The organism is Sorangium sp. So ce128 (assembly GCF_051525245.1).
Classification (GTDB): Bacteria; Myxococcota_A; Polyangia; order Polyangiales; family Polyangiaceae; genus Sorangium; species Sorangium cellulosum_B.
Window position 1 is genome coordinate 6,374,388 of the sequence record NZ_CP150313.1, and the last position, 115,343, is coordinate 6,489,730.

95 protein-coding genes and 1 pseudogene (2 of these 96 cut by a window edge) are annotated in these 115,343 nt (G+C 70.5%); 45 read left to right on the plus strand and 51 right to left on the minus strand.

The window, feature by feature from the left end; genetic code table 11:
- Together WME82_RS24085 and WME82_RS24090 are read left to right on the plus strand one after the other, a co-directional pair.
- Nucleotides 1-1,870, plus strand: partial view of an ATP-binding protein gene (locus WME82_RS24085; protein WP_438044706.1) — the 3' portion only. It extends 347 nt beyond the left edge of the window; the window shows 1,870 of its 2,217 coding nt (coding positions 348-2,217); the start codon falls outside the window, past its left edge; it ends in the stop codon at nt 1,868-1,870.
- Nucleotides 1,867-2,496: a response regulator transcription factor gene (locus WME82_RS24090; RefSeq protein WP_438044707.1), complete on the plus strand. Its 630-nt coding sequence runs from the start codon at nt 1,867-1,869 to the stop codon at nt 2,494-2,496. The genes WME82_RS24085 and WME82_RS24090 overlap by 4 nt, the downstream gene beginning before the upstream one ends.
- 384 nt (nt 2,497-2,880) lie before the next feature.
- Here the strand turns inward: WME82_RS24090 and WME82_RS24095 are convergent, their stop codons facing one another.
- Together WME82_RS24095 and WME82_RS24100 are read right to left on the minus strand one after the other, a co-directional pair.
- The gene (locus WME82_RS24095) at nt 2,881-4,623 is read right to left on the minus strand and encodes a hypothetical protein (RefSeq protein ID WP_438044708.1); all 1,743 of its coding nucleotides are present in this window, start codon (nt 4,621-4,623) and stop codon (nt 2,881-2,883) included.
- Complete coding sequence (locus WME82_RS24100; RefSeq protein WP_438044709.1) at nt 4,620-6,614, minus strand: CHAT domain-containing protein; 1,995 nt, start codon at nt 6,612-6,614, stop codon at nt 4,620-4,622. The genes WME82_RS24095 and WME82_RS24100 overlap by 4 nt, the downstream gene beginning before the upstream one ends.
- A 230-nt stretch (nt 6,615-6,844) precedes the next feature.
- Between WME82_RS24100 and WME82_RS24105 the strand changes: the two genes are divergently transcribed.
- A complete protein-coding gene (locus WME82_RS24105) occupies nt 6,845-8,062 on the plus strand; it encodes a hypothetical protein (protein ID WP_438044710.1) in 1,218 nt (405 codons plus the stop codon).
- A gap of 26 nt (nt 8,063-8,088) precedes the next feature.
- Here the strand turns inward: WME82_RS24105 and WME82_RS24110 are convergent, their stop codons facing one another.
- From WME82_RS24110 to WME82_RS24220, 23 genes are all read right to left on the minus strand, one after another.
- Nucleotides 8,089-8,658, minus strand: coding sequence for a hypothetical protein (locus WME82_RS24110; RefSeq protein WP_438044711.1), 570 nt, complete (start codon nt 8,656-8,658; stop codon nt 8,089-8,091).
- An 8-nt stretch (nt 8,659-8,666) separates the two neighbouring features.
- Nucleotides 8,667-10,358: a hypothetical protein gene (locus tag WME82_RS24115; protein ID WP_438044712.1), complete on the minus strand. Its 1,692-nt coding sequence runs from the start codon at nt 10,356-10,358 to the stop codon at nt 8,667-8,669.
- A gap of 11 nt (nt 10,359-10,369) precedes the next feature.
- Entirely contained in the window at nt 10,370-11,713 is a 1,344-nt protein-coding gene (locus WME82_RS24120) for a metallophosphoesterase (protein WP_438044713.1), read from the minus strand.
- Between the two features lie 39 nt (nt 11,714-11,752).
- A complete protein-coding gene (locus WME82_RS24125; protein ID WP_438044714.1) occupies nt 11,753-12,973 on the minus strand; it encodes a hypothetical protein in 1,221 nt (406 codons plus the stop codon).
- Nucleotides 12,970-14,685, minus strand: a complete 1,716-nt coding sequence (locus WME82_RS24130; RefSeq protein ID WP_438044715.1) for a peptidoglycan-binding domain-containing protein — start codon at nt 14,683-14,685, stop codon at nt 12,970-12,972. Before WME82_RS24130 ends, WME82_RS24125 begins: the two co-directional genes overlap by 4 nt.
- 266 nt (nt 14,686-14,951) lie before the next feature.
- A complete protein-coding gene (locus WME82_RS24135) occupies nt 14,952-16,628 on the minus strand; it encodes an eCIS core domain-containing protein (RefSeq protein ID WP_438044716.1) in 1,677 nt (558 codons plus the stop codon).
- Nucleotides 16,629-16,706: 78 nt separating this feature from the next.
- Nucleotides 16,707-18,218, minus strand: a complete 1,512-nt coding sequence (locus WME82_RS24140; RefSeq protein WP_438044717.1) for a contractile injection system tape measure protein — start codon at nt 18,216-18,218, stop codon at nt 16,707-16,709.
- The gene (locus tag WME82_RS24145) at nt 18,215-19,807 is read right to left on the minus strand and encodes a hypothetical protein (RefSeq protein ID WP_438044718.1); all 1,593 of its coding nucleotides are present in this window, start codon (nt 19,805-19,807) and stop codon (nt 18,215-18,217) included. The genes WME82_RS24140 and WME82_RS24145 overlap by 4 nt, the downstream gene beginning before the upstream one ends.
- Nucleotides 19,808-19,811: 4 nt before the next feature.
- Nucleotides 19,812-21,803, minus strand: a complete 1,992-nt coding sequence (locus WME82_RS24150; RefSeq protein ID WP_438044719.1) for a hypothetical protein — start codon at nt 21,801-21,803, stop codon at nt 19,812-19,814.
- Between the two features lie 22 nt (nt 21,804-21,825).
- Nucleotides 21,826-23,124, minus strand: coding sequence for a tail fiber domain-containing protein (locus WME82_RS24155; protein WP_438044720.1), 1,299 nt, complete (start codon nt 23,122-23,124; stop codon nt 21,826-21,828).
- Nucleotides 23,125-23,194: 70 nt separating this feature from the next.
- Nucleotides 23,195-27,409, minus strand: a complete 4,215-nt coding sequence (locus tag WME82_RS24160; RefSeq protein ID WP_438044721.1) for a baseplate J/gp47 family protein — start codon at nt 27,407-27,409, stop codon at nt 23,195-23,197.
- Between the two features lie 15 nt (nt 27,410-27,424).
- Nucleotides 27,425-27,889 (minus strand): hypothetical protein, encoded by a 465-nt coding sequence (locus WME82_RS24165; RefSeq protein ID WP_438044722.1) that lies wholly within the window; start codon nt 27,887-27,889, stop codon nt 27,425-27,427.
- 7 nt (nt 27,890-27,896) lie between these two features.
- Entirely contained in the window at nt 27,897-28,313 is a 417-nt protein-coding gene (locus WME82_RS24170; protein WP_438044723.1) for a GPW/gp25 family protein, read from the minus strand.
- A complete protein-coding gene (locus tag WME82_RS24175; protein WP_438044724.1) occupies nt 28,303-28,491 on the minus strand; it encodes a hypothetical protein in 189 nt (62 codons plus the stop codon). Before WME82_RS24175 ends, WME82_RS24170 begins: the two co-directional genes overlap by 11 nt.
- Nucleotides 28,488-30,113 carry a type VI secretion system tip protein VgrG gene (gene vgrG / locus WME82_RS24180; protein ID WP_438044725.1) on the minus strand — a complete coding sequence of 542 codons (1,626 nt, stop codon included), beginning with the start codon at nt 30,111-30,113 and terminating at the stop codon, nt 28,488-28,490. Before vgrG ends, WME82_RS24175 begins: the two co-directional genes overlap by 4 nt.
- A gap of 8 nt (nt 30,114-30,121) precedes the next feature.
- The gene (locus WME82_RS24185) at nt 30,122-30,838 is read right to left on the minus strand and encodes a CIS tube protein (RefSeq protein WP_438044726.1); all 717 of its coding nucleotides are present in this window, start codon (nt 30,836-30,838) and stop codon (nt 30,122-30,124) included.
- 2 nt (nt 30,839-30,840) lie between these two features.
- On the minus strand, nt 30,841-31,011 hold the full coding sequence (locus tag WME82_RS24190; protein ID WP_207217499.1) for a DUF5908 family protein: 171 nt from the start codon (nt 31,009-31,011) through the stop codon (nt 30,841-30,843).
- Nucleotides 31,008-31,484: a phage tail protein gene (locus WME82_RS24195; protein WP_438044727.1), complete on the minus strand. Its 477-nt coding sequence runs from the start codon at nt 31,482-31,484 to the stop codon at nt 31,008-31,010. The genes WME82_RS24190 and WME82_RS24195 overlap by 4 nt, the downstream gene beginning before the upstream one ends.
- Nucleotides 31,485-31,586: 102 nt before the next feature.
- Nucleotides 31,587-32,036 carry a phage tail protein gene (locus WME82_RS24200; RefSeq protein ID WP_438044728.1) on the minus strand — a complete coding sequence of 150 codons (450 nt, stop codon included), beginning with the start codon at nt 32,034-32,036 and terminating at the stop codon, nt 31,587-31,589.
- 9 nt (nt 32,037-32,045) lie between these two features.
- Entirely contained in the window at nt 32,046-32,519 is a 474-nt protein-coding gene (locus WME82_RS24205; RefSeq protein WP_437604671.1) for a phage tail protein, read from the minus strand.
- Nucleotides 32,520-32,522: 3 nt separating this feature from the next.
- Nucleotides 32,523-33,860: a phage tail sheath family protein gene (locus WME82_RS24210; protein ID WP_438044729.1), complete on the minus strand. Its 1,338-nt coding sequence runs from the start codon at nt 33,858-33,860 to the stop codon at nt 32,523-32,525.
- A 12-nt stretch (nt 33,861-33,872) separates the two neighbouring features.
- On the minus strand, nt 33,873-34,685 hold the full coding sequence (locus tag WME82_RS24215) for a hypothetical protein (RefSeq protein WP_438044730.1): 813 nt from the start codon (nt 34,683-34,685) through the stop codon (nt 33,873-33,875).
- A complete protein-coding gene (locus tag WME82_RS24220) occupies nt 34,682-35,260 on the minus strand; it encodes a DUF4255 domain-containing protein (RefSeq protein WP_438044731.1) in 579 nt (192 codons plus the stop codon). The genes WME82_RS24215 and WME82_RS24220 overlap by 4 nt, the downstream gene beginning before the upstream one ends.
- A 349-nt stretch (nt 35,261-35,609) precedes the next feature.
- On the opposite strand from WME82_RS24220, the gene WME82_RS24225 reads away from it, so the two are divergent.
- From WME82_RS24225 to WME82_RS24255, 7 genes are all read left to right on the plus strand, one after another.
- A complete protein-coding gene (locus WME82_RS24225; protein ID WP_438044732.1) occupies nt 35,610-36,941 on the plus strand; it encodes an ATP-binding protein in 1,332 nt (443 codons plus the stop codon).
- 215 nt (nt 36,942-37,156) lie between these two features.
- Complete coding sequence (locus tag WME82_RS24230) at nt 37,157-37,879, plus strand: tectonin domain-containing protein (RefSeq protein WP_438044733.1); 723 nt, start codon at nt 37,157-37,159, stop codon at nt 37,877-37,879.
- A 175-nt stretch (nt 37,880-38,054) separates the two neighbouring features.
- A complete protein-coding gene (locus tag WME82_RS24235) occupies nt 38,055-38,483 on the plus strand; it encodes a hypothetical protein (RefSeq protein ID WP_438044734.1) in 429 nt (142 codons plus the stop codon).
- Between the two features lie 33 nt (nt 38,484-38,516).
- Entirely contained in the window at nt 38,517-39,536 is a 1,020-nt protein-coding gene (locus tag WME82_RS24240) for a hypothetical protein (RefSeq protein WP_438044735.1), read from the plus strand.
- A 56-nt stretch (nt 39,537-39,592) separates the two neighbouring features.
- Complete coding sequence (locus WME82_RS24245; protein ID WP_438044736.1) at nt 39,593-43,150, plus strand: nSTAND1 domain-containing NTPase; 3,558 nt, start codon at nt 39,593-39,595, stop codon at nt 43,148-43,150.
- Nucleotides 43,147-43,896, plus strand: coding sequence for a hypothetical protein (locus WME82_RS24250; protein WP_438044737.1), 750 nt, complete (start codon nt 43,147-43,149; stop codon nt 43,894-43,896). Before WME82_RS24245 ends, WME82_RS24250 begins: the two co-directional genes overlap by 4 nt.
- Nucleotides 43,897-43,907: 11 nt before the next feature.
- A complete protein-coding gene (locus WME82_RS24255; RefSeq protein ID WP_438044738.1) occupies nt 43,908-45,326 on the plus strand; it encodes a PEGA domain-containing protein in 1,419 nt (472 codons plus the stop codon).
- Here WME82_RS24255 and WME82_RS24260 read toward each other — a convergent pair.
- Together WME82_RS24260 and WME82_RS24265 are read right to left on the minus strand one after the other, a co-directional pair.
- Entirely contained in the window at nt 45,320-45,499 is a 180-nt protein-coding gene (locus WME82_RS24260; protein ID WP_438044739.1) for a hypothetical protein, read from the minus strand. The genes WME82_RS24255 and WME82_RS24260 overlap by 7 nt on opposite strands.
- A gap of 240 nt (nt 45,500-45,739) precedes the next feature.
- Nucleotides 45,740-46,054, minus strand: a complete 315-nt coding sequence (locus tag WME82_RS24265) for a hypothetical protein (protein WP_129576976.1) — start codon at nt 46,052-46,054, stop codon at nt 45,740-45,742.
- A gap of 162 nt (nt 46,055-46,216) precedes the next feature.
- Here WME82_RS24265 and WME82_RS24270 point away from each other — a divergent pair, with 162 nt between their 5' ends.
- Nucleotides 46,217-46,534 carry a hypothetical protein gene (locus WME82_RS24270; RefSeq protein WP_438045047.1) on the plus strand — a complete coding sequence of 106 codons (318 nt, stop codon included), beginning with the start codon at nt 46,217-46,219 and terminating at the stop codon, nt 46,532-46,534.
- Here WME82_RS24270 and WME82_RS24275 read toward each other — a convergent pair.
- From WME82_RS24275 to WME82_RS24290, 4 genes and pseudogenes are all read right to left on the minus strand, one after another.
- Nucleotides 46,444-46,824 carry a Kelch repeat-containing protein gene (locus tag WME82_RS24275; RefSeq protein WP_438044926.1) on the minus strand — a complete coding sequence of 127 codons (381 nt, stop codon included), beginning with the start codon at nt 46,822-46,824 and terminating at the stop codon, nt 46,444-46,446. The genes WME82_RS24270 and WME82_RS24275 overlap by 91 nt on opposite strands.
- 526 nt (nt 46,825-47,350) lie before the next feature.
- Nucleotides 47,351-47,722: pseudogene (locus tag WME82_RS24280) on the minus strand (hypothetical protein); the annotation flags it as partial.
- Nucleotides 47,723-47,744: 22 nt separating this feature from the next.
- On the minus strand, nt 47,745-50,156 hold the full coding sequence (locus tag WME82_RS24285) for a GH116 family glycosyl hydrolase (RefSeq protein ID WP_438044740.1): 2,412 nt from the start codon (nt 50,154-50,156) through the stop codon (nt 47,745-47,747).
- Between the two features lie 261 nt (nt 50,157-50,417).
- The gene (locus WME82_RS24290) at nt 50,418-51,401 is read right to left on the minus strand and encodes a hypothetical protein (RefSeq protein ID WP_438044741.1); all 984 of its coding nucleotides are present in this window, start codon (nt 51,399-51,401) and stop codon (nt 50,418-50,420) included.
- Between the two features lie 484 nt (nt 51,402-51,885).
- Here WME82_RS24290 and WME82_RS24295 point away from each other — a divergent pair, with 484 nt between their 5' ends.
- From WME82_RS24295 to WME82_RS24315, 5 genes are all read left to right on the plus strand, one after another.
- Entirely contained in the window at nt 51,886-52,986 is a 1,101-nt protein-coding gene (locus WME82_RS24295) for an ABC transporter permease (protein ID WP_438044742.1), read from the plus strand.
- A complete protein-coding gene (locus WME82_RS24300; RefSeq protein ID WP_438044743.1) occupies nt 52,986-53,915 on the plus strand; it encodes an ABC transporter permease in 930 nt (309 codons plus the stop codon). Before WME82_RS24295 ends, WME82_RS24300 begins: the two co-directional genes overlap by 1 nt.
- A gap of 145 nt (nt 53,916-54,060) precedes the next feature.
- Entirely contained in the window at nt 54,061-54,756 is a 696-nt protein-coding gene (gene biuH, locus WME82_RS24305) for a biuret amidohydrolase (RefSeq protein ID WP_437301443.1), read from the plus strand.
- Nucleotides 54,757-54,758: 2 nt separating this feature from the next.
- Nucleotides 54,759-56,348, plus strand: a complete 1,590-nt coding sequence (locus WME82_RS24310) for an ABC transporter ATP-binding protein (protein WP_438044927.1) — start codon at nt 54,759-54,761, stop codon at nt 56,346-56,348.
- The gene (locus tag WME82_RS24315) at nt 56,345-57,019 is read left to right on the plus strand and encodes a cysteine hydrolase family protein (protein ID WP_437719281.1); all 675 of its coding nucleotides are present in this window, start codon (nt 56,345-56,347) and stop codon (nt 57,017-57,019) included. The genes WME82_RS24310 and WME82_RS24315 overlap by 4 nt, the downstream gene beginning before the upstream one ends.
- A 49-nt stretch (nt 57,020-57,068) precedes the next feature.
- On the opposite strand, the gene WME82_RS24320 is transcribed toward WME82_RS24315, so the two are convergent.
- On the minus strand, nt 57,069-58,256 hold the full coding sequence (locus WME82_RS24320; RefSeq protein ID WP_438044744.1) for a BMP family ABC transporter substrate-binding protein: 1,188 nt from the start codon (nt 58,254-58,256) through the stop codon (nt 57,069-57,071).
- Between the two features lie 181 nt (nt 58,257-58,437).
- Between WME82_RS24320 and WME82_RS24325 the strand changes: the two genes are divergently transcribed.
- The 8 genes from WME82_RS24325 to WME82_RS24360 all read left to right on the plus strand — a co-directional run bounded on the left by WME82_RS24325 (nt 58,438) and on the right by WME82_RS24360 (nt 67,536).
- On the plus strand, nt 58,438-58,749 hold the full coding sequence (locus tag WME82_RS24325; RefSeq protein WP_437747839.1) for a cupin domain-containing protein: 312 nt from the start codon (nt 58,438-58,440) through the stop codon (nt 58,747-58,749).
- 270 nt (nt 58,750-59,019) lie between these two features.
- Nucleotides 59,020-59,910, plus strand: a complete 891-nt coding sequence (locus WME82_RS24330; protein ID WP_438044745.1) for a hypothetical protein — start codon at nt 59,020-59,022, stop codon at nt 59,908-59,910.
- Between the two features lie 277 nt (nt 59,911-60,187).
- Complete coding sequence (locus WME82_RS24335) at nt 60,188-61,252, plus strand: ABC transporter ATP-binding protein (RefSeq protein ID WP_438044746.1); 1,065 nt, start codon at nt 60,188-60,190, stop codon at nt 61,250-61,252.
- Nucleotides 61,249-61,974, plus strand: coding sequence for an ABC transporter permease (locus WME82_RS24340; protein WP_437747842.1), 726 nt, complete (start codon nt 61,249-61,251; stop codon nt 61,972-61,974). The genes WME82_RS24335 and WME82_RS24340 overlap by 4 nt, the downstream gene beginning before the upstream one ends.
- Nucleotides 61,971-63,956, plus strand: coding sequence for a Gldg family protein (locus tag WME82_RS24345; RefSeq protein WP_438044747.1), 1,986 nt, complete (start codon nt 61,971-61,973; stop codon nt 63,954-63,956). The genes WME82_RS24340 and WME82_RS24345 overlap by 4 nt, the downstream gene beginning before the upstream one ends.
- The gene (locus tag WME82_RS24350) at nt 63,953-64,999 is read left to right on the plus strand and encodes a DUF4340 domain-containing protein (RefSeq protein ID WP_437873707.1); all 1,047 of its coding nucleotides are present in this window, start codon (nt 63,953-63,955) and stop codon (nt 64,997-64,999) included. The genes WME82_RS24345 and WME82_RS24350 overlap by 4 nt, the downstream gene beginning before the upstream one ends.
- 160 nt (nt 65,000-65,159) lie before the next feature.
- Nucleotides 65,160-65,789 carry a hypothetical protein gene (locus tag WME82_RS24355; protein WP_438044748.1) on the plus strand — a complete coding sequence of 210 codons (630 nt, stop codon included), beginning with the start codon at nt 65,160-65,162 and terminating at the stop codon, nt 65,787-65,789.
- Nucleotides 65,790-65,793: 4 nt separating this feature from the next.
- On the plus strand, nt 65,794-67,536 hold the full coding sequence (locus WME82_RS24360) for a serine/threonine protein kinase (protein WP_438044749.1): 1,743 nt from the start codon (nt 65,794-65,796) through the stop codon (nt 67,534-67,536).
- A gap of 15 nt (nt 67,537-67,551) precedes the next feature.
- Here WME82_RS24360 and xerD read toward each other — a convergent pair whose 3' ends face one another.
- Entirely contained in the window at nt 67,552-68,442 is an 891-nt protein-coding gene (gene xerD, locus WME82_RS24365) for a site-specific tyrosine recombinase XerD (RefSeq protein WP_437873709.1), read from the minus strand.
- Between the two features lie 158 nt (nt 68,443-68,600).
- Here xerD and WME82_RS24370 point away from each other — a divergent pair, with 158 nt between their 5' ends.
- From WME82_RS24370 to rpmB, 3 genes are all read left to right on the plus strand, one after another.
- Nucleotides 68,601-69,464 carry an N-formylglutamate amidohydrolase gene (locus WME82_RS24370; protein ID WP_437747848.1) on the plus strand — a complete coding sequence of 288 codons (864 nt, stop codon included), beginning with the start codon at nt 68,601-68,603 and terminating at the stop codon, nt 69,462-69,464.
- Nucleotides 69,465-69,477: 13 nt separating this feature from the next.
- Nucleotides 69,478-70,560 (plus strand): hypothetical protein, encoded by a 1,083-nt coding sequence (locus tag WME82_RS24375; protein WP_438044750.1) that lies wholly within the window; start codon nt 69,478-69,480, stop codon nt 70,558-70,560.
- A gap of 320 nt (nt 70,561-70,880) precedes the next feature.
- Entirely contained in the window at nt 70,881-71,105 is a 225-nt protein-coding gene (gene rpmB / locus WME82_RS24380; RefSeq protein ID WP_012237062.1) for a 50S ribosomal protein L28, read from the plus strand.
- 319 nt (nt 71,106-71,424) lie between these two features.
- Here rpmB and WME82_RS24385 read toward each other — a convergent pair whose 3' ends face one another.
- The 10 genes from WME82_RS24385 to WME82_RS24430 form a co-directional block, all read right to left on the minus strand.
- Nucleotides 71,425-72,474 (minus strand): hypothetical protein, encoded by a 1,050-nt coding sequence (locus tag WME82_RS24385; RefSeq protein WP_438044751.1) that lies wholly within the window; start codon nt 72,472-72,474, stop codon nt 71,425-71,427.
- Nucleotides 72,471-73,196 carry a DUF72 domain-containing protein gene (locus WME82_RS24390; RefSeq protein ID WP_437301456.1) on the minus strand — a complete coding sequence of 242 codons (726 nt, stop codon included), beginning with the start codon at nt 73,194-73,196 and terminating at the stop codon, nt 72,471-72,473. The genes WME82_RS24385 and WME82_RS24390 overlap by 4 nt, the downstream gene beginning before the upstream one ends.
- A gap of 89 nt (nt 73,197-73,285) precedes the next feature.
- Nucleotides 73,286-74,233, minus strand: a complete 948-nt coding sequence (locus WME82_RS24395) for a lysophospholipid acyltransferase family protein (protein WP_438044752.1) — start codon at nt 74,231-74,233, stop codon at nt 73,286-73,288.
- Nucleotides 74,234-74,305: 72 nt separating this feature from the next.
- Nucleotides 74,306-75,487, minus strand: a complete 1,182-nt coding sequence (gene queG, locus WME82_RS24400) for a tRNA epoxyqueuosine(34) reductase QueG (protein WP_438044753.1) — start codon at nt 75,485-75,487, stop codon at nt 74,306-74,308.
- Between the two features lie 71 nt (nt 75,488-75,558).
- Complete coding sequence (locus WME82_RS24405) at nt 75,559-76,134, minus strand: RNA methyltransferase (protein WP_438044754.1); 576 nt, start codon at nt 76,132-76,134, stop codon at nt 75,559-75,561.
- Nucleotides 76,131-76,925: a tRNA (guanosine(37)-N1)-methyltransferase TrmD gene (gene trmD / locus WME82_RS24410; protein ID WP_438044755.1), complete on the minus strand. Its 795-nt coding sequence runs from the start codon at nt 76,923-76,925 to the stop codon at nt 76,131-76,133. Before trmD ends, WME82_RS24405 begins: the two co-directional genes overlap by 4 nt.
- Nucleotides 76,926-76,965: 40 nt before the next feature.
- The gene (gene rimM / locus WME82_RS24415; protein WP_437873715.1) at nt 76,966-77,478 is read right to left on the minus strand and encodes a ribosome maturation factor RimM; all 513 of its coding nucleotides are present in this window, start codon (nt 77,476-77,478) and stop codon (nt 76,966-76,968) included.
- A gap of 12 nt (nt 77,479-77,490) precedes the next feature.
- Nucleotides 77,491-77,742 carry a KH domain-containing protein gene (locus WME82_RS24420; RefSeq protein ID WP_012237070.1) on the minus strand — a complete coding sequence of 84 codons (252 nt, stop codon included), beginning with the start codon at nt 77,740-77,742 and terminating at the stop codon, nt 77,491-77,493.
- A 1-nt stretch (nt 77,743) separates the two neighbouring features.
- Nucleotides 77,744-78,010, minus strand: a complete 267-nt coding sequence (gene rpsP, locus WME82_RS24425) for a 30S ribosomal protein S16 (RefSeq protein WP_012237071.1) — start codon at nt 78,008-78,010, stop codon at nt 77,744-77,746.
- 403 nt (nt 78,011-78,413) lie between these two features.
- A complete protein-coding gene (locus WME82_RS24430) occupies nt 78,414-78,596 on the minus strand; it encodes a hypothetical protein (RefSeq protein WP_157906850.1) in 183 nt (60 codons plus the stop codon).
- Between the two features lie 300 nt (nt 78,597-78,896).
- On the opposite strand from WME82_RS24430, the gene WME82_RS24435 reads away from it, so the two are divergent.
- From WME82_RS24435 to WME82_RS24475, 9 genes are all read left to right on the plus strand, one after another.
- Nucleotides 78,897-80,333, plus strand: coding sequence for a DUF4350 domain-containing protein (locus WME82_RS24435; protein WP_438044756.1), 1,437 nt, complete (start codon nt 78,897-78,899; stop codon nt 80,331-80,333).
- Nucleotides 80,330-81,307 carry an AAA family ATPase gene (locus WME82_RS24440; RefSeq protein WP_437747857.1) on the plus strand — a complete coding sequence of 326 codons (978 nt, stop codon included), beginning with the start codon at nt 80,330-80,332 and terminating at the stop codon, nt 81,305-81,307. Before WME82_RS24435 ends, WME82_RS24440 begins: the two co-directional genes overlap by 4 nt.
- Before the next feature lie 6 nt (nt 81,308-81,313).
- Nucleotides 81,314-82,984 carry a DUF58 domain-containing protein gene (locus WME82_RS24445; protein WP_438044757.1) on the plus strand — a complete coding sequence of 557 codons (1,671 nt, stop codon included), beginning with the start codon at nt 81,314-81,316 and terminating at the stop codon, nt 82,982-82,984.
- Between the two features lie 9 nt (nt 82,985-82,993).
- Nucleotides 82,994-83,824 (plus strand): 16S rRNA (adenine(1518)-N(6)/adenine(1519)-N(6))-dimethyltransferase RsmA, encoded by an 831-nt coding sequence (gene rsmA, locus WME82_RS24450; RefSeq protein WP_438044758.1) that lies wholly within the window; start codon nt 82,994-82,996, stop codon nt 83,822-83,824.
- A 242-nt stretch (nt 83,825-84,066) separates the two neighbouring features.
- Complete coding sequence (atpD, locus tag WME82_RS24455; protein ID WP_437747860.1) at nt 84,067-85,491, plus strand: F0F1 ATP synthase subunit beta; 1,425 nt, start codon at nt 84,067-84,069, stop codon at nt 85,489-85,491.
- A gap of 7 nt (nt 85,492-85,498) precedes the next feature.
- Nucleotides 85,499-86,056 carry an ATP synthase F1 subunit epsilon gene (gene atpC / locus WME82_RS24460; protein WP_437747861.1) on the plus strand — a complete coding sequence of 186 codons (558 nt, stop codon included), beginning with the start codon at nt 85,499-85,501 and terminating at the stop codon, nt 86,054-86,056.
- A 199-nt stretch (nt 86,057-86,255) separates the two neighbouring features.
- Nucleotides 86,256-88,205: a DNA primase gene (gene dnaG, locus WME82_RS24465; protein WP_437747862.1), complete on the plus strand. Its 1,950-nt coding sequence runs from the start codon at nt 86,256-86,258 to the stop codon at nt 88,203-88,205.
- Between the two features lie 118 nt (nt 88,206-88,323).
- Entirely contained in the window at nt 88,324-90,243 is a 1,920-nt protein-coding gene (rpoD, locus tag WME82_RS24470; RefSeq protein WP_438044759.1) for an RNA polymerase sigma factor RpoD, read from the plus strand.
- Nucleotides 90,244-90,330: 87 nt separating this feature from the next.
- Complete coding sequence (locus tag WME82_RS24475; RefSeq protein WP_437747863.1) at nt 90,331-90,678, plus strand: hypothetical protein; 348 nt, start codon at nt 90,331-90,333, stop codon at nt 90,676-90,678.
- Nucleotides 90,679-90,720: 42 nt separating this feature from the next.
- Here WME82_RS24475 and WME82_RS24480 read toward each other — a convergent pair whose 3' ends face one another.
- Nucleotides 90,721-91,503 carry a rhomboid family intramembrane serine protease gene (locus WME82_RS24480; protein WP_437747864.1) on the minus strand — a complete coding sequence of 261 codons (783 nt, stop codon included), beginning with the start codon at nt 91,501-91,503 and terminating at the stop codon, nt 90,721-90,723.
- A gap of 215 nt (nt 91,504-91,718) precedes the next feature.
- Complete coding sequence (gene bamA / locus WME82_RS24485) at nt 91,719-94,364, minus strand: outer membrane protein assembly factor BamA (protein ID WP_438044760.1); 2,646 nt, start codon at nt 94,362-94,364, stop codon at nt 91,719-91,721.
- A 310-nt stretch (nt 94,365-94,674) separates the two neighbouring features.
- Here bamA and WME82_RS24490 point away from each other — a divergent pair, with 310 nt between their 5' ends.
- The 3 genes from WME82_RS24490 (at nt 94,675) to WME82_RS24500 (ending at nt 99,986) form a co-directional block, all read left to right on the plus strand.
- Nucleotides 94,675-97,077, plus strand: coding sequence for a DNA gyrase/topoisomerase IV subunit A (locus tag WME82_RS24490; protein ID WP_438044761.1), 2,403 nt, complete (start codon nt 94,675-94,677; stop codon nt 97,075-97,077).
- A 2-nt stretch (nt 97,078-97,079) separates the two neighbouring features.
- The gene (locus WME82_RS24495; RefSeq protein ID WP_438044762.1) at nt 97,080-99,017 is read left to right on the plus strand and encodes a DNA gyrase/topoisomerase IV subunit B; all 1,938 of its coding nucleotides are present in this window, start codon (nt 97,080-97,082) and stop codon (nt 99,015-99,017) included.
- 123 nt (nt 99,018-99,140) lie between these two features.
- Entirely contained in the window at nt 99,141-99,986 is an 846-nt protein-coding gene (locus WME82_RS24500; protein ID WP_438044763.1) for a helix-turn-helix domain-containing protein, read from the plus strand.
- 85 nt (nt 99,987-100,071) lie between these two features.
- Here WME82_RS24500 and WME82_RS24505 read toward each other — a convergent pair whose 3' ends face one another.
- Both WME82_RS24505 and WME82_RS24510 read right to left on the minus strand, forming a co-directional pair.
- Nucleotides 100,072-100,890 (minus strand): carbon-nitrogen hydrolase family protein, encoded by an 819-nt coding sequence (locus WME82_RS24505; protein ID WP_438044764.1) that lies wholly within the window; start codon nt 100,888-100,890, stop codon nt 100,072-100,074.
- Nucleotides 100,891-100,952: 62 nt separating this feature from the next.
- A complete protein-coding gene (locus tag WME82_RS24510; RefSeq protein WP_438044765.1) occupies nt 100,953-101,687 on the minus strand; it encodes a hypothetical protein in 735 nt (244 codons plus the stop codon).
- Nucleotides 101,688-101,839: 152 nt separating this feature from the next.
- On the opposite strand from WME82_RS24510, the gene WME82_RS24515 reads away from it, so the two are divergent.
- A complete protein-coding gene (locus WME82_RS24515; RefSeq protein WP_437747871.1) occupies nt 101,840-102,325 on the plus strand; it encodes an NUDIX hydrolase in 486 nt (161 codons plus the stop codon).
- Between the two features lie 13 nt (nt 102,326-102,338).
- The gene (ligA, locus tag WME82_RS24520) at nt 102,339-104,369 is read left to right on the plus strand and encodes an NAD-dependent DNA ligase LigA (protein ID WP_438044766.1); all 2,031 of its coding nucleotides are present in this window, start codon (nt 102,339-102,341) and stop codon (nt 104,367-104,369) included.
- A 33-nt stretch (nt 104,370-104,402) separates the two neighbouring features.
- Here the strand turns inward: ligA and WME82_RS24525 are convergent, their stop codons facing one another.
- Nucleotides 104,403-105,407 (minus strand): DUF2804 domain-containing protein, encoded by a 1,005-nt coding sequence (locus tag WME82_RS24525; RefSeq protein WP_438044767.1) that lies wholly within the window; start codon nt 105,405-105,407, stop codon nt 104,403-104,405.
- A 198-nt stretch (nt 105,408-105,605) separates the two neighbouring features.
- Between WME82_RS24525 and pruA the strand changes: the two genes are divergently transcribed.
- Nucleotides 105,606-107,246 (plus strand): L-glutamate gamma-semialdehyde dehydrogenase, encoded by a 1,641-nt coding sequence (gene pruA, locus WME82_RS24530; protein WP_438044768.1) that lies wholly within the window; start codon nt 105,606-105,608, stop codon nt 107,244-107,246.
- Nucleotides 107,247-107,286: 40 nt separating this feature from the next.
- On the opposite strand, the gene WME82_RS24535 is transcribed toward pruA, so the two are convergent.
- Nucleotides 107,287-107,562, minus strand: a complete 276-nt coding sequence (locus tag WME82_RS24535; protein WP_437555147.1) for a hypothetical protein — start codon at nt 107,560-107,562, stop codon at nt 107,287-107,289.
- 444 nt (nt 107,563-108,006) lie between these two features.
- Between WME82_RS24535 and WME82_RS24540 the strand changes: the two genes are divergently transcribed.
- Together WME82_RS24540 and WME82_RS24545 are read left to right on the plus strand one after the other, a co-directional pair.
- On the plus strand, nt 108,007-109,524 hold the full coding sequence (locus WME82_RS24540; protein ID WP_438044769.1) for a PPC domain-containing protein: 1,518 nt from the start codon (nt 108,007-108,009) through the stop codon (nt 109,522-109,524).
- 186 nt (nt 109,525-109,710) lie between these two features.
- Entirely contained in the window at nt 109,711-111,858 is a 2,148-nt protein-coding gene (locus WME82_RS24545) for a M3 family metallopeptidase (protein ID WP_438044770.1), read from the plus strand.
- Between the two features lie 114 nt (nt 111,859-111,972).
- Here WME82_RS24545 and WME82_RS24550 read toward each other — a convergent pair whose 3' ends face one another.
- The gene (locus WME82_RS24550) at nt 111,973-114,774 is read right to left on the minus strand and encodes a tetratricopeptide repeat protein (protein ID WP_438044771.1); all 2,802 of its coding nucleotides are present in this window, start codon (nt 114,772-114,774) and stop codon (nt 111,973-111,975) included.
- Between the two features lie 283 nt (nt 114,775-115,057).
- On the opposite strand from WME82_RS24550, the gene WME82_RS24555 reads away from it, so the two are divergent.
- Complete coding sequence (locus WME82_RS24555) at nt 115,058-115,246, plus strand: hypothetical protein (protein ID WP_437747878.1); 189 nt, start codon at nt 115,058-115,060, stop codon at nt 115,244-115,246.
- A 14-nt stretch (nt 115,247-115,260) separates the two neighbouring features.
- Here WME82_RS24555 and WME82_RS24560 read toward each other — a convergent pair whose 3' ends face one another.
- Nucleotides 115,261-115,343, minus strand: partial view of a serine/threonine-protein kinase gene (locus tag WME82_RS24560; protein WP_438044772.1) — the end only. It continues 1,261 nt past the right edge of the window; 83 of the gene's 1,344 nt are visible here — the last part of the coding sequence; the start codon falls outside the window, past its right edge; the stop codon is at nt 115,261-115,263.

Here is a 115,343-nt window from a genome sequence, read left to right on the forward strand (position 1 = left end):
CGTGCCCGTGCTCTTCCTGAGCGAGGACCGGAGCGCCGCCCTCGCGGTGCCCGCCGCGCCGGACGTCACCGGGATCTGGCTCGATTTCGCGTGGCTCCGGACGGCGGAGAGCGCGCTGCGCCTCCTCCCCGACACGCGAGAGGTCGCGCTCGTCATGGGCGCGAGCCCCTGGGAACGCGCGCGCCACGACGGGATCGCCCGCGATCTCAGCCCCCTCGCCGACCGCGTCGCGCTCCTGGACCTCGCGAGCCTGCCGCTCGCCGAGCTCGATCGGCGCCTCGCCACGCTCCCGGAGAACGCCATCGTCCTGTTCGACACGTTCTACATGGATGGCGCCGGCAACCGCTTCGTCGGGCTACAGGCCTTCGAGCGGGTCCGAGCGCAGTCCCAGCGCCCGTTCTTCTCCGTCCACGGCGTCGGGCTCGGCAAAGGGATAGTCGGCGGGGAGATCGTCGACTACGGGCGGGTCGGGCGCGACCTGGGCGGGATCACGCTGCGACTCCTCGGCGGCGAGTCCGCGGCGTCGATCCCGATCCGCGCCGCGGACGCGAACGAGCTCGCCTTCGACGCCCGCGAGCTCGCCGTCTTCCGGATCCCCGAGGACCGCCTGCCGCCCGGCGCCGAGGTCCACTTCCGGGTGCCGTCCTTCTGGGATCTTTACCGCCGGTGGGCGGCGGGCGCCGCGGTCGCGGTCACGCTCCAGACCACCCTGATCGCCGGGCTCGTCATCGAGCGGCGGCGGCGCGGGCGCGCTCAGGCGATGAGCGACGCCGTGCTCGCCTCGATGGTCGGCTTCGTGGCCGTCGTGGACAGGACCGGGGTGATGCACCGCACGAACTGGACGTGGGCGCGCGCGTCGCGCGAGGGCGCGCCGGGCCCGCTCGAGCTTGTCGCAGAGGGAGAGAGCTACCTCGGCGCGTTCCGGCGGGCCGCGGCGGCGGGCGACGCTGGCGCCGGGCGGGTCGTGGAGCTCGTGGAGGGGGTGCTCGCTGGGCGCGACGTCGAGGGCACGGTCGAGTACCGTCACGATGGCGCCGAGCGCTGGACCGAGGTGCGGGCGCGGCGGCTCTCGTGGAAGGACGGGGGGGCGGTCGTCTCCCACTTCGACGTGACCGGCCGGAAGCGCGCCGAGAGCCAGGCGCGCGAGTCGCTCAGCGCGCTCTCGCACCTCAACCGCGTGGCGGCGATGGGCGAGCTCGCGTCCTCGATCGCGCACGAGATCAACCAGCCGCTCTCCGCGGTGCTCACGAGCGCGCAGACCGCGGAGATCCTGCTGCGCCGCGCGGCGCCGGACGTCGCGGAGGTGAGCGCTGCCCTCGAGGAGATCGTCGCCGGCGCCCGGCGGGCCGGCCAGGTGATACGGCGGATGCGCGTGCTGCTGAAGAAGGGCGAGGCGCAGAGGGAACGGTGCGACCTCAACGAGGCGGCGCGCGAGGTGGCGCGGCTCGTGGGCAACGACGCGCTCCTGCGCGGGGCGACGATCGCGCTGGAGCTCGCGCCCGACCTGCCCGCCGTGCGCGGCGACGCGGTCCAGCTCCAGCAGGTGGCGCTGAACCTGATCTCGAACGCGCTCGACGCCGTCTCCGGGCGGCCGCACGGCGACCGCCGGGTGATCGTGAGGACGGCGCGCGCCGGCGAGCGCGTGGCGCTCGTGGTGGAGGACTCGGGCGAGGGGGGCGCGATGGACGATCTCGAGCGGTTCTTCGAGCCGTTCTTCACGACGAAGTCGGAGGGTCTGGGCCTCGGGCTCTGCATCAGCCGGTCGATCGCGGACGCGCACGGCGGTCGGCTGTGGGCCGAGCGCGCGCCTGCCGGCGGCGTGGCTGCGCGCCTCGAGCTGCCGGGCGAGGCGGCGCAGGAGGAACGATGACGGGCGTGACGGCGAAGGTCGTGGTGATCGACGACGACGGCGCGGTGCTGCGGAGCGTGGGCCGGCTGCTCGGCGCCTCGGGCTACGAGGTGGAGCTGTTCGAGGGAGCGCGCGCGTTCCTGGCGTCCGCGGCGGCGGCGCCGGACGCGCGGGCCGGCTGCGTGCTCGTGGATCTGGCGATGCCGGAGCTCAACGGGCTCGACCTGCAGGCGGCGCTCAGGGCGTCCGGGTGCCGGCTGCCGCTCATCTTCATCACCGGGCACGGGGACGTGCGCGCGTCGGTGCAGGCGATGAAGGAGGGCGCTGTCGACTTCCTGCTGAAGCCGCTCGAGGCAGACGAGGTCCTCGCGGCGGTGAGGCGCGCGATGGACCTCGACGCGCGGACGCGGGCGGCGCGGGTGGAGCGGGAGGCGCTCGCGGCGCGGCTCGACGCGCTCACGCCGCGCGAGCGGCAGGTGTGCGACCGGATCGCGCGCGGGGAGCTGAACAAGCAGATCGCGGCGGAGCTGGGGCTCGCCGAGTCGACCGTGAAGCAGCACCGGGCGAGCGCGACGGCGAAGCTCGGGGTGACGTCGGCGGCGGAGCTCGCGGCGCTGCTGGAGCGGAGCCGCAGGCGTGACGGGTAAACGCCGCGACGGGGTCTCTTGACCTGCGAGGTCTGTCCGACGACCGAACGCCTGGAGAGCGGATACGGCCTCGAGATCGACGATGTCGGCGGGCGCTGGATCCGGGCGTGACGAACAGCCCGCTTTCCTGAGCCCAAACGCAGGATGGAATCATGGGTTCCGTCGCGCGTCAAGCTGTCCGAAGGGACGATGGCGCGCACGCCTGCGCCGGCGTTAAGTACGTGGCCGCACGCTCCCGAGCGGTGATGGACCGCATCGGCAAGCGCGGCGCCCGAGCAGAGAGCGCGGCCGCGGCAACCTCGAGCATGAAGCACACGTGATGTGCAGATGCCGGCAAACGCTGCCTGGTCGATGATGTGGGTTGCACGACCCCGCGGAGCTCCCTCACCGCCCGAGCCGCTCGCGGCCGCCCGCGCGATAGGCGTCGACCCAGCTCCACAACGTCTCCAGCGACACCCTCGCGCGCGCCGCGATCGCGCGCGGCGCGTCGTCTCCGCGGATCATCGCCAGCACGGCCGCCTCCCGCGCCGGCGCCGCGGGCGCAGCGTCGGCGGCCGGCGCCTCCGGCTGGGTACACGCCACCTCGGCAGGCGCGGGCGCCTCGGCGCGCAGCGCGAGCTGCTGGAGCGGCAGCCGCGCCGCCGGATCGCCGAGCAGCACGTAGCCGCGGAGATCGTTGCGCAGCATCCACAGGTGAGCGCGATCGGCGCGATCGGTGGGATCGGCGCGGCCCGCCGCGCGCGCGTCGGCCTCGATCTGGTAGCTCTGCGCGAGATCGTCGTTCGCGCCGCGGTAGAACTCCATCAGCGCCTCCAGCGCGATCCCCGCGCGACTGCCGCGGGCCAGCACCTCGAGCGGGCGATAGATACGGGACTTCTTGCTCTCCGACAGGCTCTTCGTGCCCGAGAAGCTGTACGTCCACGCGAGGTCGACGTGGCCGATGACGGCGAGCGGCCCCGCCGGGTTGGCCAGCGCGGCCTGCGGCAGGGCCGCGACGAAGGGGCGCTGGCCGGACGCGGGGAGGCTGCGCAGCACGGCCTTCAGGCTGCCACCATAACGATCCTCCTGCGCGAGCTGCGAGAGCCAGGCGTGATAGACGCTCTCCGCCGGCGTGCCCGCGCCGAGGCAGGCCAGATAGAACCACATGCCTCCCGGCAAGAACGCCTGGCCCCGCAGCCGCTCGGCGTCGAGGATCTCGTCGTGGGCGATCACGAGCGCCCCCTGGCGCCGCCAGGCGTCCTCCTCCCTGCGCCAGCCACGCCGGGGCGCGCCCAGGCCGTGGCTCACCGAGAGCAGCACCGAGGGACGCGCGCCGCCGCCCCCGGCGAGCAGATCGTCCACGCTGGCGGCGGAGATCTCGCGCACCGAGGCCACGGGGAGCTTGCCCCTGGCGTGCGCGTCCATCGACGTGGCCAGGCTCGGGCCGACGAGCCTGAGCTTGCCCGTGACCGTGGCCGCCGAGCCGTCGGGCGCGGCATAGAAGAGCAGCTCCGGCGAGGTCTCGGGCGTACCGCGCTGCGCGTAGCGAACGACCTTCTCGGCGTAGGCGGCATAGCCGGCGAGATCCGTCTCTCCCGCGCCGTCCGTGAAGTGGACGCGCCCCGTGAGCGCGTCATTGGCGAGCGCGTGCTGGAGCTCCACCGAGGTGTGATGGAGATCGCCGAGCATCATCAGGTAAAGGGGCCTGTCCTCCTCCGCCACCTCCTCGGACCAGTAGATATCTCTCCGGAAGTCCGCCGATCGCTTGGCGTCCATCCCGTGCGGCACGCGATACACGCGCGCGGGCGAGCCCTGCTCGGCCTCGCGCAGCGCGACGAGCGGCTGGATGGCCTCGAGCATCCGGTCGCCCTCCCGGTCCTCGGGCGCGATCACCGCCCATCGCTGGAGGGTGAGGTCGTTGCGATCGGCGTCGGTGCGGCGCCAGTGGTTGGCATCGCGGGCCTTCCTGGGCCTCGGCGCGCGCTGGGCGGCGTCGTCAGGCAGCCCCTCGTCGAGCACGGGGCGGCGCTCGTCGGCGTCGGCGAGCAAGAGGTCCAGCCGGTCCTCGCGGGGGTTCATGGTCATTGGCTCCTCGATGGCCCGGAGCTCGGGTGGGAGGGGCTTCGCCTGGAAGGGAGGGTGTGTCACGAGGCGTCCTCCAGCGCGAAGGCATCGAGTTGCTCCGCGAGCTCCACCAGATCTCCGGTGGTGGCCGCGATGTGGCCCGTGCCGGGCAGCCCGCCGCCGTTGCCCCAGATCTCGATTTCGCTCCCTTCGACCCCAGGCGCGAGGACGGCCAGGCTGTCCGGGGGCGCCGGGCGCTGATCGTAGAGCCAGCGCAGCAGCATGCGGTGGCGGAAGTCGAGGCTCGAGAGCGCGACGAAGAGGCCGGGCTGGACGCGCGGCCGCGCCAGGAGCTCCTCCATCCATAGCGGCGGCCGGGCCCCGTCGGCGCCGAGAGGGCCGTGGATGTGATCGTCCTCGGTGAGCAGCGGCGGCGAGAAGATGGGGCGCGGCTCGGCCGAGTAGCCGCCGTACAGGCGGAGCACGACGATCTCGCTGTCGAGATCGAAGCGCCGGGGCATGACGGGATCCATCTTCCACGTAGCCGCCCCCGCGGCGCGCTTGACGACGCGCGGCTTGCCGCCGGCGCCCAGGAGGGACGGCTGGATGGCGTATACGGTCCGCTGCGGCAGCTTCTGCGCGATCGCGTGCTCGAGGCAGGGCCGCCAGAGCAGCGTGACGTGGACCCCCGGCCGGACGAAGCGCGCGAGCGCCTCGACGAGCGGCGGGGCCATCGCAGCGGGCGAAGCGGTCAGCGCCTGCTGGAAGAGCGAGTGCAGCACCTCCTGCCCGAACCGGAGCACGCAGCGCTGGGTGAGCGCGCTCAGCGACATCGCCTGCGCCGCCGGCTCGCCGCTCTCCTGCATGAACTGCTCGAGCTCCCTCTGGAGCGCGGCGCGATCGTCCTCGAGATCGCCGAGCACCATCGTGAACGGCCGCTCGAGCAGGCTCTGGAGCGCGGGCGCGAGCGCCCTCGATCGGCCCTTCTTCCCCGGCCTCGTCACGCGGCGGCCCTGGAAGTTGAAGACCACCGAGTCCGAGCCACGGAGGTACAGGATCGGCGAGAACGCCTCGGCGCTCTGGGAGAGCAGCGTCCGCCGCGCCGCCGCCACGCTCGCGCCGATGTCGCCCTGGCTCAGCGAGGCGCCCGTGAGCGCGCGGTAGAGCTCGGTCGAGCACGCGCGCGCCACGTCGGCCTTCACCGGCCAGAGGTGCGCCACCACGGCGTCCGCGCCCGCCCTGGCCAGGATCTCCGCCGCGCTGCCGAGCGCGCCGGTCCTGGCGCCCTCGCAGGCCTCGAGGATCACGAGGCGCAGCTCCTCGCAGAAGGCGGCGGAGAGCTCGCGCCCCAGCGCCTCGGCGGTGATCCAGGCCTCCTCGCCGTCCTCGTCGTCCGCCACGCGCAGGACGGGCTTGCCCGAGAGATCCACGCCGCCGTGGCCGAGCCAGTGCACGACGTGCGGGCTCTTGCCGCGACGGAGCCGATCGAAGAGGGCCCGCGCGCTGATCTCCGGCCCGGCGATCGGATCGAGCCACTCCACCTCGCCGGCGTCGATCGACGGGGCGAGCGCCTCGCGCAGCACGTCGAGGGCGCGCTCGCCGGTGCCCGGCGCGATCCCGAGCACCCGGACGGCGCCCTTGACCTCGCGCGGCTCCCACGGCTCCGACGAGGTGACGCCGCGCGCGAAGAGCACCCTGGGGTCGGTCCCCAGGAACCCTTCGGACGTCCCCGGCCTGCAGAGCGCCTCCCAGGGGATGGCCTGGAGCGCGTGATCGCGGGCGAAGAGCCGCACCAGGAGCGGAGCGCCCTTCGACACCTCGCCGAGCCGCACGAGGACGTCGCGCAGCTCCCCTTTGAAGACCTCCTCGTGGAGGGCCTGCGAGTCGCTCACCGCCGCTGGATCCAGCGATTTACCGCCGCGGACCGCCCTCCCGATCTTGTTGGCGAAGGTCTGCAGGGCATCGAGGCCCTGCTCGGAGGACATCGCGTGCCCCGCGGGGCGCTCTCCCCGGCTGCCACGCGCGTTGACGCGCACCTCATCACCGCTGATGTCGAGCTCGATCTCCAACCACATCGAAAGACAAGCCTCGCTACGTTGTGCTCCCTGCCGAGTCTGACTCCGTGGCTTTGTAGACCGCAGCAGGAGGGATTCTCACCTTAAAAACTATTAAGAACGCATCGGCGGGCTCGTCCCTGGGACGTGATTAATGATGTGTGCCGGCAGGCGTGCGCGACTGAAGAACGGACACGATCATGGGACTCACGGACGATTCTCGTTCACGATGGCTCGGTAGATATGAAATCTTGCGCTCCATCCGCCGTCGCCACGGCTTCCACGTCGTCGCGGCGGCGCGCGCCGGAGGCGCGGAGCCCTGCGTGGTCATCGTGCCCGGCCCGGCCGCCAGCGCGGCGCGGGCGAACACCGTATTTGCCGAGATCGAGCGCGTCCACGCGCTCCTCGATCACCCGCTCATCCCGAAGGTCGCGGCGCGCGGGGTCGCCGACGGCATACCGTACATCGAGCTCGCCTGTGACGCCGTGATCGACGGCGTCGACCTCACGAGCCTCCTGAACGACGCCGGCTGGAAGGTGCCGCCCGGGAGCGCGGCCGGCCTCGTCGCGAGCCTCCGCAAGGCGATGCAAGCGGCCCACGCGGTGATCGATCCGAAGCACGGGCGGCCCGTCTGCATCGGTCGCGTCTCGTGTGCTGACGTCCTCTTCTCACGCGAAGGGCGCTTCTATCTCATCGGCTACGGCAGGAATGCCCCGCTCGAGAGAGCCGGAGAACAGCAGATCGACAGGGTCGTAGAGTTCGAGGCGCCCGAGGTGGCGGCGGGCGGCGAGCCGACCCCGGCGAGCGACGAGCTCGCGCTGTCGCTCCTCGCGCGGTCGCTCCGTCATGCGGTCCAGGGCAGCGCGGCGAGCGCGCGCGGCGCCGACCGGAACATCCGCTCGATGGACCTCGAGTCGCCCGAGCAGCTGGAGCGGCGCGCCCGTGGCGCGCCGGCGCACGCGCGAAGGTGCGGCGACGAGGCGGACCTCCTCCACCACCTCGCGCCCTGCAGCGAGGCGCCTGATCCCGAGGGGTTCGCGTCGCTCGTGGCCAGCTTGCTCGCCGGGCGGCCGCTGCCGCTCGCCGCGGAGGCGGCGCCGGCCTGCCCGCCCACGCTGGTCCTCGGCTGCGAGGTCCGCTGGATCGCGGCGAAGGACGGCGTGAAGCACACGCTCGGGCACGCGCTGAGCCGCATCGTGACGGCCCTCGTCGACCGGCACGACGAGGCGCCGGACGCCTCGCTCTCGCTCCAGGACCTGTTCGAGGCCGGCTGGCCCGGCGAGCGGCCGGTGGCGGACGCGGGGGCCAACCGCGTCTACGTGGCCCTGACCCAGCTCCGCCGCATGGGGCTCAGGGACGTCATCGAGCGCAATGAGCACGGTTATCGCCTCGCGCCGCGCGCCGTCGTCCGGTTCGTCTCGCCCCGGACCGAGCACGCCCGACCTCAGGACACGCGCTCTGCCCCGTGACGGGCGCGGCGCGCCCGCCGGCGTCGCTACCTCGCCTTCTGCTCCCCGGCGAACGTCTGTGCCACCTTGACCACGAGCCGCTCGCTGAAGCCAGCGATGAACGCGATCGCGAAGGCCTTGCTGTTGTCGGCGTCCCCGAGGTTCAGCACCCTCGACTGGAGGAACGCGTAGGCCGCGAGCCCCGGCAGCGCCCCGAGGACGGCGCGCGAGAGGGTGACCCGCGCGTCCGACACCTGCGCGTGAGCCCTGGCCCGGAGGGAAGGACCCTTGAGCGATCGAGCAGCGCTGAAGGTGGCTCCCAGGGCGCCAAAGGAGAAGACGCCGAGGAGGGTCCGAACTCCCCAGGCGGGCCATTGCTGGACGGGAGCTCGCGTCGTGGCCGTGAGCGCCACGAGGAGCAGCAGGACGAGGAGGGCGAGCAGCGCGAGCGTCCAGAGCTGCTCCCTGAGGAGCCGGCTGCTGGTGTTGACGCTGTCGACGCGATCGTGGCGGCGTGACCGCAGGACGAGGCGCCGCCGGGCCCTGCGTGGCGGCGCCTCGTCCACGGGCTCGGCGGCAGGGCGGGCCCGCGGGGCGTCGGGCTCCTCTTCGGGCATGCGCACCGCTACGGCAGCTCGCCCAGCGCCTCGAGCCCGGCCTCGCAATAGGCATCGTACCAGCGCTGGAGCTCTTCTCGCGTGATACCGTATCTCTCGGCGATCTTCCTGTCGCCCTCCTCCCCGAGGATCTTCTCGTGGACGGCGCGCTGCATGCGCGCCGCGTCCCGCCCGCGCCCCGCCGCCGGGGCCGGCGGAGCGGCGGGCAGCGGCGGGACGGGCGAGCGCACCTCCGCCGGCGCGGGCGTGGCCTTGACGGCTCCCCTGTCGCGGTCGATCGCGAGCCGCGCCGCCGGATCGCCCAGCAGGACGTACCCCGCGAGATCCTCGCGCAACATCCACAGGTTCGCCCGCCGCTTCGCCCGACCCTGGTCGGGGGCGAGGGGCTTGCCCGCCGTCTCGGCCCTCGCCTCCTGGTTGTACATCGCGGCGAGCTCGTGGTTGGCGTTCCCCAGGTAACGGAGGAGCTCGTTGTACGAGTTGCCCACGCGGGCGCCCTTCACCAGCGAGCTGAAGACGCCCTCGAACCGCGACGCCCTGTCCTTGCCGTCGGGCCCCATGTCCTGGAAGCTGTAGGTCCAGGCCAGATCGATGTGGGCCATGACCGCGAGCGGGCCGCGCGGGCTCGCCAGCGCGGCCTGCGGCAGCGCGGCGATGAAGGGCCGATCGCCCGCCCTGGGGAGGCCGGCGAGCACGCCGTCGACCCGCCCGCCGAAGCCGCCCGCGTCGCGCAGGCGGGCGAGCCAGTGGTGATAGGCGCTCTCCGCCGGCGTCCCGCCGCCATAACACGCGAGGAAGAACCAGATCCCGCCGGGCAGAAAGGGCCTGTCGCCGAGGTCCTCGGCCGCGATGCGCACGCCGGAGCCCAGGCTCATCGCTCCTTGCACGGCGCGCTGCTCGTCCGCCGATGTCCATCCCCTGCGGGGCGCGCCCAGGCCGTGGCTCATGGTGAACAGCATCGACGGCTCCGGCCGCGCGAGCTGCTCGAGGAGCGCGCTCCTCGCCGCCTCGGCGCCGTCATAACCGATCTCCTCGATGTCCCTCGCCTTGAAGCCGCCCCGCTGCCGGGTGTCGCGGCACCGCGCCACGCTGGGCGCGACGAGCGCCCTGTGGCCGATGGTGGTCGCCGCGGTGCCGTCCTGCGCCGTGAAGAAGAGCGCCCGCGCCTGCGCCTCCCTCGCAGGGGCGCGCTCCGAGGAGAGGAGTTTGTCCACGTACGCCGCGTAGCCCGCGGCGGACCGGGACACCAGGCGACCGACCAGCGCCTCGCTCGCCATGGCCTGCTGGAGCTCGAGCGAGACCTCATCGAGGTCGCCGAGCACGAGGAGATACCGCGGCAGATCCTCGAGCGCGACCGACTCGTCATGATAGACGCTCTTGCTCCACCGGATCGCCGCGTCCGCGTCCATGCCGGCGGGGACGCGGTAGGGCACGACGGGCGCGCCCTGGTCCTGTTCCCGCTTCCGGATCAGAGGCTCGACGAGCGCGAGGAGGGCGTCGCCCGCGGGCCCCTCGGGCGCGATGACGGACCAGCGCTGGAGCGAGAGATCGTTGGGATCCTCGGAGAAGTCGGCGAAATCGTGGACCAGATCTTCTCCCGTGGGCTGCGCCTCGTCCGCAGCGGACTCGAGCGGCAGCCCCTCTTCGAGCACGGGGCGTTGATCGTCGGCGTGGGCGAGGAGCAGCTCGATGTCAGACATGGCTCCTCCTCTCAGCGCGCCGCGCCCGCGGCGGGGACGCGCGCGGACCCAAGCGGGTGGAGCTTTCCCTCGTCCCATTGCACGAGCCGCATCGTCGCGCCGCCGTCCGGGAGCGCGTCGAGGAGCACGGCGGTGAGGCGCTGGACGGTCTTCGCCGCCCTCTGCCTCTCGGGCAGGAGCCTCGGGTTGTGGCGCAGCTCTTCGAGGAACTCGGCCCACGCCTCGTCGCCGGCGTCCGAGCGCGGGAGCTGCATCAGCCAGATCCACGTGCCCGTGTTGGCGAAGGCGATGCCGTCGGCCACCTTCCAGCGGGCCGCGTGGGTGTGGCCGAGCACCACCGCGCCGGCGTCGAACTTCTCCGCCAGGCGCCGGGCGTCGGCCCACTCGGCTTCATCGGGCTCGAGGCGGAAGTACTCGTCACCGAGGGTGCCGGCGAGCCTCTTCTGCATGCCCGCGTAGAGCTTCAGGCCGGCGCGCGCGAGCTTGAGGCTCGCGGTCGACATCGTCTCTTCATCGGCGAACGCCGCGGGCCCGTCGCCGAGCGTGGCCTCGAGCGCCGCCGCCTCCTCGGCCTCGAGGCCGGCGTCGGCGAGCCTCTCGGCGAGCCCGAGATCCTCCTCTTCCTCGGCGAAGGAGGCCGCCGACCCCGCCTTCTTGAAGAGCTGCCAGGCGATGTCGAGCGAGGCCGCGCTGAAGAGCTGCTTCACGATCCCGGGCGCGACCGCGAGCGCGGCGAGCGCCGCGCCCTGGAAATCGGGCTTGAGCAGGCTCACGAAGCGCAGGCCGTGCCGGCGCGCGATGGGGTTCATGAGCTGCTTCACGAGCACCGAGCCGGCCGCGTACCTGAACCGGTCGAGCCGGGCGAGGCGCCCGTAGTCGACCTTGTTCCAGTTGTCGTTGTGCTCGCCGTGGGTGACGAGGATCCGGGCGCCGCCGACGTCGAGGATCGCGGGGGCGTCGCCCAGCTGGAACGTGAGGCGCGCAGCGACCTCGGGCGGCTGATCCATCGCCGCGCGCAGGATCTCCTGCACCTCCGGGACGGCGAGCTCCACGTCGTGGTTGCCGAGGCGGACGATGACCTCGCCGCCGCGCGCGAGGACGCGCCCGAACGCCTCCAGCACGGCGGCGCTCGCGGGCGCGGCGGCGATCGCGCGGGCCTGCGCGGCGGCGCGCGCCGGATCGAGCTCCAGCGGATCTTCGTTCATGAGGAAGTCGACGCCATCGCCGTTGACCACGACCCGCGCGGGCTCGCCCGCTATCCGGTCGAGGAGCGCGGGCAGGGCCTCGCCCCCGGCGAAGACGTCGTAGTCACCCCCGTTGCCGAGGTGCAGATCACTGATGATGAGGGTACGCATGAAGGTTGTCTCCCGGTTGCTGGGGCCCACTGCCGCGTCTCAGCGGAGCGCCGCGGGCGGCGCCCAGATCGCGTGGTGAGGCCGGTTGTGCAGGCCCTGGGCCGGGCTCCACGACATCTTCGCGTTGCCCCTGGCATCGCAGAAGACGTCGAGCAGCGGCCGGTTGTCCGGGGCGACCTTGGTCGGCGCGTCGGACTTCGAGTTGACGCACCACGTGGGCTCGATGCGGTCGTGAAAGGGCGCGCCGCGCAGCGAACGGAGCAGCCAGGAGATGGGGAGGCCCTCGTCCTCCATCGACATCCACTCCGAGCGATAGAGCAGCTCGCCGTCGCCGCGGCGCCGGAGGAGCAGGCGGGCGCGCCCGCGCGGCTTCAGATCGCTCTTGATCTCTCCGAGGCCGTCGATCCGGGCGATGCCGCGGAACGACCATCGACCGCCGGAGAGCGCCGGCGGGATGAACGGCCACCAGTGCGACTCCCAGAGCATGCGCGCGCCCCTGACGGCGGCGGCGTGCGTCGCGGGGTCGTTGAACGAGGTGGTGGTGTCCCAGAGCTGCCATTTGCGCTCGACCGGGTGCTTGCGGATCACCATCGCCACGTGCCCGCTCCCGGCGCCCGCGGCTCCGGACGCCGACCAGAAGAGGCACGAGCCGACCGTGACCTTCTCCCAGAGATCATCGGGCCAGTCGGCGAGCACCTTCGGGACGGAGGTCCAGCCGTCGCCCAGCCTGGCTGCCGCCGGCAGCGCGTCGGTCCCACAGCCGATGTCGCCGTACGGGCCGCCGTCCCAGCCGCCGATGCAGAGCGCGGTGGTCACCGACTGCTGGCACTGCCCCACGATCGGGTAGCGCCCGTTGCCCGTGATCGCCTTCGCGACCCCTCGTTGCGCGCCGTAGAAGAAGGCTGGCATCGTGTACGGAATGCCGGTCTGGTGCTCGGCGATGGCCCGCGCCCAGTCCTCGCGGTCGCCGGAGGCGGTGTCGTAATCGGGGTGCGAGAAGACGTCGCCGATCCCCTCCCTGGCGCGGGACAGGATGAACTCGGCGAGGCCCTCGGCGTCCTCGGGCCCGCTCAGGCCGTGCTCGGGCGGGTCCAGCAGGTTCACGGTGCGGACGAGCTGCGGTGGCGGCTCGTCGTCGGCGAACGCGACCGGGCGAGCCAGCCACTCCTCGGGCGGCTCGGCGGGCGCCGGGTCCATGTCCACCCACGCGGGGACGCCCGCCCGCGGCGGGGCGCCTTCATCGCTCTTCTCTGCGGTCATCGGTGCTCCTCCTCTTCTCTTCGATTCGATGTCTCCGCGCCTGTCGCCCGGGTCGCCGCGCTCGCGTCGAGGGCCGCGTCGAGGGCCGCGAGCGTCGCCGCGCCGATCACGCCGTCGGCGGCGAGGCCGCGCTCGGCCTGGAACTGCTTGACGGCCGCCTCGAGGCCCGGACCGAACGCGCCGTCAGCGCCGCCAGGCACGCTCGCGCCCAGCGCGATCAACACCTCCTGCAGCGCCTTCACCCCTGATCCCCTCGCCCCTCTCCGGAGCGCGCCCCGACCCGAGGCGACGCTCTCCAGATCGGGTTGCCCGGCGAGGGGGGCGCGCGTGAGGCGCGGATCCTTCGGCGGGCTCGGCGCCTCCGGCGGGGGCGCCGCCGCGGGCGCGCCGATCGCGGCGGCGAACGGGTCATCCGCCGGCGGCTCCGCGGCCTGGAGGAAGGGCTCGTGCAGGCAATCGAGCCCGTCGTCCTTCATGTGCCGGAAGTAGAGCCGGAACTGCCTGAAGTCCGGGATCCACCTGTGCTTGCGCGCCTTGCCGTAGAAATAGCGGCCCACGAGCGCGGCGAGGCGCCGGTCGCGCTCCTCCGACGGCGACCCGGGGCCGAGCTGCGGGACGGCCCACTCGAGACACCCGATCACGTACCCGGGCGCCCAGTGCTTGAGGTGCGCGATCAGGTTGAACAGCGCCTGCGTCGCGATCGCGTCGGCGCCGCAGATGTTGCCCGAGCCATCCATGAACGTGCGGAGCTGGGCCTCGGTCACCGCGTCGCGCGTGGCGGGGTCCCTGGCCAGGTCGATCAGCAGGTGGAGGAGCGGGACGGAGCGGCGCAGGATCTCGAGCGCTTCCTTGCCTCCGGTGACGACCATGCCGGCGTCGAGATCGACGACGTCGTACACGTTGCTGCCGCGGTAGCGGACGCCGGCGGCGCCCAGCGCCTCGCGCACGGCGTCGTTCGCGGTCGCCCGCTCCATCACCTTGCCCAGCCAGCCGCGGCCGCCCCAGCCCGTCCCCCACGTGACGATCTGGTCATCGTAGGTGTTGATGGCGGCCGTGCTGCCCTCGCGCGCCTGGAGCGCGCGAAAGGCCATGATCTTCCGCCGATCGGCGGGGCTCGCCTGCGCCGCCCGGGCGTCGAAATACCCGTGCAAGTAGGCGAGATGAGCCTTGTCCGCGCTGCCTGTGTAGACGTGCCCTGCGCCCCAGGGCTTGAGCCCCGGCTCGACCGGCACGGCGGCGCGGAACTGCGCGATCTCGGCGGTGAGATCCTCGGGCAGCGCGCTCCCTGCCTCCACCGCGCCCGAGCCGCGCGCATGATCCTCCCGGACCGGGAGTTCGCCGTCCGCGAACGAGAGGGCCCCGCCCGGGCCCCCCCTGGCCCGGGCGGGATCGGGACCGGGCGCGGGGAGCGACAGGTCCGCGTACGCGGCGGAGGATCGGAGCTCGGCCACGCCTGCGAGCGAGGTCTGGATCTGCTCCAGCAGCGCGGCGTAGAGCTCCGCGCGCCGGGCCTCCTCGATCTCGTCGAGCCCGATCTCCCAGGTGTACGACGCGCCCTTCCCGCGCAGGATCCGGTGCGCGAAGAGCGCCGGATCGAGCGTGGGAAAGGCTCCGAGCGCGAAGGCCGAGGTGCGTGAGAGCAGGGCTCGCTCGACCTCCTCCGCGTCGCCCCGCGTGGCGGCGAGTTCGAACAGGAAGACGTTCCGTGACATGGCAGGTCCCTTTCGGCGGTGACGTGTCCGTATGAAACCGACGAGACCGAGCGTCGTCATCTTAAGAGAAATTAAACTGGTGTTCCTTCAAGCTCCGTCAGCGCGGCGAGGCCGCCGCGCGGCGCGCGTCCAGGAACGCGGCGACCTCTATCCCCCGCTGCGCGCGCCTTCTCCCCTCCTCCTAACGTCCTTTCACCAGCGGCATCTACAGTACCGCGACCGCCAGAGACGGACGCGGGCATACGTTCGACGCCGGGCCGGAGAGTTCAATACTCCGCGTCGTAAACGTCCCGATCTACAGTCGTGCGCCAGGGCCTGGCGGGGTCATAGGTCGGAAACCAGTAGACCGCGCGGCAGGTGAACGTCTCGGGGAAGAGAAGGTGGCCCACAGCTGTGAGGAGGGCGATCCCAGCCTGCTCGTTCCTGATCGCTTGGGTATCTTGCTGGTTCAGCGGCTTCTGTTGCTCCTGGGTGATGAGGTCATCACCATCCTGGATGTTCCCCATCAGAAACGAAGGCAAATACGGGTGACGCTGATAGGTATAATTGGGAACGACCTCGTACATTATCACTTTCGGCCATGGCAGGGACACATTTTGGAGCGTGGTCGGATCGAGGAGGTGCGTCACCACCCCCGGGTATTGCGTCGTCGGCTTCGCCCCGGGGATATCAAGAGCGCTGTTGTTCCAGGCAAAGAGGCTACTCGTACTGCCGGGGGGCTGGAACTGGAACGGCGGGTTGGCACTGAGGTTGGTCTCATACTTCACGGCGTTTCCCGAGGTCGCCCTTTGCATCGACTGGCGGATCGGGTTCTCGACGAGGTTATAGTGTAGCTGGGTGTTCGACTTCGCCGAGCCCATGAAGATGTTCTCGGCGCGGTTGTTCGTTTGCGCGTGCGGAGCGAAGTTGTGATTGATCGCGTGCATCGCCGTCGCTGCGTTCTGCTGGTTGTTCGCCCGGACCAGGCCCGCGTCGATGAACCGGATCTCCTCGAAGTCGAGCGGCGCCCCGGGCGAGGAGCCGCCGCCGGTGTTGCTCACCATCTTCTCGAGGTTGACGGCGTTCCCTCTGGTGCCGCCTCGCTGATAGAAAAGACCGTGATCGGTGAGGAAATCGAGCTTCAGCCCTCCGATGCCCGGGCCTTGATAGGCTGCTCCCCTCTGATGGAAGGGATCGAACGGCGAATTGAGCTTCTGGATGACCCCGGAGGCACACTGAACGGCCGCTTGCTGCCCGTCCGGACGGCTGCTCGCCGATGGAGGCGCAGAGGGCGTCTGCTGCCCGCCGCAGCTCTCTCCCCTCGCCGCCTTCGCCCCCATCGCGTCCGCCTCCGCCTCCAGCGCCGGCGCGTCGTTGAGCGCTATCCCCTTGTACTGCGCCGTCGCCTGCACGCGACCCGCCCGCTGCTGCACCACGTGCGCGAGTTCGTGCCCGAGCAGCTCCTGCCCCTGCCTCGTCTCTGGCGCCCACCGCCCCGGCGCCACGTGGATCTCGCTCCCCTGCGTGTACGCGAGCGCTCCCAGCGCCGTTGCGCGCGACGATCTCGGGTGCACCCGCACGCCGGAGAAGTCGGTCCCGAACGCCGCCTCCATCTTGGCCTTCACCGGCGACGGGATCCCCGTGGAGTTGACGGCGCGGTCCGGTCCGCTGCCGGTCCCCACGCCGGGCCCAGCCGCCTTCGCCTGGATCGCCGATCCGCCTGGCGCGCCCAGGATCTCCTGCGTGACGCGGTCGCCCACCGCCCGCGTTCGCCCTGTGGCCGCAGCCGCAACGAACTCAGCCCCGAACGCCTGCTCCAGCGCCGCTCGGGTCGACTCGGTCGGCGGTCGTGCGGGCGGCGTCGTTCTCCGCTGCACGAGCGGCGGCACAGGGGAGCGGGCCCGCGAGGTGCGCGTGGCGCTCTGCGAGGTCTTCGGAGTGGACCGGTCAACAGCGATTTGCATGAGACTCTCCTCGGCGCGGGCGGAGAAACGAGGCGGCCCCGCGCGCCACCGCCAAGCGTGCGATCAGCGAAGCCGCGGTCACCACTCCACAGAGAGCGGCGCCTCCATCCAGGGCTGCTTCACCCAGCTCATCCCCCAGGGAAACCGATCCAGCACCACGTCGTACGAGGCCCGCTCCACGCGGAGGAGCCACGCGCCGTCACGGGCAGAGAGCGCGCCCTTGCGAATCAAGAACGAGCCACGGAATCCGGCGATCGACATCTCCCCCAGGATCGGCGCGCTGGCGATCGCCGCCGTGAGCAGGTTGCGGCACTCCTCGGCCTCTGCCTCGGTGACCGGAGGACCGAAGTCGAAGACCTCTGTCATTCGCATGCCAGAGAGCACGCGGGCCAGGGGAAGCTGGTACTCGGCCGGCTCGAGATCCCCCGTGCAGAGGTGCTGGAGCAGGCCGGCCGCGCGGTGGAGGGCGCGCCGATCCTTGAACTGCGTGTCGGCGAAGAGACCCAGGCGCTCGAACAAGTGCCCGAGGAAGGGCCAGAGCACCACCAGCCCGGCGTTGTCCACGTAGACCTCGTCGGCGTCGCTGTACGCTGGATCGACGGACAGCTCCTGGTCCGCAGCCGCGGCCCCCGGATCGCTCGACGGATGCTCTCCCCGCGCCTCGCGGACCGGCCTCTCGACGACCGCGCCGGGGCTCTGCCCGACCGTTCCCGGCGCGGCTGCGCCGGGACTCTGCATGACCGCCCCCAGCGCGCCCGGCCACGCCGATGGGCTCGGCCCCAGAGGCGCGTGCAGCCCCGCAAGGAGAGCCCCGAGGGTCACGCCGGCCTCCAGCGCGATCCGGGCCAGCGCGTCGCGAAAGAAGCCCACCCGCCCGTCGCTCGGGCTCTCCTCGCGGCACGCTGTCCGCAGCGCGCCCGTCCAGACGCACGCCCGGAAGCCGTCCGGAGTGGCCCCAGCGACCGCCCCGTGCGCGCGCAGCAGGGCGACGAGCTCCACCGGCATCGAAGGGAGGTCGGCCTGCGAGGACGCCGCGAGAGCGTCGAACAGCGCCCAGAGCTGCGCGTCGCGGCTGTGGCGGACGATCCTCGTCAACGCGCCGCCTTCGCGCTCGAGCGCCCGGATCAGCGCCGCGAGCGGGCGCGCCGCGCGCTTCAGGAGCAGCCCCAGGGTCTCGTCCAAGAGCTGCGGTCGCGCGCTGTCCGCCCACCAGGGGAGCGCGCCGGTGCGGGCGAAGAACGCCACGAGCTCCAGCCGGGAGATCACCTCGGGATCGAAGCCCCGGAGCGCCGTCTTCTCGTCCTCCTCGCGGATCCGCGCGGCCAGCGCCTCGCGCAGCAGCGGGTCGAGCCTGTCGACCAGGTCGCGCTCCAGGTGGTCGGGATCGATCCGCCCGAGATCCACCTCGACCAGCGCGATCCGCTGGACGCGATCCGGAGCGCCGAGCTCGGTGCAACACCGATCGATGACCGCCTCGAGGCGCTGGGCGTGGATGCGGCCGAGCTCGGTTTGCAGCCGCCACGCCGCCTCGCGATCCTGGACGGTCACCTCCAGGATCTGCCGGCGGATCTGATGGCACGGCGCGGTCACGGCGCTGTCGCCGCGGGTTCGGGGGCAGCGCCGAGCTCGCTGGGCGGGGCCTCCTCGGCGACCGGGGTCACCGTGACCGATCGCTTGGCGACCCACCCGATCCCGGTGCGGGCCTTGATGGCCATCACGTCCACCGCGCCGCCGAGGGGCAGCGGCGCGATGTCCACCAGGGGATCGAGCGGGCGCACGTGCGCCGGATCCAGGGCCGCAGGCGCCGGCGGATCGCGCGTGATCACGAGATCCATCTCGACCCGGAGCCCCCGGCGAGGACCCTTGTCTGACCCTTCCGGCTCGGTCGCCGCGATGCCCTTGTTCATCGACGGGGCCCGCTCGTCGCGCCGGTGGAAATACGCCGGCAGACCGAGCTCGCTGGCCTCGTTGCTCGGGTAGAAGTGGTAGAAGACCCCGGGCTGGCCGCCCGAGACGAGCAGCGTGCCGCTCGCGCCGTCGGCGTTCGCCGAGATCTGCAGCACGAGCGGGGACGCCGGCTCCGGCCTCACCGGGACGACCGCCGCCTGCTCGAGCTGCACCGCCGACTCGAGCGACGCGCCGGCCACCGTGTGGATCTTGCGCGCCTGCACCACGACGATGCTGTCGTCCAGGAGCGGCCCCACGCCGAGCTCCAGGACGCCGCCGTTGCCCGGCATCGCGTCCCCGTGCTGCACGGAGCCGGCCGGCGCCTGCCAGAGCGCAGGAGGCCGCGGGGTGTACACCTCGACGCCGGACGTGCCGGGGACGGCGATCGCCACGAGGGCAGACCCCGCGTCGGGCACGAAGTCCACGGTGGAGAGCGCGCGGACGTGGGCGCTGTAAAGCACGTTCGGCTGACTCCCAGCGATGGTGATCGTGGCGCTGCCCTGCGGCAGGACCGGTGATCCGGCGGCCGACACCACGAGATCCCGATCGGCGCGGACCGCGATCGGCAGCGCCGCGGTGAGCACCGCGTGGAGCGGGGCGCGCCCTTCGCCCTCGTCGAACGTCCTCTGGACGTCGACCCGGATCACCGTGTCTTCGGTCACCCGACGGGCCGTCAGCGTGATGGCGCCGTCCTTGTTCCCGCTCACGCGCTCGGGGGGCGTCATGGGGATCGGGCTCCCCGCGCCGTCGATCAGCCCATATGTCGCGCCCGCCTGGCTGCCCGAGATGCTCACCAGAACGCGGCTCCCGTGGTCGACGAGGCGAGGCACCTCGGCGATCTCGGGCGTCGAGACAGGGAGATCCGTGGCAAGCCCCACCTTCACCGTCGCGGTCTGGAACAGGAAGGTCTCGCGCGTCAACGGATCGAGCTTTTTTGCGTGGATCCGGAAGGTCTTGTCCACCCTGTCGATGATCGGCCCCTTGAGGACCGCCTTCTCCCCGGTCCCGTCCACGGAGCAGGCGGGCACCACCGGCGCGTCTCCGTCGAACAGCTCGTACCTGACGCCCGCCTGGGCGGGATCGAGGATGATCTCGCAGGGGGCGCCCACGTTCACGGTCAGCTGCGCTTCTTGAACGTTCACGTCCCGGATCGGGGTGGTCTCCCCGAGCCCGAGGAGATCGATGAGCCGGTCCCGGGCGCAGCGCACGTCGATAGGTCTCGCGGTGGACATGGTTCTACGAGCTCCGCTCCTCCAGGTGTACGCCCAACGTCGCGGCGAGGACCTCCCGCCGCTTCTGCAACCACTGCCCGTGAGCCGTCCGGAACGCCGCCCAGGCGTCGGCCGCCATCCAGAGCACATACGGTGTCAGGTGGGCCGGCGTCTCCGCGCGGAGGGTGTTCTCGACGAGCTGCTTGAACGCTGGATCGCTGAATCGCCCCACCCCGTCGGGGAGGACGAACGTCAATCGCAGCGAGTAAGGGTCCTTCTCCCGCGCGGCCGAGAGCAGCGCGGGCGGCCTGTCCGTGGGCGGGTCCGTCGGCCCGGGGCGCTCCTGCTTCTCGTCGCCCGGCATCGGGCGGAGCAGGATGTGCTCGACGACGGTGATCTCCTCACCTCCGGCGAGCCCGAGCGTGACGCGGAGCCGCTCCTCCAGCCCCGACATGTTGGCGGGGCCAGCGGGCGCGAGGCCATCGAACCCCGTCCCCCGCGCGCTGCTGATCCGGGGATATCGCTGCAAGATGCGCTGCTTGCGCCGCGCTCGCTCCGCCGGAGAGATCAGCGCGGAGGCCGCGTCGTGACTGCCGATCGGCTCGGCGAAGCGGGCCAGGAGGTGATTCAAGAAGCGGTTCTTCCGCTCCAGGGAGGCGACCTCGGCCGGGGTCTCCACGAGCTCGCCGAGCCGGGCCCGGTGCGCTTCGTCGAGCGCGCGGATCTCCTCGAGCCGGAGGCCGGGCTGGTCCAGCGCCTGCGTGAAATACGTCCGCGTGCCGCCGCCGTGGGAGAACAGATCCTTGACGTGGGCGAGCTGCGCGAACGCGTTGGCGAGGAGCTGATCGAAGAACATCAGGTACGCCGCGAGCTGCCGCGCCTGCGCCTTGCGCGCGGGCGTCGCCGAGTCGGGTAGCCCCGCCTCGCCGACCCCGTAGAGCATCGGGAGGTGCTGCCGTACCGAGGTGTACGCGCCGACGTTCCGGTCACGCCCCGCGGGCACCGCGAGCGCGCTGTCGCCCGCGCCCTGGGGGGCGTCCGGCGCCCTCTCCGGCTTCGCCTGGGCGATCACCCTCCCGGCGCTCATCAGGGTGATCACGGATGCATCGAAGTTCATCCTCGGAACCCGATCGGGGTCGACCGGCAGGGACCACTCCTCCTTGGCGCCGCCCGTGGAGACGCGGATCCGGCTCACCGCCCGCACCGCCGCGATGTCCGTGATCGCGCGCATCAGATCGGAGATGTGGATCACGGTCCGCCGCGTCGCGTCCGCCAGCACCTCGTCGGAGAGGAACCCGTGCTCGAGCCGGGGCCCCTCGAACATCGCGTCGACGCTGATGCCGGCGTCCAGCAACCGCGAGAGCGTCGCGAAGGGGATGGGCGGCGAGATCTCGTCGGCGATCGCGCGGCCGATCTCGTTCAGGAGCGCCGCGGGGTCGTCCACCGGCGTGATCTCCACGGTGGCCTCGACCTGGATGAGCTGCGGCTCCAGCACCGTGATCTCGGCGAAGTCCTCGCACAGGGGGCGGTTCTGGTGGAGCCTTCGAGCGACCCTGGCCCTGACCTGGGTGCCCTGGCTGTGCTCCGACGCCTCGATGAGGACGCGGTAGAGGCCGCGCAGGCGGACCGGGTCGGAGGCGATGTCCTTGGGCGCGAGGCGTATCTCCCGCTCCACGGGGAGATAGTAGAGCTGGAGCGCGTCCGCCGTGGCCGGCTCGACCCAGGCGTTCTTGACGCCTTCCACGTCGAGGACGAGCCGGCGGAGGTCGGCTGGCGTCACCGGGTGCGAGGTGAGGATCTCCGCCGGCAGGTGGAGGCTCCGGTACGGATCGTCCCCGCCGTCGGCGAGCAGATCCGGGATCTCGTACCCGGCGCGGTAGCCGAGATCCGAGAGGGCATAACAGAGCTGCTCCAGGAGGGTGATCCCCGGATCGTGAGCGTTGAAGTCCGTCCATCGCCCGCCGGTCATCCGCTCGAGCTGGCGGATTCCCTCTTGGCGCAGAAGAGCGTAGTCCATCGTATGGCTCCAGGTGTCGCGCTCAGGTGGCGCGCGCGAGCTTCAGCGCCTCGACCTCGGCGGCGAGCTCCTTCACCGCCTCGACGAGCGGCGCCACGAGGCGCGCGTAATCGACGCTCTTGGTACCCTCGTGGGTCGCGGATACCAGCTCGGGGAAGACAGCCTCCACATCCTGCGCGATGAGCCCGATCTGCGGGCCGGCCACTATCTTCTCGTCGACCCAGCGGTACTGCACCCCCTGGAGCCGGAGCACCCGCCCGAGCACGGGGCCAAGCGGCGCAATGTCGCGTTTGAGGAGGCGATCCGAGAATAGCTGGATGTTGCTGACGTAGACTATACCGCTCGAGACGAGCAGCCTCTCCGCGCCATACTGCCAGATGGAAACGGTGTCGTCGGGGTCGTTGCTGGTGCCGAGCTGGAGCTTGGTCGACTCGCCGCTGACGACCATGTAACGAATCCACGCCGCATCGCCGCTGCCACCGCCGGGATCGGCGGGGAACATGATGCCGTTGCTCGCGGAGTTGCCGACCGAGGGCGTGATCGCCCCCCCCACCTTGACGTTGCCGGTGACGTTGAGCTTGTAGCCGCCCGGATCGGCTGTGCCGATGCCCACGTTGCCGTCCTTGATCACGAGCATCGCGGCGCCGCCTGTGCCGGGCGCGAGCGCAGTATCGCTGTGCGTGCCGCCCTTGTAGAAGGCGAAATGGGCGCCGGTGCGAAAGTACGTGGTGGAGTCTTGGACGCCGATTCCATACCCTTCAGCCCACAGGTTGAGCATCTGGCGAGTGGTGGAGCCAAAGCTCATGCACGCCTTGCCGTCGGTGCCATCGACGAGGATGTTCCCTGCCACCCGGAGCTTGTTGCCGGCCGGGTCGGCCGTGCCGATGCCCACGTTGCCGTCCTTGATCACGAGCATCGCGGCGCCGCCGGCGCCGTCGACGAGGACGTTCCCCGCCACCCGGAGCTTGTTGCCGGCCGGATCGGCCGTGCCGATGCCCACGCCGCCGGTCGTGGCATCGATGAAGAGGCGGTTTTGGCCGTCGCCGTCGCCGATGCCGAGTCCCTTCTTGCCGCCGGCTTGCAGGCTCAGCGCCCAGGCGGGCTTGGTGTCCGTCGCGAAGCTCTCATAGAGGTGGATCGCCGGCTTGTCGCCGGCCGTCGACGCCGCGATCTGCGCCGGCTGATCGGCCGCCTTGACGAGGCCATCGTCCTTCTGGTTCAGCCCCGCGTCGATGAGATCCCTGAAGTTGCCCTCCGTCGGCAGGGCGTTCTTGACGAAGTACGCCTTCAGCTCAGCACGGCTCTTCTTGTTGATTTCCATGGTGTGCGATTGCCTTTCTCACCGAGCGACCGACACGTCGCCTCGGGCGCCTGAGCGTGATCCCAGGCTCTTAGTGGATGAAGAAATCGAGCTCGAGCGTCATGAAGTTGATGCCCGTCATTCGCGTTTCTTCGTACAAACCTTCGCGGAGGATATCGATCTGGTGCTCTCTGGCCGAGGTGAGGACCTCGTCAGGCCTCATCGTCCCGACGAAGGCTCCGCTCCCGTCGGCCGGGGGCGACACCAGTTGGAACCTCTCTCCATCGTCGCTGCGAAAGAGCTTGATGCCAGCGACGAAGTCCACGTAAGGGCGGCGCTCGACGAAATCGACGATGCTGTTGGCGTAAATCCTCCCGCCGATGGCGAGCTCAGCGCCCTCGGCGTAGGCCCAGGGAGCGAGAAAGCGGTTGAGATCGTCGTTGAGCCGCTGGGTGTAGTAGGCGTCGTTGCCGTCGGCCCGGAAGCGCACGCCGAGGCGGACGCGGACGGCCACGTAGTGGGCGTTCACGACCGCGATCGAGGCGGAGGCGGGGGCCCGCGCCGAGAGGTGCTCCCGCACGTCCGCGAGCAGGCTCGCCGGCGCCTTGGGCTCGAAGGGATCGGCCGGCAGCTTGTTCCGGACATCGGGGATAATGACGACCTTTACCTTCCCGGGCTCGCCGAGCGTCGCCGGGACGCACTTGGCCCGGTAGATCTCCGGAAACCGATCGAGGACCAGCCGCTCGTGGTCCCACACGGTGAGCGCGCGCTGCTTGTGGCGGAGGCGCTCGCTGACGCGCGTGGCCCAGGTGTCCGCGCCCTCCGCCGTCCGGCCTCCGTAGGACGCGTAGGGCTGGCGCACGCCCGCGATCTCCGGGATCGCCGAGCTCAGCCTGGTGATGGTCCCGGCGGGGAGGGGCTCGCTGAAGTGATCCGGCGCGTTGTCGTGGTTGACGAAGGTGGCTGTCACCGCCTGGGTGTGGACCGCTAGGGTGTCACAGAGGCTCCGTGGGTCCCGCTCCACGGCGGCGCGGATCCAGTAGAGATCGCCGCGCAGACAGGTGCTGGGCTCCGCCGGGTCGAGGGCGAGCTCGACGATCCCGGAGTTGGTGAGGCCGCGGGTCGTGTCCGAGATCAGACGGTGCCCGAGGGGGATCCAGCGGTCGCCGCTCAGGTAGCTGAAGCTGACGGGCCGCGGCGGCAGATCCGGGTTGGCGCTGCCCTCCGCCATCTGGAAGAGGATGGAGACGGTCTGGGGCGGGGAGAGGTCGCGCAGGCCGAGGTAGAGCTCGCCGTCGTTCTCGTACCTGGGCAGGAAGGAGAGGCCGGCGCTCGATCGCGCTCTCTCCCCGTCACAGGCGCCGAAGGGATGAACGTGGAACACCCGATCGACGCCCGCGGCCCGCGGCGCGCCGTCGAAGCGGAGCTCCAGCGAGGACGCGTAATCGAGGGTCAGGCTCTTCAGCTTCGGCGTGTAAGGCGGGTTTATCTGGTACTGCGCGGCGTTGACCGCCGCGGGGTTACTGGCGACAGCAACCGACAGGGCGAGCGCCTTGCTCGAGGCCACCACGGGGTAGCTCCCGTGCTGGAAATCCGGGGCGTTCAGCTCCCATTGCAGGTAGCGCCGCGACGTCGACAGGTCCTGATCGGGCGAGCCCTCGACGAGCGCCTGGGGGTCGGCCGCCGCGGCCGCGGTGAGGGCGGTGGTGACGGTGATCGAGGTCGGATCGGAGCTCTTCGCGCCGAAGAGCGGCGCTGCCTTGACGAGCTCCGTCGCCCCGCGCCGGTCAATCAAGCTGACCTTGGCGGTGAAGGCGAAAGGGGCAGCCGGATAGTTGGCGTAGTGAGACGCGAGGTTCGCCGGCGCTCCCATCCACTGGAAGCTCGTGGCCAGGCTGTCGAGCTTCTTGCCTGCGATCTCGGGGTGTCCGATGAGGAGGCGCGATCCGACGGCCGGCGCGCTGCCGAATGGCTCGAAGGGCTTCTTCGCGTCCAACGTCATCTCGTCGTTCTGGAGCGCAATGGCCCTGAGCCCTTGGACCTCCACCTTGAGGTGTGCCGACACCATCAGGAGGTCGCCGAGCTCCCGGTAGCGGACCACGTACTTCTGGTCTGCCCCGCTCCAGATCGGCCGGAGCATCAACCGCAAGACGGGCCACGGGCTGTCCATCCCGGCGAGCCCCGCAGGCGGCGCCGCGATCGGGTCGACGCCGGGCGGCAGGGTCAACGTGAATCGAGCTCCCAGGGGGTCGTCCTCGGACGTCGTGCCGGTCAGAGCCTTGTACGAACCGATCTGCACCCCGACGGAAGAGCACTCGACCCAGCCCTTGGCGGTGCTGAGCTGGAAGAGCAGCGGATGCTCTCCGCCCTTGAGAAAGAGGTCCTCGAGGGGGGTGCGCGCGGGGCTGAAACCCAGGGTGAGCGTGATGACGCGCTGGCCTTCGCCGAGCACCAGCAGCGGAGAGCAGAGGGCCCAGCCGAGGACGGGCTGCGGAGCGGGGCCCGCGCTCGAGGAGGGCCGCGCCGCCCCGAAGGTGGCCCACGCGGGAGCGCCTCCCGCGGTGACCGGCGGGCGGATGGACACCGTGGTGGCGTCCTCCGCCGGGAACAGGTTGAACCACTCCTCCTTCTCCGCCGGCGGCTCGCCGAGCCGATTGCGCTCGGCGATCTCCAGGAGGGCATAGATCTGCTCCCAGTCGCCCGCCGCCGCGGACGCCTGGAGCTTGGCGAGATCCGGCTTGCCGAGGTAGGACTCGAGGCGGTCCATCGCGGCGGGATCGTCCTCCGGGCTCGGGTCCTCACCGAGCACGTACCGGATCAGGTCCACCAGGCGCGCCGGCGGCGTGGACTCGTGGAGCCGCCGGAGCTCGTCTCTGCGGTCCTTGCGGAGCTTCTCCCGGTGGGCCTCTTCGAGGATCGAAAAGACCTGGCTCCAGTCGCCCTGCCGCGTGTCGAGGACCTCGCCCATGGCCATGGCGAAGCTCTCCGCCGGCATGTAGAAGTACCCCTCGAGCACGAGGACCTCTCCCCAGTACGCCTCGATGCCGTCCGTGCCGACAGCAGCCTTCGCGTTGTCGGCGAAGGCCGTGACGTCGGCGGGCAACAGCCGGTAGTCGGGATCGTTCCGCTTCTTCTGCCCGGCGCTCTCGAGGATGCGATTGATCGCGCCCCACGCGGCGTCGAACCGCCTCTTGAGCTGCATCATCCGTTCGAAGTCGGCGAGCGCGAAGTACAGCGTCCCCTGGATGAACGCCTGGACGTCGCCGCGCGCCCGGTGCTCGTAGAGATCATCTACGGTGCTCACCTGGGCGAGCGTGCCGTAGGAGAAAGGCCCCACGGCCTCCTGGAGGTTCGCCTCCAGGTCCCGCGAGCTCCGGGCGAGCGCGAACGGAGCGCCCCTCTTCTTCGTGCCGGCGAGCTCCAGCGCGGCGTAGATCTCGTCCCACTCGGAGGGCGTCTCCGCGCGCTCCTTGCTCTGCTCCATCAGATCGCGCAGCGTGGGGGGCGACATGAAGAAGTCGCTGTCCGAGCGCTTCACGAGGTCGCGAAGGCTCGTCAGCTTGGCGAAGTCGACCGGCTGACCGGAGCCGGGATAGGGCGGAAGCGGGCCTCCGACCGCGAGAGCGAACATCGCCTCGCACGCCCGCGGCTTGTCGTTCGCGTGGCCGCTCGATATCTCCCGGAGCCCCACGCGCCGTCGATCGATGAAGAGGGAGCTGATCGTTTCGACCTGCGTCCGGTTGACGACGAGATCCCGATCGGTCGCATAGATCCGGGCTCGTCCAAGGCTGTCCGGGCCCGCGTCGAGGCGCGTCCCAGCGGGCAGCAGGGCCTCCCGGCCGCGGGAAGCGAGCTCGACGATCAGGTTCACCCGATCCGGGACGGGCGGCCTCCGGGCCATCCGCAGGACCTGGCGATAGTAGAAGTCGAGGTGCCGTCCTGTCAGCGTGTTGAGCTCGGCCCGCGACTTCTCGAGGAGCTGCAGGAACGCGAGGAAGAGAACGAAATGCGGCCGGTAGAGCTCGGGCGCGGCCTCGGGGGTGAACCTCTCGGGATCCCGGAGGAACGCCGCGACGTCCTCGGGCCGGAGCTTCGAGCCGACGAAGTCGCTCCAGTCGCCCTCCGGCTGACCGCCGGCGCCGTGGTACGTGAGCTCCTTGCCGTAGGCGCGCGCGAACGAAAGGAGCTCCGCGGACGTTCGCTCGTCCACCGAGGCGTAGCCGGGATCGAGCGCGGCGAGCGCGCGCCCCGCCTGGCTCGTACCGTCGCGCTCTGCGCCCGCAGGCTCTCTCGACGTGCTCGACATGGATGGCTCTGCCTTTCAGGTTCCCTTGAAGATCTTGTTGGTCGTCGTGAACATGCCCTTGCCCTGGTACTTCAGGGTCGAGTCCGGGATCGGCGGCCCCGGCCCCTTCGGCGGCTGCTTCGCCGGGTTCTGGACCTCGAACGTCGCCTCGAACGTGGTCCCTTTCAGGAGGACCGCCTTGTCGCCGGTCCTGGTCTTCTTCGCCTTCTGATCGCTCCCGAGAGCGGAGATCTTCAGCGTCCCCTTGCCCGCGATGGAGTACCCCGGAATCACGTAAGAGCAGTTGGCGACCGAGACCTCGCCCTCGTCGCCTTCGACGCAGAGCTTCTTCCCTTTCAGCGTCCCTGGGCCGCTCCCCTTCAGCTCTCCAGGCCTGGGATGGACGAGCGCGGGCGTGAAGCTGGGCAGGAAGATCGCCTTGTCGCCGTCGACGAGGATGAGCCTTTTTTCCTCGGGGCTCTTGAGCTTCTTTTTCTTCATGGCGCGCTCACCACCCGGGGAGGGTCGCCTCCGTGAGATAGAACGGGAAGACCATGTTGAAGCGCGAGTTCGTATCCCTGACGGTGTAGTTGACCGCGATGAGCACGCAGCCCGGCTGGGTGTCGCTCGCCGCGACGTCGATCCGATCAACCTGGATCCGGGGCTCGTGCTCGAGGATCGCGTCCGAGACGAGCCGCTCGATGGTGTTGATCAGGCCCTGATCCAGCTCCTCGAACACCAGGCTCGCGAGGTCGCAGCCGAACGTCTCCGCGAGGACCCGCTCGCCCGGCGAGGTCCCCATCAGGATCTGCAGGCTCTGCTGGACGTCGGCGGAGCCGGAGACCATCTCCACGTCAGCGCCGCCGCGGCTGAACGAGGGCGGGAAGGCCCAGCCTCGACCGAGGAAAGAGCTCTCAGGTCGCATCCGGCTCCTCCTGCGCGGGCTTGGCGGCGAGCTGCTGACTCGCCTGCTGCTGCACCTTGGCGACCAGCGCGTAGACCCTGGCGAACGGGAGCAGCCCCACCCCCTCCAGGATCAGGTTCACCTCGTCCACCGTCACGGAGAGATGGATCTCCCTCACCTCCTGTCCTGATCGGCTCATTGGATGTCGACCCCCTTGCCGCTGATCGTGACGTTGCCCTTCTCGCTCTTGATCTCGATGCCGTCCTTACCCATGGTGATCGAATTCTCGTGCTGGTCGGAGAGGACGATCGATCCTGCGCCGTCGTCGATGAGCAGCTTGTTCTTGTTGGCCGTCTCGATGGACACCGACGCCTTGTTCTCGCCGGGGTCGAGGAGCTGTATCTTCGTCCCGAACTTGGTGACGATCCCTCTCTTGTCGTTCTTTTTGCTGGGCTTTCCCATCGTCTCCGGGGGCGCGTTCTTCGACCCGAAGAGGGCCCCAAGGATCACGGGGCGGCGCGGATCGTCGTTGAAGAAGCCCACCACCACCTCGTCCTTGGGCTCCGGCCGGAAGAAGTACCCGCGCTCCTTGCCTGCGTCGGGCGAGGCGAGCCGGGCCCAGACAGCCTTGTCCTGCTTCGCGTCGACCCCGGGGAGGACGACCTTGACCCGGAGCTCCTCGTCGGGATCGTCCTCGAAATCTGCGACGACGCCGATCTGCAGCCCGCTCACCGCGGGCAGGAGCCCAGCCGCCGGCGCCTCGCGGAACTCCTCCTTGCGGGAGAGCTCCTCGGGCGAGAGCCCGAACTGCACGTCCGTCCGCCAGCCCGACGCGTCGACCCGGTGGCGGAGCCCCGTCACCAGCGTCGTGCCGTTGAATCGCTTGCCGACCCCCGCGACCTCCATGACGTCGAGCGGCTTGATGCCGGCGAAGCCCGGGACCGCGATGCGCCCGCGAAGCAGCGCCATCCGGCTCCTCGCCATGCGGGCATCGGCCCAGGCCTGGAGCTCCTCCGCGGCGACGGGGACCGGGTGGGAGAGCGTGCAGGTGCCGTTGCCGACCGCGTCGCCGAGCTTGCCCCCGTCGAGGTTCCCCTGGGTGGCGCGGATGCTCTTCGCCTTGCTGGCCGCGGTGGGCTTCTGCTCCTTCACGTCCCAGGCGACGCTCTCCACGGCGCGGTGCTGGTGCTCGGCGTCGGCCTCGATCTCGACGTCGAAGATCTCGGTGATGCCATAAGCGAAGCGGTGCCTGGGCGCGCCTTCGATCTCCATCTTCCGGAGCGAGATCTCGCCGTCCTCGACGACCACGAGGAGGCCGAGCGCGCCGGCCCGTGAGAGGATGAAGTCCCACGGCGTGGCGTGGTATTGCACCATCTCCGCGTGCTCCGGCCTGGTCTCGGCGATGGTGCCGACCTCGAGCTTCGCCGCCTCGATCAGCTGCTTCACGATCGCGCCGTCGGTCATCTTCCGGAAGACGGCGCTCCGCCGCGCTCCGGTCAGCTTGACGGCGGCGTCCTTGAGCCCGATCACCAGGACCGAGCCGTCGTCGCTAGCCTCCACCCCGTGCCGCACCACCACCCCCTTGAAGACGCACCGGTCTTCTTCCCCCTCGTACCGGAGCTTGATCTCGATCTTCGCCCCCGGCTCGAAGAAGCCCGTATCGCTGATAGCGAACGCCTGCTGCGCGGCGTCGCCGTCGAGCACGCGCAGCTCCGCTCGGGGGATCCGGTCGACCTCTCTCCGGATGTCGATGGAGAGGAGCTCGTAGGCCGGGTCCATCGGCTTGCCGTCGCTGAGGATAGTAGGAGTCACCGCGGGCATGGCGTCATCTATCCTTCCCCGGAGGTGCCGGCGCCCAGGTTGGCGAGCGGCGGAAAGAAGATCTCCTGGCCGGGGATCAGGCTCCTGAAGTTGTCCAGGCGGTTCCACCGCGCGACGTCCAGGTAGCGGGCGGACGAGCCATAGATGTCCTTGGTCAGGAGCGGCAGCGTGTCCCCGCCGCGCACGATCCGGCTGTGGGTCAGATCCGGCGATGTCTTGCCCTCCTCCCTGGCGCGCGCCTTGGCGGCCTTGTCGTAGATCAGCGTCACCTGGAGCTCGGCGCGGAGCGGGGTGCCGTCGCGCTCGAACGCGGTGTACTTGATGTCGACCGCGGAGAGGCGACAGGAGAAGATCAGCGAGCCCCACTCCACGAGGAGGTAATTGGGCTCATGGATGACCCCGTTATAATGAAAGGTGACGTCGAGGAACGCCTTCACGCGATCCTTCACGCTCTTCCGCACAGGCGCGAGGATCCCCATCGACTCCACGCCGGTGCCGTCGACCACCAGGGTGAGCGTGAGCTCGCGCGGCTCGCTCCGGCTATACGAGAGCTGCGGTCCGCTGGAGCCCACCCCCTGCTTGGCCCCCCAGGTGATCGCGTAGCGCTGCGAGAACGACGCCGGGTTGAACATCGCCTCGAACGGCGCCGCGGTCGGCTGCCGGCGCTCGACGTCCTTGAAGGCCTTGATCTTGAGCTTCTCGAGCTTGAAGAGGTTCAGTCCCACGATCATCTCTCCTTCGACGCCTTGAGGACCCGGAGGACCTCCTTGACCGCCGCCTCGATCACGGCCTCCTGCCCGGCGGCGTCGGGCGCGGCGGCGCGCGCGCGCGGCGCCCCCTCCGGGGGCGCGACGACGGCGCGGATCACCAGCTCTTTGATCTCCACAGGCATGGTCATACCTTCATGATCTGCATCCGGGCGTAGGTGAGCTCGAGCGACTCGATGAGCAGCTCCTTCGGCTCGGCGGCGAGGTCGGCGATCGACCACTTGACCGGATAGGCTCTGGAGAAGAACCATGCCGACACCGGGGTGTACGCCTCGCTGAAGAGGGTCACGAGGACGTTCGAGGGGGCGAATTTGAAGAGGGACATGGCTGTGTCGAAGTCGAGGCGCAGCGGCGAGCTCGCCACCATACCGCGCTCCAACACCAGGTTGCCGTACTCGACCCTCGAGGGCAGCGGCTGGGTGTAGAGGTTCTGTCCGCCCTCCTCGAGCGGCGTCGTCTTCACTGTCGCCGAGAGCCCAGTCACCTTCTTGAAGCGGACGTCGAGCGCGTTTGGCGCCACGCCGCCGGCGAAGAAGAAGACGCCGAAGCGGAAGTTCACGAACATCTCGCTCTGCGGAGCGAGCTCCGGAATAGCAGCGCTCATGATCCTGACCTCCACCCCTTCGGTCCGGGGCCCGGGGCGCCGCGCGGCGGATCCGCGCGGGGCCCCGGATCTCGGCCGGAGGGACCGCCGCTCTCGCGAACGTCAGAGCCTGACAACGGAGACCTCCCTGACCTGCAGCTCGAGCGTGTCCACGACGACGTCGTTCGTGGCGGCGCTGAAGGCCGGCGCCTTGAGGCTGACGGGTACCGCGACGGCGACCTTCCAGGCGAGCACCGCCGCGCCCGTCGCGTCACAGAGGCTGACCTCCATGCTCCGGCTGTCGCGCTTCTCCAGCCAGTTGAACAGGAACAGCGGATCTGCCCCGAGGACGGTGCCGCGCTTGCAGGTGACAGACGTGAAGCGCTTGGAGTTGAACGTCATGATCACGGGGCCCTCCTGGAAGCTCAGGCCGTGCGCGTACGTCACGTGCTCGCGCTCGGCCGCGAGACCCGAGACCTCGGTGAAGCTCATCGAGGCCTCGCCCACCTTCACGCGGAAGTTGTACGCAGCGAGCGGGTAGCTCGTCCGCTGGTTGTCCGTCGACTGGGCCATCGCGCCGCTCTACGCCTCTTCGATCAGGATCGCGTCCGCCATCAGCTCCATGCTCTCGATGGCGGCCTCGTTGGACGATGCCGTGAAGGTGGGCGCGTCGAGCCTCGTGGGGAAGGCGTTCTGGACCTTCCAGCTGATCACCGCGTCGCCCTTCTCGTCGCAGAGGCGGACGTAGATGTCCTTCTTCTCGACCTGGTTCACCTGGATCGCGCTGATCCAGGCGTAGAGCGTGGCGACGCTGGTCTTCTTGACGATGCCCTTCTTCAGCGTGAGCGTCGGCGCGGTGGGCTGCGCCGGCATGTTCATCACCACCGGACCGGGCGCCGCCCCGCCGGTGGGGCTCTCCTTGTAGGTCGTCGTCTCGCGCTTGATGCTGAGCCCGGAGATCTCCGAGAAGCCGACCGCGGCGCCCGCGATCTCGACTCGATAGTTGTACGACGGGAGAGGATACGCGGTCACGATCTCGCTCTTGGTCAGTGCCATGGCCTAGGCCTCCTGCAGCTTGTGAGAGAAGCGAAGGACGACGAACTCGGCCGGTCGCACGGCCGCGATCCCGATCTCGACGATCATTCGCCCCTCGAGGATGTCCTGGTTGGTCATCGTCTTGCCCAGGCCCACGTTGACGAAGTAGGCCGCCGCCGGAGAGGCCCCGGCCAGGGCGCCGCGCTCCCAGAGGCTGTAGAGGAAGCTCTCGATCATCCCCTTGACCTTCAGCCAGGTCGTCATGTCGTTGGGCTCGAAGACCGCGAAGGAGGTCGCCTTTCGGGCCGACTCCTCGATCATGATGAAGAGCCGCCGGACCGGGATGTACCGCCACTCGTTGTCGTTGCCGGCCAGGGTCCTCGCCCCCCAGACGATGGTCCCCTTGCCGGTGAACGCGCGCACGGCGTTGATCGATTTACCCGCCGTCGGATCGACGTTGAGGGCATCCTGAGCGTCGTTGGTGATCTTCAGCACCGGCCCGATGACGGCCGCGACGCTGACGTTGGCGGGAGCCTTCCATACGCCGCGATCCCGGTCGACGCTGGCGTAGATGCCCGCGACCGCCGCGCTCGGCGGGAGGACGACCCGCTCGGCCGTCAGCCTGGCCTTGACCTGCTGATAGGTCGCCGTCTGGCTCGACTTGATGGTGTCGAGGGTGACCCCGGTCGCCGCCCCGCCCTGGATGGTGACGCCCGCGTCGGCGTACGCGTAGCTCAGGGAGGTCTGGAGGTACGGGTAGTAGGCGGCGCCGTAGGCCAGGTTGCTCGTCCCGATCTCGTCGCGGAACACGTCGATGTCCTTCTTGCCCGGCGCCGCGTCCTTCTTGACGTCGAAGATCGCAAAGCGATCCCCCAGCTTGTGGCACTGGGCAAGGGCCGCCTGGCACACCTCGTGGTAGTCCGCGGCGGCGAGGCTCACGGCGTCGGTCAAGACGATCAGCGTCGGCTCGTCCTCCTTCTCGAGCAGCAGAAGGCCGTCGGCGATCTTGTCCTTGGCGGGCGGTGACGCGTAGTCTCCGACAGAGACGACATAACATCTCCCGCCCCCGTTCTTGAAGTAGTGGCTCACAGCGTAGTACAGCAAGAACCCGGTATCGGAGCTCCGCGTCACCCCGGTCACCTGGGACGCGGCGTCCACCGTGACCGTAAAGGTCGCGAGATTGGGCCCGCCGAAGAGCTGCTCGTACTCGAGCATCGTGCTCACCTGGGCGATCGACGGGCTCTTCGGGCCCTTCTCGGTATATCCTATGAAGGCGGGGATCGCAGTGGAGACCTCCGCCACGGAGGGCGGCAGGGTCGACACCTCTTCCACGTAAACACCGGGCGTCTTATAAGCAGGCATTGTTCCTCGATCTCAGGGGGTTTGAAACGGTTGCGCTCGATACTTGATGATCTGAAACAGCAGATCCTCCTTTGCAGCGCTCTGCATCGACGGATTGGGCAGCGGGCCCGCCACGCGGTCGGGGCCGAGCCGGAGCTCGAGGCTCCTCCTCGGCTCTGCGCGAGCGGCGACGGGCTGATCGGAGACGAAGCACACGCAGCGCATCCCGGGATACCGACTGGCAATCTGCGCTGCGACCGGGTCCACAGGATCGAGGGTCACGGCGCTGAAGCGCAGCGCGCCGGTGGCCCCGGCGGGCGAGGCGTCCACCACGGCGAGCTCGCCCGCGGCCGGCGTCAGGTCGGTGACGCAGTAGTAGGCCCATCGCGCCTGCCTGGCCGGGAAGCTGACCTGGAAACGGGCGGGCTGCGGCGCGCTCCCGGGGCGGATCTCGACGGCCGCGAAGACGCCCGGCGGGAGCCGCGGCCGCGCCGGGTCGGCGGGGGCTAACCGCAGCTCGCCGTCGGTCCCAGCGCCGGCGTCCGTGAAGACCGGCGCCGAGCGCCCGCGGACGCCGGTGAGGTCGGTGACGACGGCGAAGTCGCCGCCCCGGACCATGATGTAAAAGAGCAGCGCCGCGTCCGCCGGGAGCGGGAGGAACGGCTGTCCCGTGGGGTCGAGCGGAGAGAGGACCCGGACGCCCTGGGAGCTCGATCGCCAGAGACAGCGATGATCGCGGAGCAGGCGCGCCGTGGCGTCGCTCGGCTCGATCGAGAGGGCCGGACACCGGAGGTCGGTGTAGAACGCGTGCCGCAAGAGCACCTCGATGATCGCGACGTGCTTCACTGGCTGATCCTCAGCACCGGATCGCTGATCTGCGGTGCGCTGAGGCCGTCCTTGTCCTGGAAGACGGCCATCCGGACCTTGTAGAGGAGCGAAGGCTGATACGCGCTCCGAAGCATGCCCCAGAGCTGGTTCAGCTCGGAGAGGGGGAGCGTCAAGAGCTCCATGGTGAGCTTCTCGATCCTGTCGCTCAGCGCCGGCGTGTTCTCGTGGTCGAGGACCCGGCGGCCCTGGAAGAACTGCAGGATCAGCGAGATGCACCGCAGGCCTTGCTCGTACTCTTTGAAGCGGGCGGCGAAGAGGACGTAAGCGTTTATCTGGATCGCCGGCTGGACGCGCTGCGTGGTGCCGTCCGCCAGCGTCAACCGGAACGGGTCGGCCGGTCGCAGCGTGTGATCCTCCTCGAGGTTGACCAGGAGGAGCGTGACGGCTCCGAGCTTGAGCTCGAGGCTGTCCACCTTCTCGCTGTCGAGGAAGACGACCGGCCCCTGGTCGGGCACTGGGCCGCGCCAGCCCGAGCTCGCGGTCAGGTGCTCGTTCACCGTGTTCCTGAGAAGGACGAGGATGTCGCTGATCACGGCTGACGACTCCTGGAGCTCTGAACTTGTCCCGCTCTCATTGGCTCTCATCCTTGAAGATCTCGGGTCAGCGCATCCGCGGCGCGACGCCTGAACGTCAGGCTCCGTCGAGCGGATCGCCACGATGGAACAGCGCTTCGATGCCCGCGGACGACGCGCTGGGTCCTCCGCCGGCGCCGTTCTCGACCTCCGTAGTACCCACGGTCGGTCGCATTGACAACTTAAGCCATTTTAAGAAGCCTCGTATTTAGCGGCGTGACCGGGGCGTGTCGTGGCACCGTTCGCGCAGCGGTTCTGGAGCGAGGAGGAGCGCCGCGGCTCGACGGGTATGGCAAGGATGACCAAGATCGTGGAGAACGCTGCTGATCTCGAGCGGGAGCTGAGTTGGTTTCGCAGCGTGCTGGAGGCGCGGATGAAGCTCCATTTCGGCAAGGACGCGATCGAGGGGAGCGTGCTCGACATCGCGCCGCCCGACCTCGGCGGGTCGAGCTCGGAGTACGCCGGCTTCGTGCGGCGCCATCAGCTCTCCTTCGTCGAGCGCCTCGCCCTGGTGCTCGCCCTGGTCCCGCACCTGCGGCCGCAGCTCCTCGACGTCTGCTTCGGCCGCGACACCGCCGTGGATCGGAGGCTCACCGAGTTCGGCGGCGCCCAGCTCGGCTTCGACGGCGAGCTCCTGCCCACGGCCGAGACGCTGGCGTTCCTCCTCGGCGGTGACGACCTCGCGCTCCGGTTCTCGGTGCAGCTCCTCCTGGATCCAGAGCACCTCTTCGCCAGGCACGACGTCCTCAGGCTCGGGGGCGGCGACGGCGTGACGCCGATGAAGGCTCCCCTCCGGATCTCGGAGGAGCTGCTCTGTCTCTTCACCACCGGCCAGCCGCGGCGGCTCGGCTGCGGGCCCGGCTTTCCCGCCCAGCGGATCGAGACGCGCCTCGGCTGGGAGGACGTGGTGCTGCAGCCCAGCACCCGCAAGCACCTCGAGGAAATCGAGACCTGGATCGAGCACGGAGAGACGTTGATGGCGGACTGGGGCATGGCCGGGAAGCTGCGCCCCGGCCACCGCAGCCTCTTCTATGGCCCGCCGGGCACGGGCAAGACGATGACGGCCTGCCTGCTCGGCAAGTCCACCGGCCGTGAGGTCTACAAGGTGGATATCTCCCTGGTGGTGTCGAAGTACCTCGGGGAGACGGAGAAGAACCTCGGCCGGGTCTTCGACCAGGCCGAGCGCAGGGGCTGGATCCTGTTCTTCGACGAGGCCGACGCGCTCTTCGGCAAGCGCAGCGAGACGCGCGACGCGCACGACCGTTACGCCAACCAGCAGGTCTCCTTCCTCCTCCAGCGCATCGAGACCTTCGACGGGCTCGCGGTCCTGGCGTCCAACCTGCGCGACAACCTCGACGACGCCTTTGCGCGGCGGTTCGAGTCGATCATCTACTTTCCGATGCCGCGCGCCGAGGAGCGCGCGCGGCTGTGGCGGCAGGGGCTCTCGCCCAGGGCGAGGCTCGACGGCGCCGTGGACCTCGAGAAGATCGCGCGCGAGCACGCGCTCGCGGGGGGCGCGATCATGAACGTGATCCGCTACGCCTCGCTCCAGGCCTTGAGAGAGGGCGGTCGTCCCCTCACGGTAGACGACCTCCTGCAGGGCATCCGGAAGGAGTATGCCAAGCAGGGGAAGGCGGGTTGAGCGGACGCTCGCGCGACACGCCCCGTCACGCCGCCGAAGCCGAGGTGCATTAAAATAGCTTAAGTTGTCAGCGCGACCGACGACGGGTACGACCGACGGCGAGATGGCACCGACGGAAGGACGATGGCGTCGTCCGCGGGGCCTCGAAGCGCCGTTCCATGGGGGCGATCCGCTCGACGGAGCCTGGCGCAGAATGGACAAAGGAGATAGAAATCATGCCCCTCACGCTCAGCACGACCATGACTCAGATTTCCGCCGTCTCTTACCCTACTGGAGGCCGCCCCGATATCTGGGGGGTTGATGGCGCCCAGAACATCTTCCATTACACCGGAAGTAGCTGGACGCAGATCCCTGGCTCGCTCGTCCAGGTGAGCGCCTCCTCTGACGGGACGGTGTGGGGAGTCAACGCGGCGGGCAACGTGTACAAGTACAACGGAACAAACCCCTGGGTCCAGATGCCCGGCTCGCTGGTTCAGGTGGCCGTTGGGGTCAACAACGGGTCTGGGGTCTGGGGGGTCAACGCGGCGGGCAACGTGTTGCAGTACAATGCGAGCACGAATTCCTGGAGCACGCTCAATGGCGGCGGGATGAAGCAGGTGAGTGCCTTCTGGAACTCACCGGGGAGGAATTGGTACCTGATGGGACTCACTACTTCTGGAAACATGTGCCAGTACACCTTCGCGACCAACAGCTGGAACTCCCCCATCCCCAACAACCATACCAGTGGAACCCTGGCCCAGGTGGCGTCTGCAGGTGCCATGACGTTCTATAGCCTCGATTCGGCCGGCAATACGTGGATGTATCAGGGCGCACCCGATTGGTGGTACCAGCTGGACTTGCTCCCGAAGGCAAAGTCTATCAGTTGCCCTTCCGATTACTCCTTTGCGCTCATCGACACCACCGGGAAGACCATCGTGTATGATTCGAGTGGTGGCTGACACTGCAGCCGTCCTCGAGGCAGCGACCGATCCCCTGGCGGGACGGCGCTGCTCCGACGCTCACGACGTCCGGCGCGGCCTCTCGTGAACGCGTTGCTCCTTAATTTCTCTTAAGCTGACAAAACGCGGCGTCGTCCGTTTCATGGCAGGTATGCCCGTGCCAGCGGAAGAACACATGAATCAGGATGAGCCCGTCGCGTTCGGCGGCTCGTCGTCGGTGACGGTGGGCGTCTCTCTTCGTACGCGGCTCAGCCCCGGCGAACCACCGAGGCGCGCGATACAGGCCTTGCTGCGGTCGGTGGGCAAGGCCCTGTCCGCCCATTTCGAGGGCCGCGCGACGGCGCGCCTCGACGCCGAGAGCGCCACGGCCACGGTGACCCTGCGGATCCCCGAACCGGAGGGCAGCACCAAGGTGTGCGAGCTCTCGATCACCCTGCTCGCCGACGAGCTCACCCAGGACGAAGAGCTCGTGGTCGTCCCACGGATCCGCGCCGAGATCTACCGCCGGAAGGACGATATCGACTGGCTCGCCAGCGACGCGTCGGCGGACGTCGACCAGCTCGCCGGCGAGATAGAGGACGTCCTCTCGGCCGTCTCGCCCTGATCGCGGCCACGGCGCGCTCGAAGGAGATCAACCGTGAAGATTGACGATGACAGAAGGCGCTCACCGATCCGCCTCGCGATCGCGGCGCTGGCCGCGGTCCCGCTCGCGGCGTGCGCGAGCACGGCGACGGTCACGCTCGACAAGGCGATCAAGGACCTCGCGCCGGACTACCGCGCGCGGACGCCGGCGAGCGGCTCCGCGAGCCTCGGACGCCGGCTGCTCGGGGACCAGCCCGAGACCAACGCCTGCTTCGACGGCGACCATGGCACGGCGGCGCCGAGCTGGTCGAAGGTGACGCTCTACTACGGGGACGTGCTCGACGGGAAGCTCTCCGGCGACTTCGGCGCAGCCGTCAAGGTCGCCTCCTCGGCCGGCGTGTCCTCGAAGCGGAGCGCGAACATCACGCTGACGGACCTCGTGGAGAGCAGGCTCTCGGCGGTGTACCTCGACGCGAGCGGCGCGTGCACCAGCCTGTTCGCCGAGACCGGGACGAGCTACGTCAGGGTGCTGACGCGCGCGATCAAGGCGGGGACGCTCGAGGTGGCGGCCGAGCAGGCGGTCGCCGCGACCCTGGCGATCGACGCCTCCTCGATCGGAGGGACCTCCGTGAGCGCGTCGAGCGCGTCGGGCCGCAAGCTCCAGGGGACCTCGCTCTTCTTCGCGGACTATCCCGAGTGCTTCAGCGTGGTTTACCAGAAGAAAGACTGCGCCGGCTCGGCCGTGGGTCCGGGCAACGTCTGCGATCTCGACGCGTGCTCGTTCAACATCGCGGCGCTCGACACCGGCCGCGCGGCCTGGAAGGGGAAGCTCTCGTGCGAGGGCGGCGCGTCGATCGATCTCGGCGGCACCCTCGGCGAGTGGGGAGAGGCGCAGAAGACGGCGCCCGGCGTCACCTACAACGTCCGCGTGCTCAAGGGAGCCTTCCTGGGGACGGCGAACATCGATCTCCGTCGCTGGGTGACCCGCTCGGAGTCGCCCGACAAGTGCGCGCCCCCCGGGAGCGCGCCACACCCGGGTCGATCGCGAGCCCCGGAGCAACCTTTGGATCCTTAAGAACCAATAAGGTGTTCGCGCCGAATCCATCTGTTACTCGCTCTCGCTGCCCCGCAATGCAGAACCCCTTTCCAGGTCCGCAACCTTACCGCGCTTCCGATCGTGATCGCTTTTACGGGCGAGGCGACCTCGCCTACCGGCTCGAGGCATCCATCCTCGCCAACCGCTGCGTCACCGTCTTCGGGCCGTCCGGCGCGGGCAAGTCCTCCCTGGTGCAGGCGGCGGTCCTCCCGTCGCTCATCGAGAAGCAGGAGATCCGCGTGGCGCGGGTCGACGCCTGGCCCGAGGATCAGGACCCGACGCGCTGGCTCGCGGACGCGGTGTACGGCGCCCTCGGCCTCGGCGACCGGCCGGCCGGCGCCTCGCCCGCGGACGCGCTGCTCACGGCGGCGCAGCGCGCGGCGCGGGGGTCGCCGCGGCTCGCCGTCGTCTACCTCGATCAGATCGAGCAGCTGCTCTACGCGACGCGCGGCGCGGCCGAGGCCGAGGCGCTCTTCGACTGCGTGGACCGCCTCGCCGGGCTGCCCACCCGCAACCTGCGCCTGGTGCTGTCGCTCCGCGAGGACTACCTCGGCCGCTTCCGCGGTCGGCTGCGCGAGCACCGCCGGCTCCTCGATCACGGCTTCCGCGTCGGCCCGCTCACGGTCGGCGAGCTCTGCGAGGCCGTCTGCCAGGCGGCCGCCGCCGGCGAGCCGCCGCAGGCGTGGGCGCCGGCGGACATGCGCCCGCTCCTGCTCCAGGTGCGCGTGCCCGGCCAGGCCGCGGGCGACGAGGCCGAGGCGCAGGCCGCGTACGCGCAGATCGTGTGCCGCGCGCTCTTCGAGCAGCGCGCGAACGGGGGAGCGGCGGCCTATGCGGTCGAGGCCGAGGCCATCCTGCGACGGTACCTGGAGGCGACGCTCGCCAGCCTCGGCGCGCTGCGCGGCGGGGCCGAGCGGCTGCTCGAGGATCACCTGGTGACGGCGGACGGCAGCCGCACGCTGCGCACCGAGAAGGAGCTGCTCCGGATCCTCCCCGCGGACGAGCTCGGGCCGGCGCTGAAGGCGCTGGAGGGGGCGGCCATCCTCCACGCGGCGGAGCACCAGGGGAGCCGGTACTTCGAGATCGGCCACGACTGGCTAGCGCGCGAGGTCTTCGATCAGCGGCAGCAGCGCCGGCACCTGGAGGCGCGGCGGCGCGAGCGGGCCGAGGCGGAGGCGAGGCTCGCCGAGGAGCGCGGGCGGCGGCGCCGCTCCGCCGCCGTCGCCGGGGCGGCGCTCGTTGTCGCGGCCGGCGCGGCGGCGCTCGGCTCGGTGGCGTACGGCCAGAAGCTCCGCGCGGATCGCCTGCGCGTCGAGGAGGTCCGGGCTCGACGCGAGGCCGACCGGCAGCGGGACGTCGCGGAGGAGCGGCGCTCCGAGGCGCACGACGCCAGGATCCTCGCGGGCTTCCGCGAGCTCGCGGTGCGCGCGCAGCTCCCGCTGGCGATGAAGCTCCTGCCCGAGGCGGAGCTGCCAGCCATGCGCCGCGGCTGGATCGAGCTGGCGAGCGACGCCCTCAACACGAATGCGCTCCGCGCGACCCTCCGCGGACACGCGGGCGCCCTCGCCGCGGCCGTGTGGAGCCCCGACGGCGCGCGCGTGCTCACGGCCTCGGCCGACGGCACCGCGCGCGTGTGGCGCGCCGACGGCACCGGCCAGCCCGTGGTGCTGGAGGGCGGCGGCGGGGCCATCCTCGCGGCCGCGTGGAGCCCCGACGGCGAGCGCGCGCTCGCGGGCTCGGAGGACGGCACCGCGCGCGTGTGGCGCGCGGACGGCGCTGGTCAGCCCGTGGTGCTGAGGGGCCACCGCGGCGCCGTCACCGCGGTGGCCGCGAGCCCGGACGGCGCGCGCGTGCTCACGGCCTCGGCGGACGGCACCGCGCGCGTGTGGCGCGCCGACGGCGAGGGCGCTCCGGTCGTCCTCACAGGCCACCGCGGCCGCATCAACGCGGCCGCATGGAGCCCCGACGGCGCGCGCGTCGTCACCGCCTCCGACGACCGGACGGCGCGCGTCTGGCTGATCGCGAAGGGCAGGAGCCGCGTCCTGAGCGGGCACACCGGCGAGGTGATCTCCGTGGCCGTGAGCCCCGACGGCGCGCGCGTCGTCACCGGCTCGCGCGACCGGACGGCGCGCGTCGTCACGCTGGCCGGCGCCGGCGCGCCCGTGGTGCTCGCCGGGCACGAGGACAGCGTCCTGCACGCGGCCGTGAGCCCCGACGGCCTGCGCGTGGCCACCGCCTCGGCCGATCGGACCGTGCGCGTCTGGAGCGCCGCCGGCGACGCCGAGCCGGTCGTGCTCTCCGGCCACGCGCTCGCCGTGACCTTCGTCTCGTGGCGCCCCGACGGCAAGTACGTCGCCAGCGCCTCCGCGGACAGGACGGCGCGCCTCTGGCCGGCGGACGGCAGCGGCCCGCCGCTCGTCCTGGTCGGGCACCGCGCGCCGCTCCGCTCCGCGGCGTGGAGCCCCGACGGCGCGCGCGTCGTCACCGCGGCGTCCGATCCGTGGGAGCGCTCGTCCGACCGCACCGCGAAGGTGTGGAGCGCCGAGCCGCTCCGGGCGATGCCGCACCGGCGTCGCGACCTCGGCTTCTTCCACGCGGCGTCCATCGTGGAAGGCGGCGAGCGCGTCGTCGCGGCCTACGAGGACCGGACGGCGTGCGTCTTCCGGGTCGACGGCGAGGGCGAGCCCGTCGTGATCCGGGGTCACGAGGGGTGGGTGGCGAGCGCGGCGCTGAGCTCCGGCGGCACGCGCGTCGTCACGGCCTCGTTCGATCGCACGGCGCGCGTATGGAGCGCCGACGGCAAGGGCGAGCCCGTCGTGCTGAGGGGCCACGAGGCCGAGGTGCGCGCCGCCGTGATGAGCCCTGACGGCGAGCGCGTCGTGACGGCGTCCGACGACGGGACGGCGCGGGTGTGGAGCGCCGACGGCGAGGGCGAGCCCGTCGTGCTGCGCGGGCACGAGGACTGGCTCACCTCGGCCGCGTGGAGCCCTGACGGCGCCCGCGTGCTCACCACGTCGCTCGACCACACCGCGCGGGTGTGGAGCGCGCGCGGCGAGGGCGAGCCCGTCGTGCTGCGCGGGCACGGCGGCGGCGTGCACGCCGGCGCGTGGAGCCCTGACGGCGAGCGCGTCGTGACGGCGTCCGACGACGGGACGGCGCGGGTGTGGAGCGCCGACGGCGAGGGCGAGCCCGTCGTGCTGCGCGGGCACGACGGCGCGGTCCTTCGCGTCCTCTTCAGCCCCGACGGCGAGCGCGTGGTCACGTCGTCGGCCGACGCCGCCGTCCGCCTCTGGAGCGCTGCCGGCGAGGGCGCGCCCATCGTGCTCGGATCGTCGGCGCCGGTCATCTCGCTGGCCTTCCTCGACGGAGGGCAACGGCTGATGACCGTCGCCATGGACAACGGCATTCACACCTGGAGCATCGACGTGGACACCCTGAAGAGACGCCTGCTGACCGCGCATACCGATTGCCTGCCGCCGTACATGCGCGTCACCTACCTCGGCGAGACCGTGTCCGCGGCCCGGGATCGGCACGCGGCGTGCGAGCGCTCGTACCAGCGCGCGCCGCTCCTCGCGGAGGGCCGGGGGCGATGATGGCGCGCGACACGGCCGCGGCGGCGGCGCTGGTGCTCCTGTCGTCCCTGGGCGCGTGCGGGCAGCCCGACGTCGAGGAGGGCGGAGCGGAGCCGGCGACGTCTGCCCTCGAGATCGCCGGCGAGACCCGCGCCCCAGCGGCGGCGCGGCCGACGGCGCACAGGCTCGGCGCCGGCGAGCGCCGGGTGAAGCTGCTCGTCCTGCCCGCCGACGCCGTCGTCGAGGTCGACGGCGTCCCGATGCGGCGGCGGGACGGCGTCATCGAGCTCTCGGGCAAGTTCGGGCAGGCGCACCGGGTGCGCGTCTCCAGGGGGGCACAGCACGGCGAGACGACCGTGACCCTCACGGACGCCGGCGCCTCGCCGCCCTCGCTCGATCTCGCCGCGCTGGCGCGGGCGGCGCGCCGCTCCGGGCGCAGCCTCCTCCCGGCCGCGTCCGCCGAGCCGCCGGCCGCCGAAGCCGTCGACCCCGCCGCGCCGGAGCTCGCCGGGACGCCGGAGCTGGCGCTCGAGTCCATGTTGCCCGGTGTCGCCGCCGAGCACGACGCGCTGGCGGGTCACATGGCGATGGATCCGCCGCTTGAATCCGCGCTGGGCGCTGCGCTCGCCGGCGCGCGGCCGAGCGAGGGTCCGGCGTGCGTCTGTCCCCCGGCGGCGCAGGTCACCCCCAGGTGCCCGATCGGTGCGGCCGCGGAGGTGCACGGCAAGCCGCGCAGCGGCGTGCTGGCCGGAGATTCCTTCGAATGAGGGCGCGCGCGATGCCGGGCACGACGCGCCGACGCTCCGCGCATGGCCTCCTCCTCGCGGCGGTGCTCCTGGCGCCGCTGCCTTTCGGCTCGCTCGCCGCCGCGCAGACGGGCGGGCCCGGCGAGGTCCGGCGTCGCGAGGATGCGCGCACGCACTTCCAGCGCGGGATCGCGCTGCGCGATCAAGAGCGCTGGGCCGAGGCGCTCGCCGAGTTCCAGACATCGCGCTCGCTGTTCATGACGCTGAACGGGACGACCAACGCCGCCGCGTGTCTCATCCAGCTCGAGCGCTACCTGGAAGCCATCGAGCTGTACGAGAGCGCGCTGCACGAGTTCTCGGAGAGGCTCAAGAGCGAGGACAAGCGCGATATCCTGCTGGTGGTAAAGCTCCTTTACAATGCCGTCGGGGCCATCGGGATCGTGGGCGCCGAACCGGGCGCGGCGGTCCTGCTCGACGGCGTACCGCGCGGCGAGCTGCCGCTCGGCGCTCCCCTGCGCGTGACTCGCGGCCCCCACACCGTCCGCGTGGTCAAGGCGGGGTACCAGCCGTTCGAGCAGCGCCTCGACGTGGACGGCGGGGAGACGGTCCAGGTGACGGCACGGCTGATCCGGCTCCAGGAGACGAGCAAGCTCGAGATCGCCGAGCAGGCGAGGGAGGAGCCGGACGCACGCCGGATCCGGCTGGCGCGAGGCGCCGGGGCCATCGACGACCGCGAGGAGCGCGGCCCGCGGCGTACGCCCCGCTTGCTCGCCGAGGTGAGCGCCGCGGCGCCGCTCGTGGTGTCGTTCGGCGGAGACACGCCGACGGGGTGCGTGGAGCCCTGCAGCCAACCCCTCGGGTCTGGCGTCAGCGTGATCGTCCACGGAGGGTACGGCATCGACCATCTCTCGTTCGGCGCCTCGGCGGGCTATCTGAGCGTGCAGCAAGCCGTCCGCGGGCGCATCGCGGAGATCGAGGCCATCGGCGGGGCGTCGACCTCGGTGCGCGTCGACGACACGACAGCGCTCCGCGGCGCGCTCTTCGGCGCCTGGGTCGGGTACTCGTCGGGCGAGCGCCTCCTGCTCCACGCGCGGCTGGGCGCCGGCGGGCTGTTCGGCGCGGTCGCCGGGTCGCGCGCGAGCGCGCGGGCGTCGACGAGCGGCGCACCGTCGTTCGGCCCGCTCGAGCGGAGCGCGGCGGCGCGCTTCGTGTACATCGCACCCGAGGTGCGCGCCGGCGTCAGGCTGGCCAGGCGGGTCCAGCTCACCCTGGGGCTCGAGGTGCCCCTGCTCATCGCCGTGCCGAGGCCGGCGTCGAGCCAGCGGGTGCTCGTCGACACCGCGGCTGGGGTCGATCACGCCGCCTCGGCCTGGTTTCCGGCCGAGCCCCTCACGGCCCCGCTCTTCCCGCTCTTCATGCCTGCCCTGAGCGCCAGGTACGATTTCTACTGAGGCCGAGGTGCCTCCGGCGCGCTGCCGCGAGCGGGCGTTCCGGTTGAGCGAGCATGGTCGAGGTTCGTGCCGTACGACGGCATGGTCCCGCCGGGGGCGGTGCCGAAGAAGACGATCTTGCCGTCGCGGGTGATTGTGCCGAGATGCTGGATTTTCCGGCCGCTGAGGATCATGCGCGCCTCGCCGGAAGGTTTTTGGGGGCAGACCTCCACCCTCCGGCCGCCGGAGGCGCGGTCGTCGCGGCAGGTGCAGGCTGGGAGCGGCGATCCACCCCGGGTGGGGAGAGCGCGGTCCGCACATCACGTCGGGAGTCGCGGCCGTGCAGGGGTGTGAGGGCGTGGCGTGGTCTTCAACGGAGGGAGGAGGATCGTCGCCACCGGCGACCCGAGGTGAGCCGCCGGGCAGGATGCGCCCTACGACTGAACGACGTAGGCGACGAACGAGAAGTTCGCATCCTCCAGCGCACCGCTAGCCTTGTCGACCGAGCACACATACACCGCTGGCGGGCTGTGCTCGTGGTTGTACGTCGAGAACTGGTTGTCGGCGGACTGTCTACCGGCATCGTCGACCGGCGTGACGACGACGATCGGAGCCTGCGACGACGTGGCATTGAAGGTGATCTTGTACCTCCCCGTCGAAACCCTCGTGGACGACCAGCCCCCGGAGCCGGGGTTCAGCATCCCGCCGTCAGACTGCCTCACCGAACCAAACACTACGGACGTTGCCATTTCTCTTCTCCTATCTTGCTGTCAGCGACACGCGCGCCCGTGGAGGCCAGGACCAGCAAGGCCCTGTGACCTCCTACGCGATTCGAGGATATCGCTGCTCCACGACTGGTAACGCCGAGCTCGTCCGATGTCGCCTTAATCATTCCTAAGAACATCGTAGGGGTGAGCATCGCGCCGCAGCCCCTCGGGATCGTCGAGACGAGCTATCGAGAGGACGACGAGGCCCTGGACCGCCTCGTCGTCCTCGCAGCAACCGGGCTGGAGCAAGAGGTGCTGGTCATGAGGTGTCCGGAGGAGACGCGTGAACGACCGCGCTTCACGCTGTTCATGGATGGTGGATCGAGGAGCTCTTCAAGGCTCCTCCTGGCCGTGGCCGACCTCCGGTTCGTTCAGTCGTCGCGGGCGATGGGGATCGTCAATCTCCACATGTCGTTGAGCAGCACCGGCGCGAACTCCGCGGTCGCTCCCCCGAAGATGTAGAGCTCGTAGGCCGTGGCGGTCCTGCGAGAGAAGGAGAACTGGCCGAACCTCGGCGCCGGCGCTGGCCCCGCCATCGCGGTGTCCACGCGCGTCCAGCCCCCGGTGTCGAGATCGAAGTACCAGACATCGGACAGGGTGGTACCGTCGAACTGGCTGCCCCCGAAGAGCCAGATTCGATGGCCGCGCTCGTCGGCGAGCAGCTTCGCGTTGTCGCGGTGGCCCGGTCCGCTGTCCTCGTCGAAGGCGATCTGCTCCCCGGTCTCCGTGTCGATGTCGAGCGATCCAGAGATCGCCGAGGTAGTTCTCCGGCGTGAACAGGCCGGTCCCGTTCACGGCGTCGTTCGTGTATCCGCCATAGAGCAAGAGGGCGTTCCAGCCCTCGGAGTAAACGAGCGGATGATGGGCTCGAGCGCGCGGGACAGGCGAGCCGGTCGCGACCTGCTTCCAGCCGTTCTTGTAGCGAACCAGGTCGTGCTGGAGGCCGTCAGGGCGGTTGATGAAGGCCGACAGCGTCGACGACGAGCCCGAGAAGGCGTACGCGACGGTCTTGTGTTTCCCCTTCCCTCGCACGGCGACCGCCTCCGCGGAGCGATTCGCGAGCCCGACTTCGGCCGGTTTCTGCGCGATCTGCGTCCACCCGTGCACCCGATCGAACCGGAACGTGTCCTGGTGCGTGAGATCGAGCCCGCGCCGAAAAGGACCTCTCCCGCCTGAGACGATCAGGGCGTCGTCCTCGGCGACGCTCCACATCATCGCCTCGGCCCGGGCGGAGGGCCCGCCCGTGTACTGGCCGAGATCGTGCCAGGTCCGCGTGTCGACGTCGAAGACGCTGAAATCGGCCACGGGCTCGTCGTTCGGGTAGGTCCCGTTCAACCCGCCGAAGATGTAGAGGCGGCCGTCCTGATACGCGCTCGAACCGTCCCAGAGGGCGTCGGGGATGGCTCCGTTCTGCGCGATCGCGGTCCAGTACGGCAAGCTCGGCTGGGCGGCGCTCGGGCGGTCCCCGCAGGTCGTGGAGTGAACGCGGCCGCCCTCTCGATGTCTGGAGAGGCGCTGCGCGTCGGTCAGCGCGGCCTCGTCCTCGCCGAGGGGCTCTTGGATCTCCGGCCCTCGAGGAAGAGGGCGTTCCAGCCCTCGGAGCGTCGACAGCGGGAGCTGGACTAGAGCGACAAACGGTTGAGACCGCATGCAAACAGCAAGAATCGGTGCTCTAGGGCGCGATATCGTACGCGTGCTTCGCCGCCCACAGCGTCGTGGCCCGCATGTAGTACGGCGCGCGGATGCTGCCGTTGCCCTCCCATGCCTCCGGCGTGCGGAACCACAGGCCGTCGGTCTTCCAGATCGTGTCGACCAGGCTCGCGCCGATCTCACCGGCCTGCGCGGCGAGCCCCTCCTGGATCATGCCGGCCACCACGCCCCAGGACGTGCCGACCCAGCACTCGCGCGTCTGGTTGCTCGTCCCGTCGACCGAGCCATTGGCGGTCATGACGTTGACGACGCCGCGGGTCCCGCCGTCGAACCGCTTGAAGTTGTTCTCGTAGATCTTCGTGAACGCCGACACCGCGTGGCTCGGGTCGACGATCGGCGGCAGCCCGAGGGCGCGCGCGTACCACTGGCCTGCGAGCTGGTCCGCCATGATCCGGCTCGTGTCCCGGCTCCCCGTGTCGATCTTGTAATACGATCCCGTCCAGAGCTTCGACTCGAAGCCGCCCTTGGACTGGTCGAACCAGGTCTGGTAGGTGCTCGCGAGCGCGGCGTCCCCCATCGCGGTCGCCATCTCCTTCGCGGCCTCGGTGGCGGCGAGGAAGAGGCCCCCGCAATACGCGGTGTTGCCGTGCAGATCCATGTCGTCGTACGTCTGGTCGATGCCGTTGCTCTCGGGGAGCCCGTCCCCGTCGCCGTCCTGGCTCTTCACCTTCTGCATCGCCATCTTCACGGCGGGCCAGCAGTAGCTGAGGAACTCCGTATCGGTCTTCCCGGTGAGCGCCCAGTCGCGATAGACCATCAGGGCCAGCTTGGAGTTGAGGTCCTTCCAGTTGGTCGAGTCGCGGTACGTGTACGCGTTCCACCTGCGGAAGACGCTCTCGTTGTCCCCGAAATCGTGCGCGGTCGTCCCGAGCGCGCGCGGCCTGTCGGAGCGCGTGGTCGTCACGCTGTCGCAGAACTGCCGCACCTCCTGCTTGTCGATGTCCGGCCAGAGCGAGAACAGGGCCCATGAGCCGTAAAAGCGCACATCCGACGTCCCGTAGAACGGGTAGATGTACGACTCGAGGCTGGTGAACATGTCCTCGTCCGGGTCATCCGGCTGGCCGGACGCCGCGCCGGCCTCCCAGTACGTGCCCGCGATGGCGTAGTAGTAGAGCTCGTTGAACAGAGCGCCCTTGAGCCACTCCGGGTACGTCGGATCGTCGAGCACGCTCGCCTGCCAGTCCTGGATCGCCCAGAGCCACGGCTCGCGCTCGGCGAGCGCCTCCGCCGCGATCGTCCAGGAGGCGTTCCCCGTCCGCCCGAAGTGGCGCGTGTACGCGCGGTACCACCTGTCCCCCGAGCCCGCCTGCGTGACCGGGATATCCCACGCGAGCACGATCGGCACAATGACGCTCTTCCCCGGCTCCACCGTGGCCTTGAACGCGATCGCCCCGAGCGAGTGTCCTCCCGTCGTGTTGGCGAGCGCGCCGTCGTTGGCGAGCTCGCTCTGCAGGGCGGCGACGCTGTCGGCGGACTGGTACGAGACGACCACGCCCGGCGCGTTCCGGCTGGCGAGCGTGAACTCGCCCTGTCCCTCGGAGCTCGGCGCCCCTCCGCCTCGGGTGAGGACCAGGCCGACGTCGTCGCCTGAGGTCTGCACCGTGGCGCCATTGCCGCCGTGATCGTTCTTCCAGGTCAGCATCACGGCGACGTCGCAAGGCGCTCCGGTCGGATTCGTGATCTCCCACCGATAGACGCCGACCGGATAGCTGGTCTTCTTGTAATCGCCCGGGATGATGGGGCTGTATTGTTCGACCTTCGCTTTGCAGGGGAATGCCGCCCCGTGGTAATCGACCCACGAGCGCGGAAAGAGCGAGGAGTACGTCGCCTGCCCCTGGCCCAGGCCGTCCTTGTCGAGGCGCTTCGTCTGCGCGTCGCCCCCCTCGGCCTTCTGGTACATGAAGAAGCCCGCGTTGTTGTCGACGTTCTGGTCATTGCTCCCGATATCGAGGCGACCCTTGTAGAACCTGCCGTCGAACCGCCAGGTGATCGTCCCGGCCCCGAAGCCGCCGATGGGCGCGCCGTCCTCGTAGACGCCGTCCGTGATACCCCTGCTCCACGCCTGAGCCGGGATGGAGATCGGCTCGCCCGGCACGTGCGCCGGCGGGCCGCCGCCTGCGCTGCCGCCGGAGCCGACCGCGGGTGGAGCGCCGCCGGTGCCCGCCCCTGACGACGAGCTGCTCGCAGGGCCCTGGCTTGTTCCGGCTCCGGCTCCGGTCGAGGTTCCGGCACCGGCGCCGCCAGGCCCCGATCCGCCATCCGACGAGGACGAGCTCGAGCCACCTCCACCGCACGAGGCGGCTGTCGCCACGACGAGGACGGCACCGGCGGCGACGACACCCAGAGAGCGTAGTGGGACAAGGGGCAATGTCATGACGGCGAGCATATGCGGATCGTGCGCACACGTCACCGTACCAATGGCAATGCATTCACTTCGTTATCGCTGAAACATTCCGTCGTTTCCGAGGCAAACCTGAATTCGCGCGTCGCTGTTCACCCGGGCGGCATTTCATGCGACGCGAAATCTCCAGAGCATCTTCCACGACGCGCACGACTCGATCGCGCGAGCGAGACCCCTACGATCCTTCTTTTCATCGCCAGGCTTGCTCCGCAGCGCGCGGTCGAGGAGCGGCGCTCATGGCCAGGTGGCCTTGACCGCATTGATCCAGTAGTCCGCGAGGCGAAAGGCCGGATCTTGCTCGATGTGCACGAAGCGTCCGCTGTAGCTGGTGGCGGAGCGACCACAGACCTGGCTCGCCGAAACGAAGTTGAGTAGCCTACCTTGAACGTTGGTCGTCGCGTTCAGCGAACAGTCGCTGCTGCCGGGAACGCCGACCCGCCAGGTGGGTTTGCTGGCCAGCAAGTTGCGCTTGAGCTCCAGTATCTTGTCACCCGAGACGGGGGCGACATCCATGCCGTGCGAGGCGAACACGTCCTCCGCGCAGGTATCTCTCGCCATGCCATGCCACTGAATGCCCCACCAGGGATTCGATCCATAAAAGGCCGCGAGCTCCAGATAGGTCGCGTGAAACGCGTTCGTCACGTTGTGGGCCACGTCCGACGTCATGGTCGAGCTCTGGCAAACGCTGTCGGTGAAGCTCGCATCGCGGTGAGCGCCGGCCATCAGGAAGCTGCGGGATCTCGTCGCCTTGAAGATGCTGACGGCCTGGATCTCCGTCTCCAGGTCCGCTGTCGCATGCGGCGCCGAATGGGCGAGCTCTCGCTCCGCGGCCGCGTCCACGATGAACGTGCCCAGCCCGAGATCGACGATTCCGTCGCTGTTCCGATCGCCGACCTCCATGAGCACACAGTATCTTCGTCCATTGTTGACGTCGCGGAGGAGCCGGATCCGCGTAGACGACGACAGGCTGGACGGAAGCACGAACTTGCAGCTGCCGCCCATCATGGTGCGAACGACGCTCCGCCACGCGGTCAGCTGCGTCGAGCTCGGGGTGACGAAGATGCCTGAGTCCCTGCCGGGCATCTGATCGCGAATGCACGCCACGAGCGCCTCCAGGGTCGCGCTCGACGAGCAGGTCAGGTCCGCCGACACCGCGGGGCGGGACGCCATGAGGACGCCAGCGCCGAGCAGGAACAAAATCGATCGTTCGAACCGCATGACAGCGTTACCTCCAGTCAGGGGTTTGCGGGTGGGATCGATCGGCGGTCCTCTGCGCGACGCGCTGTGCGCGTGGGCACAGGAACGAGGCTCGCCGGGGCCGCACGGCGCGGGCCTCCGCATTCCCAGACTTTCAGGCGCGCGAGCGCTCGCCGCTTTCTTCGCCGTCCACGCAATGATCGCCAAGCAAACTCACCGGCAGGCGACGGCGAGTGCAAGGCGGAGACCGCCGCGCTGTGCGAACCGTTCGCGGTCGCCGCGGCCACCACATCGCAGCGTTACCGCCACATCGCAGCGCGGCCACCACACCACAGCGTCACTCGACCCGGTGAGCCCCCGGGGTGTCGCACGTCATGACAACGGCGCGTCGCTCGCCGGCCGGAGCGGGTTGTCAGGGCGCGAGGCGCCCGTCCTGTCCGTCCTGTCACGACAAGCAAGCTCCCCGAAAACCTGTGGAAATAATGGAGGCCTTATCCTCGGCAGCGTGAAAGTCATCTCGCACGGGCTGCTCGGGCGTGAGACGACCGAAGCGATCGCCATCCCCCTCGGGGCCCTCGCGGCCTCGCTCCTCGTGTTCGGCGCGTTCGTGGCCGCCCAGGGGGTGAACCCCTTGAGCGTCTATCAGGACATGGTCCGCGGCGCCTTCGGCACGTGGTTCTCGCTCCAGAACACCCTCCTCCGGGCCGCGCCGCTCATGCTGACCGCGCTCTGCACGGCGCTGCCGGCGCGGCTCGGCCTGATCGTCATCGGCGGCGAGGGCGCGCTCGCCATGGGCGGGCTCTCGGCCGCGTCGGCGGCGCTGGCCGCACGGGCGTGGGGCGCGCCGCCCGCCGCCGTGCTCGCCGCGATGCTCGTCTCCGGGCTCGCCGCCGGGGCGCTCTGGATCGGCCTCGCCGGCGCGCTGCGCGTCTACCGCGGCGTGAGCGAGACGATCAGCAGCCTCCTCCTCAACTACATCGGGATCGCGATCCTGAACCACCTCGTCGAGGGCGCGCTGCGCGACCCGGCGAGCCTCAACAAGCCCTCGACCGCCTCCATCGGCGCCGAGAACGCGCTCGGGAGCCTGCCCGGCCTCGAGGTCCACTGGGGCCTCGCCTACGGGGTGCTCGCCTGCGCGCTCTGTTATGTGCTGATGCACCGGACGACGTTCGGCTTCGGCGCGGCGATGAGCGGCGGCAACGTCCGCGCGGCGCTCCTCGCCGGACTGCCGGTCAAGCGCCTCGTCGTGCTCACCTGCACGCTCGCCGGAGCGTGCGCTGGGCTCGCCGGCATGGTGGAGGTCGCGGCGGTCCACGGCCGGGCCAACGCGTCGCTGATCAGCGGCTATGGCTACACCGGCATCCTCGTCGCGTTCATCGCGCGCCACAACCCGCTCGCGATCATGCCGGTCGCCCTCCTGCTCGGCGGCATCGGCGCGAGCGGCGGCCTGCTGCAGCGGACGGCGCGGCTCCCCGACGCGACGGTGAGCGTGCTCCAGGGGATCCTGTTCATCGCGATCCTCGCCAGCGAGACGCTTTACGGCCGTTCCCTCTCTGCCCGCGAGCCCAAGGTCCGTCAGGCGGCTCCGGCGCCTTCGGTGGCATGATGAACGACGCAGCTGCGCTCGGTCTCTGGGGCATCCCCCTCGCGGTCGCCGCCGGGGCCATCCGCATCAGCACGCCATTCCTCTTCGTGAGCCTCGGCGAGTGCCTCACCGAGACGAGCGGCCGCGTGAACCTCGGCCTGGAGGGCACGCTCGTCATGGGCGCGATGGGAGGTTATGGCGTCTCTTACCTCACGGGCTCTGCCTGGCTCGGCGTGCTCGCCGCCGGCGCCATCGGCGCCGCGCTCGGCGCGCTGCACGCGTGGCTGTGCTCGAAGCCGCGCGTCAACGACATCGCCGTCGGCATCGCGCTCATGCTCTTCGGCGTCGGTCTCGCCTTCTTCCTCGGCAAGCCGCTCATCCAGCCGACGGCGCCCCGACTGCCCGCGATATCGCTCGGCTTCTTCAGCGATCTCCCCCAGGTCCGCTCCGCGCTCCAGGTGAACGCGCTCTTCCTCATCGGGGCCGCGCTCGCCCCGCTCCTGCTCTGGGCGCTGAACCGCACCCGCTTCGGGCTCGTGCTCCGCACCGTGGGCGAGAGCGCCGACAGCGCCCGCGCGATGGGGGTCGACGTGAACCTGGTCCGGCGGCGCGCGACCATGGCCGGCGGCTTCCTCGCCGGCGTCGGCGGCTCGTTCCTCTCGCTCTTTTACCCTGGCAGCTGGAACGAGGGACTCTCGAGCGGACAGGGGCTCATGGCCGTCGCCCTCGTCATCTTCGCGCGCTGGAACCCGGTGCGCTGCCTCTTCGCTTCGCTGCTCTTCGGCGGCGCGAGCGCCCTCGGGCCGGCGCTCCAGTCCGTGGGGATCACCTGGGGATACCACCTCTTCAACGCCGCGCCGTACATCGTGACGCTGGCCATCATGGTCGCCGCAAGCTCCGCGACCCAGACCCTGCGCGATCAGCCCGCCGAGCTGACGCTCGCGCGTTGATCGCGCGAGGCGGCGCGCACCGGACGAACCATGTGAAACGTACGAAACGGACGAGACGAACGAGACGAACGAAAGGAGCGAGCCCCGCGAGACGAGCGAACCGTACGAGACGAGCGAAACGCTGAATGACAGGAGGACTCGACCGATGCCCTACGTGGCCGCTGATCCCTACGCCTGGCCTTACAACGGCGCGCTCCGCCCCGAGACGACGGCCCTGATCGTCATCGACATGCAGACCGACTTCTGCGGGAAGGGCGGGTACATCGACCTGCTCGGCTACGACATCTCTTTGACGCGGGCGTGCATCGCGCCGATCCAGCGCGCGCTCGCGGAGCTGCGCCGCCGCGGCTATCACGTCCTGCACACGCGCGAGGGGCACCGGCCGGACCTGTCCGATCTCCCGGCGAACAAGCGGTGGCGCTCCCGCCGGACCGACGGCGGGCGCGGCACGGGCGTGGGCATCGGCGATCCCGGGCCGTGCGGGCGCGTGCTCGTCCGCGGAGAGCCTGGGTGGGAGATCATCCCGGAGCTCGCGCCCCTTCCCGGCGAGCCGATCATCGACAAGCCGGGCAAGGGCTCGTTCTGCGCGACGGATCTCGATCTCATCCTCCGCCAGCGCCGCATCGAGAACCTGATCCTCACGGGGATCACGACGGACGTCTGCGTGCACACCACCATGCGCGAGGCGAACGACCGCGGGTACGAGTGCCTGCTGCTCTCCGACTGCTGCGCGGCCACGGATCCTGGCAACCACGCCGCCGCGCTGAAGATGATCAAGATGCAGAACGGCGTGTTCGGCGCGGTCTCGACCTCCGCCGCGCTGCTGGAGGCGCTCCCGTGACCATGGACCCGCACGTCTTCTCGAGCCCCGCGGCGAGGCCGCCCCGCGCCGCCGCCCGGGAGCCCGGCCCCCCCACGCCGCCGCCGGCGCTCTCCGCCGCGGGGATCACGAAGCGGTTCGGGCCGCTGCTCGCGCTCGACGACGTCTCGCTGCGCCTCGCGCCCGGGAGCTTCCACGCGCTCCTCGGCGAGAACGGCGCCGGCAAGAGCACGCTGGTCAAGTGCATCATGGGCTATCACCAGGCCGACGCCGGCGAGGTGAGGGTCGGCGACGCGGCCCTGTCCATCAGGAGCCCGCGCGACGCGCAGGCGCTGGGGATCGGCATGGTCTACCAGCACTTCACCCTCGTGATGAACATGACGGTCGCCGAGAACCTCGTGCTCGCGCGCGCGTCGCTCCCCCTCGTGATCGACTGGCGCAAGGAGCGCGAGGCGATCCGCGCGTTCATGGAGCGCATGCCGTTCCGGCTCGATCCGGAGCGGACCGTCCGCGCGCTCGCCGCGGGCGAGAAGCAGAAGCTCGAGATCCTGAAGCAGCTCTACCTCGGCAGCAGGATCGTCATCCTCGACGAGCCGACCTCGGTCCTCACGCCCGGGGAGGCCGACGAGGTGCTCGGGATGCTCCGGTGCATGGCCGACGAGCAGCGGATCAGCGTGCTCATGATCTCGCACAAGTTCCGCGAGGTGACGGCGTTCGCCGACGAGGTCACGGTGCTGCGGCGCGGCCGGGTCGCCGGCCGGGGCAAGGTCAAGGATCTCACGCCGGCGGCCATGGCCGAGATGATGGTCGGCGCGCAGCCGGCGCAGGTCTCCGCGGCGCGCGGCGACGCGCCCGCCGGGGAGCCGATCCTGCGCATCGAGGGGCTCGCCGCGAGCGACGATCGCGGGCGGCCGGCGCTCGACGGCGTGACGCTCACGATCCATCGCGGCGAGATCGTCGGCATCGCCGGCGTCTCCGGCAACGGGCAGGAGGAGCTCGTCGAGGTCCTCGCCGGGCAGCGCGCCGCGCGGGGTGGCAGCGTGCTCGTCCATGGCGAGCCGTACGGCGCCGGGCGCGCGCAGATCCAGCAGCACCGGGTGCGGTGCCTGCCCGAGGAGCCGCTGCGCAACGCCTGCGTCCCCGCGATGTCGGTCGCTGAGAACATCGGGTTCCGCGTCTTCGACAGGCCGCCCTTCACAAGGCTCCGCTGGGGCGTGAGCCGGGCGGCGCTGAGGCGGTCGGCCGAGCGCCTCGCCGCGGAGTACGCCATCAAGGCGCCCTCGGTCGACGCCCCGATAGGCAAGCTCTCCGGCGGCAACGTGCAGCGCGCCGTGCTCGCGCGCGAGCTCGGCATGGAAGAGGACATCGAGCTCCTCGTCGCCGCAAACCCCTGCTTCGGGCTCGATTTCGCGGCCGTGGCCGAGATCCGCTCCCGCATCCTGAAGGCGCGCAACCGCGGGACCGCCGTCCTCCTCGTGAGCGCGGATCTCGACGAGATCTTCGCCATGGCCGACCGTGTCCTCGTGATGAGCGAAGGCCGCATCGTCCACGAGTCGCCGATCGCTTCGGCCGACGTCGCGGAGATCGGCCGCGCGATGGCGGGGCACCGATGACGGCGCGGCCCCTCGAGATCGCGGCGAGGCCGTACCCCTTCCGCGTCGCCGATCGGGACGCCGTGGCGCTGCTCGTCATCGACATGCAGCGCGACTTCCTCGAGCCCGGGGGCTTCGGCGCGGCGCTCGGCAACGACGTCAAGCGGCTCCAGCGCATCGTGCCGACGGTCCGGCGCGTCCTCGACGCGTTCCGCGACCACGGCCTGCCCATCATTCACACGAAGGAGGGTCACAGGCTGGATCTCTCGGACTGCCCCCCTGCGAAGCGGGGCCGGGGCGCTCCAGGGATGCGGATCGGCGATGTCGGGCCGATGGGGCGCATCCTGGTGCTGGGCGAGCCTGGCAACGACTTCGTGCCCGAGCTCGCGCCGGCGCCCGGGGAGCTCGTCGTACCGAAGCCCGGGAAAGGCGCGTTCTACCGGACGGGGCTCGACGCCAGGCTGGCGGCGCTCGGCGTCTCCCACCTGCTCATCGCCGGCGTGACGACCGAGGTCTGCGTCCAGACCACGATGCGCGAGGCGAACGATCGCGGCTACGAGTGCCTGTTGATCGAGGACGCCACCGAGAGCTACTTCCCGGAGTTCAAGGCGGCGACGTTGGAGATGGTCCGCGCCCAGGGCGCGATCATCGGTTGGACCGCCCCCGCCGCCGCCGTCCTCGAAGCGCTCTGATCGATGCCCGTTCCGGAGCGGTGGTCACCCGCAGCGGGTGACCACCGCTCTAATGTGTGGAGCCGAGAGCGCCCGCGACGAGGTAGTCCATGCTCTCGAGCGCGATGTCGGTCTGCTGCTGCGCGACCGAATCGGCGATCACCACCTTGCCCTCATTGTTCATGATGGGCCCCTGGAAGATGGTGAGCGTGCCCTCCGTGAGCTTCGCCTTCGCCTCCTCGGCCTTCTTCTTTGCCTCCTCGGAGACGGCGGGGCCATAGGGTGAGATCTTGATGTACCCCTCCTTGAAACCGCCGCGCAGGAGGTGCGGATACGGCTTCCCCTCACGGATGAACGTCATGTAGTCGGTGTAGACCTTGGACCAGTTCCACTCGGCGCCGGTCAGGTAGCCCTTCGGGGCGAGCGTCGCCTGGTTCGTGTGGTAGCCGGTGCTGAACGCGCCGCGCCGCTCCGCGAGCTCGATGATCACCTTGGGCGAGTCCACGTGGGCGGTCAGGACGTCGACGCCCTGATCGATGAGGCTGTTGGCCGCCTCCGCCTCCTTGACGGGCATCGACCAGTCGCCGGTGAAGATCACGGCCGTCGTCACGCTCGGGTTCACGCTCCGGGCGCCCAGCGTGAAGGCGTTGATGTTGCGGAGCACCTGCGGGATCGGCTTCGCCGCGATGAACCCGAGCTTGCCGCTCTTCGTCGTCATGCCGGCGACGATGCCGGACACGTACTCGGCTTCGTCGATGTAGCCGAAATAGCTGCCGACATTGCTCGGGTGCTTCGACCCGTCGTAGAGGCCGCCGCAATGGAGGAAGGTCTTGTCCGGGAACTTCTCCGCCACCTTGAGGATGTGCGGATCGAAGTAGCCGAAGGACGTCGGGAAGATCACCGTCGCGCCATCGAGGTTGATCATGCTCTCGAGCGTCTTCTGCACGGCGACCGTCTCGGGGACGTTCTCCTCCTCACGGGTCTTCACGCCGGCCAGCTTGGCGAGCGCGGCGGCCCCCTCGGCGTGCGCCTGGTTGTAGCCGTAGTCGTCCCTGGGGCCGACGTAGATGAAGCCCACCGTGAGCGGCTGATCGCTCGACCCCTCCTTGCTGCAGCCGGCCGCCGGCAGGAGCGAGAGCGAGAGGACCAGTGGACGGAGGATGGCGAGGAAGCGCTGTCCCCGTGCCGCGCCGGCCGCGGTGAACACGGGAGTTCTCGGTGTGCTCTTCACGCCATGGATGTGTACGCGACTCCTCATTTCTGGAACTTTTCCCACGCGTGAATTTCGCGCGCTTCGCGTGATTCCCGTTGAGCGCGCACCGCGCGCTGTGGCATGGTTACATCAACACCGGAGATTCGCGATGACAGCTACACTTTCAGCAGCGACGCGGGATTTTGTGCCTGTGCAGTTGCCATTCATCATTGCGAATGTGGCAACGATGGCCGCTCATCCGGAGTCGGTCCCCTGGCGGCGCCTCCGGGAGGGCGTCGAGATTCACCGCATTTACGGCAACAGCGACGCAGGCGCCTCGGCCGCGCTCCTGCGCTACGCGCCGGGGGCATCCGTGCCGCAGCACGTCCATCGCGGCCATGAACACATCTTCGTGCTCACAGGATCACAGTCGGACGAGCGCGGGCACCACCGCGCCGGCACGCTCGTGATGAACGCCCCGGGCAGCCGCCACAGCGTCTCGAGCGCCGAGGGCTGCATCGTCCTCGCGATCTGGGAGCAGCCCGTCGTCTTCATCTGATTCATCTTCATCCGATCATCTGGACACCGGCTCACGCATCAGGACATCCGGGCCGCTCATCTGGACACCTCCTTTCCACCCCCTCGCGCCATGCGGGGCTTCGCCGCTTCCAGACACGAAGGCCGGCGAGGCCACGCCGGCCTGACCTGGGTCCGGGGTACGACATCGCCGCAGGCACGTCCTCACCGGACCGCGAGCGTGCACCCGGCGCTCGCTTTCTCGGGGCACAGAGGTTCAGGTACGCTGCGCTTTGCCGTAGGCTGGACGCTCATGGATTCACGCGGGAAATCGCTCCCTCCGGGGCCGCTCGTCACGGACGAGGACATCCGGGAAGAGCTCCGGCGGCTGTTCGACGCCGGTCCCGACTCGGGGCTCGTCATCCGGGTCTACGGCGAGTCGGGCGAGGGGGCGGCCGCGGCGGACGCGTTCCGCGAGATGTTCGCGTCGCTGCGCATGTACGAGGGGAAGCCGCAGGACCAGCCGCTGGAGATCCTCGTCGACGCGCCGAGCAAGGCGCACATCGCGCGCGCGCTTTCTGTGCTCGGCCACAAGCAGCACCAGAAGCGGATCCTCGATCACATCCTCACCACCTTCGGGCGCCGGCTGATCGACCCGCTCGCCGAGATCCTCGACACGACCCCGACCGGCTCGGTGACGGCGCGGCTGACCATGCTGCGGGACATCTTCCTCGCGCACGTCGCGGATCTGCGGATGACGCCGGAGTCGCAGCAGATCCTCTCGAGCGACCTGCGCAAGCTCCTGAGCGACGACTACCTGGCGATGGTGGCGGAGAACGAGGAGCGCGTGCAGCGCCCGCGCGTGGCGATGCTCGCGCAGCAGATCCTTCGGCTCGTCGGCTCCACGTTCCACAACGCGCTCAAGCGGTGGCCGGCGCACGCCGAGCAGATCGCCTCGTCGATCGCGCGGCGGAGCCCGAAGAAGGTCCGCCTGAGCGAGGTGCCGAAGCTCATCCGCGGCCAGATCACCGACGGCATCGAAGAGTTCCTGTGGATAGAGACGAGCGCGGACATCGAGGGCGCGCTGCGCCCGATGCTCGCCGAGCACCAGGACGTGATGCCCGTGACGCAGGCGACGCTCGACCGATCGACGTACCGCGAGTTCGCGGACGCCTGCTGGGCGATCATCGCCGAGCACTGCTGACGGCGGGGCGAGCGCTGCCGGATCGACGATCTCACCGCGCTGCAGGCTGAGATCCATCACGTCCTGGTCGCTTCGCTCACCGCTTCACCGAGTGTCCCGCTCCATGCGTCCGGAGGGAGAGCCCCCCGTCTGGAGCAAGCCCCCGCGCGCGCCGCGTCGGGAATGATTTCCGCCTCCCGCTGTTGTAAGGGGCCGCTGGCGCCTGGGCCGCCGCGCACTGCGGCGTCCGAATCGCCGGCGCGGAGAGCTTCTTCCCTTCGCGGAGGGGTGCACGGCCGTGATCGAAATCAGCGACCTATACAAGTACTACGGCGACCGGAAGGCCATCGGGCCCCTGTCGTTCTCGATCGAGGCGGGAGAGATCGTCGGCCTGCTCGGCCTGAACGGCGCGGGCAAGACGACGACGCTCAGGATCCTCGCCTGCGATCTGCTCCCGTCCGCGGGCCGTGTGCTCGTGGACGGACTGGATGTCGTCGACCACCCCCACGAGGTGCGGTCCCGCATCGGATACCTCCCCGACAGGCCGCCGCTCTACGACGAGATGAGCGTGCGCGCCTTCCTCCACTTCGCCGCGCGCCTGCGCGGCGTCGACGCCGGCGCGGCCGACGCGCGGGTGGCCGAGGCGCTCGCGGTGACGCAGCTCGACGACGTGGCCGCGGACCCCATCAGCTCGCTGTCCCACGGCTTCAAGCAGCGCGTCGGCATCGCGCAGGCGATCGTGCACAAGCCGCGGCTGCTCGTCCTCGACGAGCCGATCAGCGGGCTGGACCCCGTGCAGATCGTCGAGATGCGCGCCCTGCTCCGGAGCCTGCGCGGCAAGCACACCATCCTGCTCTCCAGCCACATCCTCTCCGAGATCAGCGAGACGTGCGATCGCATCCTCGTGATCCGGGACGGCGCGATCGGCGCGCAGGGGACCGAGCAGGAGCTCTCGGCCAAGCTGCTCCACGGCGTCCGGGTCGAGCTCACGGTGCGCGGCCCCGAGGGCGCGGGCCGCGGCGAGGCGACGCGGGCGATCGAGCTCGCGCGCGAGGTCGAGGGCGTCACGTCCGTCGAGCAGGTCACCACCAACGAGCCGGGGGGCGACGTCGTGAGCTTCGCGGTCGAGGCCGACCGCGACGTGCGCGCGGCGCTGTGCGCCGAGCTCGTGCAGGCGGGCATCGGCATCCTCGAGGTGAAGCGGAGCGAGCGCGAGCTCGAGTCGGTGTTCCTGCGGCTCGCCACGCGCGCGACGCCCGGGGCGAAGGACAGGTCCGCCGCGGCCGGCAGGGCGAGTGCCGGCGGCGACGCAAGGAAGGCCCCTGCGGAGGAGCAGGCGGAGGAAGGCGAGGGCGAGACATGAGAGGGACATTGCTCGTCGCGCGGCGGGAGCTGTCCGCGTACCTGAGATCACCGCTCGGGTACGTCGTCGCTGCCGCTGCGCTGCTCATCGACGGCATCTACTTCCAGGTCGCGGCGCTCGGCTCGGGCGCGCGGCTGTCGGCGGAGGTGCTGCTCAAGTTCTTCGACGGCACGGCGTTCATCACGATGGTCGCGGCGCTCATCCTCTCGATGCGGCTCATCGCCGGCGAGCGCGAGAGCGGGACGCTCATCCTGCTCAAGACCGCGCCCGTGCGCGACGGCGAGATCATCGCCGGCAAGTTCCTCGCCGCGCTCGCGCTGGTGTCGTTGATGACGGCGATCACGATCTACATGCCGCTGCTCATCTTCGTGAACGGCAAGGTGTCCGTCGGGCACATCCTGGTCGGCTACTCCGGGGTGCTGCTGCTCGGCGCCGCGTCGCTCGCGATCGGGCTCTTCGCCTCGACGCTCGCGGCGAGCCAGGTCATCGCGGTCATCCTCGGGGCGGCGATCCTCGGGACGCTCGGCTTCCTGTTCCTCGTCGCCCGCGTGACGGAGCCGCCGCTCAACGACTTCGTGAGCGCGCTGAACCTCTACCCGCTCAACCAGAAGCCGTTCCTGAACGGCGTGCTCCGGCTGGAGAACGTCGTGTACTACGTCGCGGTCGCGTACTTCTTCCTGCTCGCCGCGACCCACACCCTGAAGGCGCGGAGGTGGCGGTGAAGGACAAGCAAGCTCAGGCCGACGAGGCCGAGATCCGCGGCGAGGGAGCGGGCTCCGCGCCCCTGCCGGACGCGGGGCGAGAGGCCCCGCCGGCCGGCGATCCGGCGCCCGCCGCGCCGCGCGAGGCGCCCGCGCTCCGCGCCGGGGGCTGGATGGTCCCGGCGTACGCGGGCGCGCTCCTCGCCCTCTTCCTCGGCGAGCGCGTGGTGCCCACGATCGAGTGGCTCCGCTATGCCCTGTCGGGGCTCGGGTTCTTGACCCTGGTCCTCGTCACCGCGCTGCGCTTCGCGACCGCGGTGCGCGAGACGGGCGAGCGCCGCGCGGTCGAGCGCGCGCTCGCGATCCTGTCGGCGCTCGGCGTCGTCGCGGTGGCGGCCTACTTCACCACGACCGACGCGGGGCAAGCCATGCTCGGCGTCTCGCGCGCCGCGCCCGAGCTGCGCGCGCGCGTCGACGCGGCCACGACGGTCGCCTGGATCGCGCTGCTCGTCATGGCGACGGTGCCGCTGTTCTTCGGCGAGGCGGCGCTCGCGCCGATGCGGCGCGCCGAGCGCATCGAGGGCCGGCGGGTGCGCGCGGCGACGCTCTCGGGTCTGACGCTCGGGTTCGCCGCGGTCTACTCGGCGCTCTTCGTGTTCGCCGCGAGCCAGCTCGATCTCAAGGTGGACTTCTCGTACTACCGCACGGCGCGCCCGGGCGACTCCACGAAGCGCGTCGCCGAGAGCCTGACCGAGCCGCTCAAGATCACGGCCTTCTTCCCGCAGCAGAACGAGGTCGGCGCCGAGGTGGAGGGCTACCTGCGCGAGGTGAAGGCGGCGTCGCCGCAGATCACCGTGGAGATGCAGGATCGCCTGCTCGTCCCCGCGCTCGCCAAGGAGGCGAAGGTCACGCAGGACGGCGTCATCGTGCTCTCGCGCGACAGCTCGCGCGAGACGCTCACCGTCGGCTCCGACATGAAGAGCGCGGGCGCCAAGCTGAAGAGCATCGACGCCGACTTCCAGAAGGCGCTGCTCAAGGTGATCCGGCCCGCGCGCATCGCGTATCTGACCGTGGGCCACGGCGAGCTGAACGAGACGGCTGGCCAGGTCGCGGGGCGGACGGTCAAGGATCTGCGCAAGGTGTTCGAGTCCCAGAACTACACCGTCAAGGACCTCGGGCTCGCCCAGGGGCTCGGCAGCGAGATCCCGAAGGACGCCTCCGTGGTCCTCGTGCTCGGCCCGCAGAAGGAGTTCCTGCCGGAGGAGATCGGGGCGCTCAAGCGGTACGCCGAAGGCGGCGGACACCTCCTGTTCGCGCTCGATCCGGAGGCGAAGGTCGATCTGAACCCGCTCGCTGGCATCGTGGGGCTCACGTGGAAGCCGGAGACCCTGGCGATGGATCGGGCCTTCGCCGTGAGGCGCCACAACGACTCGGATCGGACGATCCTGATCACGACGCGGTACTCCTCGCACGCGTCCGTCTCCACGCTGAGCCGCAACGCCCAGCAGGCGCCGACGCTCTTCCCGGGCGCGTCGTCGCTCGACAAGCAGGGCGGCGACGAGCTGAAGGTCGACTTCGTCGTCCGCTCGATGCCCGAGGCGTTCGCCGACGCGAACGGCAACTTCAAGTTCGACGCGGAGAGCGAGAAGCGCAGCGCCTACAACCTCGCCGCGGCGGTCTCGAAGGAGGTCGCGCCCGGCGCGGACGGCAAGGAGAAGAAGGAGCTCCGCGCGTTCGTGGTCGCCGAGGCCGACATGTTCAGCGACGCGGCGATCCGGGCCGGAGCGAACGGGCTGTTCGCGCTGGACGCGCTCCGGTGGCTCGGCGGCGAGGAGAGCTACGCCGGGGAGATCACGACGAGCGAGGACGTCCGGATCGAGCACACGAAGGAGAAGGACCAGGTGTGGTTCTGGGCCACGATCCTCGTGGCGCCGGCCATGGTGCTGGGTCTCGGGCTCTTCATCACGCGCCGCGGGCGGCGCGCGAGCGGGAGGCGCGCATGAGGTTGGAACGCAGCTTTTTCGTGCACCTCGGCCTTCTTGTGGTCGCGGCGTTGTTCGCGGTCCTCGTCTGGACGCGCGACGAGAAGGCGGCCGCCCTCTCGGTCGCGGACGTGACCGTCTGGGCCGGCCGCGCCGACGACGTCGAGCGCATCGCCTTCGAGGGGAAATCGAAGACGGTCGTCCTCGAGGCGAAGAAGGACAAGGAGGGCCGTTACTTCGTCGGCACGGCGGAGCGCAAGACGACGCCCCCTGCCGAGAAGCCGAAGGACCCGCACCAGAACCCCGACGACGCGGCGCAGGACGACGAGCCGCCCGCGGAGGCTGAGCCGACGGTCAAGACGACGACGTTCGTCTCGGTGGCCGCCGGCAACAAGCTCGCCGAGGCGATCGCGCCGCTGAAGGCGCTGCGCTCGATCGGCCGCATCGCGGACGACCGCGCGGCCGAGTTCGGACTGGCCGAGCCCGAGGGCACGCTCACCGTCAAGCTGCGCGGCGCCGAGCGAAAGCTGGTCCTCGGCGGCGCGACGCCCGGCGGCGCGGACCGGTACGCGCGCGACGAGGCCACGGGCGAGGTGTACGCCATCAAGGGCGACATCTACCGCGATCTCGACACCGCGGAGTCACGGCTCCTGGAGCGGGATCTACACGAGTGGAAGGACGTCGATCTCGCCAGGGCGCGCGTCATCGCCGGGGACAAGCGCCGCGAGGTCGTGCGCAGCGGCGACGAGGGCAAGAAGTTCTGGGCCGATCCGGCGAGCCCCGAGCAGAACGACGAGACGGTGGGCAACTGGATGAGCAAGCTCGACCGTCTCCGTCCCACCGAGTACGTGGCCGTTGCCCCGGAGCAGAAGGAGGTCGTGGTGCGGATCGAGTACACCGGCCGCTCTGGCGACATCGGCTTCGCCGAGCTCGTGAAGGGGCCCCCCGGGGCGAGCGGCAAGCCCGACTATTTCCTGGTCACGGAGCGCACCCGCCTTTACGGCAAGGTGCCGGTAGGCGTCGCTGAGCAGGTCGAACAGGACGTCGGCGCCGTCGTCAAGTAGCCCTTGCGCCTCGCGACCGCGCCGGAGCAGCCGCCCGGCGCGGTCGGCCTCCGTGCGGCGCCGGCCGCGCCCTGCGGCGCAAGCTGTCTCCCCCGGTCGCTCTTTACTTGCCGTACCGGGTCCGGTCCTGCAACGCTCGGGCGCAATGTTCTTCCGACGATTGCCTACCCTAGCGCTGGGCGCTGCGGCGGCGCTCGCCGCGGCGTGCAGCTCGCCGCCTCCACCGCAACCCGTAGCGCCGCCGCCGACCGTGACCGCGGCGCCACCGCCTCCGCCTCCCCCTGCTCCGAAGCCCTGCAAGGCGCTCGATGAGCAGTGCCAGGCAGAGGCGTCGACCCGGGCGAAGATCGCCCAGAGCTCACTCGTGTTCACGCCCGCGAAGGGCTGGACCTATGCCCAGGCGGAGAGCGCCACGATCGCGCAGGCCGCGGACGAGGGCCCGGCCTTCGCGACGGCGCAGATCGACGCGGGCGAGGGCAAGCAGGCGATCGAGAAGCGCGACGCCGCGCTCGAGGCGCTGGCGCGCGAGATCAACGTGATCTTGCCGAAGAAGAAGGTGAACTGGAAGAAGCCCGACGACATCAAGGACGTCGCCGGGCGGAAGATCGGCCTGTGGCAAAAGGAGGGCGCCGCCCGCGGGACCAGGAAGGGCCCGCTGCTGATCTTCGGCGACACCGGGAAGGACGGGGAGATCGTGCTGGGGCTCGGCTTCGTCCCCGAGGACGACAACTCCGGCGCCGACGAGACCATCCTGCAATCGATCGAGTCGATCTCGGTCGCGGCGGAGTGATCTCGTGACGGCACCGAACGTCGCGCCGGGCAGCGTCATCGCGGGGAGGTTCTCGGTCCGCTCGCTCCTCGGCTACGGGGGCGCGACGGCCACCTTCCGCGCGGTGACGGCGCAAGCGCGCGACGTCGCCATCAAGCTGTACTCGCCCGTCGTCGGTCAGCGCGGGGACGCGATGCAGCACCTCCAGCGGTACGTGGCCGAGACGAACAGGCTGCCACCAGAGCTCGCCGCACACATCCTCGAGGCCGGCTACGACCCGGCGACGGCCGCGCCCTTCACGGTGACGGACATGATCCCGTTTCCGTCGCTCGCCGAGCTCGTGCGTCGCCGGCCCATGGGCTTCGAGGAGGTCGGCTCGATGCTCCGCTCTCTCGCGGCGGTGCTCGACGCGGCCCACGCCCGCGAGGTCCCCCACCACGGCCTCAAGCCGACGAACCTGTTCATCGACCCGAGCGCTCCGGGCAGCGTGAAGCTCACCGACTTCGGGCCGTCCCTCGCGCGGAGCATGGTGCCGACGCAGGAGGGGTATGTCCTCTCCGCGCCGTGGCTAGCGCCCGAGCAGCTTCAGCCGGGCGGCCAGGCGGGACCCGCCGCGGACATCTTCTCCGCTGCGCTGGTCTCCTTCTTCGCGCTCACGGGCCGCTCGTACTGGCGTTCCTGCCAGGGTCAGGTGGACATCCAGGGCTGGCAGCGCGAGCTCATGGCGCCGCGCCTCGCCGCGTCCGTGCGGGCCGCGGAGCTCGGCGTCCCGCTGAGCCCTGTGCTCGACGGCGCCTTCGCGCGCGCGCTGGCGCACGATCCGCGCGAGCGCTTCCGCTCCGCGAGCGAGCTCGCGGCCATGCTCAGCGGCTTCTCGGGGGCCGCGATCGAGGTGGGCTCGACGCTCGCCCTGTCTCCTTCGGTGAACGAGGCGGTCGCGCCCGCGCCGCCGGCCGTTGCCGTCACCGCGGCGAGCGCGCCCGCGCCCTTGCCGCCCGGCGACGCCACGCAGCTGGTGCCCTCGCCGTTTTCACCCTCGCCGCAGCCGTCGCACGCGCCGTTTTCACCTTCGCCGCCGCTGGCGCCCTCGCCGCAGCCGCCGCAGCCTTTTGCCGACGCGCCCGCCGGACAGGCGCCGTCACCTTCGGCCCAGAGCCAGACCGCATCCCGTCGAAGCGGCATTCCCGCGCTGACGGCGGTCAGCACCGCGCCCCGGTCGCCGTGGGGCAAGGCGGCCTCCCTGATGGTGGGCATCGTTGGTGTGCTGCTCGTCGGGGGCACGGCCGCCGCGTGGTACGTCCTGGACCGCAAGGACAAGGCGCAGCCGAGCCCCAGCGCCTCGACAAGCGCTTCCGCTGCGGCTCCCCCCGCGCCGTCGGCCGAGCCCGCTCCGCCCGAGCCAGCCCACAGCGCGCCGGCCGACGCCGGGACCCCGAACGCCGAGCCCCCGATCGATGCCGGCGCCTCGACCGACGCCGGCGTGGCGACCGACGCGACGGTGAAGATCTCCTGCAAGCCCGTCGCGTGCGAGGAGATCACCATCGACGGCAAGGTGACGCAGGCCCCGGAGGTCGAGCTCGGGCTCTCCCCTGGGGTTCACAAGGTGAGCGTCAAGCGAACCGGCTACTTCCCGCGGAGCCTGGGCGTCGTCGTCAAGGCCGGAACGCCGCTCGTGCAAGAGTTCCAGCTCACCGAGATCCCCCCGGCTCAGCCAGCGGGGCAGGCGGCGAGCAAGCCTTGCGGCAAATTCCTCAAACGCTGCAAATAGCCATCTTGCGCGCGCTCACGCGCGAGGGTGCGCCCGACGGTACGCGGCGCGCACGTGGTCGTCGGCGAGGTGCGTGTAGATCTCGGTCGTCACGACGTTCGCATGACCGAGGAGCGCCTGGACGCTCCGGAGATCCGCGCCCCCCTCGAGCAGGTGCGTCGCGAACGAGTGGCGGAGCTTGTGCGGCGAGCTCGGCTTGGCGATGCCCACGGCGCGCGCATACCCGCCGAGGAGCTTCCACACCGCCTGCCTGGTGAGCGGCCCGCCGCGCGGCGAGAGGAACAGCACCTGGGTCGCCGCGCTGCGCGGGTGCGTCGCGCGCAGCTCCAGGTAGGCGTCGATGGCGGCGAGCGCCGGCTCGCCGAGCGGCACGAGCCGCCGCTTCCCCCCCTTGCCGAGCGCCATCACGATCCCTTTGCGCCGGTCGACGTCCGCGAGCTTGAGGCGCACCACCTCGCTGACGCGCAAGCCGGCCGCGTACATCACGTGGAGCATCGCGCGATCGCGCAGCCCCTTGAACGTCCCTTGCTCGGGCGCCTCGATGAGGAGCGCGATCTCGTCGAACGAGAGCACCTTGGGCAGCCGCCGCCCGACCCTGGGTCGCTCGACCAGCGCGCACGGATCCCGCTCGATGCGGCGCTCGCGGAGCAGGAAGCGGATGAACCCGCGGACCGCGGAGAGGTGGCGCGCCGCCGAGCTGGCGCTGATGCCCGCCTGGCCGAGCGCGACCAGGTAGGTGCCGATCAGCGCCTGGTCGAGCCCATCGACGGTCGTGACCCCGCTCGCCTCGGCGTGGGCGACGAGCTTGGCGAGATCATGGCCGTACGCCTCGAGCGTCAGGGGCGCCAGAGCCCGCTCGACGCGAAGGTGATCCAGGTAGGCGTCCACCCAGGTCGCAAGGTCCACGGCCAACGGTACTTCGAAAGCGGCGAAGCGCGCCAGAAAGCCGGGCCGGAGCGGATCGACCCAGAACGCCCCGAACGGCAATACGTCTTCCTCCCTTCCGGCGTTTCACCTCCCCGTCCTGGTTCCAGCCGGACGAGGAATGCGTCACAGTGGGCCCCGTGGTGTCAGCCTTCGAGGTCATCGAGCCCCGCGGAGCGGAAAGCCCGGTCCTCGTCGAGGTACCGCACGCGGGCGTCCACGTGGATCCCGAGTCGCTGTCCTGGACCATCGCGCCGGCGCGCAGCATCGGGCGCGACGCGGACCTGTACGTCGACGCGCTCTTCCAGGACGCTCCGGCCGAGGGGGCGACGCTCCTCTTCTCCAGGATGAGCCGGCTGGTCGTCGATCTCAACCGGGGCGAGGCGGACTGCGACGGCGACGCGGTCGAGGGCGGCGGCCGGGCGCCCTACCCGCGGGGGCTCATCTGGCGCATGACCACGGACGGCGAGCCGATCCTCGCCGCTCGGCTGCCGCGACAGGAGGTGGAGCGCCGGCTCGACCGCTTCTACCGCCCCTATCACGGCGCCCTCAGCGCGCTCCTCACCCGCAAGCGCGAGCGCTTCGGCTTCGCGATCCTCCTCTGCGCGCACTCGATGCCGAGCCAGGGCCGCCGCGGCCACGCGGAGGGCGCGATCGCTCGGGCCGACATCGTCCCCGGCACGCGCGGGCGGACGACCGCCGCGAGCGCGGTGATCGACGCGGTCGATCAGCACGCGCGCGCCTGCGGCTTCTCCGTGCGCCATGATGACCCCTATAAAGGGGGTTTCAGCACCGCGCACTACGGCCAACCGCACCGTGCCGTCCACGCCGTGCAAATCGAGATTGCACGCCGGCTGTACATGGACGAGCAATCCCTTGCCATGGATGGGCAAGGATTCCCTGCCGTGCGAGACTTCGGTCGTACCCTGGTCGCGCGGCTCACCTCAGCCGAGCTGCTCGGTCAGCTCCGCAGCAGCCCTCCCTTCGACGCCCGTGAGATCTGATCCAGCTCCATCAATGGAAAAGCCTTTCGGAGAGGCGAGCCGCGACCGCCCGCCAGCGAGCCGTCGCGCGATCGCCGAACGGGAAAAGGCCGCACCAGCCCAGCCGGAGGGCGCCACAACCGGCGACAGCCCGGCCGACCGCGCCCAGGAAGGACCGGCTGCGGCGTCGATCAGCGTCGCTCCGGTCGATCGGCGCCTCGAGTCGAACCCGGCCATCCCGATCGAGGTGGCGCCCCCGAGCACGCGCGAGCACGTCACCAAGCCGCTCCTCGCGTCCGAAGCGCTCATGGAGGACCTGGCGCCGATGCGTCCAGCGCAGGACGCGGCGCGGATCTGGTGTGCTGCGGTGGGCGCCGGATTCCTTCTGCTCGGCGGCCTGTCGATCGCTGGGCTCCGCCCGGACGGCGTTGTCGCGGGGCCGCCGGCGTTCGTCCTGGGCATCGTCGCGCTGTTCACCGCGCTCACGTCGGTGAGCTACCGGCAGCGCGCCGTCGCCATGGTGGTGCTCGGGGCGATCGCGACCGTCCTCGGCCTCCAGAGCTCGGGGACGGCGGTCGGCTGGGGAACCGCCCGGGCCGTCGCGGCGATAGCGCTCCCGGCTGCGCTCGTCTTCCGGTCTCGCTACAGGGCGTACAGCGGCGCACGGTGGCTGCTCGTCGCCGCCTTCCTCGTCACGCTCCCATCCTTCGGGCATGCGATCGGACAGCTGGCTCTGCACGATCCGCACCTGGGCCATCTCGGCGCCTTGCTGGTAATCCTGGCGGTCCTGTCCAGCCTTACCGGGTTCATGGGTGCGGAGACGACGGGCGCCGGGTCGTTCCTTGCCGTCGCTGTGGTGCTCGCCTTCACGGCCGACCTGGTCGTCGGCAGGCTCGCGCATCTCGACACCTTCTCGCCCCGGGACATCGTCATCGTGCTCTCCGCGAGCCTTGCGTTCGCGGCGACGTCCGCCATCACGAGCCTCGGCCTGTTCCAGATCCTGGCCTGGCGCCTGGCTGCCGACGCCCGGCGCATCGATCTGCACTCACGCCGCCCCGAGAACGAGAAGGACGGGCGGGATCGGCGTCCGCCCTCGGGCGGCGAGTGGCTGACCTAGGCCGCGCGTCAGCTGGCGCGTAGGGCGTCGGGGACACCGAGGGGAGAGGCTCGTCCGGGTCGGGCGCGACCCGCTCTTCCCCATCCCCTTCTGCGTCCGGCCGGCGTCAGCGCGGCGATCGACCGATCGACCTCTCCGGCAGAGATTTCCAGCCCACAGCGGCAATGATCCCCCGGACGACGCTTGACATGTCCCCCGGCTTCCTTCACTTTCCCGCGCTCCCGAGCCCCCCTGCTCCCCCGCGCAGGGCGTGCGCCCGGCCAGCTAGTTCGATTTACGGTCGGGGCACCGATGCAGGGCCCCTTCCAACCGAGGACGTCATGGCGAAGAGCGACATCACTGGGAAGCGGAAGCTTCTGGCGCAGAATGTCTCCCACTCCAACATCAAGACGAAGCGCTGGCAGCTCGTGAACATTCAGACCCGGCGCGTCTGGGTCCCCGAGCTCAACCGCTTCGTGAAGCTCAACCTCACGACGCGCGACATCCGCACGATCGACAAGATCGGCGTTGTCGCCTACGCGAAGCGCTACGGCGTCGCGCTCTAGGCCCAGCACCAGCGCGCCGGCCGGCCTGAATGTCGGCCGCCGCTTCGCGGCTGGATGCGCCGCGCTCTGTTCTCCCCCCCTCGGGGCTCGTCTCCATCCATCTTCAGCTTTGGAAGTGCCGCGTGCGTGACGGCACGCGGCGCATGCAGCCGGCGCGAGCTGGCAGGCGTCGGCCGCAGCGCACGTTGCGCAGCGGCTCGCTGCACCTCGCTGCAGCCTCAGCGCTCCTCCACGGCGCCCTCGATGGCCCGCGCCGCGTCGGCTAGGGAGCCGCATGGCCGGCCGATCTCCGCTTCGGCCGACCGACGCTCGCTGCGCCTCACCCCTCTGCCGGCTGCGTCCCTGTCCCCGCCATGAAGCCGGCTGCGAGGTTGGCCGTGCGCGCGTCGCGCTCGTCGCGCAGGACGGCGATGGCGGCGCTGGCGCCCTGCTGCGTGCGGACATCATGAAGGGCAGCTTCGAGCGTGGTGCCGGCGAGGAGCGCGGTGAGGCCCCTCACATCGATCGTGGGCTTGCCTGCGAGCGCGATCGCAGCCGCGAAGGCGCCGCGCTGGAGGATCCCGATCGGTGCGGCCGCGGGCAGGGGCGTGCCAGGGGCGAGGCGCGTGATCCCGCGGCGCACTGGGACGGCGTCGCGGCCGAGCACGATCTCGAGCTCGGGGACGGTGATGCCATCATCGGTGCGCGTATAGGCGAGCGCTGCGACCGTGCCCCAGCCGTCGCAAGCGACGATGGCGTCCGTGGGTCGCGCCACGTCCCCTACCGGCCAGGGTGCCTGGAGCGCGGTCGCCCCCTCCGCGATCGTGGTCGACGCGGCTTCCACCTCGGCGGGCACCGCTTCAGCGAGGTCTTCGGCGGTCAGCGTCCCCCCCGCGACCGCCCCGCCGACGGCCAGCAGCGCCCGCTCCACATCGCGCGCCCGGAGCGCCACCGCGCCGAGCGAGCCGACCTCGCGGAGCAGCGCGGCGCGCCCGGTCGCGCCCGCGCGCTCCGCCGCGACCACACCGGAGCGAACCAGCTCACGGAGCCGCGCGCGTCCGAGGTAGCCGTGCAGCAGGACCAGCATGCCGAGCGAGCGCGGAACAGCGACGTGCGCGGCCTCCGGGACGCTCTGCCCATCGACGAACCCGCGCGGCCGCGGCGCGCCGCGCCCAGGCTGGATCGCCCGTCCGTCGAACGCCCTCGCGCCGACGCCGACGCCGGCCGCCAGCGCGACGGCGGGCGTGAGCAGCACGTCGGGCTGCGCGCCAGCTGCAGCGAAGAAGCCGGCGACGATCGCGTCGATCGCGCTGCCGGAGGACTCGAGCGCGGCCCGGGCGGCCGAAGCCGCAAAGGAGTCGCTCGCGGTGGCTGCCGCGCCGCGGATCACTGCTCCTCGTCCTCGGCGACGAGGGTGCTGGGCATGGGCATGGTCGGCCTTACCACAGCCGACGCTGTCGAGCGATCCGGCGTGCGCGCGAGCGCCGCCGCGAGCAGCGACTTGATCTGCGGCGCGCGGTCGCCCTCGACGACCAGGAACACCTCACGCCGTCCGCGCAGGCGCTCGGCGACCCGCTCGAGCGCGGCCGCTCCCATCGACGAGGAGCGCCCGAGCGCGCGCAGCCGTGTATAGACGATCGGCCCGGGCGGCGGCGCGTCGCGCGCCACGTCGAGCACCGGGATGACCTTGGCGGCGCGCGCGGTCGCAACGATGTCGTCGCGCTCCCAGATCCCGGAGGGCTCCCAGCAGCGCACGACCCCTTCGGCGGGCAGGCGTTCGAAGAGCGCCGCGAGCTTCTTGCGGTTGCTCGCCGTCGGCCGGAGCGACGCCGGCGTCTGGAGCAGGACGCACCGCGCCTCCAGCACGGCCGCCACCTCGAGCGAGGCCGAGAGCGCCTCGTCGAGGTCGCGCCCGCCGGCGAGCTCGCCGACCACGCGCGGCAGCACCACGCTGAAGACGAAGCCCGGCGGCACCGCTTTGCGCCACTTGCGCAGCGTCGTCGCGCGAGGCAGCGACGTATCGAGCGGGCGGAGCTCGACCAGATCGAAGCGATCTTTGTACTTCTGAATATCGCCCTTGAGCGAGGGCAGTCCGACGAGGAGGCGGGCCATCAGCGCGGACTCTTAACCCACCTTGCGCGCCGATGCAGCGCGTGCCCGACGGCGGCGCGATTTCTCATTTGGGGAGTAAAATCCTTGATTTATTCGAAGTGGAACCACTGCGTCGGGTTGTCCCGGAGGAAACGCTCCATCTCCGCCGTGATCTGCCGCGCTGCCACGTCGAGCTCGGACGATCCTGGCTTGCGGGGGAGCGAGATGGGCGGCGCGATGCAGATCTCGTACTCCATGAAGCCGGTCCGCCGCGTGAACACGGGGACGATCGGCGCGCCGCTGACCGCCGCGAGCTGAAGCGGGCCCTCCGGGACGCGCCAGGGTCGCCCGAAGAGCTCGACGTCGCGCCCGCGCATCCCGGACGGAAGTCGATCGATCTGGATGGCCACGACGCCCTGCCGCCTGAGGTGCGCGAGCAGCGGGAGCACCGCGAGCGGATCGTCGGCCACGTGCTGCATCCGTACGCCGACCCGATCTCGCGTGCCGTCCTGGATGGCCTGCGCTCGCTGGTCGCGCTCGCGCTGCATCACGATGAGCACGTCGGCAGCGTGCACCGATCGCAGCAGCGGCGCGGCGGCCTGCCAGCCGCCGGTATGCGCCGTGACGACGATCACGCCGAGGCCCCGCTGGAACGCGTTCGTGAAGTGCTCGTCGTTCACGCACAGGCCGGTGAGCCGATCGGGCCGGCTGCTGCCCGCGATGAACGCGTCCGTGAGACAGCTGGCGAAGTTGATGAACACCCGGGCGACGTCGCGGTACTCGTCGAGCGTCCCCCGCTCGCCCAGCGTCAGCCGGAGGTTCCTGCGCACGGCCCTCCGCTGCTCCGGCAACACCGCGCCGACGACGAGCCCGAACAACGCAGGGCTGTGCCGGACGAGGAGGTCCGGGCCGTAGGTCACCCCAGCGTCGACTGCCCGCCGCCAGAGGACGGAATCGTGCCGGCGTAGATCGTCGAGGAGCGCTCGGAGCCTGGAGGGGAGATCCACGTTGGTGCTCGTGCGCGCGGCGCTTTGCCGGCGCACACCGTAGCGGATCATCGGGCCCCCGCGAAGAGCGCCCGAGCACCGCCGCGCTCCCGCGCCGCGTTCGATCGCGGCGGGCAGCGCGCCTCAACCTGCACCGGGATCCTCGTTCGACCCGTCAGGCCTCGGCGCGCCCGGGCCCGCCGGCTCGCCGCCCCCTGCGTGGCTCACCCCCCACGCGGCGACCTCGCGCACCGATGCATCGTCATGAGCGAGCGCTGCGACGAGCGCGCGCTTCGCGCTCGCTGCCGCCGCGCCATCTGCGCCGCTCGCCAGCCGGTTCGCAGCGACGATCGTCGCGTTTCGGGCGAGCCCGCCGCGTCGCGCGCGCCGGACCGGCGTCCCGACGGTCAGCGCGTCAAACGCTTGCTCGTCGAGCGCCACGAGGTCGTCGACGTCCCGCGCTTCCCATCGGGCCAGAGGATGGAACGGCGCGGTGCGCTCGAGGGGCGGGGGCGCGGTCCTGTTGAAGGGACATACCTCCTGGCAGACGTCGCAGCCGAAGAGGTGCTCACCCATGCCGGACCGCAGCGCCTCGGCCGGCGCGCTCCTCTGTTCGATCGTCAGGTACGCAATGCAGCGCCGCGGATCGAGCACGAAGGGCGCGTCGAACGCCTGCGTCGGGCACGCGTCGAGGCAGCGCGTGCACGATCCGCAGCGCTCCGCGATGGGCACGTCGGGGACGAGATCCAGCGTGGTGACCACCTCGCCGAGCAGCTGGTAGCTCCCCTGCCCCGGCGTGATGATCAGCCCATTTTTGCCGACGAAACCGATGCCAGAGCGCGCCGCCCAGACGCGCTCCATCACCGGCTCGACATCGCAGAGCGGCCGCGCGAGCACGGATGGCGCGAGCGAGCGGATGAACGCCGCGAGCCGCCGGAGCCGCCGCTTCAGGTGGTTGTGATAGTCCTGCCCGCGCGCGTACCGCGCGACGCTCTGCGCGAGCGTCGGGTCGCGCCGCTCGCTCTCCTTGGGCCGCGCATACCTGCGGCCGACGCACACGACCGAGCGTGCTCCTTCGAGGATCGCGCTGGTGTCCAGCCGGCGCCGCTGCTCCGCGTATTCCGCGAGGTACCCCATCTCCCCGTGCATGCCGCGCGCGACGAACTCCACGTACCGTGCGTGCTCGACCCCGAGGGGCTCGTCGGCGCGCGCGACGCCCACGACGTCGAAGCCGAGCGCGAACGCCTGCTCGCGCACCAGCCGGTCGGGCATCGGTCGCGCCGCGCTCGCCTCCCCGGCGGGACGATCGGCCTCGCGCTCGCTCATCGCAGGAGGATGGACCGGAACGGCGCGCGGCGGTGCTGGCGCCACGCTCGACGACCGCGCGCCGCGCGAGATCACCCGGCGTTCCGGTCGCCGAGCAGCCGATCGAGCGTGATCGCGCACGCCGCGCGCACGCTCAGGTGGTTGTAGCCGGTGCTCGCCTCCGCCCTGATCGGCTCGATCCGGACGTCGGCATCGGCGATGACCTCTGGCGCGAGGCCCCAGCCTGTGCCGAACAGGATCACCACCGGATCGCTCGCTTGCGCGAGGCGCGCGCGGGTCGCTGCGTAGCTCGTCACCGGGAGCCCTCGCGAGGCCGCCGCGGTCGTCCAGACCTCGACGCCGCGCCGACCTGCGCCGCTCAGCGCGGAGTACACGTCGTCCAGGCTGGGGACCACGCTCAGCACATCGAGCGCGACCGCGCGATCCGGGATCCGGCGCTTGCCGGAGCCGATCACCCAGTGTTCCTTGATCCGCTCTGCCAACGCGCGCTGAGCGGCGACCGGATGAACGACGAAGAGCCGCTCGGCGCCGTACGAGCGCGCGCTCCGCGCCATGTCGTGCAGATCGAGGTTCGTGATCGCCGTGGTCACCGTCTCCCCGGACCGGTCGAGCACGGGGTAGTGAACGAGCGCGAGCGCGAGCCTCATCGCCGCGCCTCGCCGCTCTCGTCCTGGGGCGGCTCTCCCCCATGCGCCTTGCGCCAGAGGTCGGGCCTGCGCTGGGCCGTGCGCAGCTCGGCCTCCGCTCGTCGCCAGCGCGCGATGGCCGCGTGGTTTCCTTGCTGCAGCACGTCGGGCACCTTGTGCCCACGGAACTCAACGGGACGGGTGTACTGCGGGTACTCCAGGAGCCCTGACAGCGCGGGGCTGTGCGACTCGTGCTCCGCCGACACAGCGTTCCCGAGCACCCCTGGGAGCAGGCGCACGCACGCATCGATCACCGCCATCGCCGCAACCTCGCCGCCGGTCATCACGAAGTCGCCGAGCGAGATCTCCTCGTCGACGAAAGCGCGCACCCGCTCGTCGAACCCCTCGTAGCGACCGCAAACGAGCGCAACGGCAGGGCGCGCCGCGAGCTCGATGGCCTTCTCCTGACGGAAAGGCTGCCCCTGCGGCGTGAGCAGCACCCGGTGCGCGCGCGGCAGAGGCCCCGAGGACGCCGTCGCGTCGGCCCCTGGAGGCGCGCTCGACGCATCGCCTCCGGCGGCGACTTCCTCGAGCGCCTCCAGGCAGCGGACGATGCAGTCGACGCGCATCACCATGCCGGAGCCGCCGCCGTAAGGCGTGTCATCCACGCTCCGGTGTCGGCCGAGGCCAAACTCACGCGGGCTGCGCGTCCGCACGGCGAGCGCACCCGACGCGAGCGCGCGCCCGACCATGCCGATCGCCAGGAACCCCTCGAACAGCTCCGGAAACAGGGTGACTACGTCGATGCGCATCGCACTTGCCGAGGCGGGCTCCCTTGCGCGGAACGGCGGCTCAGACGAGGCCTTCCAGCGTCGCCAGCTGGACGACCTGCCGCTCCGCGTCCACGCTGCTGACGAAGCTCTCGGTCAGCGGGATCTCGATGGAATCTGCGCCCTGCCTCTCCACGACGAGCACATCGCAGGTCGGGTACGACTGGAGCGACCTCACGTGCCCGAGCAGATCGCCGTCGGGCGTCATCACGCGCGCCCCCTCCACGTCGCAGGCGTAGAACTCGCCCTCAGAGAGCGGCGCGAACGCGTCCCGAGGGACGCACAACGTCGCTCCGCGCAGGGCCTCGGCCGCGTCCCGATCGTCGATCCCGGCGATCCGCACGAGCAACGCCTTGTCGACGGGCCGCGTCGCCACGATCTTCGCGTCCCGCGCAGAGCCGTCGGGAAGGCGCAGCCTGATCGGAGGGCGCGTGAGGAGCAGGTCGGACGCCTCGTTGTAGAGGCGCAACCGCAGCTCCCCCTGAACGCCGTGCGGACGGGCGACATCCGCGACGGGAACGTAGCGTCGCTCCACGTCGGGCTCGTCTCAGTCGAGGATGTCGAGGTGCGCGCGGCGCCCCGACTTGCTCGCGGCGGCGCTCAGCAACGTCCTGATCGACTGCGCTGTGCGCCCGTCCTTGCCGATCACCTTGCCGATATCCTCGCGCGCGACCGTCAGCTCGATCCTGGGGAAGCGGTCTCCCGCGACCTCGCGCACGACGACCCGGTCCGGCTGGTCGACGAGCGCGCGGGCAACGAGCGCGACGAGATCGACCAGCGGAGACGTCGACGAGGCCATGCTACTTCGCGGCGTCCGCGGGAGCGGCCGCCTGGGCCAGCCCAGGGTGCTTCAGGAGCAGCGCCACCGTGTGCGTCGGCTGGGCGCCGTTCGAGATCCAGTGCCTCACGCGGGGAACATCGAGGCGGATCTCGGTCCTGCGCGGGTCGTACGTGCCCAGCCGCTCGATGAACCTGCCGCCGCGCGGGCTGCGCTGGTCGGCGACGACGATGCGGTAGAAGGGCGTCTTCTTGGTGCCCGCGCGGGCGAGGCGAATATGAACGGCCATCTGTAGAACCTCGATCGATATGGAAGAGCCCGTGCCCACGTTGTGCACGGCTTGCTCTGGAGGCGCCGGAGCGTAGCTCGTTCAGTGCTCCGCGCCAGAAGTGGGGGCGCAACCTAGGCGAAGATCCTGCCGAGGGTCAACCCCGCACGAGCAGGGCACGTCCGCGGAGGACAACTTTCGGGCCCCCGCTGCCTGCTCGAAGCCCCGCTCGCCCAGTCGCCAACCGTCCTCGCCGGACGAGCCCGGTGCGAGCGCGGAGCCGAGATCCGCGTGCACGCACGGTCGCCAACTTCGTGGAATTTGCGAGGAAAACGGGGAACATCTCGAAGGTACGTCGTCCAGGACACGCTGCTGGAGCAGCGCTTCCAGGGGGTTCACGCGGGAGCGCGTGCTACACGTGGCGTCAGCCCAGATCGAGGATGATGACGCCCCGGTTGGGATCGTCCTCTTCCGAGTCCGGAAGACGACGAGGTGCGGGGTAGCGTTCGATCGGCAGCTCGAGGCGCGGTCGAATTTCTTCTCTTCTGGACCGATCCTTCTCTTCTTCGCGCTGCCGTATTTGCTCGATGATGAACGGAGGAAGCATCGACTAACCCCTCCACCTCGTAGAGTGCTCGGCTGAATTGGTGGAACGAGGTCTGCGAGAAAGCACCCCGCTCTTAGAAGCGAATCTAGCAATGTGGGATGGCGGGTCAAGGTTATCGGTCGGGCCGACAGTGGTATGTTCGCAGCGCTCATGACGCGGCACGGCGCGTGGTTTGCGCACGCATGCTCCTCAGGCTCAAGGTCCGGTCCCGGGTCGGGTTCTGCTTCTGGTTCCAGTTCCAGTTCCAGTTCCGGTTCCGGCTCCGCTTCCGAACTTGTTCGGGAAGATCGGCGTCGGCCGGTGCGCTCGCAGGGCACGTCCTGCTCCTTCCTGGCGGCGCTGGTCGCACTGATGGCGCTGCTCGCGCCCGCCCGAGCAGCGGGCGCGGCCTTCGACGTGAACGACCCGAGCTGGGAGGGTTGCTCGGAGCTCCTCGAGATCGCGCGCGCGGAGCTGGGGGCCGCGAGGGTCCACCCCGTCGCTGTGCTCGACTGGAGCCAGGTCGGCCCAGAGGACGGCATCCTGGTCCTCCACCCGCTGCAAACGCTCGACGCTGACGAGACGACCTCCTTCATGAAGGCCGGCGGGCGGCTCGCCATCATCGACGACTTCGGCCGCGGCGACGACACGCTCCGGCGATTCCAGATCGAGCGCATCCCGACGCCAGCCCGGCCGCTCGCCGCGCTCCGGAACCGGCCCTCCCTCGCGATCGCGGAGCCCGTCGCCGACACCGTCGGGGGCCACTCCGTCGGCCGGCACCCCGTCGTCAGCCACGTGGAGCGGCTCGTCACGAACCACGCGACCGGCCTCCGGCATCCGAACCTCTCGCCCGTGCTGCGGATTCGCGCCGTCAGCGAGCCGGACGTGATCCTCGCCGTCGCCGGGCAGGTCGGCAAGGGCCGGCTCTTCGCGATGGGCGACCCGTCCGCGCTGATGAACATGATGCTCAGGTACCCGGGCAACCGCGCCTTCGCCTCCGGCCTGACGCGCTACCTGGTCGACGAGGATGGGGCTCAGCCGCGCCGAGGGCGGCTCCACATCGTCGCGAACCGGTTCGACGAAGAGAGCTCGTTCGGCGGCGAGACGTCGCTCCGCAAGGACTTCGACGCGCAGGTCAAGGCGCTCGCGAGCGCCGTCGAGGACGCCCGCCGCGACGGGCTTCCGGGCGGCGCCCTCCTCGTGCTCGCGGCGCTCGCCGGCCTCGGCCTCGCCATCTGGACCGCGCGCGCCTCCGCACGGCCCTACCGGAGCCCGCTCCCCCGGTACGCCCGTCCGACGCCGCTCGTCGCTCAGGGAGGCGCAGCTGGGCGCTTGGCCGTCCTCGCCGCCCCCTCTTCCCCGCGGGGCCTCGCGTTCCTCGAGCTGAAGAGCGCCCTGTTCGAGGCGCTGTCCTTGCGGTTCGGCCTGGAGGCGAATCCGGCGCAGGAGACGGTCGCGCGGCTCGTCGCGCGAGAGGGATCTCTTGACGAGCGAGCCCTCTCGGCCTTCAAGGATGTTCTGGGCACCATGTACCGAGTCGAAGCGTCCGTCGTCGCCGGCAAACCGGCGAACGTGTCCAGGCCCGCGCTCGTGCACGCCGCCGACGTCGTGCGGCATGTCCTCGCGGCTTGCGGCGCCGACGGCCGGAAGCCGCCGCGCGGACGTCACCCCAGCGCGCCCCCCGATCCTGCGACGGCGTCGCCGTCGCCAACAGACGCGAAGCTCGCACCACCCCACCCAGACAAAGGCGCTCGATGAACCAGGTTCAGGCCGTCGCCGTCGACGAAATCTCCGCGGCAAAGGAGCGGATCGAGGCGGTCCGGCGAGAGATCACGCGCGTTTACATCGGTTCGTCGCGCGCGATCGATCTGATGCTCACCGCCCTGCTCGCGCAGGGGCACGTGCTGCTGGAGGGCGTCCCCGGCGTCGCGAAGACCACGCTGGTCAAGGCGTTCGCGGCCACGCTGGGCGCGTCGGTCCGGCGGATCCAGTTCACGCCCGACCTCCTGCCCGCCGACATCACGGGGACCTATGTCCTGTCGCCCAAGGAGGGGACCTTCACGCTGCGCCCCGGTCCGATCTTCGCGAACCTCGTGCTCGCCGACGAGATCAACCGCGCCCCGGCGAAGACCCAGTCGGCCCTCCTGGAGGCCATGCAGGAGCGACAGGTGACGATCGAGGGCGATCGCTTCGAGCTGCCGTCGCCCTTCATGGTGCTCGCGACTCAGAACCCGATCGATCTCGAGGGGACCTACCCGCTGCCCGAGGCGCAGATCGACAGGTTCCTCATCCGCGTGAGCCTCGGCTACCCGCAGCACAAGGACGAGGTGGCGATGCTCCGCGCGCACAACGTCGAGGCGCCGCGGGCGCGGGCGACGCTCTCCGTCCAGGACCTCCTCATGCTGCAGGGCGTCGCGCGAAGGATCCACGTCGAGGACGATCTGTACGAGTACGCGGTGAACCTCACCGCGTTCACGCGCACGCACCCTCGCGTGCTGCTCGGCGCATCGCCGCGGGCCACGCTCGCGCTGGTCCAGGCGGCCAAGGCGGCGGCGGTGATCGGCGGGCGCCCGTTCGTCACGCCGGACGACGTGCGCGGCATGGCACAAGCGACGCTGGCCCATCGCCTGGTGCTGGTACCCGAGGCCGACGTGGATCCCAAGGCGCGCGACACGATCGTCGACGAGGCGGTTCAGCGCGTGGGGTACCGGCGCGCGGCGCGGCCGGCGTAGATCCGCATGCAGCTCTACCCCACGCGCACCGCCGCCCACCTGGCCATCGCCGGCGTCGCGGTCATGGGCGCCGGGCTCATCGCGCGCGAACCGGCGATCGTCGGCTGGGGCGGGGCGATCCTGGTCGCGATCGCGCTCGCCCGCGGCGTGACGCTGGTGTCGGTGGCGCGCATCCGCGCGGCTGGGTTCGAGATGCTCTGGGGCGGCTCGCGGCGGATCCTCCGTTCCGCGCGCGGAGGCACCGTCGAGATCGAGGCCGAGGTTCGGAACCGCGACACGCTCGCGGCTCGCTACGTCAAGCTGCGCACCATCGCCTCGTCGCAGCTCGACGTGCGCATCGAGCCGAACCGCGGCGAAGTCTCCGCCTCGGGTCGGCTCAAGGTGAAGGTCATCGTACGAACGCCGCGCGTCGGCCAGCACGGGCTCCACGGGCTCGCGCTCGAGGTCCACGGAGCCCCGGGCCTCTTCGAGGTGCCCCTGACCTTCGCGAACCCGTATGGCATCGAGGTGCTCCCGCGGCCCTTCATGCCGTACCTGACGCAGCCGCGCGGAGGACGCAGTCACCTCCTCGCAGCCTCTGGCAAGCCCGGGCGCGTACGCGGCGAAGGAGACGACCTGCGCGAGCTGCGAGAACACCAGCCGGGGGACCCGTTCCGGAAGATCGCGTGGAAGGCCAGCGCGCGCCGGGGCACACTGCTCGTGCGGGAGTTCGAGCGCGAGGAGCGGGATGTGGTCTGGGTCCTCGTCGATGCGGCCGTGGAGCTCTGGGCGGGTCCGCTCGGCCGCGCTCCGCTCGATCTCATGATCGACGAGGCCGCGGCCATCGCGACGAGGCACCTCGGGCGCGGCGATCGCGTCGGGCTCATCGTCCTGGCCCCCGGCCCGCGCGTGACGATCGCGCCCGATCACGGCCCAGGGCATGGCCAGAAGATCGCGCAAGCGCTCACCATCGGGTGCGGCACGTACGACGCGGATCGGAGCGAGCTCGACGAGTCGGACGTCGCGGCGCGCGTCATCGAGCACCTCAGGCCGCTCGACGCGCGCGGGCTCGACGATCTGCGCCGCGGCGACCTCGACCGGCTGGCGGCCCGCGCGGAGTCGATGCGCGCGCGTGCGCCGTTCTCGGCGCCGGCGCCGCTCGGGCGCTCGCAGCGCGAACGGACGCTGCGCCGCTACCTCGCGAGCTACGGCATCGAGTCGCCCGCGCGCGCCGAGCCGGATCGGCGCGATCCCGCCGTGGCGGTCGCCGAATCGCTCACGCACATCGCGCGCGTCAAGCCGCGCGCGAGCATGGTCTATGTCCTCGCGTCGCCTCCGGCCGACGCACAGCTGGGTCAGCTCTCGGAGGCCGTGCGTCGGCTCTCGCGGAAGGCTGTTCACGTGGTGTGGACGCTCCCGGATCTCGAGCCAGGGCTCGGGCCTCCCTGGGAGGCGCCGCGACCGCAGGAGAGCGACGGCGACGAGGGGCAGAGCGGCCCCACGCCGTCCAACAAGGCGTTCCAGGAGCTCGCGCCGATCGCGGCCGAGGCGGTGCTCATCCGCGCGCGGGTGGCTCAGACCCGCCGCGAAGCCGTGCTCCGCAAGGTCGGCGTGCGCGTGGTGCGGCTGCGCGCGACGGCAGCGCCGAACAGAGCCGCAGACGTAGCCCACGACGGGGCGCACCCACCGCAGATCTAAGGACGGGCGATGGCCATCGCAGAGCTCTTGCGCACACGCGGTCTCTCCCCGAAGAAGGGGTTCGGGCAGAACTTCCTCGTCGACGTCGATGCGGCGCGCCGGATCGCCGAGGCGGCCACGACGACGGAGGGCGGCGCGGTGATCGAGATCGGAGCAGGGCTCGGCGCGCTCACGCGGCCGCTCCTCGATCGCGCCACGCACGTCGTCGCCATCGAGCGCGATCGCGACCTCGTCCCGATCTTGCGCGAGCAGCTCGCTGGACCGCTCGAGGAAGGCCGCTTGACGCTGCTCGAGGCCGACGCAGCGCAGGTCGACTGGGTCGGCGCGCTCTCCGGCCACGCGCGGCCGCACGCGGTGGCGGGCAACCTCCCGTACCACATCACGGGCCGGCTCCTCGAGCAGGCGACCACCGTCGCGCATCAGATCGATCGCGCGGTTTTCATGGTGCAGCTCGAGGTCGCGGATCGTCTGGTCGCCGCCCCGGGCAGCGCCGACTACGGCGCGCTCTCGGTCTTCGTGCAGGCCGCGTTCGACGTGCGCCGCCTCCTGATCGCGCGCGCCGGCGCGTTCTACCCGAGGCCCGAGGTCGACTCGGCGGTCGTCGTGCTGACGCCGTGGCGCCCGCGGCGCGCCGAGGAGACGGACGCCTTCCGCGCGGCCGTGCGCGCCGCGTTCTCGGCGCGCCGCAAGACGCTCCGGAACGCCTGGAAGAACCTTTATGGCTGGTCCTCCGAGGAGCTCGAGCGGCACGCGAAGGACGCCGGCATCTCGCTCGACGCTCGCGGCGAGACGCTCAGCGTGGAGGCGTTTGCGCGGATCGCCGCCTCCAGAGAACGCTGAGCGCCCGCCACGCGCCGGCGCCCCCTCGCCGGAGCCGGAGAGTGATGCGAGATGGACGTCGCACCCGGACGTCCCGCGTAGAGCCCAGCCCCCGGAAAACACGCCCACGACCGCGCGTCCGCAGCGACGCGGCCGTCAAAAACCCCGCAGAATTTCTGGCAGACGGCACTAGTCGGACGCGCAGGTCCGTGCTAGTGGGCCCCGCGACTCGTCAAAGGACGTACGAGGAGGGCTCCCGCTCCATGGTTGTTGGAAAGATCACCCAGGTCATCGGACCGGTCGTCGATGTCGATTTCCCGGCTGGCCAGCTGCCCAAGATTCTGAACGCGCTCAAGCTGAGCAACCCGAGCATCTCGGCTGAGCCAGACAACCTCGTGCTCGAGGTCGCCCAGCACCTCGGCGAGTCGTCGGTGCGCACGATCGCGATGGACTCCACCGACGGCCTCGTGCGCGGGATGGAAGTCCGCGACACGGGCAAGCCCATCATGGTGCCGGTCGGCAACGAGTGCCTCGGCCGGATCCTGAACGTCGTCGGTGTGCCGATCGATGAAGCCGGGCCCGTGCACGCCAAGAAGATGGCGCCGATCCACCGGGAGCCGCCCCCGTTCATCGAGCAGTCGACCAAGGTCGAGGTCTTCGAGACGGGCATCAAGGTCATCGACCTGATCGCCCCCTACCGCAAGGGCGGCAAGATCGGCCTCTTCGGCGGCGCCGGCGTCGGCAAGACGGTGCTCATCCTGGAGCTCATCAACAACGTCGCGAAGGCGCACGGCGGCGTGTCCGTCTTCGCGGGCGTCGGCGAGCGGACGCGCGAGGGCAACGACCTCTTCCTCGAGATGAGCGAGTCGAAGCTCGCGGACGGCAGCCCCGTCATCTCGAAGGCCGCGCTGATCTACGGCCAGATGAACGAGCCCCCGGGCGCTCGCTCCCGCGTCGCGCTCTCGGCGCTCGCCGTGGCCGAGCACTTCCGCGACGAGGAGGGGCAGGACGTCCTCCTGTTCGTGGACAACATCTTCCGGTTCACCCAGGCCGGCTCCGAGGTGAGCGCGCTCCTCGGACGCATCCCGAGCGCCGTCGGTTACCAGCCGACCCTCTCGACGGAGATGGGCGCCTTCCAGGAGCGCATCACCTCGACGACCAAGGGCTCCGTCACCAGCGTCCAGGCGATCTACGTCCCCGCGGACGACCTGACCGACCCCGCGCCGGCCACGGCCTTCGCCCACCTCGATGCGACCACCGTGCTGTCGCGCGCGATCTCGGAGCTCGGCATCTACCCGGCCGTCGATCCGCTCGACTCGAACTCGACGATGCTCGATCCCCAGATCGTCGGTGAGAAGCACTACTCCGTCGCGCGGCGCGTTCAGCAGACGCTGCAGCGCTACAAGGACCTCCAGGACATCATCGCCATCCTCGGCATGGACGAGCTCAGCGAGGACGACAAGCTCGTCGTGGCGCGCGCCCGCAAGATCCAGAAGTTCCTGTCGCAGCCGTTCTTCGTGGCTGCCCAGTTCACCGGGCTCGAGGGCAAGCTCGTGCCGCTCAAGGACACGATCGCGGGCTTCGAGGAGATCCTCGACGGCAAGCTCGACCATGTCGCGGAGCAGGACTTCTACCTGGTGGGCGGCATCGAGGACGTGAAGGCCAAGGCGTCGCAGAGGGCGTCCTGACGCAGCCATGGCCGACACAATCCTCCTCGAGATCGTGACGCCGACCGGTCTCGCGCTGCGCGAGCAGGTCACGGACGTGACCGCGCCGAGCGTCGCCGGCGAGTTCGGTGTGCTCCCGGGTCACCTCCCGCTGCTCGCCGCGCTCCGGACCGGCCTCGTGACCTACCACCAGAACGGTCAGGAGCACCGCCTGGCCGTCCATCATGGCTTCGTCGAGGTCGCCGGTGACACCGCGCTGCTCCTCACCGAGCGCTTCGCGGTGAAGGACGACGTCGACGTCGTGAGGGTACGCCGCCGGCTCAAGGAGGTCGACACCGAGCTCGACCACTGGCAAGGCGACCTGACTGATCCGCGCCGTCGGGCGCTCATCGAAGAGGAGCAGTGGCTCGCCACCGAGCTCGAGCTCATCGGCGATCCGCCCCCTCCGATGGTCCGCGAAGACACCCGCTTCCTGGCCGAGCACGCCGAGGCGCCGCCGGTCGACGAGATGGTCGAGGCTTCCCAGCCCGACGAGAGCCTGACGGACCACAAGAAGCCCGGCTCTCCGTTCCCCGATCCGAAGTGACGTCTCTGGCGGCTACCGCCTTGCACGTGCGGCCGCCGCACAGGACACTTGTCTCCACACAGGCCGCGAGGGACTGGGAAGTCTCCCGCTTCGCGAGCCGCCCGTACCGCCGAGGCGCTGGCGCGGACGCCGCCACGCCGTCTGAGTCCACCCGTGATGATCTGCGGGCCCCGCACGCACGGAGCCCCCAAGGCAGCCCATGATCTCTCCGGAGACGATCGCGCTCGTGAAAGAGCGCACGGATCTCGTAGCGCTCATCGGCGAAAGCGTGCGCCTCACCCGCCGAGGGCACTCCTTCACCGGGCTCTGCCCCTTTCACAAGGAGAAGACGCCCAGCTTCCACGTGAGCCCGAACCGCGGGTTCTACCACTGCTTCGGCTGCAAGGAGACCGGCAGCGCCATCGACTTCGTGATGAAGCTCGAAGGCCGGACGTTCGCCGAGGCGGTCCGCGCGCTCGCCGAACGCGCCGGCATCGAGGTGGCGGAGTCGCTGACCGAGGTAGAGCGGCGCGAGGCGCAGGCGGCGCGCAGGTCGAAGGACGACCTCTATGCCGTCAACCACCTCGCCGCGACGTTCTTCGAGCACAGCCTCCGCGGGGGGCCGGGCAGCGCTCCTCACCCGCTCGCGCGCCACGCTCACGAGGAGCTCGAGCGGCGCGGCCTGCCCCTCCGCGACGGCGATGGAGCCGCCGATCCGATCGCCGACGCCCTCCAGGCGTTCCGGATCGGCTACGCCCCGTTCGGCTGGGACGGGCTCTCCACGTACCTGCGACAGCAGGGCGTCTCCCCGGTCCTCGCGGAGCGCGTCGGGCTCCTCGTACCGCGCTCGTCGGGGAGCGGACACTACGACCGCTTCCGGCACCGGCTCATGTTCGCCGTCACCGACGTGATGGGCCGGGTGATCGCGTTCAGCGGACGCGCGTTGCCCGATCCCAGCCCTTCCGAGCTCTCGTCGCTCGGCCTCACTGGCCCTGCGCCGCAGGCCGACGGCGCGCCGGCGAAGTACATCAACAGCCCCGAGTCGCCGATCTACACGAAGGGCGAGCACCTCTTCGGGCTGCACCAGGCGCGCCAGGCGATCCGTCAGCGCGGCGAGGCGATCCTCGTGGAAGGCAACTTCGACGTCGTCGCGCTCCACGCGCGCGGCATCGGCCAGGCGATCGCTCCGCTCGGTACCGCCTTCACGCCCGGACAGGCGAAGCTCATCAAGCGCTTCGCGCCCGCGGTCATCCTGCTGTTCGACGGCGACGCGGCCGGCAAGAAGGCCACGCGCGCGGCGCGCGCCCCGTGCCGTGAGGCGGGGCTCAGCGCGCGCGTCGCTGTGCTGCCTTCCGGCGTCGATCCGGACGACCTCGCGCGCAAGCACGGCCCAGAGGCGATCGCGCGCATCGTCAAGGCGGCGCGCGGCCTGCTCGAGCACCTGATCGACGAGGCGCTCGACGGCGACAGCTTCGGAGGCTCGTCGCTGCCCGAGCAGCTCGCCCGCGTGCGCGCCGTGACGACGCTGCTCGCCGACGAAGACGACCCGAACCTCAGGATGATGGCGAAGCTCTACGCCGATCGCCTCTCCTCGAAGCTCGTGATCGGCGGCCGCTCACCGGACGACCTCCGGCAGCTGGAGCGCGTCGTCGAGGAGTCCCTCTCCCGCCCGCGGAGCCAGCCTAGCCGCGAGGTGATCCCCTCCGGACAGACGACCGAGACGTGGGAGCGCGCTCGCTCACGCACGCAAATCCAGGAGGTAAGCCTGGAGATCCTGGGCGCGATCCTCGATTTTCCCGAGCTGCTGGCCGACGACGATCTCCAGACGGCGCTGGAGTGCCTCGAAGGCGACGTCGCCCTGGCGATTGTTGCGGCGCGTCAAAATTTCACTTTTGAAATGGGTCTTGTCGCCAGCGAATTTCTTGCGCAAGTCCCGGCTCCGATCCATTCATTCGCGGCTGGACGGCTGGTCTCGCCTGTCTTCGAAGCGGCCTCAACGGCCAAGGCGACGCTCTTGGAGAATTCACAAAAGTTGAGCAGACAAGCCCTGGCGCGACAGAAAGCAGCCGTCGTGAGCCAGCTCCAGAAGAGCGCGGTCGACGCTGATGCTGAAAACGCTTTGCTGCGTGAGCTATTCCAGCGGAGAGCGGGGGGTCTCGGTCTTCCTTGATGCGTTCCGGGTCGCCTCGCCGTGGCGACCCGACGTGCGTGATCCCTAGAGTTTATCGGAGTCATTGGGTGTCTTGTCGGTCGCGGCGAGCTGATCGCCGTAAGTGGAGCATGAGGTAATGGCGAGCAAGGCCAAGCAATCTTCCGGTCGGGCAGGCGGGGTCGCGAGGGCTGCGGGGGGCGGCGCGCTGAACGGCGCGCGGCACGCATCGACACGCGGGCACGCCGAGGGAGGGGCACGCCCAAGCAACAAAGGAGACGCGGGCATCCGGGCCGAGCGGTCAGAGAAGGACCGGAAGACGCTCGAAAAGCTCGTCGAAACCGGCAAGAGCAAAGGCTTTCTCACCTATGACGAGGTGAACGACGCGCTCCCCGCGGACGTCGCGCCCGATCAGCTCGACGACGTTGTGGGCGCCCTCGGCGACGAGGACATCGAGATCGTCGACGGCGCGACCCAGGTGAAGATCGCGCCGAAGCGCATCGCGGATGAGGAGGCGGGCGAGAAGAAGCTCGTCGTCACGCCCGACCGCGAAGAAGAGGACGTCGACTACTACTCGAAGTCGAACGACCCCGTCCGGATGTACCTCCGGAAGATGGGCAGCGTCTCGCTGCTCACCCGTGAGGGCGAGGTCGAGATCGCGAAGCGGATCGAGATCGGCGAGCAGAAGGTCAACGCCGCCATCCTCGACTCCCCCATCGCCGTCCGCGAGATCATCGATCTCGGAGAGAAGCTCCGGAAGCACAAGATCCGGGTGAAGGAGCTCATCAAGGACGCGGAGAACGACGATCAGGAGTTCGACGAGGAGGAGGCCGACCGGCGCATCATCCGCCTCATCGACAAGGTCAAGCGCGTCGACAAGAAGAAGGCGGAGCTCCTGGAGGAGCGCAAAGAGGTGAAGACGGAGGTCCGCCGCAAGCAGATCGACGTCGAGGTGACGCAGGCAACAGCCGAGCTCGTGACGACGCTCGAGGAGATGCGCCTCAACAAGCGGACGATCGACAAGATCGTCCAGAAGCTGAAGAGCCTCATCTCGAAGGTCGAGAAGGCCGAGGCGGGCGCGACGGAGCTGGAGCGGCGCACAGGGCTCTCGAAGGGCGAGCTCAAGCGCGAGCTCATCAAGGTGAAGGGCAACCGCGCCCTCGAGGGGCGGCTCGACAAGAAGCTCAACGTCAACCGCGAGGAGCTCAACGACTTCGAATCGACCATCAAGAACGCCCAGAAGGGCCTGAAGAAGGTCGAGGAAGAGCTCAACATCGACGTCGCTGCGATCCGCGATACCTACGAGAACATCCGCGAGGGGGAGCGGATGGCGGAGCGCGCCAAGGCGGAGCTGGTCGAGGCGAACCTCCGCCTCGTGGTCTCCATCGCGAAGAAGTACACGAACCGCGGCCTCCAGTTCCTGGACCTCATCCAGGAAGGGAACATCGGCCTCATGAAGGCCGTCGACAAGTTCGAGTACAAGCGCGGCTACAAGTTCTCGACGTACGCGACGTGGTGGATCCGGCAGGCGATCACCCGCGCGATCGCGGACCAGGCGCGGACGATCCGCATCCCGGTCCACATGATCGAGACGATCAACAAGCTGATCCGCACCTCGCGCTACCTCGTGCAGGAGTACGGCCGCGAGCCGACCCCCGAGGAGATCGCCGAGAAGATGGAGCTCCCGCTCGACAAGGTGCGCAAGGTCCTGAAGATCGCGAAGGAGCCGATCTCGCTCGAGACCCCCATCGGCGAGGAAGAGGACTCGCACCTTGGCGACTTCATCGAGGACAAGAGCGTGATCTCGCCCGCGGAGGCCGTGATCAACATGAACCTCGCGGAGCAGACCCGTAAGGTCCTGAAGACGCTGACGCCGCGCGAGGAGAAGGTGCTCCGGATGCGCTTCGGCATCGGCGAGAAGAGCGACCATACGCTCGAAGAGGTCGGTCAGGACTTCGAGGTCACGCGCGAGCGCATCCGGCAGATCGAGGCGAAGGCGCTCCGCAAGCTCCGGCACCCCAGCCGCTCGAAGCAGCTCAAGAGCTTCATCGACAGCTAGGCCGTGGGCTGGCCTGCTCGCCAACCGAAGACAGCTCTCCCGCGCAGGCCGCGCTCCTGGCCTCTCGCTGGCCAAGCACGCGCTCGCGTGGGCAGCCGTTCGCTTGGCGAGCAGCGCGCCGCAGTGGCCCTCCTCGTGCTCGCGAGCGCGGTCCTCGGCGGCTGCACCAAGACGATGTCCGAAGAAGACTGCCGCACGATCGGCGAGGGCATGCGCACCGCGTGGGCAGCAGAGGCAAAGCGGGTGGGGTCCACCTCTCCAGGGGGCCCGGGGAAAGCCTCCGTGGTGATCGACAGCGAGGGCGAGAGGCTCTCGTCGGAGTGGACATCCGACTGCAAGCGGGAGCTCGCCGGGAGCAAGGTGGACCCCGGCGAGCTCGGCTGCCTGACCCGCGCGAAGACGCTCGAAGAGCTCCGCCGGTGCGCCACGCCCTGAATATCTAGGAGCGCGGCCGCGGCGGGGCGCCGCGCGACCCCTTCAATTGAGATAGCGCTTGTCCTTCGGGGGGTCCTTCTGGCCGCCGGGGATGACCCTCAGCGGGACGCCCCCGGAGCGGCCGCGCGCCGCAGGGACGCGGCGGAGCGCGGCGGACTGCGCCTGCAGCTGACGGAAGCGGATCCGCAGATAGAAGCGACGCAGCGGGGAGAAGTCGCCGAAGAGATACCCCGCGAGCATGCCCCCGAACGGCGTGATCAGCCCCTCGGGGGGCGCGCGCATGGCGATGACGTTGAGCACCGAGATCCCGAAGATGAAGACGAGCAGCATGGTGCCCGTCACGGGGAGGACGAAGAAGAGGCGGACCGTGGCATGTCGGTGCGCGAGCGCCCACGCGACGGCGACCGCCTCGATCATCCCGAGCCCGCCGTAGAAGACCGGCCGTGCCACCTTCGGGAGGAGCGCGCCCACCACCACCTGGAGCGCGAACGCGAAGGCGGCGGAGCCGAACAGGAACGCCAGCGTGCGTCTGGCTCCCCAGCGCTCTTCGAGCGAGGCACCGAGGAAATACAGGCCGAGCAGCGTCGTGACGAAGTGCCAGGGGTCGCTCGGGTTGTGGACGAGCGGCGCGGTGAGCAGCCGCCACACCTGACCGTGGAGCACCTTCTCGCTGATGCCGAGGAACGGCTCGAGCACGCCTTCGCCGGCGCCCCCCCAGTTCAGGCCCAGGGTGAACATCACCCAGATACAGCCGATCGCGATCATCATCCCCAGCAGGGCCTTGCCTGGCTTGGGGAACCCCATCGAGCTGTGCTCCGGGCGCATGGATCTCCACCTAACAGCGGCGCCCCCGACGAGCAACCGCTGCCCCCGGACTTCACGGCGATCCGCCCGGCGCCGACCCGCCCTCCAGCGGCAGCGACGTCCGCTGCGCGCCATCCAGGACGCTCTGGGGCAGGGTCCGCCCGGCAGCGCACCAGCCCCCCCGTCAGCCCCTCCGGGGAACGCGCACGTCCCTGCTGCGCCCGCTGGCCAGGGGCTCAGAAGAAGTTGCCGATGTTGAACTCGAACTTGTACGTCTCTTCGTAGGGCAGCCGCTTGAACGGGAAGCCCCACTCGAAGCGCAGCGGTCCGAGCGGGGAGAACCACCGGAGCCCGAATCCCCACGAGGTGCGGACGTCGAGGAGGCGCTCGGCCGAGAAGCACGGGTTCGTGACGTCGTGCGGCGATGCGGGGGCGGCGTTGCAGTACAGCTTCTCGAGATTCCAGGCATTGCCCAGATCCGTGAAGACGACGCCCTTGATCTGCACGGCCTCGAGGATCGGGAACTCCAGCTCGAGGTTCTGGTAGTACATCAGGTTGCCGCCGATGTTCGCGCCGTTCGCGATAGGCAGCGAGTTCGGATCGAGCGACTCGCGGAGCGGGAGGCGCGGGCCGATGTCCCGGATCTCGAAGCCGCGCACGTCGAGGATGCCGCCCAGGAAGAAGCGGGCGAAGATCGGCACGCCCTGCGGGTTGGGGCTCGTCACCATGCCGGCCTCGGTGTTCAGCTTGAGGACCAGGCTGTCCGTGATCGGGTAGTAGAACCTCCCTGTGGCGCGGTACCGCAGGAACTCGTTCTCGCTGCCGAACACGCTGTGGGCGAGCTCCACCGAGCCCTGCAGGTAAATGCCCGAGGTCGGGAAGAGCTGGTTGTTGCGCGTGTCGAAGGTGAGCGCAGGGCGGATGCTCGACGTGAGCCCGGCGTTGAAGAGGTTGTAGAGCGGGAGCCGCTGGAACGAGGCTCGCTCCTCCGCCGTGCCGAGGCCGGTGTTCGTGGCCGACGAGATCTCGTCGTTCTCCAGCGTGTAGGTCAGCTGCGCGCGCAGCTCCGGCTCGATGAGCGGGTAGCCGAGCGTGAGCGAGCCGCCGGTGGAGGTCTGCGAGAACTCCGTGTAGGTCCGCAGCTGGTTGTAGACGCTCAGCGCCGCGGAGAACGGGCTGTCGAACAGGTACGGCTCGAAGAAGCGGACGTCGATGAGGCGCCGCGATCCGGAGATCTGCGCCTGGAGCGACAGCGACTGACCGCTCCCGAGCAGGTTCGCCTGCTGGACCTGCGCCGTCGCGATGAAGTTCTCGACGCTCGAGAAGCCCGCGCCGATCTGGAAGGTGCCCGTCGGCTTCTCGCCGATGTCGACGTTGACGTGGATGTGCTGGGGGTCGTCGCCCTGCTCGGTGGAGATGTCGACCCGCTCGAAGTAGCCGAGCGCCGTGATCCGCTGCTTCGATCGCTCCAGCTTCGTCTCGCTGAACAGCCGCCGCTCTTCCACCTCCATCTCGCGGCGGATCACCTTGTCCCGCGTCTTCGTGTTGCCGCGGATCTCGATGCGCCCGAAGTAGACGAGCTGGTTTCTGCGGATGCCGACGGTGATGTCGACCTCGCGCCTGTCCGGGTCGAGCTGGGTGTCAGGCGACGCCTCGACGTTGGCGTAGCCGGCGTCCCGGTAGAGCGTCTGGATCGCGCCGAGATCCTTCGCCAGCTCGGCGCGGTTGAACCAGTCGCCCGGCTTGGCCCGCACCATCTCGCGCAGCGCGCGGCGCCCGCCGAGCGGCTCGATCTCGCGGCCGTCGGCGTCGCGCTCGTAGACGCGGAGCGAGCGGATGCGGAAGCGAGGCCCCTCGTTGATCGTGATCGTGACCTCGATGCCCGTGCGGTCGGGCGTGAGCATCACCCTGGGCGTCGCGACCTGCGCCGCGAGGAAGCCACGATCGTAGTAGAGCGCGTTGATCACGAGGACGTCGCGCTCGAACGCGTCCTGGCGGAACGGACCGCCGGTGCCGAAGGCGAAGAAGCCCCCCTGCCCCGTGATCATGACCTCCCGGAGCTCCTCGTCCGAGATGTTCTGGTTGCCGATGAACGTGATGCGCCGGACGGTGACCGGCGAGTGCTCCTTGATCGTGAACTTGACGGTGACCTGGTTCTCCCGCTCCGGCTTGACCTCGTAGCTGACCTCGGCGAGGAAGAAGCCCTCCTCGGCGTACTTGTCGCGGAGCTTCTGCACGCCACGCCGGATCGCCGCGTAGCTCAGGATCGTGCCGGTCTTGATCTCGACCGAGAGCGCCTCGGTGAGGTCCTCGCTATCGATCTCCTTGTTGCCGGAGAACTCGATGGCCTTGATGCTCGGGCGCTCGCGGACCAGCACCCTCAGGCTCACGCCGTCGTCGCGGCGCGTGAGGTCGACCTCGACGTCGTCGAACAGGCCGGAGTCCCAGAGCTCGCGCACGTCGCGGGCCAACCCCTCGGGGGTGAACGGCCTGCCGACCCGCGTCTGCCCGAGGTAGACGAGCACGTCCTCGGTCGAGACCCGCCGGTTGCCGGCGATCGCGACCTGAGCGACCGGCTGCCCCCGAGCGAGCTCGGCCTCCGTGGGCGCCAGATGGATCGTCGGCTCGACGGCGTCGGCGGCGACCCGCGCAGGTGTACCGGCGCCAGGCTGGGCTCCTACGGTCGCGTCGGCCGGCGCGGGTGGCTGCGCAGCGCTGGCCGGGGCGGCAGGCGTGGCGCCGTCCCGGGGCGGTTGCGCGCCCGGAGCACCTCCGGGCACCTGGGCTGCCGCGAGCCGGGGTCGTATCGCCGCTACTGCAACGAACACCAGGAAGAGGCCGAGCCAGACGAGCCGCAGCCAGCGGCCGAGAAGGCGAAGCATGGGACGGGTGCCTGTCGCGTACAAGGCGCCACCCCGTAGCCCAGCGCGCCGTGAGTCTCAAGGGCGGACGCCGAAATCAAGGCGTCGCCGCCAGGTTGCGCTGCGCTGCCCTGTGTTCGGGTCGATCTCGCGGCCATCTGACGCTATGCCAGGGTCCGCACGAGCCCAGGCGAGCACTCGCTGCCAGAAATTCCCGCGAGGCAGCCTTGACCGAGCGCGAGCCCCTGGGTAATTGCCGAGGCTCGCCAGCGTTCACCTGAACATCGGAGCACCTGTTCGTCCGGTGCCCGCGCACTCCCTGGAGCATCGCGTGTCTCGAACCCCCTCCCTTCCGTCCGACGGTGACGCGTCCCGCAAGGGCCGCCGTGGCGGCCGGCCCGGTGACAGCGAGCCGCCGCCGCCCCCGGCGCCCGACACCTCGCTCGCCGACGAGGCGCAGCGCCGGTACCTGAACTATGCGCTCAGCGTCATCACGTCGCGCGCGCTGCCCGACGTCCGCGACGGGTTGAAGCCGGTGCAGCGCCGCATCCTCTACGCGATGCTGCACGACCTGCACCTCGGGCCGGACGCGAAGTACCGGAAGAGCGCCGCGGTCGTCGGTGACGTGATGGGCAAGTACCACCCGCACGGCGACGTCGCGATTTACGACGCGATGGTCCGGCTCGCGCAGGACTTCGTGATGCGGGCGCCGCTCATCGCCGGCCACGGGAACTTCGGCTCCGTGGACGGCGATGCGCCCGCCGCGATGCGTTACACCGAGGCGAAGCTCAGGCCCCTCGCGCTGGAGCTTCTCAGCGAGCTCGGCCAGCGCACCGTGGACTTTCGTCCCAACTACGACGGGACCCGCTTCGAGCCGATCGTCCTGCCGTCGCGCTTCCCCAACCTCCTCGTGAACGGCTCGCAGGGGATCGCGGTCGGGATGGCGACGAGCATCCCGCCGCACAACCTGGGCGAGGTGATCGACGCGTGCGTCGCGCTGATCGAGAGCCGCGAGCTCACCACCCACCGGCTGCTCTCGTACGTGAAGGGGCCGGATTTCCCGACCGGAGGTCAGCTGCACGCGACGAAGAAGGAGCTCGAGGCCGTCTACACGGCAGGCCAGGGCTCGCTGAAGCTCCGCGGCGAGTGGCAGCTGGAAGAGGGCGACGGCAAGCGCGGCGCCGCTCCGCAGATCGTGATCACCTCGATCCCGTACGGCATCGAGCGGAAGGCGATCGTCGAGAAGATCGCCGAGGTGATCCTCTCCAAGAAGCTGCCGACGCTCGTGGACGTCCGCGACGAGTCGACCGGCGAGGTGCGCATCGTGATGGAGCTCAAGCGCGGCGCCGACGCGCAGCTCGTGATGGCGTACCTCTACAAACAGACGCCGCTCGCGATCAACGTACAGGTGAACCTCACCTGCCTCGTGCCCACCGACAACGCGGAGATCGCCGCGCCGCGGCGGCTCGGCCTGCACGAGATCCTGACGAAGTTCCTCGACTTCCGCTACGCGACGGTGACGCGGCGGCTCGAGTTCGAGCTCGGCGAGCTGAGGCGGCGGATCAACATCCTCGAGGGGTTCGAGAAGATCTTCGACGCGCTCGACGAGGTGATCCGGATCATCCGCAAGAGCGAGGGCAAGGCCGACGCAGCCGAGAAGCTGATGAAGCGCTTCACCCTCAACGAGGAGCAGACGGACGCGATCCTCGAGCTCAAGCTCTACAGGCTGGCGCGGCTCGAGATCCTGCTCGTGCAGAAGGATCTCGGCGAGAAGCGCGCCGAGGCGAAGCGGATCGAAGGGCTGCTCCGGAGCGACGCGAAGCGCTGGGGGATGGTCCGCGACGAGCTCGTCGAGATCAAGGGATCCTACGGCGAGAAGCGCCGCACGAAGGTGGTCGGCTCGATCGACGAGCCCGAGTACCAGGCGGAGGACTTCATCGTGGCCGAGGACGCGAACGTGATCCTCTCGGCGCAGGGCTGGGTGAAGCGGGTCCGCGAGGTGAAGGATCTGGCCTCGACGCGCATCCGCGAGGGAGACAGCGTCCTCGCGGCCGTCGCCGGCTCGACGCGGTCGACGGTCGCGTTCTTCTCGAACCTCGGCGCGTGCTACGTGTGCCGCATCCACGACGTGCCGCAGTCGACCGGCTACGGCGATCCCGTGCAGAAGCTGTTCAAGCTGGCAGACGGCGAGCGGCTGATCGCGCTGATGTCCTTCGATCCGAGGGCGCTCGATGTCCCGGCGCAGACCCCGGACTCCGCCGAGCCGGAGCCGCCCTTCGCGCTGGCGATCACCCGAGGAGGCCTCGGCTTCAGGTTCTCGCTGCGGCCGCACCGCGATCCATCGACGCGCTCCGGGCGCCGCTTCGCCAAGCTGAACGAGGGCGACGAGGTGCTCTTCGTCCACGCGGTGGACGGCGCCGACCGGGTGATCTGCGCCTCGAGCGACGCCTGGGCGCTCAGCGTGGCCGTGGAGGAGCTCGCGCTGCTCTCCGGCCCGGGCAAGGGCTCGGTCGTCATGCGGGTCGCCGAAGGTGAGCGCCTGATCGGCGCCGCGATCGCCCTCAGGCCGAGCGACGCGATCACGGTCGAAACGGAGAAGGGCAAGACGCTCGAGATCGCCGCGAGCAAGATCGCCGGCCAGCGCGGCACCCAGGGCGAGCCGGTCGCACGACGCGATCGCTTCGCCCGCGTGGTGCCGCCGGCCGTCGTCGTACCGACGCTGGAGGTGAGCTGAACATGGCCGCCACGAATCCCCCGGTCCGCGCCGCTTCCGGCGCACGTTACACGGCCGCTGACATCGAGGTGCTCGAGGGGCTTGAGCCCGTCCGCAAGCGCCCCGCCATGTACATCGGCGGCACCGACGCCAGGGGCTACCACCACCTGCTCTGGGAGATCGTCGACAACGCCGTCGACGAGGCCATCAACGGGCACGCGAAGCGGATCGAGGTGACGCTCGACGCCGATCTCCAGGGCGCCACCGTGACCGACGACGGGCGCGGGATCCCGGTGGACGTCCATCCCAGGTACAAGCGCCCCGCGCTCGAGCTCATCTTCTGCACGCTGCACGCAGGCGGGAAGTTCGCGAGCGACAACTACAAGGTCTCAGGCGGGCTCCACGGCGTCGGATCGAGCGTCGTCAACGCGCTCTCCGAGCTCGTCGAGGTCCGGGTGCTGCGCGACGGGTTCGAGCACCAGCAGACGTTCTCGCGCGGCGCGCCGACCAGCAAGCTCAAGAAGGGCGCGCCCACCCGCAAGCACGGCACGAGCATCCATTTCCGGCCCGATCCGGAGATCTTCGGGCAGGGCCGGCGCTTCGATTCCGAGACCATCCGCGAGCGCCTGGAGGCCAAGGCGTACCTCCACGGAGGGCTCGAGATCGCGTTCCGCGATCTCTCGTCCGGCGAGTCGATCGTGCTCGTCCACCCGAACGGCATCGCGGACTTCTTGCCGAAGCTGGTCGCCCAGCGCGGCAAGCCGGTGACGCACCCGTCCATCTTCTACGTCGCGCGCGAGGGCGAGATCCGCCTGGAGGCCGCGCTCCAGTGGACCGAGTCGACCGACGAGTACGTGAAGTCGTACGTCAACGGCATCCCGACGCACGCGGGCGGCGCGCACGAGTCCGGCTTCAGCGGCGCGATCGTGAAGGCGGTCCGCGCGTTCATGGACGCGAAGAAGGTCCAGCCGAAGGGGGTCACGCTGACGGCCGACGACATCCGCGAGGGGATCGTGGGTGTCCTGTCCATCTACATCCAGGAGCCGCAGTTCCAGGGGCAGACAAAGGATCGACTCAACAACGCGGAGGCTGGGCCGGCGGTCGAGGGCCTGGTCCGGCCGGCGCTCGAGCAGTGGATGCTCCACAACGGCACGGCCGGCGAGTCGATCGTGGCCCGCGCGATCCTGGCGGCGCGCGCCAGGGAGGCGCGGCGCGAGGCGACCCAGCAGGTCCTGCGCAAGACGCCGGTGTCGCACCGGCTCAACCTCCCGGGGAAGCTCGCCGATTGCGCCTCGACCGATCCGAGCGAGAGCGAGCTCTTCATCGTCGAGGGCGACAGCGCAGGTGGCTCAGCCAAGCAGGGCCGGGACCGCCGGACCCAGGCGATCCTCCCGCTCCGCGGCAAGGTGCTCAACGCGGAGCAGGCCTCGACCTCGAAGGTGCTCGGCAACAAGGAGCTCCAGGACATCGTGAGCGCGCTGGGCTGCGGCTTTGGAAAGGACTTCGATGCCTCCAAGTTGCGCTATGGAAGGATTTTTCTGCTCATGGACGCCGACAGCGACGGCCAGCACATCGCGACGCTGCTGCTGACGTTCTTCTACCGGCACCTGCCCGGCCTGCTCCGCGGCGGGCACGTGTTCCTCGCGCAGCCGCCCCTCTACAGGATCGACGTCGGCAAGGAGACGCACTGGGCGCTCGACGACGCGGAGCGCGACCGGGTCCTCGCGAAGCTCCCCAAGACGGCCAAGGCGGATATCTCGCGGTTCAAGGGGCTCGGCGAGATGCCCGCGGAGGACCTCAAGGCGACCACGCTCGACATCCGACGCCGGCGCGCGCTGCGCATCGTGATCGAGGGAGAGATCGAGACCGATCGCATCCTGAACGAGCTGATGGGCAAGGACGCCCAGGCGCGCTTCCGCTTCATCATGGAGCGCGCGCCGAACGCCGAGATCGACGTCTGACATCGATCCCTCGTTCGAGAGGTCGCGGCGACTTCGCGCCTCGCGCGGACGTCGTTGGATGCGGCGCCGCGCTCCAGCATTCATCCTCCCTGACCCCCATGAGCTCGCCGCGAGGATGTCGCGATGCAGGCGACCGACATGGCGTGCACGTCGCGAAGACACAATGTGCCAACCACGGGTGATCTCTGGCGCCTGTGCCACGTGAACGGCAGGCCACACCCCGTCGGACATCGCGAGCAGGTTGCCGGGCAATCGCGATATTTTGTGCTGCTGAATGCCGACCCACGGGAGCCGAGAGCGCTGCGTCAGCTTGCGGCCTGCTGGTTGCAATACGTCGCGCCGGTGGCCGCGATGACCGCGAGACACCGCCCTTTCACCGCTGGAGAGGTACTCGTGACGACTGCGCTTCCCATCTCGACTCCGCTCGCACCCTCCTCGTCCCACAGCATGCCGGCCGCATGTTCCCTGTCGGTTCCGAGCGGCGCGCCTGCCGCACGGCCGGCGTCGCTCCCCACGCCTGGCGTCGCTGCGCCCAGCCACGGCGCGCAGCCGCCGCGCGAGCGCGCTGCAGCGACCGGCGTCTCCCGATCCACGCCACCACTGCGCGCGGCAGCCCCGCTGCCGCGCAGTACCTCGGAGCGGATCCTGCTCGGCCGCGACCGCATCCGCAGCGCCGCGGAAGCAGGCCAGAGGATCCGTTCTTACGAGGTCGCGCTGGACCTCGATCTGTCCGAGTTTCACTTCGCACGGCTCTTCCGTGCCGCCTTCGGGTCATCGCCCCACGTCTATTACGATGAGGTGCGTGCGGAGCGCGCGCGAACGCTCCTGCATGAGGGGCTAACCGAGGGAGAGGTCGCCCGCCGCATCGGCTTCCGCAGGCCTGCAGAGCTCCGCGCCCTCCTGTCCAAGCGCGGCAGCACGCCGCCCTCGGCCGGAGAGACGGAGCCGAGCGACGCCTCTGCCGAGTGAGCTGACGGCAGAGATCGACCCTGCGGAGCGCCGGCACCGCCGCCTCCGGTGCGAGGACAAAGTGCTTACCCCCATGACACGACGATCAGAGCCTCCGGTGCGTGAGCGACGGTAGGTTCGCCCTGACCCGATCGAGGTAGGAGGGGTCGAGCATCGCCATCGCGATCCCCTCCCCTTCCGAGGCCTGAGCGATCACCTCACCCCACGGATCGATGACGCACGATTTCCCGAACGTCGCTCGCCCGCCTGGATGCTTGCCCCACTGCGCCGCAGCCATGACGTACGCCTGGGCCTCGATGGCCCGGGCGCGGAGCAGGACCAGCCAGTGGTCCTTGCCGGTGAGCAGGGTGAACGCCGCAGGGACGGCGATCGCCTCTGCGCCCCCGGACGAGAGCGCGCGGTAGAGCTCCGGGAACCGGACATCGTAGCAGATCGACAGCCCGAGCTTCACGCCGTCGATCTCGGTGACGACGGGGCGCTCCCCGGCGGTCGTCGACGCCGACTCGCGGTACTTCGTTCCGTCGGCGATCTCGACGTCGAAGAGGTGAATCTTCCTGTAGCGCGCGGTGAGCCGGCCGTCGGCCCCGAAGACCGCGCAGGTGTTGTACGGCCGCGCCGGATCGTGCGCGCGTTCGGGGAAGCCGCCGGCCACGACGGTCACCCGGGCGGAGCGCGCCGCGTCGGCGAGACGCCGCGCGATCGGGCCGCCGCCAGCGTCGAGGTCCTCCGCGATGTTGCGCTTCCCCTCCTCGTTGCCCATGTACGCGAAGTTCTCGGGCAGCACGACCGTCGTCGCCCCACGGCGCGCCGCCTCGACGACGAGCACCTCGACCCGCGCCAGGTTCTCGCTCACGTTCTCCTGGCTGGAGAGCTGAAGGGCCGCCCAGATCACCGGTTTCTCCATTCGGCAAGCCTACCGCACGGGGACCCGACGTGGACCACGCGCCAACTGGAGCGCAGGGATCGTCAGATTCCTTGATCTCCGGACGCTCCCGCAGCGCCACCGGCACCTGCGCCACCTGCCCCGCCGGCGCCCGCGGCCCCACCCGCACCAGCGCCACCTGCCCCGCCGGCGCCAGCGGCACCTGCCCCGCCAGCGCCAGCAGCGCCACCGGCACCTGCGCCACCTGCCCCGCCGGCGCCCGCGGCTCCACCGCTGCCGTCCACCTCGGCGGGCGCGGCGCACTCGAGCGGCGCGCCGGAGTAGGTGCACCTGGCGCTGCACGCGGCGCACACACAGGCGAGCACCCGCTGGAACATCCGGTGAGCGGCGCCCGCATCGTCCGGGAACACACACGCCATCTGGCAGGCTTTGTTGTGGCCGCACCCCTTGAGGCACAGGCTGATCGGCCTGCACTCAGGCTCCCCGTCGCACGCCGCGAGCTCCGCCTCGCAGCGCCCACCGCGGGACGCATGCTCGTTGAAGCAATCGCCGCAGCGCCCGGCTTCGCCGCCATAGGCCGCGAGGCACTCGCATAGGTTCGCCGGCCCCTCGTCGGCGCCCGCATCGGGCGGCGCTCCCCCCGAGGCGCCCGCGCTGGCGGAGGCGCCCGCCTGAGGGCGCGGCGTCGCGAGCCGCTCGTCGGTGCAGCTCGGGAGCGACGCGAGCGCAAGCGCCGCGCCCCAGGCCATCACGCCGCAGAGGACAGCCCAGCCGTACAACCCGACAGGAGCGCGCATCGCCCTCCGCTCGATCGCCATGATGGGGACGAGCGTAGCCTGCCTCTCTCCCGCGACCGAGCCTGAGCCGCTGGGCTCATGGACGTCCGCAGGATCCGCCGAGGCCGCACGGAACCCTCTCCCGGCGGCGCCCGATCGCTCCTATGCTTTCCCCGCACGTCACAAAAATTCTCATGGAAATCGCTCCCCTGTCGTTGTTGCCGCGCTCCGTGCTCGCCCTCGCCAAGGAGGTCGCGCGCGCGCTGCTCCGGCGACCTGTCGTCGGGATCGCCGCCGCCGCTCAGACCGCCGACGGCCGGTGGCTGCTCGTTCGCCGCAGCGACACCGGAACATGGGCGCTCCCGGGAGGCACCCTGGAATGGGGAGAGACGCTCCGCGACAGCATCGTGCGGGAGCTCGCCGAGGAGGCCGGCGTCACCGAGGTCGAGCTCGGGCGGGTCGTGGGCGTGTACTCGCGGCCCGATCGCGACATCCGCTTCCACGCCGTGACGGTCGTCGTCACCGCCCGGATCGCCGCGCCGACGCGCCCTCCGCAAAACCCGCTCGAGATCCGCGAGGTCAGGCTGTTCCGGGAAGACGAGCTCCCGTCCGAGCTCGCGATGGACATGGGGGATCTCTTCGCCGCCGCCCGGCGCGCCGGCGACACAGAGCTCGAGTGAGCCGAGGCAAGCGATGACGCAGGCACACCACGACGACGCCGGAGCGCGCAACGCGCTGCAGGGCGGGCTCGCGACGGATCCGAAGCACAAGGCGAGGATCGAGGAGCTCGCCGAGCGCATCGAGAAATACAGGGCGAGCTACTACGCAGGGCACCCCGAGATCTCGGACGCGGCGTTCGATGCCCTCGAGGACGAGCTCCGCGCCCTCGATCCGGCGCACCCGGTGCTCGCCCGGGTCGGCTCGGCCTCCCTGATCACCGAGTGGGAGAAGGCGCGGCACGAGATCCCGATGGGCTCGCTCAACAAGGTCGTCTCCGAGGACGAGCTCCTGGGCTGGGTCGCCCGGTGCGACGAGATCCTCGTGAAGGACGGGCACGGCGACGGCGGCACGGGCGCCGCGCCGCCGGCACCGGGCTCCATCTCGAGCGTCGCGGCTGACCTCTTCGTGGCGGAGAAGCTCGACGGCATCTCCATCGAGGTCATCTACAAGGGCGGCAAGCTCGTCGACGCCATCACCCGCGGCGACGGCGAGTGGGGCGAGCGGATCACCGCGAACGTCGCGCGAATGAAGGGGATCCCCTCGCGGATCCGGGAGAAGGGCCGGCTGTCCGTGCGCGGAGAGATCATCCTTCGCCTCTCGGACATGAAGCGCCACTTCCCCGGCGTCACCAGCCCGCGCAACATGGCCGCGGGCGCGGCCAAGCGGTTCGACGGCCAGGGGGCGGAGCACTGCACCGTGCTCTTCTACGATGTCGCCGATCACCTCGAGATCCCGACGTGCCGGGCGCGCTTCGCCTGGCTGCGCGAGCTCGGCTTCGCGACGCCGCAGACCGCGCACGGCAGCGTCGAGGACGTCGTGAAGCTCTACCGGCGCTACTCGAGCGAGCTCCGCGCGAGCCTCGACTACGAGATCGACGGGCTCGTCGTCTACGTGGACTCGCTCCACGTCCAGGGCCTGCTCGGCGACGTCAACCGCCGGCCGCGCGGCGCGGTCGCCTTCAAGTTCGCGTCGCCCGCCAAGGTGACGACGGTCGTGGCGATCCAGTGGGACACCGGGCCGAGCGGCCGGGTCACCCCGGTGGCGATCGTCGAGCCGGTGGAGCTCGCCGGCGCCAACGTCCGGCGCGCTTCCCTGCACAACTCGGCCAACGTGCGGAGCCTCGGCATCGGCGTGGGCGACGAGGTGCTGGTCTCGCGCCGCAACGACGTGATCCCGTACGTCGAGGAGGTCGTCGAGAAGCGCGGCCCCGTCGCCGTTCCTCCATCGGTCTGTCCGGTCTGCAGCGCGCCGCTCGTCGTCGAGGGAGAGTACCTCCTCTGCCGGAACGCCGCGTGCCGCGCGCTCATCGAGGGGCGCATCCACAACTGGATCGACGCCATCGGCGCGCTGGAGTGGGGCGACAAGCTGATCGAGCAGGTTGTGACCGCAGGCCTCGTGCGAGAGCCGCTCGACCTCTACAAGCTCACGGTCAAGAGCATCGCCGACCTCGATCGGCGCGGCGAGAAGAGCGCGACGAAGTGCCTGGAGCAGCTGAAGAGCCGCCTCCGGCTCGCGCTGCCGGTGTTCCTCGCGGCGCTCGGCATCGAGGGGTTCGCGATCCAGACCGCGCGGCTGCTCGTGTCGGCGGGGTACACGACGATCGAGAAGCTGCTCGCCGCCGGCGAGGACGAGCTCGCCGGCATCCCGGGCCTCGGCGCGATCAAGGCCGCGAGCATCGTTCGAGGGCTGCGCGCGCGCAGCGACGAGATCGGGCGGCTGCTCGCCGCCGGCATCGTGCCGGTCGCGCCCGAGGCCGAAGGCCCGCTCGCCGGACTGACGTTCTGCTTCACCGGCGCGGGCGCGCGTCCCCGCGGCGAGCTCACCCACCTCGTCGAGTCGAACGGCGGCCGGGTGCTGAACAGCGTCACGAAGGAGCTCAACTACCTCGTCATCGCCGACGTGGCGTCCACGTCGAGCAAGGCGGTGAAGGCGCGCAAGTACGGTACGAAGCTCATCACCGAGGACGATCTGGACAAGCTCATCGCCGAGCGCCGCGGCGGCTGACCGAGGCGAGCCGCGACCTCGACCCGCCGGCCCCTACCAGGTGATGTCCTGGTCCTCCGTGACGCCGAGGACGTCCCGGAGCTCGAGGAGCCGCCCGTCCGGGAGGCGGATCGTGCCCGAGTAGAGGCCGATCGGCTGCATGAACTCCGACGCGAGCAAGCCGAGGTTCGTGTGGTTCGAGTGCGCCGCGCCGGGGACGAAGCGTAGATCCACGGCGCCGTCCGCGGTCCGGACGCGCCACGGGTCGAGCGGCCGCGCCGCGTCGAAGGTGAACCGGCCCTCGGCGAGCGGGATGAGCTCGCCGTCGATCCAGATCGCGCACTCGGCGTCGCCGACGAAGCCTTCGCCCAGGTTCAGGCCGACGCGCTCGCCGCTCTCCGCGCGCCCCAGCGCGAGGGCCCAGCGCCAGGTCGTGCGGCGCCGCAGGAGGCCGCCCGTGTAGTCGTAGCTGGCGATCGCGCCGTCGAGGGAGATGCGGCGACCGAGCACCGACGCCTCGCCTTCGACGCCGAGGAGCAGGCGCTTCTCGGTGGTGATCAGGGAGCCATCCGAGGCCTGCGCGATCGCCGAGAGCGCCGGCGGGGCCGCGCGGCTGTCGAGCCGCGCCTCGAGCTCGACGCCGCGGAGCGCGGCGGTCACCGCGGTCGTCGCGTCCGTGCGCGGCCGCTCGATCCGGACGCGCGCGCGGGGGAGCCACGCCCGCGCGGAGCGGCCTTCGTCGCTCGCGTCGCCCACGCTCACCGCGAAGGGCGGCCCGAACGTCGCGCGGTCCACGAGCAATCGCCGGCCTGCCTTGTCGAAGACGACGCTGAACGCGATCGACAGGTAACCGAGGTGCACGACCGCGACGGCGACGAAGACCTCGTCGGACGCGATCGCCACGTAAACCCATCGCTTGTGCTTGAGCAGCCGATCGAGCCTGCGCGGCGCGAGGAGCGCCGGGTCGACGCGCGGGAGATCGCCCCGGTAGGACCCGACGCGCGCCGCTCCCGTGCTCGGGTCGAGGATCGTATCGGGCGGCGTGGTGAGCTCGCGCATCTGACGAGAGTAGCGGCGACGTGGTCGCCGCCCAAGGCGAGCGACGCCGGAAATCTGACATCGTTAGAGTTGTGCGAATCGCGCGATATCGCGTGACTGCGCCGAGCGCTCTCCTCCGCGGCCATCTGGCTCACGCCGCGGCGGAGAGGAGCGGCGCCGGAGCCTGCGCGCCCTCGGCTCCGCCGCTAGACTCGCGTCATGATCGACGCCATCGCCACGCCCCCGAGCCCCCTGAACGAGCCCGTCCTCACGTACGCGCCTGGCAGCCCGGAGCGCGCGGCCCTCAAGGCGGAGCTCGACCGCCGGGCGCGGGAGACGATCGAGATCCCGATGGTCATCGACGGGGAGGCGATCCGGACCGGCGCGCTCGACGAGGTCCGCGCGCCGCACCGTCGCGACCTCCTCCTCGCCCGCGCCCATCAAGGCGGCGCCGAGCACGTCGCGCGCGCGATCGAGGCCGCCCGGCGGGCGCACCCGGCCTGGTCGAGGACGCCGTGGACCGAGCGCGCCGCCGTGTTCCTCAAGGCCGCCGAGCTGCTCGCGACCCGGTACCGCCCCACGGTCAACGCGGCGACGATGCTCGGGCAGAGCAAGACGGCGTACCAGGCGGAGATCGACTCGGCCTGCGAGCTCATCGATTTCTTCCGCTACAACGTCCACTTCGCGCACCGGATCGCGGCGGAGCAGCCGGCGAGCGCGCCCGGCATCTGGAACCTCGCGGAGCCTCGCCCGCTGGAGGGCTTCGTCTTCGCGGCGACGCCGTTCAACTTCACCGCGATCGCGGGCAACCTGTGCGCGGCCCCGGCGCTGATGGGCAACACGGTGGTCTGGAAGCCGTCTGCGAACGCGCTGTACTCCGCGCACTTCGTGATGGATTTGCTGATCGAGGCGGGCCTTCCGCGCGGCGTCATCAACCTCGTCATGGGCCCGCCCGAGCTCGTCTCGAACGCGTGCCTCGATCATCCGGACTTCGCCGGCATCCACTTCACCGGCTCGACCGCGGTCTTCCAGTCGATCTGGCGCCGCATCGGGGAGAACATCGGGCGCTACCGCAGCTACCCGCGGATCGTGGGCGAGACCGGCGGGAAGGACTTCGTCTTCGCGCACGCGAGCGCCGACGTCGACGCGCTCGCCGTGGCGCTCGTCCGGGGCGCCTATGAATTCCAGGGGCAGAAGTGCTCGGCCGCGTCGCGCGCGTACATCCCCCGCTCGCTCTGGCCGGCCCTCAAGGACCGGCTCGTGGGCCACATCCGGGCGATCCGCGTGGGGGACGTCGCCGACTTCCGCAACTTCATGGGCGCGGTGATCGACGAGCGAGCGCACGCCCGGCTCACGGGGCGGATCGCCGCGGCGAAGTCGGACGCGGCGTGCTCGATCGTGTGCGGCGGCGGCGCGCGCGCGCACGACGGGAGCGACGGCTGGTTCGTCGAGCCGACGCTGATCGAGACCACGGATCCGCGCCACCCGCTGATGGCGGAGGAGCTGTTCGGGCCGGTGCTCACGGTCTGGGTCTACCCCGACGGCGAGGAGCACAGGGCGCTCGCGCTCTGCGACGAGACGTCTCCGTATGGCCTGACCGGCGCCGTGTTCGCGCGGGATCGGGCGTTCATCGAGGCGGCGAGCGACGCGCTCCGCTTCGCCGCGGGCAATTTCTACATCAACGACAAGCCGACCGGCGCCGTCGTCGGGCAGCAGCCGTTCGGCGGCGCGCGCGCCTCCGGCACGAACGACAAGGCGGGCAGCCTGTTCAACCTGCTCCGCTGGGTCTCCCCGCGGGTCGTGAAGGAGACGTTCGCCCCGCCGCGCGCGGTCGCCTATCCGTTCATGGCGGCCGAGTAGGAAGCGCGCCCCGCGCCGGAGAGGGGGCGGGCCTCGTCGATCAATCCTCCGGCGAGTAGTCGCAGACGCCACCCGCGAGATCGGCGCAGGACCGGTCCTCCTCCTCGTAACACTCGGCCGTGCGCTCGATGGCCGTGGCATAGGAAGCGCGGTCGGACAGCTCGAGGCACAGCGCGACGCACGTGTCCTTTCCAGGGCTGTCGGTCTGGCACTCGGCGTTCTTGGTGCAGACCACCTCGCACGCGTCGATGTCCGACGAGCATCCAGGGGTGGGAGCGAAGAGCAGCAGGGCCAGGACGAGCGCGGGACGGGGCATGGCGAAAGCTCCAGCGGCCATCGGAGCACGCGGCCGAGCCGGCGGCGAGAGGCGAGCAGGGGGCGGCCGCGCGGCGCCGGCTCGCCCCTGTCCCGGATCCCTGCTGGAAGCGCGCGCCGCCGGAGGCGAATCGGACCGGTGAGCCCACCGGCGAACTCCGTGTTCCGCCCGAGTCGTCAAGCGCACCAACGAAGATCAGGTTTCTTGTCAGGGTGTCATGCCCGGAGCCATTGCTACCCGACACGCCAACCACCGAGCTCTACAGGTCGATCCGACCTCGACCATTCAGTTGTGGAGCAGCACCCGGCCATTACGTATGCTCCAGATCTCCGCCCGTCGAAAGCGTGCGCGCCCATGGCGCGCAGGACGAGCAGAAGCGTAGGTGTATATTTCCCACGCCGCTACACCAGGAGCCGCTGTGGGATAGAAAACGTTGGAGGTGCCATGAAGTCGATGCATTTTCTGGGGTTCTTCGTGCTCAGCACGATCGCGGCGACCGCCGCAGGCTGCGGCGGAGACAACGAGGGCGACGGCGGCGGCGGCGGCGAGGGAGGAGCCGGGAGCACCACGACGTCCTCCGCGACCACCGGCCCCGTCGCCGGCAGCACCTCCACGGGCGCGGGCGAGGTGGACGACGGCAACGACAGCCCCGAAGAAGCGGAGCCGATCCAACCCGAGGACGGTTGGCTCGAGGGGACGCTCGATCCGCTGGAAGAGGACGCTGACTACTACAGCTTCACCGGAGCCAAGGGTCAGCCCGTGTACATCCTGAGCGACGCGAGGCCGGAGGACGACGAGAGGGATCCGACGTATCCCGATACCGTCATCACGCTGCTCGACGCCGACGGGAACCAGCTCGCCCAGAACGACGACCCTGCGCGGGGCTTCACCAATGACAGCGAGCTGCTCACCGTCCTGCCAGCAGACGGCGAATACTTCATCGTCGTCCAGGATTGCAACGCCGCCTTCCCGCAGTTCGCCTTCCCGAACGGCTGCTTCGACCCCGCCGAGGTCGTGAGCTTCGACTACGGGGTGGCGCTCCTCTCGCTCGATCCGGCGGAGAGCGATACCGACAGCCTCATCGGCGACATCGAGCCCAACAATGACGCCGAGCAGTCCGTGCAGCTGCACTATGAGCTGAACAACGACGAGTCGGGCTACTTCACCACCTTCGCGTTCGGCAGCTTCGAGAGCGCGACCGACGTCGACGTGTATTCGTTCACCCCGCCGGAGACCCCGGCGGTCGACAATGTCATCCTCGCCCAGCTGATCGCCGACCAGCCGACAGGGATCGAGGGCAACGGCTCGACGGTGAACGTCAGCGAGATCGCCGTGTTCGCTTCGACCGATCTGACCAACGCGTACGCGAAGGTGGACCCGACGAAGGGCGGCGATATCGCCCTCCCGGTGGAAGCCGGGCAAGAGTACTTCGTCTTCGTCAAGCGCCCTGCGGGAGAGGCAGGAAAGAACGACTTTTACATCCTGCTTCACAACCGCATGAGCTCCGATCCCCTCGAGGCCGAGGAGGAGACCAACGGTGTCGTGGAGACGCCGGAAGGCGGCCTGGTCTCCTTCCCCAACGGGGGAGGCGGCGTCAGCTACGCGATCGAGGGCCACCTCGCCGACGGAGAGACCGCCGACGTCGACATCTATGCGGTCCCCCTCGACGACGTGGAAGAGGGCTGGACGTTCTCGGTCGTCTGCGAAGCGCAGCGCAACGGGTCTGGGGTCCGCGAGCTCAGCGCCGAGGTGCTGAACGGAGACGGCACATCGATCGACGCCGCCACCTACTCGGCCACGGAGACCGAGGACGAAAACCTGTACGTCGAGCGGGTCACGATCCCGGAGGCCCCAGCGGACAACCGGCTGCTCGTCAGGGTATCGGCCGGAACGCCCGCCGCCGACGTGACGAGCCGAGGATACAACTGCCTCTTCGCCTACCTGCCGCCGGAGACCGAGTGAGGGTCTGAAGCACCTCATGGCGTGAGCGCCCGTCCCCCGGGCGCTCGCCGCCGGGTGCTCCAGAGCACGCGGCGGCGGACCGCCCTCGAAGGCCGGCGCTGCGCGCTCCGTCGTCGGCACGCCGGGCGCAGATCGCCGGAGGCTCTCCCCGGGTCTCCCCGCTCCCCGTGGTATAGCCCGACCGACATGAAGGTCGGCACCACACCCGCGCGCTCAGGGCTCCTCTCGCTTCTCCTGCTCGTCGCCTGCAACGCTGGCCCCCAGACCGGTGGGGTCTCCTCGCCGGCCACGGCCGGCAGCGCCGCGCCGCAGGGGGCGACGTCGACGCCGGCGACGACCGCGCCGTCCGAGGCGCCGCCGCGCGCCGAGTTCGATCCCGTGGCGCAGGGGCTCACCGTGGAGGGCGTGAAGCAGCTCTGCGACGAGCACCTGCGCGCCGCGGAGGGGCACCTCGCCGCGATCAGGGCGCTCCGGGGCGCGCCGCCGGAGAAGCTCACCTACGCCGCGACGCTCGGGCGGTTCGACGACGCCGCGCTCGAGGTGAACAGCGCGGGCGAGTTCCCGTACTTGATGGGGGTCGCGCACCCGGACGCGGCGGTGCGAGAGGCCGCGAGGCTCTGCGAGCCGAAGGTCGACAGGTTCACGACCGCGATGTGGCTGGACGCCGATCTCGCCGCCGTCATCGAGGCGTACGCCGAGAAAGGCGACGCGCGCGAGGCGTTGAACGGTGAGCGCGCCCGGCTGCTCTCCGACGTCCTCCGCGACTTCCGCCGCAACGGGCTGTCGCTGCCGGTAGACCGACAGCAGCGCCTCCGCGACGTGAACGAGCAGATCACCCGCATCGGGCAGGAGTTCATGTCGAACCTGTCCGCGTCGACCGCATCGATCGAGATCGCGCCCGCCGCCCTCCAGGGGCTGCCCAAGGAGTACGTCGCGAAGCACGCGCCCAAGGCGAACGGCAAGGTCGAGATCACCACCGACTACCCCGACTTCTTCCCGTTCGTCACCTACGCCAAGGACCGCAAGGCCGCGCTCGATCTCTACGTCCTGTTCACCAACCGCGGCGGCGAGAAGAACGTGAAGCTCGTCGATCGCCTCCTCGCGCTCCGCTCCGAGAAGGCGAAGATGCTCGGCTACAAGAGCTGGGCGGACTACGCCATCGAGCCGCGGATGGCCAAGACGAGCGGCGCCGTGCGCGGCTTCCTTGACCAGGTCAGGACCGCGCTGAAAGAGCCCGCCAAGGCCGAGTTCTCCGCGCTGATGAAGGAGCACGTGCGGCTCGGAGGCAAGCCGACCGACAAGCTCCCCCCCTCCGATCGCTACTTCCTCGAGGATCGGGTCCGCGCGTCCACGTACCAGTTCGACTCGCAGGCGCTCTCGGATTACCTCGAGCTCGGCGCGGTGAAGCAGGGGCTCATGGACATCACCGCGAAGATGTACGCCCTCGAGTACAAGGAGGTCCCCGCGAAGGCGTGGCACCCCGACGTGACCGCGTACGAGGTGCGCTCCGAGGGCAAGCTGATCGGCAAGTTCTACCTCGACCTCTACAGCAGGCCCGACAAGTACAAACACGCGGCGATGTTCACCGTGCGGACCGCGAAGCTGCTCGACGACGGGTCGTGGCAGAGCCCCGTGGCGGCGCTCGAGTGCAACTTCCCGAAGCCGGGGGCGCAGCCGGCGCTGATGTCCCACGAGGACGTGGTGACGTTCTTCCACGAGTTCGGGCACGTGCTGCACCATCTCCTGACGCGCTCGGAGCTGGCCTCCTATTCAGGGACCGCGACGGTGCGCGACTTCGTCGAGGCGCCGAGCCAGATGTTCGAGGAGTGGGCGTGGTCGCGCGAGGTGCTCGATCTGTTCGCGAAGCACCACGCGACCGGCGAGAAGATCCCGGACGCCCTCTTCCAGGCGATGACCCGCGCGCGAGGCTTCGGTCGAGCGCTCGCGACGCAGCGGCAGCTCACCCTCGCGTCGATCGATCTGGAGCTCCACACCCGCGATCCGGGCTTCGACGCGACCGTGGTCGTGGAGCAGGCGCAGCGCGCGAACGAGTCCTTCGCCTTCGTGAAGGGGACGCACCTGCAGTCGAGCTTCGGGCACCTCATCACCTACGACGCGGGCTACTACGGCTACCAGTGGGCGCTGTCGCTCTCGCGCGACGTGCTCACCCGCTTCAAGCAGGAAGGCCTGCTGAACCCCGCCGTCGCGCGCGCCTTCCGCGACGAGGTGCTCGCGAAGGGCGGCGGCGTCGAGGCGGGAGCGCTCGTCACCCGCTTCCTCGGCCGCCCGCCGAGCCACGACGCGTACCTCGCTTACCTCCGGGGCAAGGAGTGAACGGGCCGGCCGCTGCGCGGCCAGCGCTCGGAGGCGACAAGGCGTGCGCCGAGCGCTCGACCGCGCAGCGGCGCAGGGTCCAGCCATCCCTGGCCGGACCCCTGACGGGAAAGCTCAGGGCTCGATCGCGACGCCGAGCTCCTCGCGCAAGGCGTGGTAGGCGTCCGAGACCGTGAACGAGAGGAGATCGCCGATCTTCTCCTCGGCCGTCAGCACGCCCGGCGCGTCCCCCCGCGAGAGCGACGACGCCGCCACCGAGAGATCGCCGGTCAGCAGATAGCCGACCCGGGCAGCGCACCGCTCGACCGATCCCACCCAGTGCGCGAGATCGAGCGGCGCGCGGATCTCGTAGAGCTCGAACACCGCGGCCTCCAGGGCGTCACGCTCGCTCTCCGTCAGGTGCTCGTCGAGGAGGGGCACCAGCGCGAGCACCGCGCCCTCGAGGTCGGCGGGGACGAGCTCCGACGGCCGCGCCACCTTCACTGCTGCGGCCAGACAGACGCCGAGCTCCTCGAGCGACGGGAAATGCAGCAGCAGCCGGTGCGGGCCGACGTGGTACGCGACGTGGCTGCCCACCAGGAACGCGAGCTCGGCCGCCGTCCTCCCGCGGAGCGCCTCGCCGCCGACGAGGACGCTCGGCTCCTCGACCGGCACCGCGGCGACCGCGATCGGCGCGTCCTTGCGGAGGTAGACCGCCGGCGCGGCGATCCCGAGACACCGGCTCGCCCACGAGAACAGGCGAACCACGCCCGCCGCGTTCCGCTCCGCGTCGGCGCGCGCGGCCGGATCGAGCTGGGGAACCCGCTTCTCCCGCGCGCGCTGGGCGAACCGCGCGCGGACCGCCGCGCCGGCGACCGACGCGAGGACCTCCTCGAGCGCGCGATCGCGATCGCCCGCGCGCAGGAGGTCCCACGTCGCGACGCTCAGCCCGCGCGCAGGCTGGACGAGGCCCGCCGGGCGGTGCTCCTCGAAGATGAAGCGCTCCCGCGCCTCGGCCGCGCCGAGGTAGACAGCCACGCTCGCGGCGGACCACGCCTGGTCGACCCACCTCAGCTTCTGGAACGTGTCGAACAGGTCGTGAAACACCTGGACGTTGCCGGGATCGAGCACCGCCGCGGCCTGGAGGTGCGCGGCGGCGCGCTCGAGCCGGCCGGCGGTCCGCGCGAGCGACGCCGCGCTGAGCCGCCCCGGGACGTCGTCCGGTCGCTCGTCCACCGCGCCCTCGAACGCCTCCAGCGCGGAGCTGGGATCCTCGAGGTGATCGCGGAAGAGCATGCCGAGGCGGCGGCAGAGCTCCCAGGTGACGTCGCTCCGGACGCGCAGGTCGGCGATGCGATGCGCCCGCTCGAGCATCCGCCGGTACGCGAGCTCGAGCTCGCCCCATTCCTGCCGCGCCGAGAGGAGGATCGCGATGAGGGAGAGCGGATCGAGGAACGTGGGATCTGCGTCCAGCGCGCGCTCGAGCAGCTCGATCCCGTCCCGCTCCCGCGTGACCTCGGTCAAGGTCGCGCGGGCCTCGCCCTGCATCGCGGTGCGCGCGAGCTCCAGGAGCGCGACCGCCCGCTCCCTGGGCTCCTCCATCCGCTCGATGAGGCAGCGGCGCGCCTCGATCGACGCCTCGACGTCGCCCGCGACCTGGTAGAGCCGGCCCAGGCCGCGCAAGACCGCGGGGTCGTCGGGGCGGAGCTCCCGCGCCCGCTCGAGGAGCTCCAGCGCGCGCGCCGGCTCCCCGGCGATGCTCTCCCAGCGCTCTGCGAACTGGACGAGGAGCACGAAGCGATCGCCGTCCCCCTCGACGCGCGTGAGCAGCCGCTCCTCCGCGATGCGCAGCCGGACGAAATCGCGCCCGGCGAGGTGGAGCTCCACCAGGGCTTCGAGCGCGGGCCGGTGCTCCGGCGCGAGCGCGAGCGCCTTGTCGAAGCTCTCGATCGCCTCGCGGTGCCGCTCCTGGCGCCACCTGGTCTGGGCGATGCGCAGATGCACCTCCGCGCGGGCGTCCCGGTGCGCGACGCCGACGAGCGCGAGCGCCTTCTTGTACGCCGTGAGCGCGCCCTCCAGGTCCGCGGCGGCGGCGAGCATGTCGCCAGCCGCGAGGTACTGCGCGACCGGATCGTCCGGCGCCGGCGCCGGCGTGGTGGCGGCGTCCCGCTCGTCCGCGACGACCAGCTGCGCTGCCTCGGGCCTCTCCGCCGGGGGCGCGCCCGGGGCGCCGCCGCGCGGGACGAGCACCGAGAAGGAGCCCTGCCCGCCCGTCCGCGCGAAGCACGGGATGGCGCTGGCGAGCTCGGCGTTCCCCTCCACGCGGCGGAAGATCGCCTCCGCGGTGAGGCCCCGCTCCGGCTCGGCCTCGTCGAGGTGCTCGACGAAGGCGCGGGTGAGCACCGACGGCAGATCCGCGTCGAGCGAGCCGATCGGGTGGGCCGCGACGAGGAGCTCGACCCCCGTCACGGAAGACGCCACCGCCTGCTCCGCGGCGGCGACGACGGCGCGCGAGGTCGCCCCGGGGCCGTGATGGCACTCCAGGACGAAGAGCACCTCGCCGCGCGCGCGATCGCGGAACACCGCGGCGATGTCGCCCAGCGCGTCGCCCAGGCCGGGGTTCTCGGGGTCGAGGCAGAGGAAGAGCTCCCCGTCCGGCGACAGCGCGACCGCGCTGGAGGCGTAGAAGAGGAACAGGGTGGATGCATCGTCGCGCGCGGCGTCCTCCGCGTCGACCAGGGTCCTCCGCGTCGCAACGACCTCGTCGAACAGCGCGTCGAGCTGCTCCGCGAGATCCCGGGCGGGATCGACGTCGATCACCCGGAAGCCCGCATCGTCCAGCGAGAGGCGGGCCCGGATCAGATCTCCGTCGAGCGAGCCGGGCGCCGGCCGCTGATCGCGGTGCAAGCTGGGCGTGGCGACGATGGCCAAGCGCATCAGGGCGCCCTCTTCTCGTTGCGTACGCGCATGCAGGCGAGCAATCTACCCAGGGCCGCGCCCGAAGCGAAGCGGGTTGGCACGCTGCGCCGCACCACGCCGCAGCGTGAGGTCCCCCGCACGAGAGATCAGCCGGCAGGGAACAGGCATGAGCGAAGGCAGGCGTCGTTGGTGGACGGAAGCACCCCGCAGCGCACGAGCAGCTCGCGCCGCGTCAGCCGCGTCAGCCGCGTCAGCCGCGTCAATTGCGCTCGCGGCCGTCCTCGCGTCCGGCTGCGGGAGCGTGTGCGACGAGGCGACGGAGCACACCGAGGAGTGCGGCTTCCACGGCAGCGGCATCTCCGCCGAGGCGTCGTGCGACGGCCGCGTCCGGTGCGCGTCGGCGTGCGCGGCGGAGGCTCCCTGCGGCGCGTTCGATGGCACCGACGCGGCCGCGCTCGATCGGTACCAGCGCTGCCTCGAAGCTTGCTGAGCCCGCCGCGGCGCTCAGCGGGCCGCCCGGACGAGCGCGGCGCCGTCCGGCGGCCGGTCGTCGTCCGGGCCGAGGCACAGCAAGGACAGCTCCTTCC

Excerpts from the sequence above, each read along its gene's own strand:
- WME82_RS24445 (WP_438044757.1), top strand. The coding sequence starts at position 81,314 with ATGCAGCTCTACCCCACGCGCACCGCCGCCCACCTGGCCATCGCCGGC.
- WME82_RS24290 (WP_438044741.1), bottom strand. The coding sequence starts at position 51,401 with ATGCGGTTCGAACGATCGATTTTGTTCCTGCTCGGCGCTGGCGTCCTC.
- WME82_RS24350 (WP_437873707.1), top strand. The coding sequence starts at position 63,953 with ATGAGGTTGGAACGCAGCTTTTTCGTGCACCTCGGCCTTCTTGTGGTC.
- WME82_RS24480 (WP_437747864.1), bottom strand. The coding sequence starts at position 91,503 with ATGCGCCCGGAGCACAGCTCGATGGGGTTCCCCAAGCCAGGCAAGGCC.
- WME82_RS24175 (WP_438044724.1), bottom strand. The coding sequence starts at position 28,491 with ATGAGCCGATCAGGACAGGAGGTGAGGGAGATCCATCTCTCCGTGACG.
- WME82_RS24205 (WP_437604671.1), bottom strand. The coding sequence starts at position 32,519 with ATGGCACTGACCAAGAGCGAGATCGTGACCGCGTATCCTCTCCCGTCG.
- WME82_RS24255 (WP_438044738.1), top strand. The coding sequence starts at position 43,908 with ATGCCGGGCACGACGCGCCGACGCTCCGCGCATGGCCTCCTCCTCGCG.
- WME82_RS24500 (WP_438044763.1), top strand. The coding sequence starts at position 99,141 with ATGCAGGCGACCGACATGGCGTGCACGTCGCGAAGACACAATGTGCCA.
- WME82_RS24310 (WP_438044927.1), top strand. The coding sequence starts at position 54,759 with ATGGACCCGCACGTCTTCTCGAGCCCCGCGGCGAGGCCGCCCCGCGCC.
- WME82_RS24390 (WP_437301456.1), bottom strand. The coding sequence starts at position 73,196 with ATGGCCCGCCTCCTCGTCGGACTGCCCTCGCTCAAGGGCGATATTCAG.
- dnaG (WP_437747862.1), top strand. The coding sequence starts at position 86,256 with ATGATCTCTCCGGAGACGATCGCGCTCGTGAAAGAGCGCACGGATCTC.
- atpC (WP_437747861.1), top strand. The coding sequence starts at position 85,499 with ATGGCCGACACAATCCTCCTCGAGATCGTGACGCCGACCGGTCTCGCG.
- WME82_RS24230 (WP_438044733.1), top strand. The coding sequence starts at position 37,157 with ATGCCCCTCACGCTCAGCACGACCATGACTCAGATTTCCGCCGTCTCT.
- WME82_RS24320 (WP_438044744.1), bottom strand. The coding sequence starts at position 58,256 with ATGAGGAGTCGCGTACACATCCATGGCGTGAAGAGCACACCGAGAACT.
- WME82_RS24150 (WP_438044719.1), bottom strand. The coding sequence starts at position 21,803 with ATGGACTACGCTCTTCTGCGCCAAGAGGGAATCCGCCAGCTCGAGCGG.
- WME82_RS24535 (WP_437555147.1), bottom strand. The coding sequence starts at position 107,562 with ATGCCCCGTCCCGCGCTCGTCCTGGCCCTGCTGCTCTTCGCTCCCACC.
- WME82_RS24195 (WP_438044727.1), bottom strand. The coding sequence starts at position 31,484 with ATGAGCGCTGCTATTCCGGAGCTCGCTCCGCAGAGCGAGATGTTCGTG.
- ligA (WP_438044766.1), top strand. The coding sequence starts at position 102,339 with ATGACGCAGGCACACCACGACGACGCCGGAGCGCGCAACGCGCTGCAG.
- WME82_RS24160 (WP_438044721.1), bottom strand. The coding sequence starts at position 27,409 with ATGTCGAGCACGTCGAGAGAGCCTGCGGGCGCAGAGCGCGACGGTACG.
- WME82_RS24315 (WP_437719281.1), top strand. The coding sequence starts at position 56,345 with ATGACGGCGCGGCCCCTCGAGATCGCGGCGAGGCCGTACCCCTTCCGC.
- WME82_RS24100 (WP_438044709.1), bottom strand. The coding sequence starts at position 6,614 with ATGTGGTTGGAGATCGAGCTCGACATCAGCGGTGATGAGGTGCGCGTC.
- WME82_RS24540 (WP_438044769.1), top strand. The coding sequence starts at position 108,007 with ATGAAGTCGATGCATTTTCTGGGGTTCTTCGTGCTCAGCACGATCGCG.
- WME82_RS24325 (WP_437747839.1), top strand. The coding sequence starts at position 58,438 with ATGGCCGCTCATCCGGAGTCGGTCCCCTGGCGGCGCCTCCGGGAGGGC.
- WME82_RS24115 (WP_438044712.1), bottom strand. The coding sequence starts at position 10,358 with ATGTCTGACATCGAGCTGCTCCTCGCCCACGCCGACGATCAACGCCCC.
- WME82_RS24260 (WP_438044739.1), bottom strand. The coding sequence starts at position 45,499 with ATGATCCTCAGCGGCCGGAAAATCCAGCATCTCGGCACAATCACCCGC.
- WME82_RS24300 (WP_438044743.1), top strand. The coding sequence starts at position 52,986 with ATGAACGACGCAGCTGCGCTCGGTCTCTGGGGCATCCCCCTCGCGGTC.
- WME82_RS24515 (WP_437747871.1), top strand. The coding sequence starts at position 101,840 with ATGGAAATCGCTCCCCTGTCGTTGTTGCCGCGCTCCGTGCTCGCCCTC.
- WME82_RS24420 (WP_012237070.1), bottom strand. The coding sequence starts at position 77,742 with ATGGCCTCGTCGACGTCTCCGCTGGTCGATCTCGTCGCGCTCGTTGCC.
- WME82_RS24245 (WP_438044736.1), top strand. The coding sequence starts at position 39,593 with ATGCAGAACCCCTTTCCAGGTCCGCAACCTTACCGCGCTTCCGATCGT.
- WME82_RS24505 (WP_438044764.1), bottom strand. The coding sequence starts at position 100,890 with ATGGAGAAACCGGTGATCTGGGCGGCCCTTCAGCTCTCCAGCCAGGAG.
- WME82_RS24525 (WP_438044767.1), bottom strand. The coding sequence starts at position 105,407 with ATGCGCGAGCTCACCACGCCGCCCGATACGATCCTCGACCCGAGCACG.
- trmD (WP_438044755.1), bottom strand. The coding sequence starts at position 76,925 with ATGCGCATCGACGTAGTCACCCTGTTTCCGGAGCTGTTCGAGGGGTTC.
- WME82_RS24120 (WP_438044713.1), bottom strand. The coding sequence starts at position 11,713 with ATGCGTACCCTCATCATCAGTGATCTGCACCTCGGCAACGGGGGTGAC.
- WME82_RS24145 (WP_438044718.1), bottom strand. The coding sequence starts at position 19,807 with ATGTCCACCGCGAGACCTATCGACGTGCGCTGCGCCCGGGACCGGCTC.
- WME82_RS24375 (WP_438044750.1), top strand. The coding sequence starts at position 69,478 with ATGGAAAAGCCTTTCGGAGAGGCGAGCCGCGACCGCCCGCCAGCGAGC.
- atpD (WP_437747860.1), top strand. The coding sequence starts at position 84,067 with ATGGTTGTTGGAAAGATCACCCAGGTCATCGGACCGGTCGTCGATGTC.
- WME82_RS24510 (WP_438044765.1), bottom strand. The coding sequence starts at position 101,687 with ATGGCGATCGAGCGGAGGGCGATGCGCGCTCCTGTCGGGTTGTACGGC.
- pruA (WP_438044768.1), top strand. The coding sequence starts at position 105,606 with ATGATCGACGCCATCGCCACGCCCCCGAGCCCCCTGAACGAGCCCGTC.
- WME82_RS24235 (WP_438044734.1), top strand. The coding sequence starts at position 38,055 with ATGAATCAGGATGAGCCCGTCGCGTTCGGCGGCTCGTCGTCGGTGACG.
- WME82_RS24430 (WP_157906850.1), bottom strand. The coding sequence starts at position 78,596 with ATGCTTCCTCCGTTCATCATCGAGCAAATACGGCAGCGCGAAGAAGAG.
- WME82_RS24395 (WP_438044752.1), bottom strand. The coding sequence starts at position 74,233 with ATGATCCGCTACGGTGTGCGCCGGCAAAGCGCCGCGCGCACGAGCACC.
- WME82_RS24125 (WP_438044714.1), bottom strand. The coding sequence starts at position 12,973 with ATGACCGCAGAGAAGAGCGATGAAGGCGCCCCGCCGCGGGCGGGCGTC.
- rpmB (WP_012237062.1), top strand. The coding sequence starts at position 70,881 with ATGGCGAAGAGCGACATCACTGGGAAGCGGAAGCTTCTGGCGCAGAAT.
- WME82_RS24165 (WP_438044722.1), bottom strand. The coding sequence starts at position 27,889 with ATGAAGAAAAAGAAGCTCAAGAGCCCCGAGGAAAAAAGGCTCATCCTC.
- rpoD (WP_438044759.1), top strand. The coding sequence starts at position 88,324 with ATGGCGAGCAAGGCCAAGCAATCTTCCGGTCGGGCAGGCGGGGTCGCG.
- biuH (WP_437301443.1), top strand. The coding sequence starts at position 54,061 with ATGCCCTACGTGGCCGCTGATCCCTACGCCTGGCCTTACAACGGCGCG.
- WME82_RS24155 (WP_438044720.1), bottom strand. The coding sequence starts at position 23,124 with ATGGAAATCAACAAGAAGAGCCGTGCTGAGCTGAAGGCGTACTTCGTC.
- WME82_RS24170 (WP_438044723.1), bottom strand. The coding sequence starts at position 28,313 with ATGCGACCTGAGAGCTCTTTCCTCGGTCGAGGCTGGGCCTTCCCGCCC.
- WME82_RS24110 (WP_438044711.1), bottom strand. The coding sequence starts at position 8,658 with ATGCCCGAAGAGGAGCCCGACGCCCCGCGGGCCCGCCCTGCCGCCGAG.
- queG (WP_438044753.1), bottom strand. The coding sequence starts at position 75,487 with ATGAGCGAGCGCGAGGCCGATCGTCCCGCCGGGGAGGCGAGCGCGGCG.
- WME82_RS24250 (WP_438044737.1), top strand. The coding sequence starts at position 43,147 with ATGATGGCGCGCGACACGGCCGCGGCGGCGGCGCTGGTGCTCCTGTCG.
- WME82_RS24550 (WP_438044771.1), bottom strand. The coding sequence starts at position 114,774 with ATGCGCTTGGCCATCGTCGCCACGCCCAGCTTGCACCGCGATCAGCGG.
- WME82_RS24265 (WP_129576976.1), bottom strand. The coding sequence starts at position 46,054 with ATGGCAACGTCCGTAGTGTTTGGTTCGGTGAGGCAGTCTGACGGCGGG.
- rsmA (WP_438044758.1), top strand. The coding sequence starts at position 82,994 with ATGGCCATCGCAGAGCTCTTGCGCACACGCGGTCTCTCCCCGAAGAAG.
- WME82_RS24130 (WP_438044715.1), bottom strand. The coding sequence starts at position 14,685 with ATGTCACGGAACGTCTTCCTGTTCGAACTCGCCGCCACGCGGGGCGAC.
- vgrG (WP_438044725.1), bottom strand. The coding sequence starts at position 30,113 with ATGCCCGCGGTGACTCCTACTATCCTCAGCGACGGCAAGCCGATGGAC.
- WME82_RS24200 (WP_438044728.1), bottom strand. The coding sequence starts at position 32,036 with ATGGCCCAGTCGACGGACAACCAGCGGACGAGCTACCCGCTCGCTGCG.
- WME82_RS24210 (WP_438044729.1), bottom strand. The coding sequence starts at position 33,860 with ATGCCTGCTTATAAGACGCCCGGTGTTTACGTGGAAGAGGTGTCGACC.
- WME82_RS24340 (WP_437747842.1), top strand. The coding sequence starts at position 61,249 with ATGAGAGGGACATTGCTCGTCGCGCGGCGGGAGCTGTCCGCGTACCTG.
- WME82_RS24135 (WP_438044716.1), bottom strand. The coding sequence starts at position 16,628 with ATGCAAATCGCTGTTGACCGGTCCACTCCGAAGACCTCGCAGAGCGCC.
- bamA (WP_438044760.1), bottom strand. The coding sequence starts at position 94,364 with ATGCTTCGCCTTCTCGGCCGCTGGCTGCGGCTCGTCTGGCTCGGCCTC.
- WME82_RS24545 (WP_438044770.1), top strand. The coding sequence starts at position 109,711 with ATGAAGGTCGGCACCACACCCGCGCGCTCAGGGCTCCTCTCGCTTCTC.
- WME82_RS24190 (WP_207217499.1), bottom strand. The coding sequence starts at position 31,011 with ATGACCATGCCTGTGGAGATCAAAGAGCTGGTGATCCGCGCCGTCGTC.
- WME82_RS24495 (WP_438044762.1), top strand. The coding sequence starts at position 97,080 with ATGGCCGCCACGAATCCCCCGGTCCGCGCCGCTTCCGGCGCACGTTAC.
- WME82_RS24285 (WP_438044740.1), bottom strand. The coding sequence starts at position 50,156 with ATGACATTGCCCCTTGTCCCACTACGCTCTCTGGGTGTCGTCGCCGCC.
- WME82_RS24440 (WP_437747857.1), top strand. The coding sequence starts at position 80,330 with ATGAACCAGGTTCAGGCCGTCGCCGTCGACGAAATCTCCGCGGCAAAG.
- WME82_RS24405 (WP_438044754.1), bottom strand. The coding sequence starts at position 76,134 with ATGAGGCTCGCGCTCGCGCTCGTTCACTACCCCGTGCTCGACCGGTCC.
- WME82_RS24090 (WP_438044707.1), top strand. The coding sequence starts at position 1,867 with ATGACGGGCGTGACGGCGAAGGTCGTGGTGATCGACGACGACGGCGCG.
- rpsP (WP_012237071.1), bottom strand. The coding sequence starts at position 78,010 with ATGGCCGTTCATATTCGCCTCGCCCGCGCGGGCACCAAGAAGACGCCC.
- WME82_RS24330 (WP_438044745.1), top strand. The coding sequence starts at position 59,020 with ATGGATTCACGCGGGAAATCGCTCCCTCCGGGGCCGCTCGTCACGGAC.